A 115,343-nucleotide genomic window follows, 5' to 3' on the forward strand; every position below is an offset into this window, starting at 1 on the left:
TCTGGTGCTGCTCGGCAAGCAGTCCATCGACTCGGACAACGGTCAGGTGGCCCAGATGTTGGCCGCCCTGACCGACTGGCCGCTGGCTACCTGCGCTTCAGCAATCAGGTTGGAAGGAGAGGCGTTGCTGGTGACCCGCGAAATCGATGGTGGCCTTGAAACCCTCGCCATGCCGCTGCCTGCGGTGGTCAGCGCCGATCTGCGTTTGAATGAACCGCGCTTTGCCTCGCTGCCCAACATCATGAAAGCCAAGCGCAAGCCGCTGGAGAGTGCCCCTTTTGCCGATCTCGCCGTTGTGCCTATCAATCAGACCCGTCTGCTCGGGGTGATGGCGCCGCCAGCCCGCAGCGCCGGGATCAAGGTGAGTTCGGTGGATGAGCTGGTGGACAAACTCAAGCACGAGGCGAAGGTACTATGAGCGCATTAATCATTGCCGAACATCATCAGGGCCATCTGGCCGACAACGTTGCCCGCCTGGTTACGGCTGCCAGCCAACTGGGTGGTGAAGTGCATCTGCTCCTGGCGGGGCAGGGGATAAGCGAGGCGGGCCAGCAGGCAGCTGCGCTGAGCGGGGTGAGCAAGGTGCTGCTGGCCGACTCTCCTGCGCTGGCGGAAGGGCTGCTGGAGGGACTCGACAAGCTGTTGGCTCGCTGGTGCGAAGGTTACAGCCACTGCCTGATGGCGGCGAGCACCATGGGCAAGGCGCTGCTGCCCCAAATAGCTGCCCGGCTCGGCGTGGAGATGATCTCCGAGGTGACGGCTATCGAGAGCAGCGATACCTTCCTGCGCCCCATCTATGCGGGCAACGCCATCGCCCGGGTGGCGAGCAGCGCCCCCATCAAGGTGATGACGGTGCGGGCGACGGCTTTTGCCAAGGCAACGGAGGAAGGCAACGCTCCCGTCGAGAGTCTGGTGGTGCCCGAATTGACCCGCCGGAGCCGCCTGGTAGAACGTCTTGCCGTGCGATCGCCCCGACCCGAGCTGACGGTTGCGCGCGTGGTGGTTTCAGGTGGCCGAGCCCTTGGCTCCAAGGCGCAGTTTGCCCTGATTGAAGCGCTGGCCGACAAGCTGGGGGGGGCAGTCGGCGCATCGCGCGCTGCCGTCGATGCGGGTTTCGTCGCCAACGATCTGCAGGTCGGCCAGACTGGCAAGGTGGTCGCCCCCGAGCTCTATATCGCGGTTGGCATTTCTGGTGCCATTCAGCATCTGGCGGGGATGAAGGAGTCGAAGGTGATTGTGGCCATCAACAAGGACAGCGAGGCGCCCATCTTTCAGGTTGCCGACTACGGTCTGGTGGGGGATCTCTTCACCCTGCTGCCCGAGCTCACCGCCAAGGTGTAAATTTGTCGGAAAGGGCAGGGGCAACCCGTTTATGCGGTCTCTTGACCATTTCTGCGCATGTTCTCTGCAAGCCCTGACCCGTTCAGGGCTTTTTCTACTGAAAAGGGGAGCAAGAGTGACGGTAAAAGGTTGAGCCAGCTCCCAAAAAGCCTTTGATCCGCTGGCTGCTCTTGTGTAAAACCTGACAAGTCATCGATCACACTCATCCACTCACGGAAAGCGTCATGAGCAAACAGGTTTACAACTTCTGCGCCGGCCCCGCCATGTTGCCGGTTGAAGTCATGGAGCGCGCCCAGCGCGAATTTTGTAATTTTCAGGGGCTGGGAGCCTCGGTCATGGAGCTTTCCCACCGCGGCAAGCACTACATGGCGGTCGCCGAGAAGGCTGAAGCGGATCTGCGCGAGCTGTTGGCGGTGCCGGACAACTACAAGGTGCTCTTTATGCACGGTGGCGGTCGCGGCCAGTTCTCCGCCGTGCCCATGAACCTGCTGGGCGGCGCCAACAAGAAGGCCGATTTTCTGCTGACAGGTGTCTGGTCGCAGGGGGCCGTGGATGAGGCGCAAAAGTACGGCGACATCCAGACCTGGCAAGGGGTTGCCAAAAACGAGCAGGGGATTACGCACCTGTTGCCGACACCGACATTTCGCTCTGATGCTGCCTATGTGCACTACTGCCCGAACGAGACCATTGAAGGGATCGAGATGTTCGATATCCCTGCTACCGGTGATGTACCGCTGGTGGCGGATCTCTCCTCGACCATCCTTTCCCGTCCCATCGATGTGAGCCGCTTTGGCATCATCTATGCCGGTGCCCAGAAAAATATCGGCCCGTCCGGGCTCGCCATCGCCATCGTGCGCGATGATCTGCTGGATCAGGCCAGAGCCGATGTACCGTCGATTTTCGACTACAAGCTCACCGCCAAGAACGACTCCATGTTCAACACGCCGCCCACCTACGCCTGGTATCTGGCCGGTCTGGTGTTCGAGTGGCTGAAAGAACAGGGTGGCCTTGCGGCGATGGAAGCGCGCAACAAGGAGAAGGCGGATTTCCTTTACGACTATCTCGATCAATCGAGCTTCTACAGCAATCAGGTGGATGTCAGCTGCCGTTCGCGGATGAACATCCCGTTCCAGCTGAAAAATGCCGAACTGGACAAGCAGTTCCTGGCCGAATCGGAAGCTGCTGGCCTGCTGGCGCTCAAAGGTCACCGCATCGTCGGTGGCATGCGGGCCAGCATCTACAACGCCATGCCACTGGAGGGTGTGAAGGCGCTGGTCAGCTTTATGGATGAGTTTGCCAAGCGTCACGGCTGATCCGGTCTGTAGTTAATCCTGACGCCGGGCTTGCCCGGCGTCTTTTTTTCAACAACGACTGAATCTTAGCGTGCAGCCCCGTTTTTCCCCTGTCGCTGCCCTTGCCGAGCGGGGCGCGTACTGTTAACGTCCGGTCAGGTCATTTATTTGAGATTGCACAGGAAGTCTATGAATTCGTTGCGTTTGGAACCCATTTCTCGTGTGGCCGGTGAGGTCAATCTGCCCGGTTCAAAGAGTGTCTCTAACCGGGCGCTGCTGCTGGCGGCACTGGCCCGTGGTACTACCCGTTTGACCAACCTGCTCGACAGCGATGACATTCGTCACATGCTGGCGGCACTGACCCAGCTCGGGGTCAAGTACAAACTCTCTGCCGACAAGACCGAGTGCACCGTGCAAGGCCTTGGCCGCAGTTTTGCCGTCAAAGAGCCGATCAATCTGTTCCTTGGCAATGCTGGCACTGCCATGCGCCCGCTCTGTGCCGCGCTGTGTCTGGGCTCCGGTGAGTACACCCTGGGCGGTGAGCCGCGCATGGAAGAGCGTCCCATCGGCCATCTGGTTGATGCCCTGCGTGAGGCGGGCGCTCATATCCAGTACCTGAAAAAAGATGGTTTTCCGCCGCTGGTGGTGGATGCCAAGGGGCTGTGGGGCGGCGACGTCCATGTCGATGGTTCCGTTTCCAGCCAGTTCCTGACCGCCTTCCTGATGGCTGCTCCCATGGCGGCTGGCGACACTCGCATTCACATCAAGGGGGAGCTGGTCTCCAAGCCCTATATCGATATCACCATGCACATCATGAAGCAGTTCGGGGTGGTCATCGAGCACGACAACTACAAGCTGTTCTACATCAAGGGCAACCAGACCTACATCAGCCCGGGGGATTTTCTGGTTGAAGGGGATGCTTCCAGCGCCTCCTACTTCCTTGCGGCTGGCGCCATCAAGGGCAAGGTGCGGGTCACCGGTATCGGCAAGCACAGCATTCAGGGCGATATCCATTTCGCCGACGTACTGGAGAAGATGGGCGCACGCATCACCTGGGGTGATGACTTTATCGAAGCGGAGCAGGCGCCACTGCACGGCATCGATATGGATATGAACCATATTCCCGATGCGGCCATGACCATCGCGGTTGCGGCGCTGTTTGCCGAGGGGCCGACCTCCATTCGCAATATCTATAACTGGCGGGTGAAAGAGACCGATCGCCTGCATGCTATGGCGACCGAGCTGCGCAAGCTGGGCGTAGAAGTGGAGGAGGGGCGTGACTTTATTACCGTGACCCCGCCGACGCAGCTCAAGCACGCCGAGATCGATACCTATAACGATCACCGGATCGCCATGTGCTTCTCGCTGGTGGCACTGTCCGATACGCCGGTGACTATCAACGATCCCAAGTGCACCTCGAAGACCTTCCCGGACTACTTCGAAAAACTGGCCAGCATCAGCCAGCGCGATTAATCCCTCCAACATGATAGGGCCCGCCTTGTGCGGGCCTTTTTATCTGCGGCACTTTCGCAGCTAGCAGCATTTAATTAACTTGCAAGATGTAGGTTAAAAAAATTTTCTTTAGTGATGTAATTTTCTATTTACACCGACTCAGCTGCGGGCTATGTTGAGATTTCTTAATCGCAGTTATCTAGCAGGAAGCCTTGCCATGCAGCATCAAACCGACGACGTTCGTATCAGTGAAATCAAAGAGTTACTCCCTCCGGTTGCGGTGCTTGAGAAGTTTCCGGCGACCGAGACCGCCTCATCGACCGTGTTTGATTCCCGTCAGGCCATCCACCGTATCCTGAATGGTGAAGATGACCGTCTGCTGGTGGTCATTGGCCCCTGTTCCATTCATGATCCGGTTGCCGCCATCGAATATGGCAAGCGCCTCAAGGCGCTGCGCGACGAGCTGAAAGGCCAGCTGGAGATCGTGATGCGGGTCTACTTCGAAAAACCGCGTACTACCGTGGGCTGGAAGGGGCTCATCAACGATCCGTACCTCGATAACAGCTGCAAGATCAATGACGGTCTGCGCCTGGGTCGCAAGCTGCTGCTCGATCTCAACGACATGGGGCTGCCAACCGCTTCCGAATTCCTCGACATGATCACGCCGCAATATGTGGCTGATCTGATGAGCTGGGGGGCTATCGGCGCCCGTACCACCGAATCCCAGGTGCATCGCGAGCTGGCTTCCGGTCTCTCTTGCCCGGTGGGCTTCAAGAACGGTACCGACGGCACTATCAAGGTGGCCATCGATGCCATCGGTGCTGCCAGTGCCCCCCATCACTTCCTGTCGGTCACCAAGTATGGCCACTCCGCCATCGTGGCCACCAAAGGGAACCCGGATTGTCACATCATCCTGCGTGGTGGCCGTGAACCTAACTACAGCGCAGCCCATGTCAGCGAGGTGGTGAAGGGGCTGGAGAAGGCCGGTCTGCCGCAAAAGGTGATGATCGACTTTAGTCACGCCAACAGCAGCAAACAGTTCAAGAACCAGATGGTGGTGGCCGAAGACGTAGCCGGTCAGCTGCGTGCCGGCAGCAAGGCGGTGTTTGGCGTGATGGTGGAGAGCCATCTGGTGGAAGGGCGTCAGGATTTAGTCGAGGGCTGCGAGCTTACCTTCGGTCAGAGCATCACGGATGCCTGCATCGGTTGGGAAGATACCGAAACCCTGCTGCGCAATCTGGCGGATGCCGTAGCAACCCGCAACGCTCGTTAAAGCATTCTCTGCGGCGTTGTTGATAGTGAATACGCAAGACCGCAGTGGAGCGAAGCCAAATTCAGAAAGCAGAAGCGCGACCCTCGGGTCGCGCTTTTTCGTTGGTGAAGCGGATTACCAGCGATAGGTCTTGAGCAGGGCTTCCAGTTTCTGGCACTGCTCGACCAGCTGAATACTGGCGAGGTTGGCAGAATGAGCCTGACCCAGAGTATCGTTGGAGGTGTTGCGGATCTGGTTCACCGAGTGGTCCACCTCGTTGCAGACCCTGTCCTGCTCTTCGGCTGACTGGGCCATCTGGGCATTGAGATCATTGATCCGGGCGATGCGTTCAATGATGTTCTGCATGGCGGCCAGGGTCGCCTCGGTTTTGCTGATGCTCTCGTCCGCCTTGGTTTTTGCATCCCCGATCACCGTAACGGCGCTCTGGGCCTCTTTTTGCAAGGCGGCGATCATCTGGGAGATCTCCTCGCTGGCGGTGCGACTGCGGTTGGAGAGGGCGCGCACCTCGTCGGCCACCACGGCAAAACCGCGTCCCTGTTCGCCAGCTCGCGCGGCCTCAATGGCGGCGTTGAGGGCCAGCAGGTTGGTCTGATCGGCGATCCCCTTGATCACTTCCAATACCCCATCCACGGCAAGACAACGGCTGTCTAGCTGCTGAATAACCTGATCCACCCTGTCGATTTCGGTCGACATCTCGCCCATGTCGGTGATCGAGTGCTGGGCGAGACGGCTGGTATTGGCGGCATCCTGATTGGTGAGCGCGGAGAGCTCTGCACTGTGGCGGGCATGCTCACGTACTTCGTGGGAGCTGGCCGCGAGCTCGCTCACTGCGGCCGCCACCTGGGTGGTCATCCCCTCCTGCTGACGGGCCGAGTTTTCGGTCTGGGTGGCGACTTGGCGGATCTGGCTCGACTCCTGATAGAGCTGGTGCGTCGCTTCCTCCACCTCCTGCAAGCTGTGGCGGAAGCCCTGCACCATGTCGTTGACGGCGCGGGTCATCTGACCCAGCTCATCCTGACTGTTGTTGACGAGAGGGAGGGCGAGGTTACGCTCTTTCGCCATCTGGATCATGGTGAGCTGCAACTGGCGCAGCGGCCGTTTGACGTAGCGCTGCAGCACCCACCAGAGCAGGCCGAAGCCAAGGCCGAAAACAGCCGCCAGACTGCCACTCAGAATAAAGTTGTTGTGGCGGATATCGTCGAAGGTATGGGTCAGGTCATAGCTGATCCTAACCGCTCCCATGACGGTTCCTTCATCCACCTGATGGCAACTGGTGCACTGGGTGCCGCGATACTCTTTGTAGGCCTTGAACGGTTTGATCAGGGTGAGCTGGTTGCCCTGCTGTTGCAGGATGATATCCCCCTTCGTGATGGCACGTTCATCGAGGGGATCCTGGGCTTTCTGGTCGGGATGGCCCGGGCCAAACAGGTTGCTGACGGCGGGGGCACGAATAAGACGGGCTTCGACAATCCCTGCCTCGCTCTTGAGCTTGGTTTGCACTATCTGCCGGTTGGCCATGCCACCGGTCATCATCAATACGTTGAGCTGATCCATGTAGGTGTTGGCGGCGCTCTCTACCTTCTCTTCCGCCATGCGGATGGCGAGATCCCGTTGCAACCAGGCAGAGAGCTCGAAGCAGAGGGCAAAGGTAGAGCTGATGACCAGCGCAAGGGGAAGAAAGATTTTCCAGTTCAGTGAGAGGTTATGCATAGTGGCCGATCCCATGCCCTTTATCTGTTTTTATTGGTTCCCGTTTCATCTTGAGCGTAGACAAGGAGAGGCGGGGAGATAGTTTCCTATCGGCACACTTTAGTCACTCTTGAGTAAATAATCTGTTAAGCAGATCGGTAATAGAGGTTGCCAACAGGGCAATTTCAGATTGAGTGGCACCAAGAGTTGATCCTGCGCAAAAACATGCGAGTGATAACAATTATCATTGCTGTTATTTGCGAGTCATCACCATGATCCATCTAACTCCTTCCATGACCGGCGTGGCTTCGCCGGACCCTCTCAAGTTTGCCTTCAGTGCCAAAACCTCGGCACATGCCAGTCGGGGAGGGATCCGCCCTTTGTCACTCGATGAGAGCCAATGGCAACAGTGGTGGCAGCAAGAGAGCGATGCCGAAGAGCGTGCCCTCTATCTCCATATTCCGTTTTGTCGCAAGCGCTGCAGCTTCTGCAATTTCTTCGAAAATGGCGCCAATCCGGCGCGGATCAGCCGCTATGTCGACGGGGTGTGCGCATCGCTTGCCAGGGCCGCAGAGACGCCGCTGGTACAAAGCCGCCCCTTCTCGGCCGTCTATGTCGGGGGCGGAACCCCCACAGATATGAGTGCTGATGAGCTGGCGATGCTGGCCAGGATGATCCGGCGCTTTCCCCTGACGGCTGATGCCGAGGTGACCCTTGAGGGGCGCCTCAACGGTTTTGACGATGCCAAGTGGCAGGCTGCGCTGGGCGGCGGTTTCAACCGCTTTTCGTTCGGGGTGCAGAGTTTTGATACCGGTGTGCGCCAGCAAGCGGCGCGGATCGATGACAGGGAGACCCTGCTGACCCGCCTTGGTGAGCTGACTCGCGATGATGCGGCAGTGATCGTGGCGGATCTTATCTTCGGTCTGCCCGGTCAGGATGATGCCGTGTGGCAGCAGGACATCACGGATGTGATGGCGAGCGGCGTGCACGGGGTTGATCTCTACCAGCTTATCGCCATGCCGGGCACCAATCTGGAGCGGGCTGGGCAAAAGGGCAAGCTGGGTTGGGCTGCCGATGGCCAGCAGCGGGCCGCCATGTACGCTTACGGCGGTCAGCAACTGGAACGGCATGGTTGGGAGCGGCTCTCCTGCAGTCACTGGCGACGCACTCCAGCCGAGCAGAGTCGCTATAACCAGATGGCCAAGCGTGGCGCCGAGATCCTCCCCTTTGGTACCGGAGCCGGGGGCTCGATCCATGGCCATGGCGTGATGTACGGGCGGGATTTGGCTCAGTGGCACGAAGCGCATGAGAAGGGAGTTCGGGCGCCCGGTATGGTGATGGGGCGCAATCCGAATGCGCGGATCGATGGTCTGTTGCGCGGTGCCCTCGACAGTGGCGTGCTGGCACTGGCGCGCCTGCCATCCTCACTGCGCAGCCATCTGATGCAGCTGTTCGATGCCTGGCGGCAAAACGGGCTGGCCGATCTTGCAGGCGATCAACTGGTTCTGACGCTGGCGGGGCGCTTCTGGAACGTCAATATGCAGGCCGGGTTATTCGAGTTTTTGCAGCACAATCCGGCCGATGGCAGCGAGCCTGCGTTGCAGCATGGCAAGCACCCGGATGGCAAACATCCGGGAGTACGCCACTCGCTGGTGTAGGTGATTTACCCGATCGCCAAAAGCACAAAGGGAGCCGACGAGGCTCCCTTTGTCTGGTCAATCAGCTGTCTGGCCGACCAGTCTGGCGTAGGCACGGGACGAATTACTCGTCGTCGCTATCCTGATAGCTGTCGCGCTGGGCCCTTGGCAGGCGGCGCATCGGGGTAAACCCGACATCCTCACCCACCACTTCCCGCTTACGGGCCGGGGCAGGCTTCTTGGCGGTATCGCCTTTGGCTTTGCCCTTGCCTGCTGCCGGTTTGCCCTTGCCACCCTTGGCATTGGCGGCGCCACGGGCGCGCGGCGGGTTCTGCACCGGCTTGCTGCCGGGCAGGGTCTGGCGGCTTGGCTTGCCGCTCGGCTCATACCCTTCGAGGATCTCCACGGAGAGAGATTGACCGATCAGGGCCTCAATCGCCTTGAGCTGACCCAACTCATCATGGCTGACCAGCGAGATGGCCTCGCCACCGCGACCGGCACGGCCGGTACGGCCGATACGGTGGATGTAATCCTCCGCCATCTGCGGCAGCTCGAAGTTGATCACGTGGGGCAGCTGATCGATGTCCAAGCCACGGGCGGCGATATCGGTTGCCACCAGCACCCGCACCTTGCCCTCGCGAAAATCGGCCAGCGCCCGGTTGCGGGCTCCCTGACTCTTGTCACCGTGAATGGCGACTGTGTCGAGACCGTCTTTCTGCATCTGATGCGCGAGGCGATCGGCGATCTGCTTGGTACGGACAAACACCAGCACCCGCTGCCAGTTGCCACGGCCAATCATGTGAGAGAGCAGCTCGCGGCGGCGCTCCCGATCGACCTGAATGATGCGCTGGGTCACCTGTTCGGCCGCCGTGTTGCTGGGATCAACCTCAATGAGGGTGGGGTCGTTCAGCAGATCATCCGCCAGTGCCTTGATTTCACTGGAGAAGGTGGCGGAGAAGAGGAGGCTCTGCCGTTTGGCGGGCAGTGCCTTCATGATGCGGCGAATATCGACGATGAAGCCCATGTCGAGCATGCGATCCGCTTCATCCAGCACCAGCACTTCCAGCTCGCTCAGGGTCAATGCGCCCTGGGTCAGCAGATCCAGCAGACGGCCCGGGGTGGCCACCAGAATGTCGATACCGAGCTTGATGGCATCCAGGTTGGGCTTGATGCTGACGCCACCGTAGGCGATCAGGGTTCGAAACGGCAGGTGGTGGGCATATTTGATGATGCTCTCACCCACCTGGGCGGCCAGTTCGCGGGTCGGAGTCAGTACCAGGGCCCGCACCTGACGGCGACCGCGGCCATGGTTGGCCAGCAGCAGCTGCAGCATGGGCAGGGTGAAACCGGCTGTCTTGCCTGTGCCTGTCTGGGCTCCGCCGAGGACATCCTGACCAGCCAGAATAGCCGGAATAGCTTGCTGCTGGATGGGGGTTGGCTGTTCGTAACCCAGCTCCTTGACGGCCCGCAGGATGTGCGGGGAGAGACCCAGTTCGTTGAATGACATGTTCGAGAGAAACTCCTCTGGTGAGCCTTTGGCTCAGCGGATGACCGGCGCGGGCGCCAGCCACGATATGGAAATGATAACGGGGGCGTAATATAGCAAAAGAGCGGCCGGTGCGCAGTAGCTGTCGCACCGGCCGCTCTTTATGTGCCGCAAACAGCAATCAGAGCAGGTCGCGGATGGGGGCGACCAGACTCTCCGGCTTGGTGGTGGGAGCAAACCGCTCCACCACGTTGCCGTCACGGTCGATCAGGAATTTGGTGAAGTTCCACTTGACGTTTTCCAACCCAAGCAGCCCCGGTTTCTCCTTCTTGAGCCACTGATAGAGCGGGTGGGCCTGCTCGCCGTTGACATCGCACTTGGCCATGATGGGGAAGGTAACCTGGTAGTCCAAGGAGCAGAAACGGGCGATCTCCTCGGCATCCCCCGGCTCCTGTTGACCGAACTGGTTGCAGGGGAAACCCAGGATCTCCAGCCCCTCGGGCCCCAGCTCGCGATAGAGGGCTTCCAGCCCCTCATATTGGGGGGTAAAACCGCAGCGGCTGGCCACATTGACCACTAGGATCACCTTGCCGGCCAGTTGGGCGAGCGGGTAGGGGGTGCCATCCAGTTGTTGCAGTGTCAGGTCGGGCAGAGGCATCACATCATCCTTTTGTTGATTGCATGTCGTTGATTGTACATAAGTTGCACAGTGTGCTTGCAGGAGGAAAGGGGGGTATTCCCATGGTCGCTACGGTATCGCTTGGCTCTTTTAACGGCAAGGCGTTACGTTAACGGGCACCGATGCAATGGGGGGCGGCTCACACTTTTCCCCTCCACTACGCACCGGCTGAGGGCAGGATCACAATCGGCCCGGAAAAAAGGGGGCGGAGCCCGCCAAATCGGGTATTGATGGTGGGACTTCTCAAGAGAAGCAAACCGGTTTGTGCCTTTAGCGGGAAGCCGCTAAAAAGCGCTCTCTTTTCCACATGTTGCGAGTCAATCTTGGACTATCAAGCCGTCATGGATGCCATCTATACCCGAGGTTGGGTGATAGTGGACGATTTTTTAACTGCCGCCGAGGTGGATGCCCTCAAAGGCTGTCTGCCAGAGGAGTGGCAACCGGCCGGGATCGGTCGTGAAGGGCTCCATCAAGGCAACAGCGAGATCCGCCGCGACCAGATCCACTGGCTGGAGCCGTCCCTCGGTGCGCCGGTCGCCGATTATCTCGCCCGCATGGAGGCGCTGCGTCTGGCAGCCAACCGGATGTTGATGCTGGGATTGTTCGACTATGAGGCACATTTTGCCCGTTATCGCAGCGGCGACTTCTACGCGACCCATCGCGATGCCTTTGCCGGTCGCTCCAACCGTCGCCTGACGACGGTGTTCTACCTCAATAACGACTGGCAACCCGAAGCGGGCGGCGTCTTGCGCTTTTATGACAACGACGAGCAGTTCTTGATGGATGTGAGCCCCAGAGGGGGGCGGCTGGTGATCTTCCTCTCCGAAGAGTTTCCCCACGAAGTGCTGTCCGCCAATCAGGAGCGTTACAGCATTGCCGGCTGGTTTCGCGTCAATGGCAGCGGCATGGGACGGGTCGATCCCCCTCGCTGACCGATGGGGCTGCGCGGTTTTTGACACAGGGTGCCCTTTTTCACCGCAAGATGTGGCTGGCAGGGCAGCCATCAGCTGACAAGGGTTTGTCTCCCTTGCTACACTGGCGCGCACTTATGTTCGTATCTGGCTTCGTCCGGTTTTGAATGCGGTGGTTTTTGAATGGTCATGACGAAGCCGCTTCTCCCAAGGGATCACATCTAATGAAGAACATGCATGTCTTGCTGCTGTGCGGCGGCGGTGGCTCCGAGCACGAAGTCTCTCTGCGCAGCGCCAATTTCCTCGAAAAACAACTCGCTCTCCTGCCCGGCGTCGAAGTGACCCGCGTCGAGATGTTTGCCGACCGCTGGCTCAGCGCCGATGGTCGCGAGTGCAAACTGGGGCTGGACAAGTTGCTCTCGTTTGACAGCGTGGCCCGTCCGGTAGACTACGTGGTGCCCTGCATCCACGGTTACCCGGGTGAGACTGGCGATTTGCAATCCTTCCTCGAGCTGGCTGGCCTGCCCTATCTGGGCTGCGACGCTGAAGCGAGCAAGATCTGCTTCAACAAGATCACCACCAAGCTGTGGCTCTCCGCCATCGGTATCCCCAACACCCCTTACCTGTTCCTGACCGAGCAGGGCGATGCGGCTCTGGCTGAGGCGAAAGCGGCGCTGGCCAAGTGGGGCAAGGTCTTTATCAAGGCCGCCTCTCAGGGCTCTTCCGTTGGCTGCTACTCAGCCAACAATGAAGCGGATCTGGTGAAGGGCATTGCCGATGCCTTCGGTTACTCCGAGCAGGTTCTGATCGAGAAGGCGGTCAAGCCGCGTGAGCTGGAAGTGGCGGTTTACCAGTACGGTGACGAGCTGGTGGCCACCTATCCGGGCGAGATCTGCGTGCCGCAGGACAAGTTCTACACCTATGAAGAGAAGTACAGCAGCGCCAGCCATACCGAGACCGCACTGCGTGCCGAAGGGCTGACCCAGGCTCAGGCTGACGCTATTCACGAGTACGCCCTCAAAGCGTTCCGCCAGCTGAAACTGACTCACCTCTCCCGTATCGACTTCTTCCTGACTGAGGAGGGCGAGATCCTGCTCAACGAGATCAACACCTTCCCGGGCATGACCTCCATCTCCATGTTCCCGAAACTGCTGGAGCATCACGGTCACGACTTCGCACGCTACCTTGAGCAGATCCTGCGCAAGGCCAGCTAAGCGCGCGCTCCCGCTCGCGGGATGAAGCAGGACCCAATAAAAATCCCCGCCAATTGGCGGGGATTTTTTTATGCCTTTATCAAGCGGGATAGGGCAGCTTGAAGGGATAAACAGGCGGGGAGGGGATGCGCCTCCCTCACCTGTTGCTACCTGTGGGTATACCTGCCGTTTAGCCGCGAGCCACCCGAAAGCGCACGCTGCGGGAGTGGCAGGGCGCCAGTTCGCCAAACTCGCCAGCAGCCAGCTCAAGGGGCAGGGGCTGCTCGTCCATCCGCACCGCTTGCCAGTCGCTCAGGGTGTGTTGGCTGGCCACCTTGCCACCCTCCAGCACAGCCTGCTCGCTTGGGTTGTAGACCCGGATCACCAGCGCCTCTTCATCCTCGGCCTTTTTCAGGGCGCTCAGCACCGGACCGGATGGATCCATGGTGAGCAGGCTGAAGTGGAGCGGGGTGGTGAAGCTCGCCTTGTTGAGCTTCATGGCATCGAACGGGATCTTGTTGTAGCAACGCACCGGAGTGAGATAGCTGCGCGCCGCCTGCATCACGTTGGCGCTGATGTGATCGCCAGCAAACGCCAGCAGGCTGAAACGGCAGCTGAGCTTGCCGCGCACCTGAGAGTCCGGGGTGGGCAGCTTGATGCCGGAGGGGCGACCCGGGCGCAGCAGCAGCTCCTCTTTACCGAGTACGCCGACCCCGCGCAACAGGGTGAGCGCCAGGGTGTCGCACTGCTCGCCGATCACTTCAAACTCGCGCAAACCGTCGCTCAGCACCGCCAGTCCCTGCTTGCCATCTTGCAGGGCGACGAAGTTCATCAGCTGCCAGACCGGAATCGGGGCCTCTTTCCACCCCTCCGCTTCCCAGTTCGCCATGGCGCTGTCGCGAGTGGGGCGGGTAATGCAGCCAAACTGGTTGTCAGAGACAACGGTGTCGCTTGGGAAGGGGGTGGGGATCAGCACTCGCACCCGGTGGTCATCAGCCTGATTGTCGAGCTCCAGCTCGATGTCGATGCGTGGGCTCTCGTTCGCCAGTGTAATGCGGCAGGTGACATCAAGGTGGCCGCTGCACTGGCGGTTGGCCCGCTCGGCGAGGTTGGCAGGCAAGGCCATGCGCAGTTTGAGCGTAGCGATGCTCTGCCACGCCTGATGGGTGACCTCGCGGGTCACGGCAAACTCGGTGGAGTAGCGCAGCCACTCGTCCCGCGACGGCGAGTAGTCATACTCGTCGCCATCATCGGAGCCCTCTTCCAGCGTGAGCACCTGATCAAAGGTGGTGCCGCGCTGCTTGTCCAGGATCTGCAAAGTGCCGTTGTCATTGAGGGCGATGCGGTAAAAATCGTTCTCCAGTAGCTCGCCGCTGGCCGTCACCGGCTGCTCCACTCCCGGCTGGTTGCCCTCGATATGGAGGGTGCAGTAGCCCATGGACGGCAGCGGATGGCAGAGCTGGATGTCGTACTCCATAAAGGGCTCGTAGTTGCCGTAGTGAACGATCTGTCTGTCCACCAGACCCGGGTCAATCTCGCGCTTGGCGCGGATGAAGTAGGGGACCGATTGGCCCGCTTCATCGCGCAGGGCAAAGGATTGGGCGCGAATGCGGATGCTGGTGTTGATCACCTCCTGACGGGGGAAGGGCATCAGGTTGAACAGGCAGAGCTTGTCGGCCACCTGTACCCCGTCTTCACAGAGAGCCACTGGCATGTTGTCGACAATCTTGCGCATGTAGAAGCGGATCAGGTTCTCGGCCATGTCGTCGGCCAGAATGAAGCGGGTCACCACCTCCTGATGTACCTTGTCGCTGCAGCAGCAGCCGATGCTGTCGTGGGCGTGGTTCTTCATGATCTCTTTCCACATCTTCTCCAAAAGCCCGTGGTGGTACTCGAAGCCGAGCGCCCAGGCGATGCTCGCCAGCGGTTCGAGGATGTTGACGATCTTGTTCTCGATAGCGGCGTGGGCCAGCTTGATGTCCATCCGGGTGGAGGAGATGGTGCGGTGTACCCGCATGTATTTGCCGTCGTTGAACTCCCCCTTGAGGGTGGCCAGCTGGTCACTGCACGCCTCGATGCGCTCGAAGACCTGCTCGAAGCGGCTCATGTGGAATTCACGCTGGGGGTAGATCTCGCGCAGCTTGTCGATGATGGCGAAGATGTTCTGTTGCAGCGGCATCTGATCGTGGCCGTTGGGCAGCAGGATATCCTGAGTGACCGAGGCCTTCTCCAGCACCTCGAAGTAGGATTCGAGCCGCTTGCGCAGGCCAGCCTCATCTTCCGGCAGGTACTTGCCGATGGCGTAGCCAAGCGGCAGCACCTGGGCGGTCACCTCGCTGCCATCGTTGCTCTGCCAGAGGAACTCGGTCTTGTCGGTTCCGTGGCGCTCGGAGCAACCGCGCCAGAACATGGCCCGCTCGATCCCGAAGCCGTTGAAAATGTGGGGCAGCTGGGAGGACATGCCGAACGAGTCGGGCAGGTAACCGATCTTCATCGGCTCACCAAGGCTAAGGCAGTCGCGCATCCCGTAGAGCAGGTTGCGCAGGATAGACTCGCCGCTCACCTGCATGGTGTCGGTCTGGGTGTACCAGGGGCCGATGATGAGCTTGCCCGCTTCCACCAGCGCCTTCACCCGGGCCTTGTTCTCGGGCTGGATGGCGAAGTAATCCTCCAGTACCGCGGTCTGGCCGTCCAGCACATAGAACTTGTAGTCGGGGTCGGATTCGAGACGCGCCAGGATCTCCGCCATGTTGTTGACCAGCAGGATGCGGGACTCCTCGGTGGTGAAGTACCACTCCCGATCCCAGTGCATGTGCGGCGTGATGTGAACTCGTGAAACTGTCATGACAATGATCCTTTGCTGACGCACGGCGGCCCTTGCCTGCCGTGCGGAAAAATAGTCTGTTGAAAAAGTGGTGGTGAAGAGGAGCCTTACTCTGCGGCGACCACCTGATAGGTGCCGCGCTGCATGGCGTGACGGCGCCAGCCGATCAGCACCACAGTGGAGATAAGGGTGCCCACCAGCGCCGCACCGAGCCAGACGGCGGCAGCCATCAGGGCGCCGTGGCCGCCATCGTGGAGCAGGAACAGGGAGAAGATGCCGGCCCCCGGGGTGGAGAGACCAATCCCCATGGCACCCACCATGGCGCCGGTGACCACCGAGCCTGCGAGGAAGGAGCCGATCACCCGGATTGGATCTTCGATGGCCATCGGAATGGCGCCCTCGGTGATCCCCGCCAGCCCCAGTAGCCAGGTGGACTTGCCGGTCTCGATCTCGAAGGTCTGGAACAGGCGCGGCGCCAGCAGGGTGGAGGCTGTGACGGTAAAGGCCGAGACCATCTTGACCGCACCGAAGATGGCGTAGGGGCCGTAGACCCCGTTGGCCATGGCGCCGAGGCAGAAGGCGTATGCCGCCTTGTTGACCGGACCACCCAAGTCAAACGAGCACATAAAGCCGAGCAGGGCGCCCAGTACCAGCGCGTTGGTGCCGGAGAGGCCGTTGAGCCACTCGGTGAGGCTGTTGTTGAGCCAGGCTACCGGCTGGCCGATGACAAACAGCATCAGGCTGCCCGCCACCAGGGTGCCGATCACCGGATAGAGGTAAAAGGTGAGAAAGCCGTTGAAGTTGGGGCTCAGGCGCACATGCTGCTTGACCCAGCGCATCAGGTAACCGGCGATCAGGCCACCGACCACGCCACCGAGGAAACCGGAGCCAATCATGTTGGCGGCCAGTCCCGCCGCAAAGCCCGGGCCGAGCGCCGGTTTGTCTGCCAGCGAATAGGCGGTATAGGCCGCCAGCACCGGCACCATCAGGGTGCCCAGCATGCCGCCGCCCAGCTTGCGGTACATCCAGAGCCAGGAGTTCTCGGTATCAAACAGATGTTGCAGGCCGAAGATCTGGGCCAGCAGCACAGAGATGGCGAGCACGGTACCGCCCGCTACGATCAGCGGCACGGCAAAGGAGATGCCGCTCAGCAGCGCCTGCTTGAGCTCGGTCTTGAGGCCCACCTTCTTGCCGCTTGGCGCGTCGCTCTGGTTGTGGTTGGGCGTCGGGGCGGTGCGACCGGCCTTGGCCGCTTCCAGCGCCTCATTCAGGATCCGCTCGGCATGGCGGATGGGCTCGGCCACCGGCGTTTCGATCCGGGGGATACCGGCGAAACGCTCCTGCTCCTTGATGGCCACCTCGGCGGCGAAGATGCAGGCCACCGCAGCATCGAGCGCTTCTTGCGGCAGGCGATCCTCGATGCCGTTGGCACCCTGCTTCTCGACCAGTACCCGAATGCCCAGTTTGCGTCCCGCCTTTTCCAGATACTCGGCAGCCATATAGGTGTGGGCGATCCCCGCCGGGCAGGCGGTGACACAGACCACAGTGGGTTTATTTGTATCTAAATTGTCTTCTTTTGCTGGTTGCTTACCGCTATCCCCTTCGCCATCGAGCAGCGCCATCAGCTGCTCGGCACTTTGGGCCGCCAGCACCGCCTCGCGGGTATCGTCATCAACCAAAGCGGTAGTGAGGGTGGTGAGCAACTGCATATGGGTAGAGCCTGCCTGATCGGTCGGGATCGCCAGCATGAAGATCAGGTTGACCGGCTCGGGGCCGTCGATCCCCTCCCAGCCCAACTCCTCGTTCAAGGTCGCGACGGCAAAGGCTGCTTCACGCACCGCATCGCACTTGCCGTGGGGCACTGCCAGCCCTTCGCCAAGGGCGGTGGGGCCCTGCGCCTCGCGGGCCATGACCGCGGCCAGAAAGGCGGCCTTGTCGTGCAGCTTGCCGGCCTGATCGAGCCGATCAGCCAGGGCATGAATGGCCGCATCCCGATCGGCAAACCGGGTTTGCAGCGTGATGAGATGGGGGCCGGTAAGACTGGTCAGATTCATGATGATCCTCTGTCAGGTTGGCTTGCCAGCAAGCCGTCATGGTGAAAGTGACAGCGATGCTAACAAACCGGTCGACTGATTTTTGTGAGTGGTATCATACAATTTGGTATTTGTATTGTTTTTGTATTGTTTGGTCAAGGTGATTTGTTAGGTCAAATGAGGCTGAGCCGTTTTGTCTGCCGGGCAACTGGGGTAGAATGGCGCCTCTTCCATTTATCATGGCGCAGAGCCGACGAGGTGGCCTTTCGTGTCGAAAAAACCCATGTATCGCCAGATAGCCGACACCATCCAGCAGTGGATTGCGCAAGGGGAGCTGGCCCCCGGCGATGCCTTGCCCACCGAAGCCGAGCTGCGCGAGCAGTTCGGGGTGAGCCGGGTGACGGTGCGTCAGGCTCTCAAGCAGCTGACCGAACTCAACGTCATCGAGAGCATTCAGGGCAGCGGCAGCTACGTGCGGCAGGAGAAGGTGAACTACGACATCTATCAGCTCACCAGCCTCTATGAGAAGGTGACCGATCCGGCGGTCGAGACCCACAGCGACATTCTCGCCTTCGAAGTGATCAAGGCGAGTAGTGAGTTGGCCGAGCGGCTCAATCTGCTGGAGGGGGCGCTGGTCTATTACGTCAAGCGGGTGCGCTTTATTCGCCAGATCGCGGTAACGCTGGAGGAGACCTGGATGCCGCTCGCTCTCTTCCCCGATCTCAGCTACGCGGTGATGCAGGGCTCGAAGTACCACTACATCGAAGAGGTGAAGCAGCTGGTGATCGACCGCAGCGAGCAGGAGATCATTCCGGTGCTCCCCTCGGCGCAGGTAGTGGAGGCGCTCGGTATCGATCCTGCCAAGCCCATTATCGAGAAGGTCTCCCGCGGCTTCTTGCAAGATGGCACCGTGTTCGAGTTCAGTCGCAACTTCTTCAAGAGCGATGACTACAAGTTCACCCTGGTCGCCCGCCGCGCCAAGGGGTGAGCAGGCGAAGCACCCGAGCTAAAAAAGGCCACCACCCTGTTTGCGGTGGTGGCTTTTTTGTTTGGCCGATTAACGGGCCAGCAGCCGAGCTGGATAGCTCGTTAGCTGGTGGTTTGACTCAGCCGATCTACTGCGCAGAGTCCTTGACGATCCCCTCAACCCGCACCTGCAGGCTCCCTTGCGCCAGGGTGGTGATGAGCTGGTCGCCACTGTTGACCTGATCGGCGCGGCTGATGACTTCGCCACGCGCAGTGCGGGTGATGGAGTAGCCCCGCCCCAGAGTAGCGAGCGGGCTCACCCCGTCGAGACGGGTGGTGAGCATGGCGAGGCGGTGACTGGCAAGGTCTTGCTGCTTGGCAATCAGGGCATAGAGCCGCTCCTCGGCCAGCTGGTGGCGGCGCTTGCCAGCTGCCAAGAGGCGCTCCGGACTCTTGCCCTGCAGGCGCAGCTCAAGGTTGGCGAGGCGCCGCTCACCCTGATGCAGCCGCTGGCGCAATAGCTGCTGCAAACGGGTGGAGAGCTCGTCGAGGCGCTGGGACTGCTGCTCCAGCCGCCGCTTCGGATCCTGATGGTCGAGCCGCTTTTGCAGCAGGATGAAATCGTGGCGGGCGGCGGTCTGCTGGCGGCTCATCGCCTGCAGCAGTCGCTGCTTGAGGTGAACGAGACGCTGGGCACGGGCGCTCTGATCCGGCGCCACCAGCTCGGCGGCGGCCGATGGGGTAGGGGCACGCAAGTCGGCGGCAAAGTCGCTGATGGTGACATCCACCTCGTGGCCCACTGCGCTCACCACCGGTATGGCGGAGTGGGCAATGGCACGCGCCACCGCCTCTTCGTTGAAGCACCAGAGATCTTCGAGCGAGCCGCCACCACGGCCGACGATCAGCACATCCACCTCGGCGCGCTGGTTCGCTTTGGCGATCGCCGCGACGATCTGGCTGATGGCGGCGCTCCCCTGCACCTGAGTCGGGTAGATAAAGACCGGCAGATCCGGCGCGCGCCGTTTAAGCACCGTCAGCATATCGTGCAGGGCGGCACCTGTGGCGGAGGTGATAAGGCCCACCGCCCGTGGTTCACGGGGCAGCGGCCGCTTGCGGCTTTCGTCAAACAGCCCCTCAGCGCCGAGACGGCGCTTGAGCTCTTCAAAACGCAGGGCCAGCACGCCATCGCCTGCGGGTTGCATCGATTCGATGATCAGCTGGTAGTCGCCGCGCGGCTCATAGAGGGAGACCCGCGCCTGCACCAGCACCTGCATGCCATCCTGCGGGCGAAACGCCACCCGCCGGTTGTTGCCCTTGAACATGGCGCAGCGCACCTGGGCCGACATGTCCTTAAGGGAGAAGTACCAGTGGCCGGAGCTTGGCATCGCCAGATTGGAGAGTTCGCCGGTCAGCCACACCAGCCCCAGATCCTGCTCCAGGATCATGCGCACGGCGCTGTTGAGGCGGGTGACGGTAAAGACCTGCTGCTCGCGGCCGTTCGCCGCACTGGATGGGGTAAATCGGTTCAATGGCGTACCTGTGGTCTGCCCCGGCGGGGCCGGGATAAAACGATGGACGCTATCTTACCCCAGCAAGGGGCAGGTGCCGAGCCTCTATCGGCCCGAGCATCCGATATCGTCCTTGCCGGGTTTTCATTCGTTCTGCGGTTGGCTGACAAAGGCGATCTTGTGCAGACCGTGGCGAGACGCCGCTGCCATCACGTTGGCGATGGTGCCATATTCGACCCGTCGGTCGATGCGCAGCTGGATCTCGGGTAACTCGCCGGGAGCTTTGCTGGCGCTCTCCATGCGGGCCAGCAGCGCCGCTTCATCCACCTCCTGCTCGTTCCAGTAGGTTTTGCCCGCGCTGTCGATGGAGAGGGTGATCTCCTCCGGTTTGGGCTGATTGAGCTGGCTGCTCGCCTTGGGCAGATCGAGTTTGACCGCGTTGGTGAGCAGGGGGGCGGTGATCATAAAGACGATAAGCAGCACCAGCATCACGTCGATCATCGGGATCATGTTGATTTCGCTGAGGGGCTGCTCATCCTCATCGCCGGGCAGGGAACCGAATGCCATTATTGGCCTCCCGTTTTGGCTGAGCGCTGGGCAAGGCGGGTGACATTGCTGGCAGCCGGTTCAAAACCGGTCAGCAGCAGGGCAAACAGGTCGTGGGCAAAGGCATCCAGCTCAGCCATTTTCAGGCGGTTGCGTCGCACGAAGAAGTTGTAGACCAGCACGGCGGGCAGGGCGACAGCCAGACCAAAGCCGGTCATGATCAGTGCCTCGCCAACCGGGCCGGCTACCTTGTCGAGACTGCTTTGGCCGGCGGCGCCGATGGCAAGCAGGGCGTGATAGATGCCCCAGACGGTGCCAAACAATCCGATAAAGGGGGCAGCAGATCCCACCGAGGCGAGAAAGGCGAGCCCCTGCTCCAGCCGTATCTTCTCCTGAGCGAGCCCCTGACGCAGGGCGCGCAGCAGATACTCGTCAGGGGATCCCAGACCCAGTGAGCGGGGGCGGGCATCGGCTCGTTCCAGCTGGCCGATGGCTATCAGCGCCGCATTGGTCAAGCGGCTATAGGCGTCTTGCGGGATCTCTTTGGCCAGTCGCTGCTCCATCTGTTGCACGTTCTCGTGTTGCCAGAACTGCTCGACAAACTGTTTGCCAAGGCGTCGCTCGCGCCAGGCAAACCAGAGCTTGAGCAGAGCAAAGTAACAGGTGCCGAGCGACATCAGTACCAGCAGCACAAATGGCAACAGGCCAACACCGCTGTTTTGCGTGAGCAGATGGGCAAGCCCCATCCCGTTGTTGGCAATCTCCGGATCCATGGTTAACCCCTTATCTGAAAAATGATGGTGACTCTTGCCCAAGCTGCGACGGCCACGTTGTTCTGTTTGCCGGGAATAAAGCGCCAGCGGCTGACGGTGCGCCGCGCCTCCCTGTCGAGCCGGTAATACCCGCTGCTCTGATCGATCTCCACCGAGCTTGCCGTGCCATCGGCGTTGACCCGTACCTTGAGGATGACCCGACCCTCTTCCCCCCGACTGCGCGACTCGTAGGGGTAGGGGGGCTCGGGATTGTGCAGGGAGGGATCTCGCGCAATGGGGGCGCTGCTGCCCGTGGTGGCGTGTTGGCTACCACTGCCTGCCTGAACTGTGGAGTGGCTGCTGGTATTCGAACTGTTGTCGGTGAGCGGGCTCACGGGCATCGCGGAAGGCGTTTGCGATTGCTGGCTTACCGCTGTTTCAGCCGGTTTCGCGGCTGCATGGGCAACCGGTTTGACGATGGGTTTGCTGGCTCTCTTTTTGACCACCTGTTTGGGGCGCGCAGGCCGAACCTGCTTTGCCGCAGGTTTCGCGGTTGGCGCTGCCTTTCTGGCCGGTTGTTTGGCAGTCGTGCTTTCACCAGCCCAGCGAGCGGAGAGGGTGATCGGCAGGGGCTGGGCAACAGGTGCGGGAGCGCGATCATAGGCAAACCAGAAAATGGCAGAGTGCAGCACAATGGCCATGGCCAGACAGATAAGCTTGGCAGGCCCGATAGCACTATCCATTGGCAGCGAGTTTGGCTCCGATCCTAGATAGCTGGACGCCATGACCTGATTCCCTTCCTGAACGTCATATTGATACTCAAATGGCAAGTTATGAGACGCCCGACCCGGCGTAAAGGCCGCTAGCTTGCCTCACTCGATAGTCAGCAAACAATAACTATTATCAATCGCGTTTTAATCGGTTTAGCTTGATGAGAGGCAGACCGATTGAGGCTCAATGTGGCGCTTCGTCGGTGTTAAAAGCCCTCTTGTCAGCCTGCTGCCTGTTACAAGAGGGCTTTTGATTCTGTTCCTGATGATGCCGGTGGTGCCGTGTCAAAGCTCCAGCAATACCCCCAACTCCACCACCCGGTTGGCCGGAATATGGAAGAAATCGGTCGCCTTGAGGGCGTTGCGATTCATCCAGACAAACAGCCCCTCGCGCCAGCGGGCCATGCCCGGAATATCGGTGCTGACCAGATTTTCGTGGGAGAGGAAGAAGGAGGTCTGGCTCATGGCGACTTTAAGGTCGTGCTGGGCACAGGCTTGAAAGATCTCCTCCATGTCGGGGGTCTCCTTGTAGCCAAAATGGGCCACCACTTGCCAAAAACCATCCCCGAGCTGCTTGAGCTGGACCCGTTCGCTAAAGGCGAGCCAGGGTTCATCCTTGATGCGAACGGTGAGGAAAATGATCCGTTCGTGCAGGATCTTGTTGTGTTTGAGGTTGTGCAGCATGGCGTGGGGCACCACCTGCTCCGAGCGCGACAAGAACACGGCTGTGCCCGGCACCCGCAGCGGCGGGTGCTCAAGCATGTTGTCGACAAAGCGGGTCAGGGCAAACGACTTGTTTTCCAGTTTGTCGAGCACCAGCTCGCGCCCCCGCTTCCAGGTAGTCATCACCAGAATGGCGAGCAGGGCAAACAGAATGGGGAGCCAACCACCCGCCAGCAGCTTGGTGCTGTTGGCGGCAAAGAAGGTGGCGTCTACCAGCAGCAGCGGTGCGCACACCAGCGCAATCAGCCAGCGTGGCCACTTCCAGCGCGTAGCGGCCACCACCATCAGCAGCAGGGTAGTGAGCACCATGGTACCGGTGACGGCGATACCGTAGGCGGCGGCCAGATTGCTGGAGGTCTGGAACCAGAGGATCACGATGACAATTCCCGCCAGCAGCAACCAGTTCACCAGCGGCAGGTAGATCTGGCCAATCTCCCGCTCGGAGGTGTGGCGGATCTCCTGACGGGGCAGATAGCCGAGCAGGATCGCCTGACGCACCACCGAGTAGGTGCCGGAGATAACCGCCTGCGAGGCGATCACGGTCGCCATGGTGGCCAGCACCAGCAGTGGCAGGGTGAGCCAGGAGGGGGCGAGCAGGTAGAAGGGGTTCTCGACGGCGGCGGGATTGCGCAGCAGCAACGCGCCCTGACCGAAGTAGTTGAGCAGCAGGGCCGGCATCACCAGCGAGCCCCACGCCAGCCGGATGGCACCGCGGCCAAAGTGACCCATGTCGGCGTAGAGCGCCTCCGTGCCCGTCACGCAGAGCACCACGGCGCCCAGGGTAATGAAAGCAACACCGGGTCGCTCGACAATAAAATCAATGGCATAAAGCGGATTGATGGCCTGCAAAATGACCGGATTCTGGATGATCTCGATGGCTCCCAGCAGGGCCAGCACGCCAAACCAGAGCAGCATGATGGGGCCGAACAGCTGGCCTATCCCCGCTGTGCCGTAATGCTGGGCGCCAAAGAGAATGACCAGCACGATCAGGGTCACTGGGAGCACGAAGGGGGCGAGATCCGGGGCGATCACTTCCAGCCCCTCGACGGCAGAGAGCACCGAGATGGCGGGAGTGATCACCGCATCCCCGGCAAAAAGTCCCACCCCGACCAGGCCAAGCAGCATGGCGATAGCACGGGCGCGGGGCGAGAGGCGGCGCGATGCCAGCGAGGCGAGGGTCAGCACGCCTCCTTCGCCCTTGTCGTCGGCACTCAGCACCAGCAGCACATATTTGAACGAGACCACCACCATGATGGTCCAGAAGAAGAGGGAGATGAGGGAGAGAACCTCCTGCGGGCCCGGCTGCAAACCGATGTGCCCGGCAAAGCACTCCTTGAGGGCATAGAGCGGGCTGGTGCCCAGATCGCCGTAGACGACCCCGAGCGCTGCCAGCGTAATTGCCGCCCGTCCTTGGTAAAGTTGTCGACCCATCATGAAATTCCATTTCAATTCAGCGTGTTAGTCATGATAAGCAAGAGTCGGATGCAAAGGAACAGGATTATCGGGAAAGCACTTGCCAGCACGAAAACGGGTTATTTTTGTACCAGTGAAACCGCCAAGGCAGACAATGTTTCGTAGGTGCAACAGTGCAGTTTTATGCCTCCGAAGTGTGGCAAGAGTGTGGCAATAACGGGGACGTGACAGCTTCTCCGAATCGGTGATTTTCGCTCTGGATTGCGGCTATTTTACCAAGAGAAGTGGTGGAAAAATAAGCGATTTGGCGGCGCTGTTCGGGTGGTTTTGACAGGGGTAAGGGGAGCCATTCTGACCGCACTGAGAGGGGCATCTGGCAAACGGGCAGGTTGCATAAAACACCAGGTTGCCAACTCTTTTGCCCCGAAATGGCGGTTTTCGTACTGATAATCTTGGTTTTTTGGCGTTTTGGCCTCCTAAATGAGGGCTACGCCATAAAAAATTCAAAAAACTTCTTTACCAGTGACCAATCCGTGAGTAAACTTCGTCGGCAATATTTTACACCCCCACTTCCTCAACGGTGAGATATTGCCATGCTCAGGATTGCCAAAGAAGCGTTAACCTTCGACGATGTACTGTTGGTTCCCGCCCACTCCGAAGTTCTTCCCAATACTGCCGATCTGCGTACCAAGCTGACCTCCGCCATCAGCTTGAACATCCCGATGATTTCCGCTGCCATGGACACAGTGACCGAAGCCCGTCTGGCTATCGCACTGGCCCAGGAAGGCGGTATCGGCTTTATCCACAAGAACATGTCCATCGAGCAGCAGGCTGCCGAAGTGCGCAAGGTCAAGAAGTACGAGAGCGGCGTGGTCACTGACCCCGTTACCGTGCGCCCTGACATGACCATCGCCCAAATCAAGGAGCTGAGCCACAAGAATGGCTTCGCCGGTTACCCCGTGGTGACTGACGGCAATCAGCTGGTCGGTATCATCACCGGCCGTGACGTGCGCTTCGTGATTGACCTCTCCCAGACCGTTGAACAGATCATGACCCAGAAAGATCGTCTGGTCACCGTGCGTGAAGGAGCCCCTCGTGAAGAGGTGGTTGCCCTGATGCAAAAGCACCGTATCGAAAAAGTGCTGGTGGTGAACGCCGACTTCAAACTCAAGGGCATGATCACCGTTAAAGATTTCCAGAAAGCCGAGCGCAAGCCCCACGCCTGTAAAGATGACAAGGGTCGTCTGCGGGTCGGTGCTGCCGTTGGTGCCGGTGCTGGCAACGAAGAGCGCGTCGCTGCGCTGGTGGAAGCCGGTGTTGACGTGCTGCTGATCGACTCCTCCCACGGCCACTCCCAGGGCGTGCTGGATCGCATCAAAGCCACCCGCGAAGCCTATCCTGATCTGCAGATCATCGGTGGCAACGTCGCGACCGCCGCTGGCGCCAAGGCGCTGGTTGCTGCCGGCGTCAATGCCGTCAAGGTCGGTATCGGCCCGGGCTCTATCTGTACTACCCGTATCGTGACCGGCGTGGGCGTGCCCCAGATCACCGCCATCTCCGACGCCGTTGATGCGCTGGAAGGCACCGGTGTACCGGTTATCGCCGATGGCGGCATCCGCTTCTCCGGCGACATCGCCAAGGCCATTGCCGCGGGCGCCAGCTGCGTCATGGTCGGCTCCATGTTCGCCGGTACTGAAGAAGCGCCGGGCGAGATCGAGCTCTATCAGGGTCGCTCCTTTAAATCCTATCGTGGCATGGGCTCTCTGGGCGCCATGTCCAAGGGCTCCAGCGACCGCTACTTCCAGACCGACAACGCCGCCGACAAGCTGGTACCGGAAGGTATCGAAGGTCGCGTGCCTTATAAAGGTCGCCTCAAAGAGATCATCCATCAGCAGATGGGCGGCCTGCGCTCCTCCATGGGCCTGACCGGCAGCGCCACCATCGACGACATGCGCACCAAGGCTGAATTCGTGCGCATCTCCGGCGCCGGGATGAAAGAGTCCCACGTCCACGATGTGACCATTACCAAAGAAGCCCCCAACTATCGGATGGGCTGATAAAACGGGGCCCTGCGCCCCGTTTTTCCACCCTTTTTTTATCCCGTGCCCTTTGTGACAACATCAGCCTGATGCAGGAATAAAATGACTAAAGACATTCACCAGCACCGTATCCTTATCCTCGACTTCGGTTCCCAGTACACCCAGCTGATCGCCCGCCGCGTGCGCGAAATCGGCGTTTACTGCGAACTGTGGGCCTGGGACGTAACCGAAGAGCAGATCCGCGAATTCAATCCGAGCGGCATCATCCTCTCCGGTGGCCCCGAGTCCGTCACCGAAGCGGGCAGCCCGCGTGCCCCCGAGTATGTGTTCAACGCCGGTGTCCCTGTGTTCGGTATCTGCTACGGCATGCAGACCATGGCCGAGCAGCTGGGTGGCAAGGTGCAATCCTCCACCGAGCGTGAATTCGGTTACGCCAAGGTAGAAGTGCTGGGCGAAGCTGGCAAGAGCAGCGCGCTCTTGCGCAACATCGAAGATGCCATCGCCGACAACGGCAATGCCCTGCTGGATGTCTGGATGAGCCACGGTGACAAGGTCACCACCATTCCGGCCGACTTCACCACCATCGCCCAGACCCCGACCTGCCCCCACGCGGCCATGGCGTGTGAGGCCAAGCGTTTCTACGGCGTGCAGTTCCACCCGGAAGTGACCCACACCCGTCAGGGTGCCCGCATGCTGGAGCACTTCGTCAAAGACATCTGCGGCTGCGAATGCCTCTGGACCCCGGCCACCATCATCGACGACGCCGTTGCCCGCATCCGCGAGCAGGTGGGTGACGATGAAGTGATCCTCGGCCTCTCCGGCGGTGTCGACTCCTCCGTGGTTGCCATGCTGGTGCACCGCGCCATCGGCGATCGTCTCACCTGCGTCTTCGTGGACAACGGCCTGCTGCGCCTGAACGAAGGCACTCAGGTGATGGAGATGTTTGGTGATCACTTTGGTCTCAACATCGTCAAGGTTGATGCCGAAGAGCGCTTCCTCTCCGCGCTGGCGGGTGAGGCTGAGCCGGAAGCCAAGCGCAAGATCATCGGCCGCGTCTTCGTCGAAGTGTTTGATGATGAAGCGAAAAAGCTGAAAAACGCCAAGTGGCTGGCGCAAGGCACCATCTATCCGGACGTTATCGAATCCGCTGCCAGCAAGACCGGCAAAGCCCACGTTATCAAGTCTCACCACAACGTCGGCGGCCTGCCGGAAGAGATGAAGATGGGTCTGGTCGAGCCGCTGCGCGAGCTGTTCAAAGATGAAGTGCGCCGCGTCGGCCTCGAGCTGGGTCTGCCCTACGACATGCTCTACCGTCACCCGTTCCCGGGCCCGGGTCTGGGCGTGCGCGTCCTTGGCGAAGTGAAGAAAGAGTACTGCGATATCTTGCGCCGCGCCGATGCGGTCTTTATCGAAGAGCTGCGCAAAGCTGACCTCTACAACCAGGTCAGCCAGGCATTCGCCGTCTTCCTGCCGGTGCGCTCCGTTGGCGTCATGGGCGATGGTCGCAAATATGACTGGGTGATTGCCCTGCGCGCCGTCGAAACCATCGACTTCATGACCGCCCACTGGGCTCACCTGCCGTACGACTTCCTCGGTCACGTATCGAACCGCATCATCAACGAGATCAACGGTATCTCCCGCGTGGTGTACGACGTCTCCGGCAAGCCGCCCGCAACCATCGAATGGGAATAAGCGGCGCGCGCCCTTCTGCCCATCGAGCATAAAAATGCAAAAAAGACGCCCTTGCGGCGTCTTTTCTTTTTCCAATCGTTTGCGCCGCAATTTACTGCCCGCTAGCAGCTTTGCCCGGGCGCGCCCCTGTCACATCTAACAGGAGGCGATTTCTGGCATCGGCACTAGGCTCTTTCATGCCCATCGCGACCGGCCCCTGATGATAGAGCGCCAGCAAGCCTTATCAGACAAGGCGGGCGGCAACAGGGGCGCGATGCGGCAAAGGGGAGTCAGCGTGCCAACCGGCAGCGGCTCCCGGTGGAGACCGGAAACCACTTGAATCAACGGGGCGCAGCCCGATCGGCCAAACGAATCGGGATCATAGAGCACGGAGAGTTTGATATGTCAGAACAAGCAGTGTTGGTAGGTGGATGGACCGCATATCACAAGCTGACCGCCGAAGATCAGGCAGTGTTCAACCAGGCGATGAAAGGATTTGTCGGGGTACAGTACACCCCCTTTGAAGTCTCCACCCAGGTGGTGGCTGGTACCAACTACCGCTTCAAGTGCAAGAGCACTGTACCGCTCGCCCAGCCGATCCATGGCGAAGCCGTGGTGCAGATCTTCCAGTCTCTGGATGGCTCGGCCCATATCACCTCCATTACTCCGATCTGATAGGGTTGCAGGCAAGGCGGGGAGGGGGAATAACCTCCAATCTGTTTGCTCCTAATCCTGAAAATAAGAAAGACGCCTTAGGGCGTCTTTTCATTTTCAGTACGTATCTTCTGTATAAATTAGGCAATTCTCGAGGTGTGGCATTTGTGAGCACCTTTGTAATGAAGTTCATACGTGATGAACTTCGATATTGTCTTCTAGGTGTTGCTGAAATCCAATTAGCTCATGGATAGAGCTAGTCGTTGGGTTGTACACCCACTCATGATCAAAGAGGCTTTTTAGCCGCTGAACCATATAGGCAGAGCCGACCACCAGGGAGTAAAAGCGGTTACCCTTAGCACGCTGTTGCTCGATATTTGCCAGGGTCTCCGGTGGCAGATCCGCCATGATGAAGTCAGAAATCATCAGCAGGTCAGCCTTTTGGTAGGTCTCTGCGGCCATGGTTTTCAGCGCATGGCCAAGGGCAGGTACCGCATCAGTACCACCATGAAACGACATTTTCAGAAAGTCGATTATCGACGCAAGGCCCCATTTTCCACTCAACTCCAACGTCTTGATACCCTTAGAGAAGTTAATCAGGTAACAGGGGCGTTGTTCCTCTCTCGCTTTGGCTGCCAGAAATAGCGTCATCGCTTTGGCGATAGTCTCGGGCGCACCGCTCATCGAGCCACTGGTATCAACGCAGAGGATCATGGGGCCGCGCTTCTCCTCTTCGTTGACCTGCCTCTCCTCTTCCCTTTCAACATGCAGATGTTGAGTCTGCATACCTACCATGTCAAAGCTCATCAGTCGTGACTCGACGAACTTCAAATCAAACAGCAATGCAGTCTCGTCATCAGCCAGCAGGGCTTTCTCGCTGGGCAATACATGCTCCAGATCTCGTCCCAACCGAATACCCACTATCTCCTCTCGGGAGTTGATATCGGGCAGACAGAGATCCAGAGCGTGGTTGACCTTCACCCGCTCAATCTTTTCGGAGAGTTCAATCTGCCGGATCTTGCCAAGCAAGTCGCATAACGCATGCAACCCCTTGTCGTTTGCCAGATAGCTTGCCCACTTCTGGAACTGGGCCAAATCTTGGGCAGAGAGCTGGCCACTGGAGAGATCAACCAGCCGTCCCGGATCCAGCCCCAACGTTTCAAGCAGCGGTTGCAACAACTGCAACAGCTTGAGCATGCTCTCCAATCGTTCCATTAACTGGCGACGCAGCTGCTCGATCCTGGCCAGCTCCCAACTATTGCGGGCTTTATCCAGCACCTTTTGCCATTCAGTAGCCAGCAGTTGGCAACTGACGGCCTTATCCTCTCTTGGCGGCGCTACGTCCTGAGCGAAACTATCGGCAACCTGCTTTTGCCAAAATGGCGGATCCACTGGGTGCTGACAGGCTTTACAGAGCGCGAGATAATCCTTCACCGCCCCTTGAAAAGAGGCTTTGGATATATCGCCAAGCGCACTCTCCCTTCGCCAATTGTTCAGCTTGTGGGCATGCTCAGCGAATGGACACTCGTTGGTCAACGCAGCCTCAGTATCTCTCTCCCACTCCTCGATGTGCTGCATGACCTGGCTGGTCAGCGAGCTGGAGTGAGCCAGCAATCCTCCATAGCTGTCACGGAGTTCTTTTTGAGCGAGATGCGAAGCACTCTCCACCTGGCTTATTTGCATAATGCTTCCAGCCGTTCACAATCTTTGATACGCAATTTGAGCCGCGCAGTCTGCTCGGTAATGCCATCAATGGCCAATGCGCTCTGCTGGGCAGGAACGAAAATGGATGCCAATTTTTTTTCATAGCCTTGGCACTGTTTTTCTATCTTATTCAGAGTAGCTATAAGCTGTTCTCTGGTTTTTGCCACTGACTCGGCCAATGAGGTGATAAGTCGCTTGTTAATATTTTGTTTCTTGTCACCTTTATGGAAGAGAACTTCTGGTTTGAAATTAAAGCTGCCATGTCTGCTCTTCATTGATATCCGACAAGTACCTTGGCCATCAAATTGACAGGAAATATAATTTAGTTCATTGCCCATTTCACTTGTTGGGTGGAATTCATGTGTTTTCTTAAGGTTATCCAATGGAATGAAAATATAAGAACCAATCCTAGTGTTGTCAAAATCGTTCTTCACTTTGAAAAAAGGTTGCCCATTAATAATCTGTGTGTCGTAAATATCAGTGGCACTGAAAAGTTCATTATGGATCTCTTTCTCCAATGATTCTTTTTCGGCATCAATTTGCGCGAGATTAATACCACTGTCAAAACCGCTATCCTTGACGGCTTGCTCGACGATATTGTTAACGGCTAGACGGTTCTCTTCATGGGTCCACAAGCAGTGCCGCAATAGCAAGGCATCACTGTGATTGGTTGCGCTGCGGCCATTAAAGAGGGCGGCAGCCTTGAGCAGTTGAGTCGCCCGCTGCCAGCGGCGGTCGGAAACATAGACCTTCAGTTCGTCATATCTGGTGGCGAGTTCACTGCGGATCAGGCGAATAATGGTCAGGGTTTCCGGTGACAAGTTCACCTCATGCAGTTGCTCTTGCCATTTAGCCCATTCATCGGCCTTTACAATAAGCGAGTCATCAACCCTGATGGCCGCCTCGGTTGGTTTGCACGCCAGCAATCGTTCAAAATTATCAGATTGCTCAATGGGCCCGACCATCAGGCGGATGATAAAGCGATCATAGAGCGCATCCAGCCCCTGATTTGCATCGGGCGTTTCATTCGACGCAGCCACCAAGGCTTTCAGTGGGGCCTGCTCGATCTGTTCACCGTTGCGAAAGGTGTGTTCATTGATAAGTGTCAGCAGGGTATTGAGGATGGCTGGGCTAGATTTCCATATCTCGTCCAGAAACGCGAAATCAGCTTGGGGCAGATAATGCTGGGTTTTACGAACATACCGATCCTCTTTGAGTGCCTTGATCGAGATGGGGCCAAAGACCTCCTCGGGGGTACTGAACCGGTTCATCAAGTACTCGAAGTAGGCCGGATTGGCAAAGGCACATGCGATGCGACGGGAGATCAAGCTTTTGGCCGTGCCGGGTGGGCCGTAAAGAAAGGTATTCTGACCACATAAGGCACCCAGCAGCGCCACCGAAATCACCTCCTCCCGCTCGAACATTCCTTCACATACGATTTTTACCAGCCGTTCCATTCGCTGTTTTAAATTCATTTTTAACCCTAAATATTAGTCTGTTTAAAGTGATGTGAATTTCTCTTGGTTATGTATTTCTTTATCATCGTCTAATAATCATCTGTAAGCTTAACTTACTCTGATTAACAATCTCCTTGCAGAGCGTTATGGAGGTCATGCTATGGTGGTATTCGATAGATATCTTAATCGAATACCACGTTCAGTGCGACATGTAAAACAATAATAAGAATGTGTGGACACTTATAGATAAATATTTTTATAATGTTGTGATTCATACATTTTAGTATCGCTTTATTGTATTTCAGATAGCATATTTTACTGCAAGTGTTTTCTCAATCTAATTGCAAGGCGCACACATTATACATTTGTGTCCTATTTTATGGTTGGGGGTATTTCAGTGCGATAGTCTTAGCCACACGAATTGGGTATACCCATTTATTGCCCCAAAACCGTGCTGAAAATGGTGAAATGCGCTGCGCTTATTGCACCCTACGTCTCTTCGTCAATTCGCCGGGGTGTGGTGGCTGAGCTCTGAGCCTTGCCAAAGCAACAAAAGGGGCGATCTGCGCCCCGAATTCTTTATAATGCCCCCCTTTAAAATCGCCGGACCCGGGTTCGGCGCGCGCTGATGGTCGCTGTGCCATCAGGCAGATCATCAGGATTGAGAAACGGTTATGCATACTCTGGAACAGCTGCGCGCGGGTGAACTGTGTGGCGCCCGCCATCTGAAGCTCACTGAAAATCTGACGGAGTTCCCCCACGAGATTTTGAGCCTGAAAGAGACGCTGGAGGTGCTGGATCTCACCGGCAACCAGCTGAGCGCGCTCCCTGACGAGCTGGCCGGGTTTGGCAAACTGCGCATCATCTTCTGCTCCGAAAACCGCTTTACCGAGCTGCCCGAGGTGTTGGGGCGCTGTCCGGCGCTCACCATGGTGGGCTTTAAGGCCAACCAGATTGCCACCGTCTCGGCCAAAGCGCTGCCCGCCGGTTTGCGCTGGCTGATCCTGACCGATAACGCAATTGAGCGGCTGCCCGATGAGCTGGGCCAGTGCGACGCCCTGCAAAAGCTGATGCTGGCGGGTAACCGCCTGCGCGAGCTGCCGGCAAGCCTTGCCAATTGCCGCAAGCTGGAGCTGCTGCGCATTGCTGCCAACCGCATCGAGCACTTCCCCGAGTGGCTGCTCTCGCTGCCGCGCCTTGCCTGGCTTGCCTACTCCGGCAACCCCTTTAGCGAGGGGGCGGAGGCGCGCGCCATCAGCGATGAGCAGGTTGCCAGCTTGTCGTGGCAGCGCCTTGCGATCGGCGAGCTGCTGGGGCAGGGGGCTTCTGGCGTTATCCATCGCGCGGTTATGCGCAGTGAGCCGCTGGTGGCTGAGCGGATGGCCGATGAGTCGAGCGATGCCATTGGCGCGAGCGAGGTGGCGGTCAAGATCTTCAAGGGGGCGGTGACCAGCGATGGCTTGCCCCAGTGCGAGATGGCGGCGTCGCTGGCGGCAGGTGCTCACCCCAACCTGATCCCCGTGCTGGGGCGGGTGGCCGATCACCCCTCCGGTATGCCGGCGCTGGTGATGGCGCTGATCGACCCGGCCTTTGCCAATCTGGCGGGGCCGCCGAGTCTGGCCTCCTGCACCCGCGATGTCTATGACGAAGGGCTGCGCTTTACCCTGGCCGAGGCGCTGACGTTGGCCCAGGGGATTGCCTCGGTGGCGGGTCATCTGCACCAGGCCGGCATCATGCACGGGGATCTCTACGGTCACAATATCCTGTTTACCCGCGGGCCCTCTGCCCACGCCCTGCTCGGCGATTTTGGCGCCGCCTCCCTCTATGACCTCCATGAGCGCGAACTGGCACAGGGGCTGGAGCGACTGGAGGTACGTGCCTTTGGCTGCCTGCTGGAGGAGCTGCTGGCACGCTGCGATGGCGATGTTGATAAAGCGCAGCTTGCCGCTTTGCACCAGCTCGCCGCGGCCTGCCTCTCTGAACTGCACGGCGAGCGGCCCGCTTTTGCCGAGATCGGCCGTCAGCTTGTGGCGGCGCGCAGCACCCTGTTGTGATCTTGAGGGCCTCTTCGGCCCGTTAAATCATCCTCTTTTGCTCATCAATCATCACCAACCTATGCCGCTTTGGCATGGGTTTAAGCCCCTTTTTGCCTGCCGGAGAGGCCAGAGTACCCCGCAGGCCATCACGGGAGATGCGGTGAGGGGCCGCCCGATAAAAAGGGTGGGCAGAGGGTTGCGTGGTGCCGGTTAAGTTGTGATATTGAGGCATCTTTTAGTAAGCAATTTTTCGTAAGCAATGGGGAATCATGATGGAAGCTGCGTTTTGGCATCAGCGTTGGGAAGAGAACCGGATTGGCTTTCATCAGGCAGATTTCAACCGCTGGCTGCAATCCTGGTGGTCGGCGCAGCAGCCGGATGAGCCGGTGCTGGTGCCCCTGTGCGGCAAGTCCCGCGACATGCTCTGGCTGAGCGGGCAGGGCCATCCGGTCGATGGCTTCGAGCTCTCCTCCGTCGCCATCGCCAGCTTTTTCAGTGAAAACCACCTGAAGGCGGCGGTGAGCGAGGTGGGCCCCTATCAGTGCCATCAGGTCGATAGCCTGCGCATCTTTGAGGGAGATTTCTTCGCCGCCCCCGAGCTTGGCCGTCGCTATCGGCTGGTCTATGACCGGGCGGCGCTGATCGCCCTGCCAACCGCCATGCGCCGCCAGTATGCGGCGCTGATGAGCAGGCTGGTGGAGGAGGGGGGGCAGATCTTGCTGGTGACCCTTGAATATCAGCCGGAGCAGCAGAGCCAGCCGCCCTTCTCGGTGGGCGAGATGGAGGTGCGGGCGCTGTTTGAACGGGACTTTCGGGTCGAGGTGCTGGGGCGGGCCGCCGAGGTGGATCACCCGCGAGTGCTCTCCGGTCAGCTCTCCTATTTCGATGAAGTGGCCTATCGCCTGATCCGCCGCGCCTGAGGGGCGGCAGGTGGGCGGCAAAGGGTGATCCGGCAGGGCAAATGAGTCGTCAGGTGGACTCTTCGCTACCTCCTTTGACGTAGATCAACGTGGTTTTCGGGGGGAGTGCCTAAGATGTGGCTGTTTCTCAATCACTGTTGGCATTGTACGGCGAGTTCAAGGGGTTTCCTGCTTGCCTGTCATCAACTCAGTGTCTGATTTTCACGCTCATGTTCACTTTTGGCGGCTTTGTCGCAATTGTTATGGTTTTTCCAGCCGACCCTCGTGGGTCGGCTTTTTATTGGCTGCGATTTGCCGTGGAAGGAAAAACGGGAAGATGCGAGGCCTGATCAGGCCTCGAAGGTGGCGGCATTGAGCCGGAATGCTCGCGGGTCGTCGATAAACTGGCCGGTGATCCGCTCCTCGTGCTCGTGGCCCTGCCCGTAGCTGCAGAGGATCAGCCGATCGGAGGTGCGTGAACGCAGCTGGGTGATAAAGCGCACCAGATCGGCGCGCGTCAGCTTGCCCACCTCCTCGCAGACCCGTTCCCGCTGATCGAACCCCAGATCCTTGTTGCCGATGCTGACCCACAGCCGCTGGCCGCGGCTGCGCAGATTGGCGTCGCGCTCGCTGAGCTGGGCCTGCAGCCCGGCCTTGCTCTCCTGCCACTGCTGCTCGGTAAATTCGAGCATGGCGAGCGGGAAGAGGTCGATAAACTCCTCCACCGCATCGAGCAGATGCTGGGGCCCCGCCACCGGCGACTGGATATAGAAAATCAGACCCGGGTGGCGATTGAGCGGCAGGTTGCCAGCCCCCACCACATAACCAAGCTGCTGGCGGGTGCGCAGCTCGTGGAAGAAGGTGGAGGACATGATGTGGTTGGCCAGGGTAAAGCAGGCGAGATCCCGCGCTCGGGTGGTGCGGGACTGGTAGTAGACCAGCAGGGCCGAATCTTCGTGCTCGCAGCCCTGCTCGCGGATCAGGGTGCCCCGGTCCTGAATCGAGATGAGCGGACGGCGGGTCTCGCCACTCGGTTTGCTGCTGGTGCCATTGATGTCGCTCAGGTGGCGCTCCATCAGCGCCGCCAGCTCCAGCGCCTCGGCCGCCGTCCAGTCGCCGTGCACCAGCGTCTCGATATGCACCTCGGCAAAGAGGCTCGCCACGAAGTCAGGCATCTCGGAGAGCTCGACGGTGCGCAGGTGACGCAACAGCTGCTCGAACGGCGGGTTGTTGGGTTGCAGCAAACTGGTGAGCTGGTTGAAGAGCTGGGAGATGGGGCGCGCCTTGGACTGGTTGTCCCAGTTGCGAATGAGCGCCTCCTTGATCTCGCTAAAGCGGCCCGGGTCGGGATAACCCAGGGTGCGGTTGCCGAGGATCATGTCGAGCAGCAGCGGCTGCTTGTCGGCAAAGCCGCTCAGGTTGATGGTAAAGCCCCCCTGATGGGCATAGATCTGGTAACCAAGCCCCGCCAGCTCCGCCGGATAGGTGAGGGCATTGAGATGGTCGGCCAACAGCTCCACCGCGAGGCGCGCCATGGCGATGTGGCGCGGGCTTTTAACCGCGTGTTCGCTGTCGATGGAGATATAGAGATTGCCCTTGGGCACGCTGAACAGGTGCTCATGGAGGTGCCAGAGGCGAAAGCCGGGGCGATCGATAAGGCAGGCCGGCATCTCGGCGGCGATCTCCGGCGTGCGCGGATCGAGTCGGCTGCTGATAAAGGGGTTGGGCTTGGGCAGCGCCAGTGCCTTGTCCGGTTCGCTCTGCTGCCAGCGGATCTTCTCCGCCTCGGTGATGGTCGCCACGCTGTAGGGGGTCTGATACCAGCGGGCCAGCCGGTCGGTGGTCACCTCCGGCGCCGTGATGGTCATGCGCAGGTTGTGCGGGGTGAGCTTGGCGAGGAAGCGGCGGATCAGCGCCTCGTCATATTCGCGCATCATGTAGTCGCCGTGCAGCAGATCCTCCGGCTGGTAGCTAAAGAGGTTGAGCACCAGCCCCGAGACGGTATCGAGGGGGCGGCCGCGCTCCTGAAAACGGAACGCCGATTCGAGCACGGTACGCTTCTCGTCGTAGCGCCAGGCCTCCAGCCCTGCTCGGTCGATGAGCTTGAGGTAGCCAAACAGGAAGGCCACGATCTCGTCCACATGTTCAAGACCGAGTGGGGTGAGGCCGAAGTTGACGCCAAAATCCTTGAAGTTGGCGCCACTGATACCGCCGCCTGCCGAGAGCTGGTTGACCCAGCCTTTCGCTTTAAGCAGGGAGAGCAGGCTGCCATCCCCTTCGTAGCCGATAAGGTGGCTCAGGAAGGTGAGGGGCTTTTTGTCATAAAAGGCGTCCACATTGGGCAGCGGGAAGGTGAGCGCCAGTTTGCGGGTCTCTTTCACCGGCTTGATCTGGATGCGGATGCCGAGGTCGTCGAGCCGGTAGAGTGGCATATCGAGAGTCGGCGTTCCCAAATTGCGATTCAAAATGGGAGCGAAATAGCGACAGCACCACTGCAGCTGGGTGTCGATGTCGGCAGGCGACATCATCACCAGCGCCATGCGATCCGCGCTGTAGTGGCTCTCGTAGAAGTTGATGAGGTCGGAGCGCAGATCCCGCCTCGGCAGATCGGCCAGGGTATCGAGGTTGCCCACCGAAAACTTGGCAAAGGGGTGAGCTGGGTTGACCGTCTCCTTGTGTACCTGATAGCAGCGGCGCACATCATCCTGCAGTTTGAGGCGATATTCGGAGTCGACCGCGTTGCGCTCCTTGTCGACCCACTCCGGATCGAACGTGGGGCAGATGAAGAACTGGGCGAACCGGTCGAGACCCGCCTCGAAGAAGCCGTTGTCGATCTCGAAAAAGAAGTTGGTGAACTCGGTGCCGGTCCAGGCGTTGTTGCTGCCGCCATGACGGCTCATAAATTGCTGGTATTCACCTGGCTTGGGGTAGGTAGCGGTACCGAGAAAGAGCATGTGTTCGAGAAAGTGAGCCATCCCCTGCCGGTCGGCCGGATCGTCAAAATGGCCGATATTGACCGCCAGAGAAGCGGCGGATTTGTCGGTATCGGGATCGCAAATCAACAAGACCCTGAGCCGGTTGGCCAGCTCCAGATAGTGGTATTGCCGATGGTCATTGGGACTGGCATATGGGCTCATTGGTGGGCGACTCACGTTGGATTTATTTGAATTTAAACATGATTATCGACCCCGCTACCCAGTGAGGCAAACCCTTTTCTGAGAGGTAGCGCAATTGTTTCAACACCCGTGGCGGGGTAAGATCCCCCGGCTATCAAAACAGGCCCGTTGGGCGAGGTTGTAATGAAGATCTATATCATGCGTCATGGCCAGGCTGGCATGAATGCGAAAACTGATGAACAGCGTCCATTGACCGAGCAGGGCATTGAAGAGTCCCTTCTGATGGCCCGCTGGTTGGCGCCTCAGCTGACCGGTCGTATCGATCGGGTGATCCACAGCAACTATCTGCGCGCCCGCCAAACCTGGCAGACCATATGCAAGGAATTACCCGACGCCGTTGTGGTGGAGGAGAGCGGTGATATTACCCCCTATGGTGATCCCGCCTTTGTCTCCAGCTACCTGACCGCGCTGGCAGAACGGCATCAGCAGATCATGCTGGTCAGTCATCTGCCGCTGGTGGGATATCTGGTGCAGAGCCTCTGTCCGGCTGCCGGAGCCCCCATGTTCGCCACCTCGGGCATTGCCTGCATCGAGTGGCACAATGGCAAAGGATCCTTGCTCTGGCTCGAAGGGCCGCATACAATAGGCTAAAAGTTAATAAAAAGTTATAGATTGAATTTTTTGGGAAGAGATGGGCGATTTTTCCGGATTTTTATGATTATTTTACGGAATTAATTCGCAGAAGCTGCTGTCATACGGATACAACTGCAAGAGGTTGCAAACGATGAGAGTGTTCAAGAAGTACCTGCCACTGATGGTGGCAAAACACGTCAAAACCTTCTTTAAAGGTCGGATCTATATCCATGGTCGGGGGCGGTTTGATTTTCAGTCCGGTTTGTTGCTCATGCCGAGCCAGGCGGACATTCCCCACCGTCAGACAGTCACCGAGGTCAATGAGCTGATCTCCAGACTGCACATGGATGCGGCGTGATAATCTTCTGAGCGTGTTTCTGCACGGATATGCCCGCGTTATGCGGGCATATTTGTTTTTGTCGATCCGTTTTTCTCACTCGTGTCTGCCTTGATGGCGGCTTTGTTTCTCACCCGTTGCCCCCTATACTGCCTCGCTCAATTCTCGTTCGGGATGCCGGAGCCGTTGATGCCCCTTGCCTTTCTGTTCCCTCTCTCCTGCATTGCCATCTGGGCTGGCAATGGCGTCGTCAGCAAACTGGCGGTGGGCGTTTTGTCGCCCGCCGCATTCGCCTGGTCCCGCTGGGTGGTGGCTGCGCTGGTTCTGACCCCTTTTCTGGCTTGCCGGGTATGGCGCGAGCGTGCCCGCCTGCGTGCCGGTATCTGGCAGATCGCCGTACTGGCGCTGCTTGGCATGGTGCTAAACCAGACCTTCGGCTACTACGCGGCGCAAACCATGGGCGCCACCGAGATGGGGCTGATGATGGGGTTGACGCCGCTGCTCACCGTGTTGTTCAGCATCTGGTTGCTGCGCGAGCGTCCCACTTGGGGCGCCATCCTGGGGGCACTGCTCTCCATCATGGGACTGGCCATTTTGCTGGGGCAGGGGGATCCGACCCGACTCTTTACCCACGGCATCCAGATTGGCTCGGTCTACATGCTGCTCTCGGCCGGCACCTATGCGCTCTACAGTGTACTGCTCAAGAAGTGGGATCTGGGGCTCGACAACTGGTCGCTGCTCTACAGTCAGGTGCTCTGCAGCGTGGTGCTGCTGACCCCCTTCTACCTGCTGGTGGATGGTCAACTGCCAGAGGCGCGCGCGCTCTGGCTCATTTTCTATGCGGGGATCCCCGCATCGGCGCTCTGCCCCTGGCTCTGGATGCAGGGGATCACCCTGATCGGTGCCAACCGCACTGCCATCTTTATGAACCTGTTGCCGGTGATGACGGCTGGGCTTGCCATCTCACTGCTCGGGGAGCGGTTGACCGCTTACCACCTTATCGGTGGTGGCCTGACCCTGCTCGGGGTGCTGCTGGCCCAGCTGCTGGTGCAGCCGGTGGTATTGAGACGCCGTGCCCGGCAGGAGATGGCCGTCTGTCAGGATAAGTGATGGTGCTTATCGCCAGAGTGAAAATGAAAGCGCCTGCAGTAATGCAGGCGCTTTTTTATGGTCATATCTTGCCGAGCTGGTTACTGGGCAATCAGATAGAGCTCCTTGCTGTAGACCACATCCTGCGGGTTAAGGTGGGGATAGCCTTTCACGAAAGGCTTGAGCAATCTGGATTTGACCGAGAAATAGATAGGTGCAATGGGGGCATCCGCATCAATGAGTGCCTCTGCTTGTTGATACAGGGTATTTCGTTCAGCGGGATCCAGCGAGTCGTGGGCCTTGGCCAGCAGGGCGTCGTACTCCTTGTTGAACCACTTGCCGCTGTTTGCACTGCTGCTGGAGGTCATGATGTCGAGGAAGGTGGAGGCGTCGTTATAATCCCCGTTCCAGCCATAGCGGCTCACTCCGAAATCCCCCTCGTTGAGTGCCGAGACCATGGTCTTCCACTCCATGTTGTTGAGGGTGGCGGTGACCCCAAGGTTGTGTTTCCACATGGATGATATGGCCAGCGCGATCTTCCTGTGGCTCTCGTTGGTGTTGTAGAGAATGTCCACGGTGAGTGGCTTGTCTGGGCCATAACCTGCTTCGGTCAGCAGGGCTTTGGCCTGCTTGATCCGCTCCTCTTTGCTCTGCAGCTGGCTGGCCGGTTTTTTCAATTCAAAACCGTCCACAATGGGGGGCGTGAAGCTATATGCGGCAATTTGTCCCTGACCCAGGATCTTGTCGGTGATGGTCTCCCGATCGATGGCGAGCGACAGCGCCTTGCGCACCTTCGGATTGTCGAACGGTTTGCGCTGGGTATTGAAGACATAGTAATAGCTGGCCAGCGTGGGGACGCTGACCAGTTCTTCCGGGCTCTTGCTCTTGAGCTGTTGGTACTGCTCCAGCGGATAGGTGGTGTAGTGCAACTCGCCAGTGCGGTAGCGGTTGTAGGCGGAGGTCTCCGACACCACCTCCAGATAGATCACCTTGTTCAGCACGGTGTGCCGGTTGTCCCAGTAGTGCGGGTTGCGCTCGGCGGTCAGCCGCTCATTGGGGGTCCACTCCTTGAGCACAAAGGCGCCGTTGGAGACGATATTGCCCGGTTTGACCCACTCCTTACCATATTTCTCGATGGTGGCTTTGGGGGCGGGGAAGGTGGTGTAGTGCGCCAGCGTCTTCAGGAAGAAGGGAACCGGTTTTTTCAGGGTCACCTGCAGGGTATGTTCATCCAGCGCCTTGACCCCCAGTGCATCGGGGCTCTTCTTGCCCTGAATCACTTCGCTGGCATTGGCGATACCCATCAATTCGATAAACCAGGCGTAGTTGGAGGCGGTCTTGGGATTGGCCGCCCGCTGCCAGCCGTAGACATAGTCGGCGGCAGTGACTGGCTCGCCATTCGACCATTTGGCCTCCGGCCTCAGCTTGAAGGTGTAGACGGTGCCGGTGCTGTCGAGCTCATAGCTGAGCGCGCCAGCAGGCTGGGTCTTGCCGCTGGCATCCAGCACATAGAGACCTTCGAACAGATCGTTGACGATGGCACTACCTGCGGTCTCTTCCACCAGTTGCGGATCTATGGTGGTGGGCTCGGTGCCGATATTGGTGACAAAGGTTTGTTGCTCCGGGGGGAGCAGCCTGGTGCCTGCCGGCACTTCGGCAGCCCAGACGGGCAGGGAGAGCAATCCGGCTACCGTGCCGGCAATGATAGTCTTGTTCATTGATAATCCTTATGTTTTTGCTTCCAACGGAAAACGAGTGTGCGCGATTGGCGTTTGGAACTCAATAGGGGAGAGGCCACCCGTATCTGGTGGGCGAAACGACAGGCCAAAGAGAGGGAAATGTCAGCAAGGTCGCTGTTTGGCGCCGTTTTTTGGCGCAAAATAAGAGCCTGAAAGTTACCGTATGGCCCCCTTTTTGTGGATGATTCGAGTACAAATCAGATTCAAATTGCCGTTTTATTAGCCCGCTTAATTCGCTGCAAAAACAAAAAACAGACGTTACATTAAGTTACAAAACAACACGGCCGAGGATCGGCTCTTTTTTTGTCGATGCTTGCAAACGTTTTCAATGCCAACGGAAACGCTCTTAAAGGACCAAAAATGCGAAACATGATCACCATGGGCGAGTTCATCGTCAAAAAGCAGGCTGATTACCCTACCGCGACCGGCGAACTGACCTCGCTGTTGAGCTCAATCCGCCTTGCCGCCAAGGTGGTGAACCGGGAGATCAACAAGGCCGGGCTGGCCGATATCATCGGCTCCATGGGGGCTGAAAACGTGCAGGGCGAGGTGCAGCAGAAGCTGGACGTCTACGCCAACGAGCGCTTCAAGGCGGCGCTGGAGGCGCGCGGCGAGGTGTGCGGCATGGCATCCGAGGAGGAGGAGGACTTCGTCGCTTTTGACTCGCCGCTTTCCAAAAATTCCAAATACGTGGTGCTGATAGATCCCCTCGACGGCTCTTCCAATATCGACGTCAACGTTTCGGTCGGAACCATCTTCTCCATCTATCGCCGGGTCAGTCCGCAGGGCTCCCCCGTCACTCTCGAGGATTTCCTGCAGCCGGGCAATCGTCAGGTCGCGGCCGGTTACGTGGTTTACGGCTCCTCCACCATGCTGGTCTACACCACCGGTTTTGGCGTTAATGGCTTTACCTATGACCCTTCCATCGGCTGCTTCTGCCTCTCCCACGAAAACATTCGTATTCCGGAGGAGGGCAAGATCTACTCAATCAACGAGGGCAACTACATCAAGTTCCCGGACGGGGTGAAGAAGTACCTCAAATATTGCCAGGAGCGGGATGAAGCGACCCACAGACCCTACACCTCCCGCTATATCGGCTCGCTGGTTTCTGATTTCCATCGCAACCTGCTCAAGGGTGGCATCTACATCTATCCGTCCGGCACCAACTCGCCGAACGGCAAGTTGCGCCTGCTCTATGAGTGCAACCCGATGGCGTTTCTGGTGGAGCAGGCAGGCGGCAAGGCCTCTGACGGCTTCAACCGCATCATGGATATCCAGCCCACTGCGCTGCACCAGCGCACCCCCTACTTCGTCGGCTCGACCAAGATGGTGGAGCGGGCAGAGGCCTTTATGCGCGAATTCTCCTCCCACGAGGACCCGGCCAGTCAGGGGTAATTCTCTGATTTATCGCGAGTGAATAAAAACGGGAGCCCTTGCGGCTCCCGTTTCGTTTTGGCGTTTGCAGCCGTTACTGGCTATGGCTGGCCAGATCCGCCAGCAAGCCATCCACCAGCTTGAGGCGCATGGCCCTGTCCTGAGTCGGCACCTGGAAGCGCAGCCGGGTCGGCCCGTCCATCTTGTAGATGCGCGGCTGCTCGGAGAGCAGCTTGACCAGATAGGTAGGATTGACCTTGGTTTCCTGGGTGAAGTCGAGATAGCCACCGCGCTCGCTCATCTCCACCCGGCGAATGCCAAGGGCGGTAGCGCGCTGACGGAAGGCCGCCAACTCCAGCAGGGTTTTGGTCGCCTCCGGCAACAGGCCGAAGCGATCGATCAGCTCCACTTTGAGTTCGCGCAGCTCCTGTTCGTCCGCCGCGCTTGCGATCCGCTTGTACATGGAGAGGCGCATGTTGACGTCCGGGATGTAGTCGTCCGGCAAGAGCGCTGGCAGGCGCAGCTCCACCTCGGTGTGCTGGCTCATCAGTTGCTCGAGCGAGGGCTCCTTGCCCGATTTCAGCGCCTCGACCGCCTGCTCCAGCATCTCCATGTAGAGGGTGAAACCCACCGATTCGATCTGGCCGCTCTGATCGTCGCCGAGCAGCTCTCCCGCGCCACGGATCTCCAGATCGTGGGTGGCCAGCGCAAAGCCGGCGCCGAGGTCTTCGAGGGAGGCGATCGCCTCCAGCCGCTTGGCCGCATCCTTGGTCATCAGCTTGGGATGGGGGGTGAGCAGGTAGGCATAGGCCTGATGGTGGGAGCGGCCAACCCGGCCCCGCAGCTGGTGCAGCTGGGCCAGACCGAGATGATCCGCCCGATCCATGATGATGGTGTTGGCGCTCGGTACATCGATACCGGTCTCAATGATGGTGGTGCAGACCAGCAGGTTGAAGCGCTGGTGGTAGAAGTCCGACATCACTCGCTCAAGCTCGCGCTCGCGCATCTGGCCGTGGGCGATGCCGATGCGCGCCTCCGGTACCAGTTCGGCAAGGTCTGCCGCGCACTTCTCGATACTCTCCACGTCGTTGTGCAGGTAGTAGACCTGCCCGCCGCGTTTGAGTTCCCGTAGCACCGCCTCGCGCACCACCGCCGGTTCGTGCTGGCGGACAAAGGTCTTGATGGCGAGCCGCTTGGCGGGCGGGGTGGCGATGATGGAGAGATCCCGCATGCCCGACATCGCCATGTTGAGGGTGCGCGGAATGGGGGTGGCGGTGAGGGTGAGGATATCCACATCGGCCCGCAGCGCCTTGATCTTCTCCTTCTGGCGCACCCCGAATCTGTGCTCCTCATCGACGATGAGCAGCCCCAGATCCTTGAAGGTGAGCTCGGAGCCGAGCAGCTTGTGGGTACCGATGATGATGTCGACCTTGCCCTCGGCCAGCTCCTGCATAACGCTGTTTTGCTCCTTGGCAGAGCGGAAGCGGCTCAGCACCTCGACCCGCACCGGCCAGTTGGCGAAGCGGTCGCGGAAGTTGTCGTAGTGCTGCTGGGCGAGCAGGGTGGTGGGCACCAGCACGGCGACCTGTTTGCCGCCATGAACGGCCACAAATGCCGCCCGCATCGCCACTTCGGTCTTGCCAAAGCCCACGTCGCCGCACACCAGCCGATCCATGCTCTTGGCCTGACACATGTCCCCCAGCACCGCATTGATGGCGTTGAGCTGATCCTCGGTCTCCTCGAACGGGAAGCCAGCGGCAAACTGGCGATAGGCCTCGCGGTCATGTTTGAAGGCAAAGCCGGCGCGAGCCGCGCGGTGGGCGTAGACATCAAGCAGCTCGGCCGCCACGTCGCGCACTTTTTCCGCCGCCTTGCGCCGCGCCTTGCTCCAGGCCTCGCCGCCGAGCTTGTGGCTGGGCGGGTTGTCAGAGCCGGTGTAGCGGCTGATAAGGTGCAAACTGGTAACCGGCACGAACAGCTTGTCGCCGCCGGCATATTCGAGGGTCAAAAACTCGGTGGGCAGGCCACCGGCGTCGATGGTTTCAAGCCCCAGATAGCGGCCGACCCCGTGATCGAGGTGCACCACCGGCTGGCCCTGGGTCAGCTCGCCCAGGTTTCTGATCACCGCATCGGAGCTTAAGTTTTTGCTCTTCTCCCGTGCCCGCTTGCTGCGTACCTTGCCGCCCAGCAGCTCGGTTTCGGTGATCAGGGCCAGTGGTTGATTACTGGCATCAGCTCCAGTTTCCTGCCACAGGAAACCGCGCTCGAGCGGTGCAACCAGCAGGCCGTGGCGATCCTGGCTCGCCATAAAGGCGTCGAGGGAGGGAAACTCCTTGGGTTGCAGGGCGATGCGCGCCAGCAGCTCGCCCAGTACTTCACGCCGCCCCTCGGACTCCACCGCAAACAGGGTGCGCCCGGCAAAGCCTTGCAGGAACTGGTTGAGCGCCAGCAGTGGCTGCTCCTTGCTGTGGTCGAGTTGCAGATCCGGCAGCGTGCTGGCCGGCATATCGTGTTGCCCCGCATCGCCGGCCGTCGGCCCCTCCTGCAACCTGACGGCGCCGTAGTTACCAAGGGCGGCAAAGAGCTGCTCCACTGGCAGGTAGAGCTGGGCCGGGGGGAGCAGGGGGCGGGTGTTGTCCCAGCGCCTGTCCTCGTAGCGCTGCTCGATGTCGTTCCAGAAGCGCTGGGCGGCGGGATAGATATCCCCCACGGTGAGCAGCAGGGTCTCTGCCGGCAGGTAGTCAAACAGGCAGGCAGTCTGGTCGAAGAAGAGCGGCAGATAATACTCGATGCCGGCAGGCCAGCGTCCCTTGCTCACCTCCTGATAGACGGAGCCCTCGGCGCGGGAGATCTCGAACTGCTCGCGATAGTGGCCGCGAAACAGCTCAATGGCCCCCTCATCGGTCGGAAACTCCCGGGCAGGCAGCAGGCTGGCGCTCTTGACCGGCTCGCTGGAGCGCTGGGTCTCGGGATCGAACGGACGGATGGAGTCCACTTCATCGTCGAAGAAGTCGATGCGATAGGGACTGTTGCTGCCCATGGGGAAGAGATCGAGCAGGGAGCCGCGGGCGGCAAACTCGCCGTGCTCCAGCACCTGATCCACCGCCACGTAACCCGCTTCGGCGAGGCGCCCGCGCAGCTGTTGCAGGTTGAGGCGCTGGCCGCTTTTCACCATCAGGCTGTATTTGTCGAGATAGGCACGCGGTGCACAACGCAGCATCAGGGTCGAGACGGGGACGATCAGTACGCCGCTGCTCATCTGCGGCAGCTTGTAGAGAGTCTCGAGCCGCTGGGAGATGATGTCCTGATGGGGGGAGAAGGTGTCATAGGGCAGCGTCTCCCAATCCGGGAACAGCAGTACCGGGCAGCCCTTGTCGGCCAGCAGGTATTGCAGTTCCTGTTCGAGGCGAAGGGCACTCGGGGTGTCTGCGGTGAGCAGCAGCACGGGCCCCTTGTTTTGTGTAATAAGGCGAGCGGCGATGAGCGAGAGGCTGCTGCCGACCAGTTGGCCGAGCGTGATCTTTTGGCCCGCTTTGGCGGGCAAGGCGGGGAGTGTCATTGGCATCGTTCGATTCTTTTAACGTTGTTGGCGCTCTTGGGCACGCAGTTTGAGCTGTTTGGATTGCACATGGAGGCTGGCACGTACCAGCAGTTCACGGTCATCTTCACGGATCCGTACATAGTCGAGCACTACATGGGTGCCATGCTCGCCCGGGGTGACCTCCCTGACCTGGCCATAGCAGTAGATGGCGGCGGCCTCTTCGCGCAGGAAGATCTTGAGGCGCACTATCTGGTGCGGATGCGGCGCATCCCCGTGGCCATGATAGGGGTGCAGGTAGGTGAGCTCACCAGCGCCAAAGCGCAGGGTGTGGAAGCGCTGCTCAGGGTGATCCTGCATGGAGAGCACATAGCCCATGATCATGTCGATCTTGCGCGACTGCTGATTGACGATCTCGACCAGATCGTGCATCGATTCGTTCTGATTGCGCAGCAGCCGGCTGGTCACCATGTCGATGGAGGTGATGGCCGAGGAGATGCGAAAAGGCTCCGGCAGCTCAGCGTCCAGCTCCGTGAGCGAAGGGAGATGGAAGTCTGCCGGCATGGGGATCACATTGACCGGCATGGCATGAGTAACGCTGAAGAACTGTTCCTGCATGGAGGCTATCCCTTGTTGTCATGGACGGTTTCCCTTTATTATCCGGTATCTTATTTTGTTGGCAACGTAGATATCCTTGAAGACTGGACTTTTTCAGCCCCTTTCGCTGGCCATCGGCCTGCGTTATGCAGGCTCGAAGCGCAGCAACCGCTTCGTCTCATTTATCTCCCTGTTCTCCACCTTCGGCATTGCTATCGGGGTTGCGGCCCTGATGGTGGTCATTTCGGTGATGAACGGTTTCGAAGGCCAACTCAAGGGGCGCATCCTCGGGGTGATCCCCCATGTGGTGGTTACCAACGAGGCTGGCCGCATTGATGCCGCGCCGCAAGGGCTGCCGGACCTGGCCAGGCTGCCTCATGTGGTGGCCACGGCCCCCATGCTCGACAGCGAAGGGATGCTGCAAAGCCCCGGTCAGCTAACCGGCGTCAGCGTGCAGGGGATCGATCCCGCCCTCTGGCCCAAGGATGACATCCTGCACTCCCAGATGCTGGGGGGGCGCCTCGATACCTTGCAGGCCGGTCACTACCGTATCGTGCTGGGGCAGGGGGTGGCGCGCCGCCTCAATGTCACCATCGGTGATCAGGTTCGTCTGATCCTGACCGAAGGCTCCCGCTTTACCCCCTTTGGCCGGGTGCCGGCCCAGCGCCTCTTTACCGTCTCCGGTATCTTCGGGGTGGGTGCCGATGTGGATAACCAGATTGCGTTCATTGCGTTGGGGGATGCCCAGCGTCTGCTGCGGCTGCCGACAGAAACCGTCGGTGGCATTCGCCTCTGGCTCGATGATCCGTTTGCCGCTGATCAGGTGATCAAGACGCCGCTGCCCGACGGCCTGCTGTGGCAGGATTGGCGCCGTGAGCGGGGCGAGCTGTTCCAGGCTGTCGCCATGGAGAAACGGATGATGGGGCTGATGCTGGTACTGATCATCGCCGTTGCGACCTTCAACATCCTCTCCGCGCTGGTGATGGTGGTGACGGACAAGGAGGGCGAAGTGGCTATTCTGCGCACCATGGGCATGAGCGAGTCGGGGATCGTCAAAATCTTCATGGTGCTCGGCGCTTCCAGCGGGGTGATTGGCTCCCTGTTTGGTGCGCTGGCGGGGCTTGGCCTGACCCTCGGCCTCAACCCGCTGCTCAATGCGGTGGGGCTCAATCTCTATATGGCTGCGGGCGGGAGCGGCTTGCCGGTTATCGTCGAGCCAGCCCAGGTCGTCACCATTTTGCTGGGCGCCGTGCTGCTCAGCTTCAGCGCCACCCTTTATCCAGCAGCCCGCGCGGCGCGGGTGAAGCCGGCGGAGGCGCTGCGTTATGAATAATTCATCTTCTGTTGTTACCTCTGGTGCAATTACTGGAGCAAGTGGAGCCCCCTTTATGAATGAAGCCGTATCCCGTGAGCCTCTGCTGCGTTGCCAGGCCCTCAACCATGTCTACAAAGAGGGCGAGCTGGAGACCCAGGTACTCAAGGGGATCGATTTGAGCGTCGCACCAGGCGAGATGCTGGCGGTAGTGGGGAGCTCGGGCTCCGGCAAGACCACCCTGCTGCACCTGATGGGGGCGCTCGATAACCCCTCCAGTGGCGCCGTGCTGTTCAAGGGGGAGGATATTCACCACTGGGACAGCCGTACCCAGGCCCGTTTTCGCAATCAGGAGCTGGGTTTCGTCTATCAGTTCCACCACCTGCTCTCCGAGTTCAGTGCGCTGGAAAATGCGGCCATGCCGCTGCTGATCGCCGGTGAATCGGTAGCGGTCGCTACCGAGAAGGCGACCCGGATGCTGGGGCGGGTAGGGCTCTCCCACCGTCTCAACCACAGACCGTCCGAGCTCTCCGGTGGCGAGCGCCAGCGGGTGGCGATTGCCCGTGCGCTGGTCAACGAACCGAGTCTGGTGCTGGCGGACGAGCCGACCGGTAACCTGGATCACGCCAGTGCTACTGCCGTCTACGAGCTGCTGTGCGAGCTTAACCGCGAGCTGGGCACTGCGTTTGTGGTAGTCACCCACGATCTGAGTCTGGCGGCCAAGCTTCATCGTCGGGTCACGCTGGTGAGCGGCGTGATGGCGGAGGTTGCCTGATGTTCAAACCGCTGCCCCTCTTTCTGGGCCTGCGCTATAGCCGCTCCCGTCGTCGCAACGGGTTTATCGCCTTTATCTCCGCCTCTTCTCTGATCGGTATCGCCCTTGGGGTGATGGCGCTGATTTTGGGCCTCTCCGCCATGAACGGCTTCGAGCGTGAACTGAAAGACCGGGTGCTCTCCGTGGTGCCGCAAGGGGAGCTGGATGCTGTCGAGCGGCCGCTGCCGGATTGGCCGCGCCTGCGCGACTACCTGCTGGCACAGCCCGGGGTGGAAGCCGCCGCCCCCGTCATTCGTCTCAACGGCCTGCTGGAGCACGGCTCCGCCCTCAAGGGGGTTCAGCTGCGTGCCGTGCTACCCGATCTGGAAGCCAATCTCTCCGATGCCGGCAAATACATGACGGGCCGTGGCCTGCGTGAGCTGCAGCCCGGCGAGCGGGGGGTGATCCTCGGCAAGACCATCGCCGACAAGCTGGGGGTGAAGGTTGGCGACAACCTTGCCCTGCTGTTGCCGCAAGGGGGCGATCAGACGGGGATCAAGAATCCCCGCCGGGAAACCCTGACTGTGGTCGGGTTGCTGGAGATCGGCGGCCAGCTCGATGGTCTGCTCGGTTTTATGCACCTGACCGATGCGCAAGCGATCACCGGTATGGGCAGCGATGTGGAAGGTTTCAGCCTGCGGGTGAGCGATGTGCTCAAGGCGCAGTCCATCACGGTCGCGGCGGCCCAGCGCTTCCCCCATCACGTCTATATCCGCAGCTGGATGAACAGTCAGGGTTACCTCTATCAGGACATCCAGATGGTGCGTACCGTCATGTATGTGGTGATGCTGATGGTGGTGGCTGTGGCCTGCTTCAACATCGTCTCCACCCTGGTGATGGCGGTGAACGAGAAACGCAGCGAGATTGCCATCCTGAAAACCATGGGGGCGAGTCCCGGTCAGATCCGGCTCACTTTCGTCATTCAGGGGATGGTCAATGGCGTGGCCGGTGCCCTGCTCGGTGCGCTGCTGGGGGGCCTGCTCTCCAGCAAGCTGACCCAGATCTTGGGTGTTATCGAGAAGCTTATTGGCCACCGCTTCCTCAATCCGGATATCTACTTTATCGACTTCTTGCCGACCGAGTTGCATATGCAGGATCTGCTTATCGTGACGGGGGCGGCCATCCTGATGAGTCTGGTTGCTACCCTCTATCCCGCCTGGCGGGCGAGCGGTCTGGTACCGTCTCGAGAGCTGGGTCACTGATGCACAGCATCTGATCCGCTAATCAAAACGAAGAGCCCGCCGGTGTTAAACCGGCGGGCTCTTCTGTTTTTTGTCTGTGTGTCGATGTGGTGAGCGGACTTAGTGGGCGTTCAACTCATCGAGCGGCAGAGAGAAGCTCGCAACGAAGGTGTCGATAAAGTAGCGCATCTCCTCGCTCATCCGGGCTGCCAGCATCGCCTCGAGGCGCTTGCGAGCCGGTTCAAACTCCCGGTTGCCAGCGTTGATCTCCTCCAGACACTTGGTATAGGCGCAAAGGGTGTCGGCGTCTTTCACCAGCCTTGCCAGCTCCTCATCCTGCATCGCCGAATCGAGCAGTGGGCGAAAGTCCTCCACCAGTTCCGCTGGCAGCATGCCAAGGAGGCGCTGCTCGGCGGCCAGCTCAATCTTCTTGTATTCGCGGGCAATCTCGGGATTGAAGTACTTGACCGGGGTGGGCAGATCGCCGGTCAGCACCTCGCTGCTGTCGTGGTAGAGCGCCATGACTGCTGCGCGGTCGGCATCCACAGTGCCGCCAAAGAGCCGGTTTTTGATGATGCCGAGGGCGTGGGCCACCATGGCGACCTGCAGGCTGTGCTCGGCGATGTTTTCCGGTTGGATGTTGCGCATCAGTGGCCAGCGGTAGATGAGCTTCATGCGGGCGAGATTGGCAAAAAAGTGGCTGGGGAGCATGAGATGCCTCGAATGGATGAAATGAAAAAGGGCAGACCCTAGTCTGCCCTTTTTTTGCAATACAGGCACCGCCTGCCATCCGATTTTTAACCCGCTCAGCGGATATAGCGGCCTGATTCGGCTTCCTGATTGGTTACGATCATCTGGCCGATGGGGGCCAGACTGATGATGGCCAGCTTGAGATGCTGGATGCCAAACGGGATGCCGACGATGGTGATGAAACAGGCCAGAGCAGAGGCAATGTGGCCGATGGCCAGCCAGATCCCGATCAGCACGAACCAGATGATGTTGCCAATCAGCCCGAGGGTACCGGTGCCGATATCACCTTGACCCGTCATCGCCTTGCGACTGACCGCCTGCTTGCCAAACGGGAAGAAGGTGAAGGTGCCAATGACGAAGCAGGCGCGCCCCCAGGGGATGCCGACCAGCGAGATAAAGCAGAGCAGACCGGCCAGCCACCAGGCCAGGCCCATAAAGACACCTCCCAGTACAAACCAGAGCAGATTGAACAAGAAGCGGAAAAAGGCCATGTGGGATACTCCAGACTTATCAAGTTGGTTGCCACCATAACGAGGGAGGGCAGGGGACGCAACGATTGATTGGCCCGGATGCATCGGGCCGGTCAACCCGGGTCGTGATACCACCTATGGGCAGCGGGTATTCAGTTGCCGGATATTGACCAATAGATCGGCGTTTTAGGCAAATTTGCGCAGAAAAAGGTGAGCAAGCGCAAAAATATCGCGCAATGCCAGTTGAAGTTCGGGCTGCAACTCCCCATATAAAGAGCACTTTTGCACGAATTGTGCCTCTGCGGCGCCCAATGTGGGGGTTGCGTGGCTCGACTCGACCAGAGTGCGCCGCTATAATGCCGCGTCATATTTTCTCATCACAAAGACATATTGTTGTCTTTATAAACAGGAAGACTCCGGCTTTGCCCGGAGGCAATAAAGGGTCAGCACACAGTGCTGAGTTGAACGAGGTAGAAGAATGCAAGTTTCTGTAGAGACAACCCAGGGTCTGGAACGCCGTCTTACCATCACTGTACCGGCTGCTACCGTAGACGCCGCTGTGCGCAAAGAATTGAACGGCCTGGCCAAAACCCGTCGCATCGACGGTTTCCGTCCTGGCAAGGCTCCGGTTGCCATCATCAAGAAGATGTTTGGTGCCATGGCTCACGCCCGTGTTGCCGATGAAATGATGCAGAACAACTTCATCAAAGCCATCATCGAAAACAAACTGAGCCCGGCTGGCGCGCCGACCATGGATCCGAAAGAGATCAAAGAAGGCGAAGATTTCGAATTCACCGCCACTTTCGAAGTGTACCCGGAGTTCGAAGTTGCCGGTCTGGAAAGCATCAAGGTTGAGAAGCCGGTTGCTACCGTGAAGGACGAAGATCTGGCCAACATGATCGACACCCTGCGCAAGCAGCACGCTACCTGGGCTGAAGCTGACGTAGCTGCTGCCAACGGCATGCGTGTGACCATGGACTTCGTCGGTTCCATCGACGGTGAAGAGTTCGAAGGTGGCAAGGCTGAAGGCTTCAACCTGGTACTGGGTGCCGGCCGCATGATCCCTGGCTTCGAAGATGCCATCCTGGGCAAGAAAGCGGGCGACGAGTTCACCATCGAAGTGACCTTCCCGGCTGACTACCACGCTGAAAACCTGAAAGGCAAAGCGGCCAAGTTCGCTTCCAAGCTGAACAAGGTTGAAGAGCAGATCCTGCCCGAGCTGACCGAAGAGTTCGTCAAGCGTTTCGGCATCGAGAGCGGTTCCGTTGAAGAGCTGAAAGCCGAAGTGCGCAAGAACATGGAGCGCGAACTGGCTCAAGCCCTGAAAAACAGCGTGAAAGAGCAGGTTCTGAACGGTCTGGTTGAAGCCAACCAAATCGATCTGCCGAAAGCTGCCGTTGCGCAAGAGATCGACGCGCTGCGCCAGCAGGCTCTGCAGCGCTTCGGTGGTTTCCAGGGCGGCAACGCTCCGGAGCTGCCGGCTGAGCTGTTCCAGGCTCAGGCCGAGCGTCGTGTACGCGTAGGTCTGCTGCTGGGCGACGTGATCCGCACCAACGAAATCAAGGCTGACGATGCTCGCGTGACCAGCATCATCGAGTCCATGGCGACTGCGTACGAAGATCCGAAAGAAGTGATCGAGTACTACCAGAAGAACGAACAGATGCTGAACGGCGTTCGTAACCTGGCCATCGAAGATCAAGCTATCGACCTGATCCTCTCCAAAGCGCAAGTGACCGAAAAAGAAGTTGCCTTTGACGAAGTGATCAACAAGTCTGGCGCCGCTGCCTAAGAACATTTGACTTAAGGTCAAGACTGTTAAGTATAATGGCTCGTGTGATCTCCACTCGGGCCATTTTATTTTAGGGACAATGCCTTATGTACAAGAACTATAACGATGTGACCGATTCTCCCAGCAATGCGCTGGTCCCCATCGTGGTCGAACAGACTGCCAAGGGTGAGCGTTCCTACGATATTTACTCCCGTCTGCTGAAAGAGCGGGTGATCTTCCTGACCGGTCAGGTTGAAGATCACATGGCCAATCTGGTGGTTGCCCAGTTGCTGTTCCTCGAGTCCGAGAATCCGGACAAGGACATCTACATCTACATCAACTCTCCGGGTGGCTCCGTGACTGCGGGCATGTCCATTTATGACACCATGCAGTTCATCAAGCCGGACGTGAGCACCGTCTGCATGGGGCAGGCCTGCTCCATGGGCGCCTTCCTGCTGGCTGGCGGTGCCAAGGGCAAGCGTTTCTGCCTGCCCAATGCCCGCGTGATGATCCACCAGCCGCTGGGCGGTTTCCAGGGCCAGGCATCTGACATCCAGATCCACGCCCAGGAGATCCTGAAGATCAAAAATACCCTGAACGAGCGTTTGGCTTTCCATACCGGTCAGGATATGGCTACCATCGAGCGCGACACCGACCGCGACAACTTCATGTCTGCCGAGCAGGCAGTCGCTTACGGTCTGGTCGACGGTGTCTTGACTCAGCGTGGCTGAGCAGGGTGTCCCGGTCTGTTGTAAACTCAACAGGCCGACCCATCCTCTATTGATAAAACGAGGTTGCTGAATGACAGAAAAACGCAAGGGTGAGGGTGATAAGCTGCTCTACTGCTCTTTTTGCGGCAAAAGCCAGCATGAAGTGCGTAAGCTGATCGCTGGCCCTTCCGTCTACATATGTGATGAGTGTGTCGAGCTGTGCAACGATATCATCCGCGAGGAGATCCGCGAGATCTCTCCCAAGCGCGATGGTAATGAGCTGCCGACCCCTCATCAGATCCGCGCTCATCTCGATGACTATGTGATCGGGCAGGAGTACGCCAAGAAGGTGTTGGCCGTTGCCGTCTACAACCACTACAAGCGCCTGCGCAACAGCGGTGAAAACAGTGGTGTGGAGCTGGGCAAGTCCAACATTCTGCTGATTGGCCCGACCGGTAGCGGCAAGACCCTGCTGGCCGAGACCCTGGCTCGCCTGCTGGATGTGCCGTTCACCATGGCCGATGCGACCACCCTGACCGAAGCCGGTTATGTGGGCGAGGATGTGGAGAACATCATCCAGAAGCTGCTGCAAAAGTGCGACTACGACGTGGAGAAGGCCCAGCGTGGTATCGTCTATATCGACGAGATCGACAAGATCTCCCGCAAGTCGGACAACCCCTCCATTACCCGCGATGTCTCCGGGGAAGGGGTGCAGCAGGCCCTGCTCAAGCTGATCGAGGGGACCATCGCTTCCGTGCCGCCACAAGGTGGTCGCAAGCATCCGCAGCAAGAGTTCTTGCAGGTTGATACCTCCAAGATCCTCTTCATCTGTGGTGGTGCCTTTGCCGGTCTGGACAAGGTGATCGAGCAGCGTTCCGTCAAGGGAACCGGTATCGGTTTTGGCGCCGAGGTGAAGTCCAAGGATGCCAAGGCTTCCTTGAGTGAAACCTTCGCCAAGGTGGAGCCGGAAGATCTGATCAAGTACGGTCTGATCCCCGAGTTCATCGGCCGTCTGCCGGTGGTGGCGACCCTGACCGAACTGGACGAGGCTGCCCTCATCCAGATCCTGCAAGAGCCGAAAAACGCGCTGACCAAGCAGTATGCCGCGCTGTTCGATCTGGAAGGGGTTGAGCTGGAGTTCCGTGAAGATGCGCTGCACGCCATTGCCCGCAAGGCGATGGAGCGTAAAACCGGTGCTCGTGGTCTGCGTTCCATCGTGGAAGCTGTGTTGCTCGATACCATGTATGACCTGCCTTCTCTGGAAGGGGTCAGCAAGGTGGTTATCGACGAGACCGTGATCAAAGGGGACTCCGCGCCCTTGATGATCTACGAAAATCCCGAGACTCAAGCTGCCGCATCAGAGTAACAGTCTGATTTTTAATCAAATGGAAGGGGCTTTTTGCCCCTTTCATGCTTTTTGCGGTTTAGACGATTGAATCTCGTTGGAGCGCCCCCATATACTCAGCCAAGCGCTTTGCCAACGGTATAACAAGCCGAGAGGACATATATGAACCTAGAGCGTTCAGAACGCATCGAGATTCCCGTCCTGCCTCTTCGTGACGTGGTGGTTTATCCCCACATGGTCATTCCACTCTTTGTGGGGCGGGAAAAATCCATTCGCTGTCTGGAAGCGGCCATGGAGCAGGACAAGAAAGTTCTGCTGGTGGCCCAGAAGGATGCGTCAACCGATGAGCCGACCGTGGAGGAGATCTTCACCGTCGGGACAGTGGCCAATATTCTGCAGATGCTCAAACTGCCGGATGGCACCGTCAAGGTGCTGGTAGAGGGTGGGCAGCGTGCTCGCCTGGAGCGGATGATCGACGACAAGGACTTCTTTGTCTGCGAGGCCCAGTACATCTCCTCCAAGGCCATTGACGACAAGGATCAGGAAGTTCTGGTTCGCTCCGCCATCGGCCAGTTTGAAGGTTACATCAAGCTCAACAAGAAGATCCCGCCCGAGGTACTCACCTCGATTTCGGCGATCGACGATGCTGCGCGTCTGGCCGATACCATGGCCGCTCACATGCCGCTCAAGCTGGAAGACAAACAGAAGGTGCTGGAGATTGTCTCTGTCTCCGAGCGCATCGAATTCCTGATGGCGATGATGGAGTCGGAAATTGACCTGCTGCAGGTCGAGAAGCGCATCCGTACCCGCGTCAAAAAGCAGATGGAAAAAAGCCAGCGCGAGTATTACCTCAACGAGCAGATGAAGGCCATCCAGAAAGAGCTGGGTGAGCTGGAAGATAGCCCGGATGAGTTTGAAGCCCTCAATCGCAAGATTGAAGAGGCTGGCATGCCGGAAGATGCCCGTGAAAAGGCCCAGGCCGAGCTTGCCAAGCTGAAGATGATGTCTCCCATGTCTGCCGAGGCTACCGTGGTTCGCAGCTATGTGGACTGGATGGTACAGGTGCCGTGGAAGGCGCGCTCCAAGGTCAAGAAAGACCTGGGCAAGGCGCAAGAGGTGCTGGATGCCGATCACTATGGTCTTGAGAAGGTCAAGGATCGCATCCTCGAATATCTGGCGGTTCAGGCGCGGGTGAACAAGCTCAAGGGCCCGATCCTTTGTCTGGTTGGCCCTCCCGGTGTGGGCAAGACCTCGCTGGGCCAGTCCATCGCCAAGGCGACCGGCCGCAAATATGTGCGGATGGCCCTCGGTGGGGTACGTGATGAAGCGGAGATCCGCGGTCACCGTCGTACCTACATCGGTTCCATGCCCGGAAAACTCATCCAGAAGATGGCGAAAGTTGGCGTGAAGAACCCGCTGTTCCTGCTCGACGAAATCGACAAGATGAGCTCGGACATGCGTGGTGATCCTGCTTCCGCTCTGCTGGAGGTACTCGATCCCGAGCAGAACAACAGCTTCAACGATCACTACCTGGAAGTGGATTATGACCTGTCGGACGTGATGTTCGTGGCTACCTCCAACTCTATGAACATCCCGGGCCCGTTACTGGACCGGATGGAAGTGATCCGTCTCTCCGGTTACACCGAAGACGAGAAGCTCAACATTGCCAAGCAGCATCTGGTTGCCAAGCAGATCCAGCGCAACGGCCTGAAAGCCTCCGAGATCACCATCGAGGATTCGGCACTGGTTGGCGTGATCCGTTACTACACCCGTGAAGCCGGGGTGCGGAGTCTGGAGCGCGAAATCTCCAAGATCTGTCGCAAAGCGGTCAAGCGCATTCTGCTGGACAAGAGCATCAAGCATGTTCAGGTCAATCAGGAGAACCTCAAGGAGTTCCTCGGGGTGCAGCGCTTCGATTACGGCAAGGCCACCGACCAGAACCAGATTGGTCAGGTATGTGGTCTGGCGTGGACCGAGGTGGGGGGCGACCTGCTCACCATCGAGACCACCAACATGCCGGGCAAGGGCAAGCTCACTTACACCGGTTCTTTGGGTGATGTGATGCAGGAGTCTATCCAGGCTGCCATGACCGTTGTACGTGCCCGTGCCGAGAAGCTGCGCATCAATGCCGACTTCTACGAGAAGCGTGACATTCACGTGCACGTACCGGAAGGGGCAACCCCGAAAGATGGCCCGAGCGCCGGTATCGCCATGTGCACTGCGCTGGTCTCCAGCTTGACCGGTAATCCGGTTCGTGCTGATGTGGCCATGACAGGTGAAATCACCTTGCGTGGTGAAGTGCTGCCCATCGGTGGTCTCAAAGAGAAACTGCTGGCCGCTCACCGTGGTGGTATCAAGCGTGTGCTGATCCCGAAAGAGAACGAACGTGACCTCGAGGAGATCCCGGCAAACGTCAAACAAGACCTTGAAATCTATCCCGTTCGCTGGATAGACGAGGTACTGGAACTGGCGTTGCAGGACAATCCGCAAGGGTTTGAGCGCGTTTCTGTCGTGTAAATTTTGATGCGCCGCAAATTTGGCGCATTCGGGGGGTGGTTAAGGCTTGCATGCATCCCATAACGGAAGTAGCCTTGACCACCGATCGGGTTCTCGTGATAAGTCGCAATGCGTTGTGTGGCGCGGGTTTGCGCCAGATTGTCACTTGCAACTGGTCAGGAGGCTTGCTATAAAACCTCCACTTGTTGTGGCCAGGGAAATCAGCGCCGCAGCGGTGTTCGATAAAAGGGGAATATAAGAGTGAATAAATCTCAACTGATTGACAAGATTGCAGACGGTGCTGATATCTCCAAGGCTGCTGCCGGCCGTGCGTTGGATGCCTTCATTGACGCTGTAGGTGAAGCTCTGAAAGAGGGTGACCAGGTTGCTCTGGTTGGTTTTGGTACTTTCGCTGTACGCGAGCGTGCTGCCCGTTCTGGCCGTAACCCGCAAACTGGCGCGACCATCGAAATCGCTGCTGGTAAAGTTCCTGCCTTCAAAGCCGGTAAGGCCCTGAAAGACGCGGTCAACTAAGTCGGGCGCCGATGATATGTCGGCTACCGTCCTTGGTCGCAGACCAGACAGGTTAGAGAGTTCTCTCTCATACTGATTGACCAAGGCGCATCGCAATCGGTGCGCCTTTTCATTATTTACGCCCATCGAGTTCGGGAGCATAAGTACAAACATGATGTTGGATAAACTACGCGAAGGGGCGCAAGGCAAGGTAGCCAAGGTTATCTTGGGCCTGATCATCCTCTCCTTTGCTTTGGCTGGTGTAGGTAGTTACCTGAATGGTCCGGCCCGTACCGCCCCCGCCACTGTCAACGGCACAGATATCAGTGCAGCCGCACTGGAGAACGCCTACCGCAACGAGCGCGCCCGCATGGAATCCCAGATGGGAGAGGCATTCAGCCAGCTGGCCGCGAACCCCGATTACATGAAACAGTTCCGCCGCGGTGTGCTGGATCGCCTGATCGATCAGGCGCTGCTGGACAGCAAGGCTCGCGAGCTGGGTCTGCGGGTCAGCGATGAGCAGATCAAGCAGGCCATCGTTGCCATGCCCGAGTTTGCCGAGAACGGCAAGTTCAACAATGATCGCTACCTGCAGCTGATCCGTCGTGCCGGCATGACTCCCGAAATGTTCCGCGACTCCCTGCGTCAGGACATGGTGCGCCAACAGCTGATGAGTGCCCTGCTGGGTACCGAGTTCTCCCTCAAGAGTGAAGCCGAGCAGCTCGACAAGCTCTACAACCAGACTCGCGATCTGCGTCTGGTGCGTCTGGCGGCGGCCAACTACGTGGCTGACGTACAGGTTTCTGACAACGAGCTGGAACTGTACTACAAGGCCAACGGCGCCCACTTCATGAATGACGAGCAGGTGAAAGTAGACTACCTGCTGCTGGATGCGACCAGCCTCGCCAAGGATATCAAGGTCACCGAACAGGATGCCCAAGATTACTACGACCAGCATCAGGACTTGTTCCAGCGTCCAGAGCGTCGTCATGTGGCTCATATCCTGATCCCGTTCGGCAAGGATGAGAAAGCGGCCGAGCAGAAAGCAGAAGCCGTGTTGGCCAAAGCCAAGGCGGGCGATGATTTCGCTGCGCTGGCCAAGGCTGACTCCTCTGATACCTTCTCCGCCAAAAAAGGCGGCGAGCTGGACTGGTTCGAGAAAGGGGTGATGGATCCGTCCTTCGAGAAGGCGGCCTTTGCCCTGAACAAGGCGGGCGATCTCTCCGCTGTCGTCAAGAGCCCGTTCGGTTTCCACATCATCAAGCTGCTGGGTGTTGAGCCGGCTCAGACCAAGCCATTTGCCGATGTGAAGGAAGAGACCATCAACCGTCTGCAGAGCGACAAAGCCAAAGAGCGCTTCTTTGCCGAGCAGCAGAAGATGGCTGACAACAGCTTCGAAAACCCGGACTCGCTGGACATGACCGCCGAGGCCATGGGTCTGAAGGTGCAATCCTCCGACTACTTCAGTCAGGGTTCTGCTCCTGCTCCGCTTAACGATCCCAAGGTTATCTCCGTGGCGTTCTCCGAGCAACTGCGTGATGACAACACCAACTCCGATGTGATCGAGCTGGCTGACGGCAAGGCGCTGGTGCTGCACATCACCGGTCACAAGCCCAAAGCGGTCAAGCCGCTGGCCGAGGTGAAAGAGCAGGTGATTGCCGCCATCAAGCATGACAAGGCCGGTGAAGTGGCTCGTGGCAAGGCCCAGGGCCTGCTGGACAAGCTCAAGGCTGGCAAGAGTATCGATGGCGATCTGGCTGCGCTGGGTCTGAAGGTACAAACCCACAAAGGGGTGTCACGTTTCGATCGCGAGATGGATCAGAATCTGGTGACCGAAGCCTTCACGCTGCCCCATCCCAAGGATGGCAAGCCGAGCGTAGCACTGGTTGCCGAGAGCAACGGTGACCGCGTCGTGGTTGCGCTGGACAAGGTGAACGTACCTGCCGAGCCTTCCAAGATGGTTGCCATGCTGCAAGGTCAGCTGGGTCAGGGCAAAGCACAGGTGGATTACAAGTCTCTGATCGACGAGTTGCGCAAAGCGGCCAAGATCGAGTACTTCACCAGCGTGGAAGCGACTGTCGAGTAATCGTCAGTTCAATCCAGTGAAAACGGCTCCTTGATGGAGCCGTTTTTTTATCTGTGGGCGAGGGGGATAATCAAGTCCTGCTCCCTGCTCCCTGCTCCCTGCTCTCTGTGATCGCTGGGCAGCCGTAAGCCATATCAGTCGCCATAAACATGGGACACAAAAAAACCGGCACAATAAGTGCCGGTTTTTCATAGCGAGCTTATGCAGGGCGGGGGTTACACCACGCCCTGGGTGCGCAGGTAATCCTCGTAGGTACCGCCGAAGTCGCGGATGCCATCTTCGGTCAGCTCCAGGATGCGGGTCGCCAGAGAGGAGACGAATTCGCGGTCGTGGGAGACGAAGATCAGGGTCCCCTGGTAGAGCTCCAGCGCCATGTTCAAGGATTCGATGGATTCCATATCCAGGTGGTTGGTCGGCTCATCCATGATCAGGATGTTGGGGCGCTGCATCATCAGCTTGCCAAACAGCATGCGACCCTGTTCACCACCGGAGAGCACCTTGACCGGCTTCTTGATGTCGTCCTGAGAGAAGAGCAGACGGCCCAGTATGGAGCGTACAGCCTGCTCGTCTTCGTTCTCCTGTTTCCACTGGGCCATCCAGTCGAACACGTTGAGATCCGTGTCGAAGTCTTCGGCGTGATCCTGGGCGTAGTAACCGATCTGGGCGTTCTCGGACCACTTTATGGTGCCGGTATCCGGAGCCAGTGCGCCGACAAGGGTCTTGATCAGAGTTGATTTACCGATACCGTTGGTACCCAGAATGGCTACCTTCTCGCCCACTTCCATCATCATGTTGAGGCCCTTGAACAGGGGACCGTCGCCATAACCCTTGGATACACCTTCCACTTCCAGGATGTTGCGATAGAGCTTTTTGTCCTGCTCGAAGCGAATGAAGGGGTTCTGGCGGCTGGAGACCTTGACGTCCTCAATCTTGATCTTGTCGATCTGCTTGAGACGGGAGGTAGCCTGACGGGACTTGGAGGCGTTGGCGCTGAAACGGGAGACGAAGGATTGCAGATCGGCGATCTGGGCCTTCTTCTTGGCGTTGTCGGCCAGCAGACGTTCGCGCGCCTGGGTGGCGGCCAGCATGTAGTCGTCGTAGTTGCCCGGGTAGACGCGCAGCTCGCCGTAGTCCAGATCCGCCATGTGGGTACAGACGGAGTTCAGGAAGTGACGGTCGTGAGAGATGATGATCATGGTGCTTTCACGATCGTTGAGCACCTGCTCCAGCCAGCGAATGGTGTTGATGTCCAGGTTGTTGGTCGGTTCGTCCAGCAACAGGATGTCAGGGTTGGAGAACAGCGCCTGTGCCAGCAGCACCCGCAGTTTCCAGCCCGGCGCCACTTCGCTCATCGGGCCGTTGTGCTGCTCGAGCGGAATGCCGACACCCAGCAGCAGCTCGCCTGCGCGCGCTTCGGCGGTGTAGCCGTCATACTCGGCAACCAGACCTTCCAGCTCGGCGGCCTTCATATAGTCTTCGTCGGTGGCTTCGAGGTTGGCGTAGATGGCATCGCGCTCGGCGATGGCTGCCCACAGCTCGGTGTGGCCCATCATGACCACGTCCAGTACGCGCATCTCTTCGTAGGCGAACTGATCCTGACGCAGCTTACCGATGCGCTCGTTGACGTCCAGGCTCACATTACCGCCAGTGGGCTCCAGATCACCACCGAGGATCTTCATGAAGGTGGACTTGCCACAGCCGTTGGCGCCGATAAGGCCATAGCGGTTGCCGCCGCCAAACTTGACGTTGATGTTCTCAAACAGCGGCTTGGCGCCGAACTGCATGGTGATGTTGTTACTCGAAAGCACTGGAATGTCCCGGTTGATCTGTCAAATGGCGCGCATTATGGCACAGATCCCCCAAAAGGTTTAGCAAGAACTGTGATCTTGATCGGGGCAAGTTGGGTGCGTAGCCGATTGACGGGCAATAAAAAAAAGCCGGCATGAAGCCGGCTTTTGCGTGATGGCTACCCGTTAGTGGGAAGTGGCACCGGAGGCGCCCAGCCCGGTCTGGGAGCGGACGAACTGCGGCAGGAACTTGGCATGCTCGTCAGCTGCGCTCTGGGAGCTGTCGGTGATGGAGAAGAACCAGATCCCGACAAACGCCAGCGCCATGGAGAAGAGCGCCGGGTACTCGTAGGGGAAGATGGCCTGGGCATGACCCAGCACCTTCACCCACACGGTCGGGCCCAGCACCATCAGGGTGACTGCGCTCGCCAGCCCCAGCCAGCCGCCGTAGACGGCGCCGCGGGTGGTCAGGCGTGACCAGAACATGGAGAGGAACAGCACCGGGAAGTTGCAGCTGGCAGCGATGGAGAAGGCCAGACCCACCATGAAGGCGATGTTCTGCTTCTCGAACAGGATGCCAAGGCCGATGGCGACCACACCCAGTACTACGGTCGTGAGCTTGGAGACCCGCAGCTCGTCCGCCTCGTTGGCCTTGCCATGCTTGATGACGTTGGCGTAGAGGTCGTGGGAGACCGCAGAGGCACCGGCCAGGGTCAGGCCTGCGACCACCGCCAGGATGGTGGCAAACGCCACGGCGGAGATGAAGCCGAGGAACAGGCTGCCACCCACGGCATTGGCCAGATGGATTGCGGCCATGTTGGTGCCGCCCAGCAGGGCGCCGGTGGCGTCCTTGAAGGCCGGGTTGGTGCTGACCAGCAGGATGGCGCCAAAGCCGATGATAAAAGTGAGGATGTAGAAGTAACCGATAAAGCCGGTGGCGAAGAAGACGCTCTTGCGCGCTTCCTTGGCGTCGCTCACGGTGAAGAAACGCATCAGGATGTGGGGCAGGCCGGCGGTGCCGAACATCAGTGCCAGACCGAGCGAGATGGCGGAGATGGGGTCAGCGACCAGACCACCCGGGCTCATGATGGCGATCCCTTTCTCGTGTACCTTCACCGCTTCGCTAAAGAGGGTGCCGATGTCGAAGTTGACCGATTTCATCACCATGATAGCCATGAAGCTGGCACCGGAGAGCAGCATCACCGCCTTGATGATCTGCACCCAGGTGGTGGCCAGCATGCCGCCAAACAGCACGTAGAGCACCATCAGGATACCGACCAGCACCACGGCCACATGGTATTGCAGGCCAAACAGCAGCTCGATCAGCTTGCCGGCACCAACCATCTGGGCGATGAGGTAGAGGGCGACCACCACCAGCGAGCCGCAGGCGGAGAGGGTGCGCACCTCGGTCTGCTTGAGGCGGTAGGAGGCAACGTCGGCGAAGGTATATTTACCGAGGTTGCGCAGACGCTCTGCGATCAGGAACAGAATGATGGGCCAGCCCACCAGAAAGCCGATGGAGTAGATGAGGCCATCGTAGCCGGAGGTGTAGACCAGCGCCGAGATCCCGAGGAAGGAGGCAGCAGACATGTAGTCACCGGCGATGGCCAGACCATTCTGGAAGCCGGTGATGCGGCCACCCGCGGCATAGTAGTCAGAGGCCGAGCGGTTGCGCTTGGAGGCCCAGTAGGTGATGAACAGGGTGGCGGCCACGAAGACCACGAACATCAGAATGGCCGAAATGTTGAGGGGCTGGCGATGTACCTCGCCACTTATCGCATCGGCAGCCAGCAGGGGTGAAGAGGCCAGTGAGGCCAACAGCAAGAGTTTGCCTTTCATTTTTTCACTCCCTTGAGGATCTTCTGGTTCAGCTCGTCAAACTCGCCGTTGGCACGAAACACATAGACGCCGGTCAGCACGAAAGAGGAGAGGATCAACCCCACTCCGACTGGGATGCCGCGGGTAATGGTCGATCCCTCGCTGAGCGGGGTACCGAGCCAACCGGGATCAAAGGCGATGAGCAGAATAAACGCCAGGTAGAGTCCCAGCATCAGAGCCGAGAGGGCCCAGGCAAAACGCTGGCGCTTGGCGACCAGCTCCTGGAAGGTGGGATCTTGCTGGATCCTCAGATAGCTTTGCTGTTCCATTGCAGTTCTCCATGACATATGAGTGTCAGCGGTGGATGGGGTAACCCCGACGAGCAGGCAATCTGCTCATGTAAGCAAAATGTGAATTAAATGTTATTGTTCGACAATTAGACTTTGGGATAAGTCAGCGCAGAGCCCCGGGTCAGGCAGAGATAGACAAGTGCTGCCGTGGTGGCATCGGCCAGCGCATCGTGAGCGGGCAGGGCAGGCAGCGCCAGATGGCGGCAGATCGCCTCCAGATGGAGGTCGATAACGGCATCGGGATAACGACGATAGAGGTGATCGTGATAGAGCTGGCTCACCTCTATGCCTCGTTGTGGCAAGGTCAACCCCCACAATTTACGGCAAGCCAGGTTGAGAATACGCAGGTCATAGGCGATGTGATAACCCACCAGTTCGCGCGGGCCGATAAAGTCGAGCAGCAGGCGCAGCGCGGCTTCCAGCGGCATACCCTGTTGCAGGTCCTGATGGCGCAGACCGTGGATCACCACCGACTGCTCGCTCAGTGTGGCGGGCGCTTGCACCTTGATGGTGAGGGCCTTGCCGGTCAGCAGCCGATTGCCCTGAATGCGCACCGCCCCGATGGAGACGATCTCGGCCTGCTCGGGATCAAGGCTGGTGGTCTCGAAATCAAGGGCGACCATCTCATCATCGGGAGTGGGCAGGAATAGCCTGGCGAACTCCCCTTGCCGGAAATCCCGGCCATACCAGATGCGGCGAAGATGGCTCAACATGGCTACTGCCTCAGACGAAAGTGCAAGGTGAGCCACTGCTGGAACTTCTTCACCTGATGCAGTGCCTGACGCAGCAGATCCCGTTCGCTGTGGCTAAGCTCGCTGACCTGTACCCGGCTGTTGCCTCCCTTGAGCTGGCTACGCAGTCGCAACCGGATAAAGAGCCGAAACGCCTCGGCCAGATTGGTGCCAAAGCTGGCACTGAGCCGCTCGGCGGCCACCAGCGCATCAATGCGCCCCAGGGTTGAGGTCTCCAGAATACCTGCCTCAAGGGCCAGCATCCGGATGCCATGAACCAGCGGGAACAGGCCGCCACGCTTGAGATCAAGCCCTTCGGGACGCTGTTCAAGCCGGCCAAACAGGGTGAGCGGGGCGTGAAAGGCCACCGCCGGTCGCACCATTTCCGCCAGCAGATCCCGCCGCTCTGCCAGCTGCTCGCGCAGCGCTCTGGCAACAGGCAGATGGAGTTGACGATCTCCGGCGATGGGGTGGGCATCCGCGAGAGTAGCTAGCCAGAGCAGCTCATCCTCTTTTGCCGTGGTGCAGGCGCTGGCAATGGCGCTTTGCCACTCGCTGCCCGTTTTTACCCAGGCCGGATTGTTCACCATTACCTGCCCGGGACATAGCGGGTAGCCGAGGCGCTCCAGCAGGGCGCTGAATTCGGCCAGATCGGCTGCCTGGGTGGGCCATGTCAGCCCCTCTGGCAGGATCAGGGCGTTGTCCTGATCGGTTTTGAGGATCTGCTCGCCGCGTCCCTCCGAGCCCAGCATCAGCAGACAGACCTTCTCTTGTACCTCGGGCGGGATCACCAGCGCAAAGGCCTTGGCGATGAGTTGCTCGTTGATGGTGGCGATGAGCTTCATCAAAAAGGCGGTGTGGATCCCCTGAGCAAACAGCGAACGGGTCAGCTGTTGTTGTTCGCGGGCGACCGCCTCCAGCGCGAGCAGAGTGTCGGCGCGGGCGATACGCAACGTCAGTACGTGGGAGTGGGTAGAGAAGAGTCCCAGCACCTGGGTCAGCTGCAGGATCCCCGCCACCTCGTTGCCCTGCCAGATCACCAATCGCTTGATGCGATGACGGGTCATCAGCAGCAGGGCATCAAACAGATAGCTCTTAAGTGGCAGACCGATGAGCGGCGTGGGGGTCAGTACCGAGAGGGGCGCCTCCAGCGGCAGTCCCTTGAGGGTCAGGGCGTGGAGCAGGGTCTTGCGGGTGGCCAGCGTGAGCGAACCGTCGTGGGCGGGGTAGAGCAGACAATCTGTCCCCTGGCTCACCATGGCTTCGGTGGCTGCCAACAGTGACAGCCTGCTGTCGACGATAAGCGGCGCTTGCAAATGACCGGGTTCGATGCGGGTCAGGATAAATTCTGCCAGATTCTTCTGTCCCAGCTGTTCGCGCTGCTCCTGCTGACGCTGGCGTTCAGCCAGATTGGCGGTGAAGTAGCTGGCAAACTGCGAATCTTGTTCGCAGAGAGAGAGAAAGGCCGAGCGGGGGATGAACTGGCAGAGGGTGTCTTCCAGCGCAGTAAAAGTATGGCGGCAGCGGCCGTCAAACTGGGCGCGCACATCGAACAGATCGTCGACGCCATAGTCACCAAACTGGTGGTGGGGAGCCGACTCTTCCACTGCCCCCTTGATGACGAGATAGAGCCCGGGAGGTTCATCACCTGCGTTGAGCAGAGTATCGCCAGCGCGAAAGTAGCAGAGCGAGAGGTGGCGGGAGAGCTGCTCACGCGCCTCTGCATCCAGCCGGTCAAACGGTGGTCTGGCAAAATTGAACAGAATTGACATGACGGCGTCCTCGGGCGGGATAGGGCACCCCTTGTGCCCAGTGTGACAAAGGGGAACCGCGCCGACCAGCCGACTTTAGTCTCAGCTGTACCGCTTGTTCACACTCTGATAACTTGGTGGTATGACCAGTGTGTTCATTATCGGGATCAAGGAGAGGATAGCGGAGATGGAAAAACCAAGGGTCAAGTGCGAGGTCCACGACGGCATCGCTGAAGTGGTGCTGTCGCGGGGAGAGAAGCTCAATGCGCTGGACAGAGCCATGTTCAGCGCTATCGATGAGACGCTGAAGCAACTTGCACAACTGAAGGGATTGCGAGCGGTGATCCTGCATGGCGAAGGGCGCGCGTTTTGCGCTGGACTGGATGTGAAATCAATGCTGCGCCAGCCGGTAGCGGCGCTCGATATTCTCAAGCGCGAGGCGGACGAGGCGACCAATCTGGCCCAGCGGGTCGCCTATGGTTGGCACCAGCTGCCGGTGCCGGTGATTGCGGTCACCCAGGGAGTCTGTTTTGGCGGTGGCTTGCAGATCGCCCTTGGCGCCGATTTTCGGTTCAGCACCCCCGATTGCCGTTTCTCGGTGATGGAGATAAAGTGGGGCATCATCCCCGACATGAGCGGCAGCGTCACCATGCGCAACCTGATGGGGTTGGATACCGCGATGGAGCTGGCCATGAGCGGGCGTGAGCTGGATGCGGTCGAAGCGAAATCTCTCGGGATGGTGAGCCGGGTCTGCGCTGATCCGCTGGTGGAGGCGCGGGAGTTTGCCCGCACCCTCATCACCAAGTCGCCGGATGCGCTGGCGGGGATCAAGCAGCTCTACAGTCAGGCCTGGGCGCGCAGTGACGAGGCGATGCTGAAAGAAGAGACCCGGTTGCAGAAGCAAATTTTGGGGCGCCCCAATCAGTGGCGCGCCACCTTCAACAGCCTGTTTCGCTGGCGGCTGCCCTTCGGGCCACGGCGCAACGCACTCTGAGATGGAACAACAGGAAAAGAAAATGGCAGCCGAGGCTGCCATTTTTTATAGGCGTTTTAGTTGCTTGCATCAGGAGGTCTTGCGATCCAGATCCGGCTCGAAGGGGTGACCGGATTTCTCCTGCTCCAGGTTGTCTTCGGAGCGATGGCCAGCCCAGTAGTCTGCGTTCTTGATACCGAGTTTCTCCGGGTGGAACACCGGATCCAGCCCTTTGGCTTGCTGCGCTTCATAGTCGCGCAGACAGGCAAAGGCGGTCTTTTGCAGCAGCAGGATGGCGATGATGTTGAGCCAGGCCATCAGACCTACCCCGATATCACCCATGCCCCAGGCGAGCTCGGCGGTCTTGACGGTACCGTAGACGGTAGAGGCCATCAGGGTCAGTTTGAGCACAAAAGTCAGCCAGGGACGGTTCACCTTGCGGTTGATGTAGGCGATGTTGGTCTCGGCGATGTAGTAGTAGGCGACGATGGTGGTGAACGCGAAGAAGAACAGCGCGATGGCCACGAACATGCTGCCAAAGCCCGGCATCATGCTTTCCATGGCGGTCTGCACATAACCCGGGCCTGCAGCCACGCCGGCGATGCCGGTGTAGATGGCTGCGCCATCCGGTCCCTGTACGTTGTAGAGGCCGGTGATGAGCAGCATAAAGCCGGTGGCTGAGCAGACGAACAGGGTATCGATATAGACAGAGAACGCCTGCACCAGACCCTGTTTGGCCGGGTGGCTCACTGCGGCAGCAGAAGAGGCGTGCGGCCCGGTACCCTGACCCGCTTCGTTGGAGTAGACCCCGCGCTTGACCCCCCACATGATGGCCAGACCCAGAATGGCGCCAAAGCCGGCATCAAAACCGAAGGCGCTTTTCCAGATCAGCATGATCACGCCCGGCAGGGCATGAATGTTGAGGGCGATAATGACGCAGGCCACGATGATGTAGCCGAGCGCCATAAAGGGCACTACGGTACTGGCAAAGTTGGCGATGCGCTTGACGCCACCGAAGATGATGAAGCCGAGCAGCAGCGCCAGACCGGCCGCAGTCACGTTCGGGTCGATATCAAACGCAGTCTGCAGACTGGCGCCGATGGAGTTGGCTTGAACGCCCGGCAGCAGTACACCGCAGGCGAAGATGGTGGCGATGGCAAAGGTCCAGGCATACCACTTCATGCCAAGCCCTTTCTCGATGTAGAAGGCCGGCCCGCCGCGGTATTCGCCGTTGATCTTCTCTTTGTAGACCTGACCCAGGGTGGACTCCACGAAGGCGGAGCTGGAGCCGAGGAAGGCGACCATCCACATCCAGAACATGGCGCCCGGGCCACCGAAGGTAATGGCGGTGGCAACACCGGCAATGTTGCCGGTGCCGACGCGACCGGCGAGGGTCATGGCCAGCGCCTGGAAGGAGGAGACCCCCGCATCCGTGCTCTTGCCATCAAACATCAGCCGGACCATTTCGGCCATATGGCGCAGTTGCAAAAAGCGGCTGCGTACTGAGAAGTAGAGGCCTACCCCCAGGCACAGATAGATGAGCGCAGGGCTCCAGATCACACCGTTGATGGCATTGACGATCTCATTCATCTACAACAACTCCTTTGTTGTTTTGTGTTGTACTTCCGGCGAGATCTCTGTCTCGCTCGCTGTCATTGTGTTACGCCAATTGTTAACAAATGAATTAACAGTTTGACGCTGTGGTGAAGTGTTCGGCAGGGCTCGATAGTGCGCCATGCATGGGCTGTAACATATCGAGTTGTTCCGGCGCTTCCCAGCGAAAAATGTTGCTTTGTTGCGATTTTGTGAATTGACAACTGAGGTGCGATAATGGCATGCGCTATTTTCTGTGACCAGAGAGACCCGCTACCATGCTGATCTGCGTCTGCCGGAACAGCCTGGATCTTGTTAGCAAACAAAAGGCCAATCATGCAAATATTCCCTGCTCCACTCGTTATCCGCGCTCCTTTACCATCGGATGCCACCGCCATGGCCCACCTCTTTACCCAACTAGGGTATGCTGCAGAGGCTGATGAGCTGCTGCCACGTCTGTTGGGGCAGGATGTGGCCACCCGCGTCTTGCTGGCCGAACAGGCTGAGAGGGTAGTTGGCGTGCTGGTATGGCACTGGCTGCAGCCACTGCATGTTGCACCTGCATGGGGCCTGATCTCGGCGCTGGTCGTCGATGATGGTGCAAGGGGAGGGGGTATTGGTGCTGCGTTATTGTGCGAGGCCGAGCGTCAGGCTCTCGAAGCCGGATGCAGTCAGCTGGAGCTTTCCAGCAGCATCAAACGCGAAGATGCCCACCGCTTCTATCTGGCGCAGGCATATCAGGAGCGGCCAAAACGATTCGTCAAACTGTTGTAACTGAGAAGGAGTGTACGTGCTGGGATTGTTCAACTGGTTTTGTGGCCGTGGCACGGTGAAAATGAGCGAAGAAGAGGAAGAGCTGTGGCTACGGGCGCTTGCTGTTGTGCCGATCTTGCAGGGGCTTACCGAGAGTGAGCAACAAATGCTGATAAGCCTGGGCCGTCAGCTGCTCAAGCGCAAAACTTTGACCCAGCTTGGGGTTACCTTAAGCGAACGCCAGCAAGCCATTCTGGCACTGCAGGCGGCTCTGCCTATCCTGCATCTCGGCGTTGACTGGTATCGCGGTTTTCACGAGATCATCATTATTCCCGAGCCCGTGACCCGGCGCCAGGAGGTGCAGGATGAGTTTGGGCTGGTGAGCGAGGTGGAAGAGGAAAACGCCGGTGAGTCCTGGCCCCAGGGGCCGCTGGTACTGGCCTGGAGCGAGCTGCAGCTGGATGGTGACTGGGATGGCTTCAATCTGGTGATCCACGAGCTTGCCCACAAGATAGACATGCTGGGGGGCGCGGCGGATGGTGCACCGCCACTGCCGGGACATATGAGCCGGCAGGAGTGGCAGCAGGTATTCCAGGGGGCTTTTGATGCGCTCTGCCAGCAACTCGATCAGGGCGAGGCTCCCGCCATCGACCCCTATGCAGCCGAGCATCCGGCCGAGTTCTTCGCGGTCTGCTGCGAGCACTTCTTTACCGAACCATTGCGCCTGCGCAGTGTCTATCCCGAGGTTTACCACCAACTGGCACTGCTGTTTGGTCAGGATCCCGCGCGCCGTTTTCCGCCGACCCGCCTGTTGGCCGGTGATGGCGAGGGCATGCTGTTGTGAATTCCGTTCAACAAGATGGCAGATAGCAAAAAGGCACCCGAGGGTGCCTTTTTTCAAGCTTGAGCATGCGCCAATCAGGCGGCGGCTTTCAGCTGGACTGCTGCGGCTTTCTTGTGATCGCCGATCGGCAGGATGGTGCGGCCATACTGTTCGTTCAGTACGGTCGCCATGGCCAGATAGATGGCGCTGGCGCCGCAGATGATGCCTTCGAAACCGGCGATGGTGCCGATCAGGGTGCTGCCGGTGAAGTCACGGGCGGCCAGCAGGAAGAACAGCACGGTCAGGGAAGCGAACACGAACTGCTTCACGCGCGGGTAGTTGACGGTACCGATCAGCATGAACATGGTGAACACACCCCACATCAGCAGGTACCAGCCCATGTAGGCGTGCGGAGTCGCTTCGGCCAGACCCATGGTCGGCATGACGAGCAGGACAACCAGGCTCAGCCAGAACAGGCCATAGGAGGTGAAGGCAGTCACACCGAAGGTGTTGCCGCGCTTGTACTCCATGATGCCCGCGATGATCTGGGCAATGCCGCCATAGCACAGGCCCATGGCCAGGATCATGGCACTGATGGGGAAGAAACCTGCGTTATGGATGTTCAGCAGAATGGTGGTCATACCGAAACCCATCAGACCCAGGGGGGCAGGGTTGGCCAATTTTTCGCTCACGTGGCGTTCTCCAAAAATAGAGGTGGGGTTAACAAAAAGACGCGCGATTTTAGGCAGCTTGTAAAACCGCCGCAAGGGGGGAAAGGGACTAAACCGTAAAAAAATTACGTATTTATTTGCACTGATGCCCAATTGTTCAGCAGGTCAGCCGGTTTCGTGAGCAAAAGGTGTCAAAATAGTTGAGGGCTTGTATTTTTATTACGCGCAGGCGAACCGGATGAGGAGAGGCTCACTCATCCAGTGTCAGTACCACTTTGGCCTCCTTGTCCTCTTCCTTGACCTGACTGTCCAGCACAAACAGCCGCTCTGGCGTGATCCCCTGGGCATCCACCAAAAACTCCTTGGTGTTTTGTGCCCGGCGCATGGCGAGATTGCGCAGGGACTTGGCGGTGATGAGTTGTTGCTCCTGCAGCAGAGCAACGGCCTGAGCCCGCAGCGCCGCGCTCTTTTCATCAAGATGCAGGCGGTCGGCGAGATCTCCCAGATCTTCTCCGAAGCGATCTTCATAGGCCTGTGCCAGGGCGTCTTGCATATCCTTATCCTGCTCCAGCAGATCGAGATCGACCTGATTGCCGGTGAGTTTGGCGAGGGCCCGCTCCAGTTTTTGCCGTTGCAGGATAGGGCGCTCTTCATTGAAGTTGACCTTGCCGCGAATATTCATGCTGAGCTTGGGGCGATCCTTGAGGGCCTGCGCCAGCTTGGTCAGCTTATCTTGCTGGGTCTGGGTGAGATCCGGCTCGCCCGGCAGAAAAGTGATCTCGTCGAGATCTTCACTGCCGCCAGCCAGAGAGGCGAGCAACGAGAAGGGGGAGGTGATCGCCTTGCTCAGGGTGTTGCCAAGCACATCCCAGAAGATGTTGCCGAGGCTGAAGTCGGGCTGGTCAAGATTGCCCTTCACCTTGAGGTTCATCTGGATGACACCGTTGGCATCGCTCAACAGCGCGATGGCCAGACCGAGTGGCAGATCCTTGGCCTGTTCGCTCTTGATCTTCTCACCCAGTTGCAATTTCTTGATGGTGATGTCGTTATCCCCTTCCAGCCGCTTGCCTTCAAGCTTGTAGTGCAGCTTCACTGAAAGCTGCCCCTTGTCGATGGCGTAACCGGCATAGGTGCCCGAGTAAGGGGTAAAGGTGGTCAACTCCAGATTGTTGAAGGCGACAGCAATGTCGAGCACCGGGTCGGCGACCAGTAGGTTGGTACCGCCACGGATGGTCACCGGGGCGTAGCGATCCACCTTGCCATTGAAGGAGAGTTCGGAGCGCTGGCCCGGAATGTTGCTGATATGGCGGCTCTGACCGCCTAGCGAAGCGATATCAGCCACGAAATCCTGGCTCAGGCTGCGGTCGGCAAAGCGCAGGTTGCCCTGTTCGGTGCGCAGCTCATCGATGGTGAATTGAAATGCGGGTGCCGCTTTGTTGCTCTTGCTCTGGTGGGGGGCGGTTTTACCCTTGGCCGATGCAGGGGCGGTCAGCAGCAGTTGCTGGATATTGGTGACGCCATTTTCGTTGATCTCGATGCGGGCGAAGGGCTTGGTCAGCGCCACATCCTTGATCTTCATCTTCTGGCTGATGCCGTCGTAATCGAGGCCGGTCAGCTTCAGGTCGTTGATCTCGAGCAGTCTCTGGTTATCGGCCCGATCGACCACCTTGAGGGTATGGACATCGAGCCCTCCCTGCAGTGTCAGCTTGTTCAGCTCCCCTTGCTCTGTGGTCGCCAGCGCCAGCTTGGTTTTGCTGCTGAGCTCGCCCTCTTTCACCTTGATCCGCAGCAGATCGTTCAGATAGGGCTGGGCCAGCACAAGAGGGAGTGCCTGCTGGGTTATCTCGCCAGCGAGGGTAAAGGGGGCCAGGGTCAGCTGGCCATCAAAGGCGAGGGGACTCTTCTGGTTGAAACGGGTCGAGAGCGCCACTTTGCTCTGCTGTTCGCTCTTGCTGCCCAGCGGGCCTAATGCCAGCTGCAGGTCGGATAGCTGTCGTGGCAGTGGTTTGCCACTGCTCGCTTCGGTGAGGGTGATATCCCCTTTGCTGATGGCGATCTGGTTGATCTGCCACTGCCATGGCTTGCTGGCGGGGGCCGGTTTCTCTTTTTTCTCTTTGCTCGGCTTGGCTGGTGGCTGATCGATCAATAGTTCGGCCAGATCCAGCTCCTGCCGCTCATTGAGGGTGGCCTTGAGATGTGGCTGTTGCAGGGTAATTTTGCCGATATGCAGGGATTGTTTGCTGCCATCCACAGCAAGTTCAGCGAGGGCCAGCTGACTGAAGCGGGCAAACTCCTCACCCTTGTCGTGCTTCATTTGCCAGTTATCTAGCGTCAGCTTGCCTTTGGACAATTGCCACTCGATCCCTTTCTTGCCGTTTTTCAGTTGATATTCAACCTCTGCCCCGGCATTACCCCGGGTCAGCGCCAGCTTGAGATAGGGGGCCCAGAGTGGGGCAAAGGGTTTGATATCGAGTTGCTTGAGGCTTGCCTTGCCCTGGCCCATGCCGCTGGTGATATCCAGCTTGCCTTTGGCGCTCAGCGGACTCTTGCTGTTGAGTGTGGCAGCAAGCTGGTAGGCGGTGAGGTGACCTGCGGATGTGCTCAGCCCCTCCAGTTGCAGCGTCAGTTTATCGAGCTTGAGCGAGGGCACCCAGCCGGGTTCGCTCTCCTTGCGTTTATCCAGATAGGCAAGCTGGCCATCGGTCAGCGCAATCCGGGCGATATCGACAATAACGGGAGCGGTTTCCGGTTCCGGCTCTGTTGAGGGGGTCGGTGCAAGCAGAGTTGCCAGCGCATCGGTCAGGTTGAGCCGAATGTCCCCCTTTTTGTCACTCAGCCGCTGCACCAGCACCACCGGCCTGGTCAGCGCGATGTCGCTGAGTACCACGCGTTTTTGCTGCCAGCTTGCTTTGAGCTCGGGGATCACTTGCAGATGGGCAAAGCTGACCAATGGCTGCTGCTTGTCATCGAGCAGTGAACTGGGGCCGATGGCCAGAGCGGGGTGACGCAAGCTGACATCGATCTCGCCCAGAGTGAGGTGAATACCGTAGCGCTCGGCCAGCCAACCGGGTAGATAGCGCTGAATCAGCCGCGGAGTTTGCCACAGCAACAGGGAAATGAGGATAAGGAGTAGCAGGAGTGCGTAGACCAGGTAGCGCAACCGGCGAGCTCGGGGGGATGCGGGCATGGTGGTCTCCATTTGATGCACTCCCATTCGGTTCCCGTCATGGTACCGAAAAGTCAGATAGTAATCATGGGGTTGCGTACTCGGATACGCCGTACTTTGTCCAAAGTCGATCCAGATCACCTGTTTGGCGCAGCTTGGCCAGCCACAGTTCCAGCTGGGCAGGGGTAATGCTGGACTCGGGATCAAAGATAGCGCGGTGCTGGTAGCGCTGGTCCCACTTTTGCGACACAAGCAGCTGCGCCTTTACCTCGGGGTTGCTGAGCAGATACTGGTTCAAATAGGAGATATTGAGGATGGCGATATCACCGCGCCCCTTGAGCAGGGCTTGCAGGGCACTGACGTTGTCCTTGAACAGTGTGATGTCGAGATGGCTGTGCAAATAGGTCGGGTCTGCATTGAACTGGCCGATGCCATAGTGATAGCCGGTTACACCAATAAGGTGGTGCAGGGAGGGATCCTCGAAAAAACGCTGGTCTCGCCCAGGGGCCTTGAGGGCAACATACACTTCACCACCGCCAAGAAAGGGGGAGGTCATCTTGAACTTGTCGGTTTGCCAGCCCCACTTGCTGTCTTCAAACAGCATCAGCGAGAAGCGGCCCAGATCGAGCGCCTTGTAACGATTGGCAGCTGAGGTTGGAACAAACACGAATCTTACCTCTTGCTGGATCTCGTTGAGCTTGGCGATGAGGTCCAGCGTCAGTCCTTCATAGTGGTCATCCGACACTTTGACCACGAACGGGGCATAAGGATAACCGCCTACCTTGATAAGGGGATGGCTCCAACCGGACAGACTGAACAGAAGTAAAAACCAGCACCAATATTTCATGGACGTCCCAGGGCAATTGTATAGCCCCAGATTCGGTTAATCTGATGCGCTTTTCAAGTTGTTAAGGGAATTAACACAGCGCTGCTCGGCAGCCTCCAGCTCGGCCATCACCATCTGGATATCCTCCAGTTGCTGGTGCAGGGCACTGCGCTTGCTTTCGATCAGTCTGATCATGGAGTTGAGCTGGTTTTTGCTCGATTTGTCGGTGTCGTACATATCGAACAGCTCGCGGATCTCGGCCAGGCTAAACCCCAGCCGTTTGCCGCGCAGAGTCAGCTTGAGCCGGATCTTGTCCTTGTGGCTGTAGATGCGGGTCTGCCCCTCCCGCTGCGGGGTGAGCAGCCCTTCGTCCTCGTAGTAGCGGATAGTGCGCGGCGTAACATCGAACTCGTGGGCCAATTCCGAAATGCTGTAGGTGATCTCCTTGCCGGGCAGGGAACGGGACATGGTTATGACTCCTGTTGCTGGGAGTGTGGTTGGCAGAGGCGGGCACGCAGCCGCTCGGCATTGGCGTGCAGGGCCTGACCGACCCGCGAGCCATTGGAGCGGCCGAGCTGTTCGCTCACCCACTGGCCGGTGGCCGCCAGTTTGTCGAGATCCACCCCCGTCGTCATGCCAAGGCCGTGCAGCAGGTAGACCACCTCTTCTGACGCCACATTGCCGGAGGCGCCCGGGGCATAGGGGCAGCCGCCAAGGCCTGCCACCGAGCAGTCGATGGTGCGAATGCCGCGCTCCAGCGCGGGTAGCAGGTTGGCCAAGCCCTGACCGTAGGTGTCATGAAAATGGACCGCGAGTCGCCCCGCCGGGATCTCGTGCAGCACTGCATCCAGCATGGGCGCCACCGTGCCCGGGGTGCCGACGCCGATGGTGTCCCCCAGCGAAATCTCGTGGCAGCCGAGATCCAGCAACTGCTCGGCCATGGCGGCGACCCGTTTCGGGCGGGTCGGGCCATCAAACGGGCAGGCGATGACGGTGGAGAGGTAGCCACGCACCTTGATGCCGAGGCGGCGTGCCTCCTGCACCAACGGAGCGAAACGTACCAGCGACTCCTCCACGCTGATGCCGATATTGGCGCGGGTAAAACCGTCGGAGCAGGCGGTGAAGAGGCCAATCTCGTCGGCGCGGGCGGCAATGGCTGCCTGCAAGCCTTGCAGATTGGGTACCAGAGCTCCGTAACGGGTCGGCCCCTTGCGTGGCAGAGCCTCGAACAGCGCTGCGGAGTCCGCCATCTGTGGCACCTTTTTCTCAGAGACAAAGGCGCCGACCTCAATGCGCTGCAGACCGCTGTCGGCCAGTCGCTGGATCAGCTCCAGCCGCTGGAGCAGTGTCAGCGGGTTGGTTTCATTTTGCAGGCCATCGCGCGGCCCCATCTCCACCAGACTGACCTTGTCATCCGGCATGGCTGCTCCTCTGTTCATGATCTACTCGCTTGTTGGTTGATGGCGTTCTCCTCTGGGGCGGCATCGGCAAAGCGCACCAGCAGGGCCCCCTGGCTCACCTGATCACCCTGTTTGCACTGCAGGGCTTCAATTACCCCGTCCCGCTCTGCACGCAGCTGATGTTCCATCTTCATCGCCTCCAGCACCAGCAGGGGTTGCCCCTTGTTGACAGCTTGCCCCTGCTCGACCAGTACCGCTACTACGATGCCATGCATGGGGGCGATGGCGCCCAGCGCCTTCTCATCTTCCTGATCATGGTGGTGACTATGCTGCTGATCATCGGCTGCGAAACGGATGCGCTTGCCCGCCAGGGTCATGATGAAGGTTGTCTCCGAGCCTGCGACCGTCTGAATGGGGATCTGCTGCCAGCAGCCACCCTGCTGCAGCCGGATATGGTCGTCACCTCGCTGGTAGCAACGGTTTTCCCCTTGCCACTCAAACTGGCCGTCATGATCGTTAAGGGTCAATACCCGGCGCTCATCACCGATGCGCACCGCCGCTGTCCAGCAGCGATCCGGCCCCAGTCGAAATCCGCAGGTTTGCTGCCAGGGGGAGGTGCCGGCAGGGCGGCTCGCCAACCAGAGGGCGGCGAGCGGCCAGGCGAGTTCAGGAATGGGCTGCGCTGTGGTGGGGATGGGCCACTGGGTATGGTGGCCCATGGCCAGGACGTCGGGCTCTTCACACAGGCGCAGCAGCAGCTGGCCGTTGTGGACCAGCGGCCTGAGATCCAGTGCCGCCAGCGCATCTGCCAGTTTGGCGAACGCCTCGGCGCGGTTCTGGCCGTGGGCGATCAGTTTGGCGATCATGGGATCGTAATAGGGGCTCACCTCATCACCTATGGTAACGCCGGTGTCGATGCGCACGCCATCCGGCCAGTGGAGCCAGTGGATAGGCCCGCTGGCAGGTAGAAAACCGGCCGCCACATCCTCGGCGTAGAGGCGCGCCTCCACCGCATGGCCGCGCAGCACCACTTCCTCCTGAGTGAGTGGCAGCGGCTTGCCTTCGGCCACGGCCAGCTGCCAGGCCACCAGATCCTGCCCGGTTACGGCTTCGGTGACCGGATGCTCCACCTGCAGCCGGGTGTTCATCTCCATAAAGAAGAACTCATCCTTGCAGAGCAGAAACTCGATGGTGCCCGCCCCCTGATAGTGGATGGCTTTGGCAGCTGCCACGGCCGCATCCCCCATGGCGCGGCGCAGAGCCGGAGGGATGTCGGGGGCTGGCGCCTCTTCGATCACCTTCTGATGGCGTCGCTGCAAGGAGCAGTCCCTGTCCCCCAGATAGATGGTGTTGCCGAGGCTATCGGCAAAGACCTGTACTTCCACATGGCGAGCCCGGGGCAGATAGCGCTCCAGCAGCACCAGATCGTCACCAAAGGCAGCCTTGGCTTCCCGTTTGACTGCCGCCAGCGACTCGTGAAAGTCGGCCAGCTGATCGACCCGGCGCATCCCCTTGCCACCGCCGCCACTGGCGGCCTTGATAAGTAGCGGGAAGCCAATCTGGCTCGCCTGATCGCGCAAGAAGTCCGGTCGTTGATCCGTGCCGTGATAGCCGGGCAGCACATGTACGCCGGCAGCCTGCATCAGCGCCTTGGCGCCCGATTTGTCGCCCATAGCGAGAATGGCGGCACCGCTTGGGCCGACAAAGCGCAGGCCGCGCTGTTCGCAGGCAGTGGCAAAATCGCTGTTTTCCGACAGAAAGCCGTAACCGGGATGGATGGCATCGGCGCACGCCTCTTTGGCAATCTTCAGCACCTTGCCGGTGTCCAGATAGCTCTCTCTGGCCGGAGCAGGCCCCAGATGCCAGGCCTCATCGGCCAGACGGGTGTGCATGGCGTGGGTGTCGGCATCGGAGTAGAGGGCGATGGTGTGGATGCCAAGGTGTTTCGCCGTCTTGATGATGCGTACGGCGATTTCGCCGCGATTGGCAATCAGCAGGCGTTTAATCTGAGAGTGATGGGTCATGTCTCATCCTTGAAACGGGGACGCCAGGCGGGAGGACGTTTGTCGAAGAAGGCCTGCATCCCCTCCTGGGCTTCGAGCCCCACCCGAACCCGGGCGATGGTCTCGACAGTTTTCTCTTCGTGCAGGTGGGAGGGATGGGCCTCTATCGCCGCCAGCAGTCGTTTGGTCTCTTTCATCGCTTCCGGCCCGTTGCGGCACAGACGAAGGGCCTGCGCACGCCCCTCCGCCAGCAGTTGATCCGGTTGGCAGAGTTGATGCGCCACATTGAGCCGACAGGCGGTGATTGCATCGAACGGCTCAGCACTGAGCATGTAGCGGCGCGCCTGACGCATTCCCATGGCACGTACCACGTAGGGGCTGATCACCGCAGGCACTAGCCCGAGGCTTACCTCTGATAGGCAAAAGCGGGCATCGTCGCTGGCCAGCACCAGATCGCAGGCACAGATCAGCCCCAGCGCCCCGCCGTAGGCGGCCCCTTGCACCAGCGCCACCGTAGGGAAGGGGAGCTCGTCGAGGGTCTGCATCAGCCGCGCCAATACCCGGGCGTCTTCGCGATTGTGCTCGAAATCGGCGTGGGCCAGATTACGCATCCAGTTGAGATCGGCGCCCGCGCAGAAGTGTTTGCCCTCGGCCCGCAGCAGCAGGGCGTGAGGATGTTCGGCAAGTGAGTGACCATGGAGGTGGGCAAGATCATCGAGGCAGTCGAGCAGCCCCAGCATCAGGTCGGCATCAAAGGCGTTGTGGCGGGCCGGGCGCGACAGTACCAGCTCGGCCAGTGGGCCGTGCCGCTCCAGCCGAAACGGGTTCTGGGAGGAAGTAAGTGGATCTGACATAGCTTTGCTCCTTACATCCGGAAGATGCCGTACTGCTCGGGTGCAATGCGGGCACCCTGACATGCGGCGAGCGCCAGCGCCAGCACGGTGCGGCTCTGGGCCGGGTCGATGACGCCATCATCCCACAGGCGGGCGCTGGCGTAGTAGGGGTGACCTTGCCGCTCATACTGTTCTATCACCGGTGCGCGGATGGTGGCTGCTTCCTGCTCGCTCAGGCTCTTGCCCTCGGCAGCCAGCTTGTCCCGACGTACCTGCACCAGTACCCCGGCCGCTTGCTCACCCCCCATGACGGAGATGCGGCTGTTGGGCCAGCTAAAGAGAAAATCGGGTTCATAGGCACGGCCGCACATGCCGTAGTTGCCAGCACCAAAGCTGCCGCCGACGATCAGGGTGATCTTGGGCACCCGGCTGCAGGCCACCGCGGTGACCAGCTTGGCGCCGTGCTTGGCGATCCCCTCTTTTTCTGCGCTACTCCCCACCATAAAGCCGGTGATGTTCTGCAAAAAGAGCAGCGGGATGGCACGCCGGTTACAGAGCTGGATAAAGTGGGCCCCCTTCTGGGCACTGTCGCTGTGCAGCACGCCGTTGTTGGCGAGGATACCCACTTCCATGCCGCAAATACGGGCAAAGCCGGTCACCAGTGTGGTGCCGAACAGCGCCTTGAATTCGTCAAAATCAGAGCCATCCACCAGTCGTGCAATCAGTTCGCGGGCGTCGTAAGGGCGTTTGAGGCTGGTGCCCACCAGACCGTAGAGATCTTCTATGGGGTAGGTTGGCTCATCGTAGGTCGATGCCAAACCCGAGAGCGGAGCATGGTCACTGCCCAGATGGGTGAGCAGGGTGCGGGCGATGGCCAGTGCGTGGGCATCGTCACGGGCCATGTGATCCGCCACCCCGGAGTGGGCGCAGTGTACCTCTGCCCCGCCTAGCGCCTCGGCGCTGATCTCCTCGCCGGTGGCTGCCTTGACCAGCGGCGGGCCGGCCAGAAAGATGGTGGCCTGCTCCCTGACCATGATCGACTCGTCCGCCATGGCGGGCACATAGGCGCCGCCTGCGGTGCAGAGCCCCATCACCACCGCCAGCTGGGGGATGTTCTGGGCCGACATGCGGGCCTGGTTGTAGAAGATGCGACCAAAGTGATCCCGGTCGGGGAACACCTCGTCCTGCATCGGCAGAAAGGCGCCGCCGGAATCCACCAGATAGAGGCAGGGGAGGCGCAGCCGCTCGGCGATGGCCTGGGCGCGCAGATGTTTTTTCACCGTGAGCGGGTAGTAGGTGCCGCCCTTCACGGTGGCGTCATTCACCACCAGCATGCACAGGCGCCCAGAGACCCGGCCGATGCCGGTGATGATTCCGGCTGCGGGCACTGGCTCATCATAGACCTGCCAGCCGGCCAGTGCCGACAGTTCGAGAAAGGGGGAGCCAGGGTCCAGCAGCTGATTGATGCGCTCGCGGGGCAGCAGCTTGCCTCGAGCCTGATGGCGGGCGTTGTTGGCCGCGCCGCCTCCTTGGGCGATCTCGGCAATGCGGGCATGGAGATCGTCGACCAGCCCCTGCATGGCGGCCCGATTGGCCGCATATTCCGGGCTCGCCGTGTCGAGACGGGAGTGGAGCCTGCTCATGCATTTTCTCCCATCAGCTCGCGGCCGATGAGCCAGCGGCGGATCTCCGAAGTGCCGGCGCCTATCTCGTAGAGCTTGGCGTCCCGCAGCAGGCGGCCGGTAGGGTATTCGTTGATGTAGCCGTTGCCGCCGAGCAGCTGGATAGCGTCGAGCGCCATCTGTGTGGCATTTTCGGCGGCAAACAGGATGGCGGCGGCGCAATCTTTACGGCTGGTGCGACCCTGATCGCAGGCGCTCGCCACCGAGTAGACCAGTGCCCGGCTGCTGGCGAGGCGGGTATACATGTCGGCGAGCTTGCCCTGCACCAGCTGGAACTCGCCGATGGCCTGGCCGAACTGCTTGCGCTCGCGCACATAGGGGAGCACCACGTCCATGCAGGCCTGCATGATGCCAAGGGGGCCCGCCGCCAGCACCACCCGCTCGTAGTCAAGTCCGCTCATCAGCACCTTGACCCCGCCATGCAGGGGGCCCAGCAGGTTTTCCTGCGGCACCCGGCAGTTGTCGAACACCAGCTCGCAGGTGCTGGAGCCGCGCATCCCCAGCTTGTCGAGCTTCTGGGCGGTGGAAAAACCGGGAGTACCTGCCTCGACGATAAAGGCAGAAATCCCTTTGGGCCCGGCGGCGGGATCGGTCTTGGCATAGATGACGAAGGTGTCGGCATCGGGTCCGTTGGTGATCCACATCTTGTTGCCGTTGAGCACGAAGTGATCCCCATCGCGCACTGCGGTGAGGCGCATGCTGACCACATCGGAGCCTGCACCCGGCTCGCTCATGGCCAGCGCCCCCACATGCTCGCCGCTCACCAGCGGGGGCAGGTAGCGCGCTTTCTGCTCCGGTGTGCCGTGGCGGTGGATCTGGTTGATGCAGAGATTGGAGTGGGCGCCGTAGGAGAGGCCGACCGAGGCGCTGGCGCGGCTCACCTGCTCCATCACCAGCACGTGGGCGAGATAGCCGAGGTTCACCCCGTCATACTCCTCCGCCACCGTGATGCCGTGCAGCCCCAGTTCACCCATCCGGGGCCAGAGATCACGGGGAAAGGTGTTGCTCTGATCGATCTCGCTGGCGCGCGGGGCGATCACTTTCTGGCAGAAAGCCGCAACCTGTTCGGTCAGGGCATTCAGGGTCTGATCCATCTGCATCCATGCTCTCCTTGCGGATATGACAGTCGGGTAGGAAGGTTGGTTCGACCGGCTGACTCTGCGTTATGGCTGGCAGTGGTCGGTCCATTTTTGTACTTCACTTCTGCCACAAGTTTACGTTAGCGTAAACGTAAATCAATTGTTAATCTGTTGTATGTCGATAGAGAGGTGGTAGTGAGATCGTCATCAGCTACCACGACAACAGCGCCATAGTGGCAGATCCGAATGACCAGTGTGTGGGCGCCGCGTCATAAAGCACCAACTCAGGAAAATAAGCGCGGGGCAACAAGGGAGTGAACGACAAGATGGATTTTACCCTGACCGATGATCAACAGGCGTATGTGGAGGCGGCCGCCGCCTTTGCTGATGAGGCGCTCAAACCCCATGCCGCGCGCTGGGACAAGGAGCATGAGTTTCCGATCCCGACCATCAAGCAGGCGGCCGAGCTCGGGTTTTGTGGTCTCTATACCCCGGAGCAGTTTGGCGGATTGGGATTGCCTCGTCTCGATGCGAGCCTCATCTTCGAGCGCCTCACCATGGGCTGTACCTCGACCACGGCTTATCTGACCATTCACAACATGGTGAGCTGGATGCTGGGCAGCTGGCTGCCCAACGAGGTTGCCAAGGAGTGGGTGCCCAAACTGGCCAGTGGCGAGCTGCTGGGCTCCTATTGCCTCACCGAGCCGGGCGCGGGTTCCGATGCGGCGGCCCTCAAGACCCGAGCGGTGCGCGAGGGTGACAATTATCTTATTGAGGGAACTAAGGTCTTTATCTCGGGAGCGGGCAGCAGCGATGTGCTGGTGGTGATGGCGCGCACCGGTGGTGAAGGTGCGAAGGGGATCTCAGCCTTTATGGTGCCGGCCAATGCCCCCGGCGTGAGCTATGGCAAGGCAGAAGAGAAGATGGGCTGGAATAGCCAGCCGACCCGGGAGGTTGTTTTCAATGGGGTTCGCATTCCTGCCTGCTATCGGTTGGGCGAAGAGGGGGAAGGGTTCAAGTTCGCCATGCAGGCGCTTGATGGGGGGCGAATCAATATTGCCACCTGCTCGGTGGGCACTGCCCAGCAGGCACTGGACGATGCGCTGACCTATGTGCAGCAGCGCCAGCAATTTGGTCACCCGGTCAGCGAATTCCAGAGCGTGCAGTTTCGCCTGGCAGATATGGCGACCGAGCTGGCTGCAGCTCGCCTTCTGGTGCGTCAGGCGGCTGACAAGCTGGATCGCGGGGATCCCGACAAGAGTGCTTGGTGTGCCATGGCCAAACGGTTTGCTACCGACGTCGGTTATCGGGTCTGTGATGAGGCTCTGCAACTCTTTGGTGGCTATGGTTATACCCGCGACTATCCCCTTGAGCGCTACCTGCGCGATACCCGGGTGCATCGCATTCTGGAGGGAACCAACGAGGTGATGCGACTCATCATCGCTCGTCGGCTGCTGGCCGAGCAGGGGTTGGCGCTCATGTAGTGCTGGATGACACCTCAAGGGCACCAGCTTTGTGAGCCAGTCACAGGTTGGTTCCATGCAACTCTGTCATCATGGCTATCGCTCTACTGACAAGGACAAACGCAATGACAAGGATCAGGCTCGAATACAACGGCCACGTGGCCTACATCACCCTTGACCATCCGCCAGCCAATACCTGGACGCTTGCCAGTCTGCAAGCTTTCCTGCGGATGATGGAGGAGCTCGACAGCCGCCCCGATGTGGTGGCGCTGGTGATCCGCGGGGCTGGCGAGAAGTTCTTCTGCGCCGGTGCCGATCTCAACCTGTTTGCCGATGGCAATGTCGAACAGGCTCGCGATGTGGCCGACGCTTTTGGTCGTGCATTCGAAGCGCTGGCCCGTTTTCACGGCGTCACCATTGCGGCCATCAACGGTTATGCCATGGGCGGCGGGCTGGAAGTGGCGCTGGCCTGTGATATCCGCATCGCTGAACAGCAGGCGTTGCTGGGACTACCGGAAGCATCTGTAGGCTTGCTCCCCTGTGCCGGTGGCACCCAGCGTCTCACCGAGCTGGTGGGGCCGGGTTGGGCCAAGCGGATGATCCTCTGTGGCGAGAAGGTGAGTGCATCCCTTGCCTATGAGATCGGGCTGGTGGAAGAGGTGGTGAAAACCGGTCAGGCGTGGGAGGCTGCCCATCAAATGGCCCATCTGGTGGAGCGCCAGAGCCCGAGTGCCCTGCGTGCCTGCAAGATGTTGATCAATCAGGGGCGCAGCGGCCCGCGCGATGCGGCATTGCCGCTCGAGCGAAGCCTCTTCCTCGAACTGTTTAGTGATGCCAACCAGCGGGAAGGGGTGGCTGCGTTTCTCGAAAAGCGCGCCCCGCACTGGCAGTACCAAAAGCCGGATGGTGCAACCCATGAGTGAGCCAGTAAGTATCGCAACCCATCCAACGGCTGATGGCCACCAGATCGGGGTGTTGACTCTCGACAGCCCTGCGTCTCTCAACGCATTGAGCCTGCCGATGATCCAGATCCTGCAACAGACGCTGACTCGCTGGGAGCAGGATCCCGCCATCGTTTGCGTACTGCTGCAGGGGGCGGGCGAGAAGGCGTTCTGTGCCGGTGGTGATATTCGCTCCTTCTATTACCGCAAGCAGGAGGTGAGCGGATCGGAACTGTTTGAATATGCCCGCGACTTTTTCGAGCAGGAGTATCGGCTCGATCACCACATCCACTGTTACCGCAAGCCCCTTGTCTGCGTGGCGGACGCCATCTGCATGGGCGGTGGGATAGGCCTGTTTGCCGGCGCCGATTTTCGGGTGGTGACCGAGAAGAGCCTGTTCGCCATGCCGGAGGTGACCATCGGCCTCTACCCCGATGTGGGGGCCAGCTGGTTTTTAAGCCGGATGCCGGGGCGACTTGGGCTTTGGCTTGGTCTGACCGGCGCCCGCTTCAACGGGAGTGATGCCATCGGCCTTGGACTGGCGGATCACGCCATAGCCAGCAGCGAGCGAGCCGACTTGCTGCACCGGTTGGCGGCACTCGACTGGTCAGCCGGTTGCGAGTCCCGTGAGCAGATCGATCAGCTGCTGCGGGGCCTTCATAAAGGTGCCGCAGCGCAGTTGCCTGCGCCCATCCTGCTGCCCCATCAACCAAGAATCGATGACTTGCTGGCGGGGCGAACGTTGGCGGGAGTATTGGCAAGACTGTTTGCTGCCCGATTTGACGAAACGGCGGGAGAGAAAGCATTGGCCCAGGCGCAGGAGAGCTGTCGCACCGGCAGCCCCATCAGCCGTGCCATCCTCTGGCGCCAATATTGGCAGGCTCGCCGTCAATCCCTTGCCGAGGTATTCGCCGACGAACTGACTCTCTCGGTCAACTGCGTGCTCAAGGGCGATTTTGTGGAAGGGGTGCGGGCGCTGCTTATCGACAAGGACAGGGATCCCCACTGGCAGGATCAGCCTGCCGAGGGGGATTGGCTGGACGAATTCTATCGCTGGCCCCATGGGCACAACCCGTTGGCACGCAAGGGATAGGCACTGGTCTGGCAGCCGCTGCGCTATCAAGAACGCAAGGAGCAAGCAGAATGACAAGGATCGGATTTATCGGGCTGGGCAACATGGGGGGCCCCATGGCAGCCAATCTGGCCAAGGCCGGGCATACGGTGCAGGTATTTGATCTGGTTGCCCACAGTGTCGAGCGAGCCATTGTAGCAGGCTGCATTGCGGCAGGAGATGCCCGCGAAGCGGTGACCGGCTGTGATGTCGTCATCAGCATGCTGCCTGCCGGCGAGCATGTGCGCAGCCTCTGGTTGGGCGAGAGTGATGGTGAACGGGACGGGCAGGATTTGCTGGCCGCTTTACCTGCCGGTGTGCTGGTGATCGACTGTTCCACCATTGATGTGGCCTCTGCCCGCCTGGTGGGGAGCGCGGCCCGTGCACGCGGCCTGCGCTTTATCGATGCCCCTGTCTCGGGCGGAGTTGCCGGCGCAGCGGCAGGCTCACTCACCTTTATTGTTGGTGGCGATGCTGCGGATTTTGATGCGGCCAAGCCCGTACTGGCCTGCATGGGGCTGAATCTGTTCCACGCCGGCCCCCTTGGCGCCGGGCAGATCGCCAAGATGTGCAACAACATGCTGCTTGCCATCCATATGGCGGGCACCGCCGAGGCGCTGGCGCTCGGAGTGAAGGAGGGGCTGGATCCGGCAGTGCTCTCCACCATCATGGGCAAGAGCTCGGGCAACAACTGGAGTCTGGAGCGCTACAACCCCTGGCCCGGGGTGATGGAGAACGTACCGGCTGCCCGTAACTATCAGGGGGGATTTATGACCCGGCTGATGGTGAAAGATTTGGGGCTGGCCATGGCGCTGGCCGAGCATGGCCACAGCGCTGTGCCCATGGGGGCGCTGGCCCGCAACCTGTTCAACCTGCATGCCGCTCAGGGGCAGGGGAGCCGCGATTTCTCCAGCATCGTCGAACTCTATCTGGATAAACAGGATCCCGCCTGACGGGCCACCTCTCTTCAAGGCATCTCTCTTCGACCAGCTACAAGGAGCATTGATGGATATCAAAGGTAAGGTCATCGTTATTACCGGCGCTGGACGTGGCTTGGGACGGGCCATTGCGCAGGCCCTGGGCGCACAGGGGGCGACGCTGGCGCTGCTCGACATCAATCGCGCCGATCTGGAGGCGACCGCAGCCCTGGTGCGCAGTCAGAATGATCAGTGCGATCAAGATAGCCAGTGCGAGCTATTTGTCTGCAATGTGGCGAGCGAAGCCGAGGTTGAGTCGGTTTTTGCTGGCATCAAGGAGCGTTTTGGCGTGCTGCACGGTCTTATCAACTGCGCCGGCATTCTGCGCGATGGCATGCTGATCAAGGTGAAAGAGGGGGAAGTTGTAGAGAAGATGTGCCTGGCCCAGTGGCAGAGCGTCATCGACGTCAACCTCACCGGCACCTTCCTGTGCGGACGCGAGGGGGCCGCATTGATGGCCACCGGCGGGGAGGGGGGGGTCATCATCAATATCTCCTCCATCGCCCGTGCCGGCAACATCGGCCAGAGCAACTATGCCGCCAGTAAGGCAGGGGTGGCTTCGCTGGTAGTGACCTGGGGGCGGGAGCTTGCCCGCCATGGTATCCGGGTGATGGGGATCGCCCCCGGGGTGTTCGCCACCGATATGACGGCCGCGATGAAGCCGGAGGCGATGACCCGGATGCAGCAGGCTATTCCGGTCGGCAAACTGGGTGAGGCGCAGCAGTTGGCCGAGACCGTTGCCTTCATCTTTGCCAACGATTACCTCAATGGCCGGATGATCGAGCTTGATGGCGGTCTGCGGCTGTAGACCTTTACCAAGATTTACATTGAGCCCTGACCTCGTGGTCAGGGCTTTTTTATGCACTCTTTTGAGTTCCAAAGGTACTGAATGGCGATGCATGGGCACCATCCGGGTCGCTCTATGGCGGCAGAAATATGAGAAATATCAATGGGTCTCAGTTAATTTGAACCAGCTCACAGGCCCTTGAGGTCAGTGCTGTAAAATTGCGCGCGGTCAAGGTGGTGCATGTTTGACGATGCGAGGGATTGCGGTCGGAATAGTCATGCAATATAGTTGCCGCCTTTTTCACGGGGTCCGGATTTTCAGCCCCTCCCATATCGCGCGCAGTATGAATACGGACGCTCTGCCGCCGCCTAATTAAACAGGATTGAGATGGACAAGAAACTAGGGCTTGGCGCCCTCATTTCGCTGGTGATCGGCTCCATGGTCGGCGCCGGGGTCTTCAGTCTCCCACAGAATATTGCTGCACATGCCAGCGCCGGGGCCGTCGCCCTGGGATGGGCCATCACCGGGGTCGGCATGATCTGCCTCGCGCTGGTCTATCAAAACCTCTCCATGCGTCGCCCGGATCTCGATGGCGGTATCTTCAGTTACGCCAAGGCCGGTTTTGGTGACTTCATCGGCTTCAACGCCGCCTGGGGTTACTGGCTCTGCCAACTGCTGGCCAACGTCTCTTACGCCATCGTGGTATTCAGCGCGCTCAGCTACTTCTTTGATACGCCGGATCACGTCATCTTCGGCGACGGCAATACGCCGGTGGCCATCACGCTGGCCTCCATCCTGATCTGGTCGGTACACTCGCTGGTACTGCGCGGGGTGCAGGTGGCAGCTTTGGTTAACATTGTGACCACCATCGCCAAGATGGTGCCGCTCATCGTTTTCAGCGTGGCCATCCTGCTTGCCTTCAATATGAAGACCTTCACCTTGGACTTCTGGGGTCATGGCAACAGCGATCTCGGTTCCGTGATGGATCAGGTCAAGTCCACCATGAAGGTCACCCTCTGGGTCTTCATCGGTATTGAAGGGGCCGTGGTGGTCTCTGCCCGTGCCCGCCATCGCAAGGATGTCGGTCGTGCGACCGTGCTCGCCCTGCTGGGTGCGCTGGCGCTCTACGTGATGGTGACCCTCTTCTCGCTGGGGGTAATGACCCAGCCTGAGCTGGCACAGCTCAAGAACCCCTCTACCGCCATGATCCTGGAAGCGGTAGTCGGCCCCTGGGGCGCCTGGCTCATCAACATCGGTCTGGTCATCTCCGTGATGGGAGCCCTGCTGAGCTGGACCGTGCTGGCGGCTGAAGTGCCCTACATTGCGGGCAAGACCGGGGTCTTCCCGGCCTGGTTTGCCAAGGAGAACAAGAACGGCTCACCGCAGGTGTCGCTCTGGTGCTCCACCTGTCTGGTGCAGACTTTCCTTATCATCATCTACTTCCAAAACAGTACCTATCTGGCGTTGGTCAACATCGCTACCTCAGCGGCGCTGGTGCCCTATGTCTTCTCCGGTGCGTATGGCCTCAAGCTGGCGCTGAAAGGGGAGACCTATCAGGGCCAACCGCATCAGCGCAAGCGTGATCTGTTGCTGGCCCTGATGGCGACCATCTATGGCTGCTGGCTGGTTTATGCGGCTGGCGTCGAGTATCTGCTGCTGGTGGCGCTGCTCTACAGCCCGGGTATCTTCATCTACTGGAAGGCGCGTCAGCACCACGGTCTGCGTGGCCTCAACCGGCTGGAGCAGGGGATGACGGCGGCCTTGCTCGGTTGTGCCGTGCTGGCCTTCTACAAGGTGATGGACGGCACTATCCCCCTGAACTGACAGAGACAAGAGATGGCCCAAGGGCCATCTCTTCTTTTACACGCCGTCCGCGTCACAGGTGGTCGGCGTCGCCTCGGAAGGAATTTTTATGCTGTTTATGGGTTATCTGGTGCTGGGGGCTTTCGCCGGCATCCTGGCCGGACTGTTCGGGATCGGCGGCGGCCTTATCATAGTGCCGGTACTGGTGGTGAGCTTTCACGCACAGGGGGTCGATCCCGATATCATCACCCATCTGGCACTTGGCACCTCGCTGCCGACCATGATCTTTACCGGTTTCAGTTCGCTGCGGGCCCATCAGGAGGCCGGAGCAGTCGACTGGGTGATGATCCGCAGGCTCGGTGCCGGCATGCTGCTTGGCGCCTGGCTCGGCGGCATGACCGCCAATCTGCTCAGTGCCAGCACCCTCAACATCATCATTGGCTGCTTTGCCTGGACCATGGCGCTGCAGATGGGGCTCAATCTCAAGCCCAAAGCGGAGCGCCATCTGCCGGGGGCGCTCGGTACCGGCATCGCAGGTACCGTTATCGGCTGGATGTCGGCACTGTTTGGTATCGGCGGCGGCTCGCTCACCGTGCCCTATCTGAGCTGGAACAGCGTACCGATGCGCAACGCGGTAGCGGCTTCAGCCGCCTGCAGCATGCCGATCGCGCTGGCGGGGAGCCTGAGCTATCTCTATGCCGGATGGGGGCACGCAGATCTGCCTGAGTGGAGCGTGGGCTACATCTATCTGCCAGCCCTGATTGGGATTGTACTGACCAGTACCCAGTTTGCCCGGGTGGGGGCCAAACTGGCACACAGACTATCCCCCCAGCGACTCAAGCAGGCATTTGCCCTGCTGATGCTGCTGGTGGGGGCGAAATTCATGCTGTTTAGCTGAACCCTTGGCCAGTTTGTTGAAAAATAAGGCAAACGATCTGTTGGAGGGCAGAAAGCCGTTGCATTGAACGCCCAGTTTGCCTATTCTCCTCGTCGGTGGTCCTATTGGTCCTCTCGCATTGATAACCCGTCGACCTGGTCAGGACCGGAAGGTAGCAGCCAAGGCGGGGGACTCGAGTGCCGGGATGTGGCTGGTAGGGCCACCACTTGTTTCTGCAATTCAATAAGTTACAGCTAATAGCCCCCTTCAGACCTCTTGGTAATCCACTTTGTGTGGACGACGAGGAGCTCATCAATGAATCTCGGGCTCAGTCCCCACGGCATCTGGTATTACCGGAAAGTCACCACGCTCCCCTGTGGTCGTCGTAAAGAGATCAAAAAATCCCTGCATACCCGAGACAAGCTGACGGCTTGCGCTGTTGTGGTGAAACCATGGCTTCTATTGGTTCGACAGCACCTTGGCCTCTTGGTCAGGGGGCGTTAGGTTAATTGCTGCGTGATACCAAGTCGGAATAGAGTTGCTTCTGTCGTATCAGTCAGCTCACTGACCCCGACTACGCTCCAAAGATCCTCCTCCAGCTTCTTCGCTTTGTGGATAGCAAATTTGGCTATGGTATCCAGCTCGTTGGCGACAAAGTTGATATCTGGTCGGCCGGTACGGGAGATGCCAACCAGCACTGAATAGAACTCTCCCTGCTGTAATGCCTGCTCGATAAATTGTCGCTTTTCTTGCACGTTACCGAACGAATTGGCGAGGCAGCTCTTGATTTGGGGCCAACCTGAGTTTGTTTGCACGTACGATACGTAGACCTCTTCCTGCTTTGGTTTGTCATCTCGTTCCTGATGACGAAGCGGGGTCATCAGCACTTCTTTCAGCAAGTCCCCCTGAAACAGGGGATAGAGGTTGCCATGCTCCGGATTCGCAGTACAAACAGTGAGCACTCTTTGCAATGAACGTGGTTTGAGAGATTTGCCAATAGATGCCGGCTTCGGACTCCCATTGAGCTTGTTGACATAGAGTGGGGTGTTGAAAAGATGGCTGGTGTAAATATTGCGTAGAGCTCTGGCAAGTCCGCGATAGCGGCGGTGTTCCGGGGCTGTTTTCAGCTTTTTCTGGTTACTTTCGATAAGCAGAGTGAAGAACTGTCGGCCAATGTGGCGGGCGGTATCCCCTTCAATGCAAAGGTGCAATACCGTGCGGGTCATGTTGAGGCTGACCAACCGGTAAGGCAGATGCTGCAAGTCCATGGTTTTGGCAAGCTCCTGTAGCCGGGGCAGGGCAATGGTCACAACATCGTTTTTCTCACCGATAAAGGCCTCTTCCAGCTCAATCTGCATACCATGGGCGGAGATATCGCGGGTTAAGCCCTGCCAGGATCTGCCATTGTGGCTGATGGTTATCTCTGTTTTGTGGATGTAGCGTTGTTCTTTGCGTAGCTGAACATATTGCAGCAGCTCGATCTCGAAAGGCATGGGCTCCTGTTCGTGGCCAAATCGTTGCAGCTCGTTGGGATTGTTGATTGTCCCCCCTTCCTGACGGAACTCTTCTCGTTGTGCATCGAGGCTGATCTCCTGCAATAAACCGCAATAACCTATCTGTTTGATGCGCTCCAGCAACTGGATGTCATGTAATTGGGACTCTTCGAGCCCGACAATCTGGCCCAGATCCGCTTCTGCCAACTCACACAGTTCCAGCGAAAATTTATAGACACGCCAGCTGGGGCGATGGGCACCCACCTGAAAGAACAGTTTGGTCAAACCACTTAGTCGTAACTCTTCTGATGTGGCCGAGAAGAAGTAGATTTTATTTTGCACGGTATGGGCAAAGCTGTAGATCAGCGTTTCTTTGGTGGCCCCCGGTGCCGGGCAGAGGCGTTTCATCCGGTCGGCTGAAAACAGTCCAGCCAGTGCGTCACGGTTTTTTTCGTCACGCCAGTACTCGAGAAGGTGCTGATTATTCTCGCTGCGCAGGGCTATCTCCAGCTTGGGGTTTGCACCCGAACTAAAAAAGAGTGGTATGCCTGTCATGCGCGGTAGATAGAACTGCTCGTGCCCCTTGATGATCGCTGCGGAAAGCAGGTGATCGACGCTTATCCGATGATGGCCTTTATTGGCTTTGATGAACTCTTTGATAAAGGTATCAAAGGCTGGGTTGTCACCAGTTCTGATCAGTATTAGCCAGAATCGCCCCTCTTTATTCTCCTCACCCAGAATCTGGTACTGCACTGGTTGTTGTAATAGTGGATTGGCGCTGTCGTGCTCCAACCCGGTAAAGATGACCTCTACCTGATCACCGGTTTGATAGGTCGGTAGATAGGGCACCGAGATACGAATGCCTTCAGGAGAAAGATCCGATGTTTTGGCCAGGAGTTTGGCTCCATCCTTGAGCCTGACTTCTACAGGGGAGCTGATATGCATACGCTCTTGGCGACGGCCGTAATAACTGGCGAATGGTATAGTCTTGACTTCATATTGCTGGAAAGGGTTGGCCTGCGCCGTGGCTTTGCCTTTTACCCGGGCTTGCTGCCGCTGTTTTTGCCACTGCTGCATCACCTCGTAGACACCCATCGTGTAGTCATCACGGTAAATGAAGCACTGGCTCTGGAACAGGCTGATAGCATCTGCCGGCATGAAGTGGATCATGCCTTTAAATTCATATACTTGACACTCATCTGCCAAGGCGTCCCGCATATCGATGACTCTGCGGCAGGAGGCGCATTTGCGCTGTAGCTCCATTTTGAGCAGAAAGCGCCCGTTATTGCTTTCAGACTCAGTGAGCTGTGCAAAAATGTCTGCGAAATTCTTTTTCCGCAGCTGGGGAATGAGTTGTTCAATCAACTTTTGTTGCTGTACTGGATCCATGTATTCCCACCGCAAAAGTCATTTTATGAGCACAAATACTGATTATCTTGCCGCAACAGTGAGGTGCAATCACGCTTGTTAGTATTGCATATTCTAACGACTCCTCATTATTCGCTAAAAGGCGTTAACAACACCACCGGCATCTCATAAAGCTGCACTATTCGACTTGTACATTTGGATACATATCGTCACCAACTACACACGGAAGTTCGTCGTGCCCAGTCGTAGGATGAAGTCATGGAGAACGGCTCCATTACCCTAATAAGGAAAGTGACCATGAAAAAGATCATCCCCCTGGCAGTCGCTGCAGTTTTCGCCCTGACCTCTGGTTTCACCATGGCAGCTACCCCGACCAAGGCTGCAGCACCGCAAGCGACTCAAACCAAAGTCGTGAAAAAACAGCATCATAAAACCAAGCATCATGCCAAAGCTCCGGCAGCCAAAGCAGCACCGGCAACCAAATAAGATTTTGGCTCCTGCAGAGTCACCAAGACCGCAAGCGCGAGTAAAGAGTTTGGTGGTAGTGAAGTAAGCGGAGAGTTGTAATAACAAGGGAGGCTGATGCCTCCCTTTCATATGTTTGTGAAACCGGCAGAAGATCATGCCAGGCCGCTTTTATGTATCTATCTCCACTCTGTAAAGCTCATGTATGTCCTCTGATGTTTCATCATCTGCAATCTGTTCCACCTTTTTACTGTTACTTTCACCAGCCCGCGCTTGCTGTCTCCTCCGGTCACGCTGCAGGATTTCCTCAGCGCATTCGGGAGCAAACTACCGTTGGAGCCGCCGCAAAATGGCTACATGGTCAACACTACGGCATAAATGAGCGGATTTTGATCAGCCAAGCCAGGGGCATCATTAACCTGGCTTTTCTTTTATCGACTTTTATCTTTCTTGATTCATCTCAAGTGAGACCATGCAAACAAGAATAAATATCATTTTACAGTGTTGGTGCTCATATTTACGTGCTGGTTAATTAACGTGGGTGACGTCAAGGTAAATATGGTGATGGATGTATTGTTAACAATTGCAACTGTTTTTTGGCTTGTTCTATAAAAAGGCATTGCCAAGCCGATGTCATTATCGAGACCAGTCGAATTGGTTTGGGTTTTTAAATGAATAGGAATGCATTATTGTGCGTAAAATGATCCGGTGAAGATATATTATCAAGTTGGGTCGGTGCAGTTTATAGAAATTGTCCTGCAGAAAAGGTATCACCCATGGTGCACTCGATTAACCTGTTGCTGTGCTACTTTGGAGAACCACTCAAAGCCACCTCCGTGTTGGGCTCATGGGGCCTATGACAACTGGCGATGGCAGAGATGTATGCAAAATCGTGAGTAAAGGTATATGGCATAAGGCATTTTTAACATCGACTTCCTGCTTGTTGCATCCTCTTGTTATCTCTTCAGCTATTCATCTGGCTGCGGGGATTACATTAATCGAAAAATTTGCCCTGGCTCGCTTCGCGATTAATTAAATTATATTCAATTAAAAACTTTAAATTCATGAAGGCATGATTATCCCTTTGGGGGTAAATGTTTTTGTTTGTGATATGACGCGCCCTGTAAATAGGTTCAATCCCTGTGGAATTGATAGAGATCAATACTGAGGGGTAGGTGAGTCCTTAGCATTTCCGCTGTTAAGCATTTATCAGACAAGTGCTCACTACGGGAATAAGAAGAATGGTCGAGGATAATTTTTTATCGGCTCATGGGATTAATCGCCGTGATTTTATGAAATTGTGTGCCGGGATGGCCGCAACCCTGGGATTAAGTCAGAATGCCGTCGCCAAGATGGCCACTGCGCTCACCAGCCCCGAGCGGCCGCCGGTGATCTGGATAGGGGCGCAGGAGTGCACCGGCTGTACCGAGTCGCTGCTGCGGGCCACGCACCCCACCATCGAGAACCTGATCCTCAATACTATCTCCCTCGAATACCATGAGGTGCTCTCGGCAGCATTTGGCCATCAGGCTGAAGAGAACAAGCACAACGCCATGACCCGCTACAAGGGCAAGTATGTGCTGGTAGTGGATGGCTCCATTCCGCTCAAAGATGGCGGCATCTACTGCATGGTGGCCGGTGAGCCCATCGTCGACCATATTCGCCGCGCGGCTGCCGATGCGGCTGCCGTCATTGCCATCGGCTCCTGTGCCGCCTGGGGCGGCGTCCCCGCCAGTGGCGGTAACCCGACCGGCGCAGTCAGTCTTGAAGAGGCACTCGGCAATATCGGCACCCCCATCATCAATATCCCGGGTTGCCCGCCCAATCCCCACAACTTCCTCACCACGGTTGCCTACTACATCACCTATGGCAAGCTGCCGGCGCTGGATGCCAAGAATCGGCCGCTGTTTGCCTATGAGCGGCTCATCCACGAAAACTGCGAGCGCCGTCCGCACTTCGACGCAGGGCGTTTTGCCAAGGAGTTCGGTGATGAGGGGCACCGGCAGGGCTGGTGTCTCTATCATCTAGGCTGCAAGGGGCCGGAGACCTACGGCAACTGCTCGACCCTGGAGTTCTGTGATATCGGTGGTGGCATTTGGCCCGTTGGTATCGGTCATCCCTGCTACGGCTGCAACGAACAGGGTGTCGGTTTCAGCAAGGGGATCTTCCAGCTCGCCAAGGTTGAGAATCCGACCCCGCGGGTCAACAAGCCCGATGTGGCCATTCAGGAGGGGGGTCATATCTCTCCCACTTCCACCGCGCTGATCGGCGGTGCCCTCGGGGTGCTGGTCGGGGTGAGTCTGATGACGGTGCGTGAACTCGGTCGCCAGCAGAAGCGCCATGAAGCCGGGCAGCATCCGTCACGGGAGGAGTAACCGTGAACAGACGCAACTTCCTCAAATTTGCCTCCGTCGGCGCGCTGGCAGCCGGGGCCACCGTGCCCGGTACCGCGCTGGCGGCTGCCAAAAACAAGCCACCCATTCCCGGTGCGCTTGGCATGCTCTACGACTCCACCCTTTGTGTCGGTTGTCAGGCCTGCGTGGCGGAGTGCCAGCGCCTTAACGGTAATCCGGCCAATCCGGCGGGCGAGCAGACCTGGTCCAACAACGACAAGCTGAGCCCCTACACCAACAACATCATTCAGGTGTGGAAGAGCGGCGCGGGCGAGCACAAAGATCAGCTGGTGGATGGCTACGCCTACATCAAGAAGCAGTGCATGCACTGCGTCGATCCCAACTGTGTTTCCGTCTGCCCGGTGCAGGCCCTTAAAAAAGATCCCAAGACCGGCATCGTTCACTACGACCCGAGCGTCTGTACCGGTTGCCGTTACTGCATGGTGGGCTGCCCGTTCGATGTGCCCAAATATGACTACGACAACCCGTTCGGTGCGATCCACAAATGCGAGCTCTGCAACCAGAAGGGGCTTGAGCGGATTGATCAGGGCAAATTGCCTGGCTGTGTCGAGGTGTGCCCGACCGGCGCCGTCATCTTCGGCACCCGCGAGGAGCTGATGGCAGAGGCCAGGCGTCGCCTGCTGGCGACCCCGGGCAGCGAATATGCCTACCCGCGCCAGACTCTCAAGGCCAACGACCCCTACCTGCACGAGGTGCCCAACTACCAGCCTTACGTCTATGGCGAGAAAGAGGGGGGCGGCACCCAGGTGCTGGTGCTGGCCGGGGTGCCCTACACCAAGCTCGACATGCCCGATCTGCCGGAGCTCTCCTCCGGGGCGCGCTCGGAGCATATCCAGCACACCCTCTACAAGGGGATGGTGCTGCCCATGGTGGTGCTGACCGGTCTCTCCGTGCTTATCCGTCGCAACACCAAGAATGGTCACGATCATCACGATGGTCACGATCAGGGCAAGGGGACGTCGGTCGATCAAGGGAAACAACAGGGGGGTAAGGATCATGAGTAACCACAAGGCACATCCCCTTGGCGGCAAGCTGGTCAGCTGGCCGGTGCTGGTGCTGGCACCCTTTGCGGTGCTGTGCGGCATGCTTATCCTCAAGCGCCTCATCTTCGGGTTGGGCTCGGTGACTGATCTGAACGGGGGTTATCCCTGGGGTCTCTGGATCTCCTTTGACCTCTTGATCGGTACCGGTTTCGCCTGCGGTGGTTGGGCGCTGGCCTGGGCGGTTTACGTCTTCAACCGGGGCGAGTATCACCCGCTGGTGCGACCGGCCCTGCTGGCGAGCCTGTTCGGTTATTCGCTGGGCGGCCTCTCCATCACCATCGACGTCGGCCGTTACTGGAACCTGCCGTACTTCTACCTGCCCGGTCACTTCAACACCTCCTCGGTGCTGTTCGAGACGGCGGTCTGCATGACGATCTACATCGGGGTGATGGCGCTGGAGTTTGCGCCCGTGCTCTTGGAGAAGTTCGGCTGGAAAACCTCCATGGCGCGGCTCAACAAGATCATGTTCTTCATTCTGGCGCTGGGGGCACTGTTGCCCACCATGCACCAATCCTCGATGGGCTCGTTGATGATAGTGGCGGGGGAGAAGATCCATCCGCTCTGGCAAAGCTATGAGCTGCTGCCGGTCTTTTCGCTTCTGACCGCCTTCATCATGGGCTTCTCCATCGTGGTGTTTGAAGGCTCCCTGGTGCAGGCGGGATTGGCGGGGCGTGGCCCCAACGAGAAGCCGCTCTTCTACAAACTGACCCAGGTGATCGACATCTTCCTGATCCTGTTTGTGGCGCTGCGCTTTGCCGAGATCGTCATCCACGACAAGTCGGAGTACCTCTCCGAGTTCAACCGCTACTCCATTCTGTTCTGGAGCGAGATCGCGCTGATGATCTTCCCGCTGCTGGTGTTCCATTGGGACAAGAGCCGCCGGGACTCGCGCATGCTCTTTCTGGGGGCCCTCAGCATGCTGCTGGGCGCAGCCCTCTGGCGACTGGATTACTCCCTGATCGCCTTCAACCCCGGCAATGGCTACCACTACTTCCCCTCCGCGACGGAGGTGCTGATCTCCCTTGGCTTTGTTGCCATCGAAGTGTGTGCCTATTTGCTGCTGATCCGGCTGTTGCCGGTACTGCCATCACTTGAACGTGTTCACCAAGATTATCAGGCCCGAGGGAAAGCCAACGTATGAGCCAGCGTATCACCATAGACCCCATCACCCGCATCGAGGGTCACCTGCGTATCGACTGTGAAATCGAAGGCGGCGTTGTCACCAAGGCCTGGTCGTCCGGCACCATGTGGCGCGGGATGGAGGAGATCGTCAAGGGCAACGACCCACGCGATGCCTGGATGATAGTGCAGCGCATTTGCGGGGTATGTACCTCCATTCATGCCATCGCCTCGGTGCGGGCGGTGGAGAATGCTATCGGCGCCAAGGTGCCGGTTAATGCCCAGTACATCCGCAACCTCATCATCGCGGCCCACAACATCCACGATCACATCGTCCACTTCTATCAACTCTCCGCGCTGGACTGGGTGGACATCACCGCGGCCCTTGAGGCCAATCCGCAAAAAGCGGCGGACATGCTCAAGGGGGTATCGACCTGGTCCCTCAACAGTGCCGACGAGTTGACCAGGGTGCAGGATAAAATCCGCGCGCTGGTAGCCAGCGGCCAGCTTGGCATCTTTGCCAACGGCTACTGGGGTCACAAGGCGATGAAGCTGAGCCCGGAGGTGAACCTCATCGCCGTGGCCCACTATCTGCAGGCACTGGAGTGCCAGCGCGATGCCAACCGCATTGTCGCCATTCTCGGCGGCAAGACCCCCCACATCCAGAACCTGGCGGTGGGCGGCGTGGCCAACCCCATCAACCTGGATGCACCAAGTGTGCTCAACCTGGAGCGGCTGCTCTACGTGAAGAGCTTTATCGACCGGCTCGGCGAGTTTATCGAGCAGGTCTACAAGGTGGATGCCGCCATCATAGCCGCGCACTACCCCGAGTGGCTGAACCTGGGGCAGGGGGCCAAGCACTACCTGAGCGTGCCGGAGCTTCCCACCGACGGTAACGGCGGTAGCTTCCTGATGCCCGGTGGCTACATCGAGAATGGCAATCTGGCGGGTTATCGCCCCATCGAGAGCCATCAGGATGGCTGGTTGATGGATGGCATCGCCGAGAGCAACAAGCACGCTTGGTACAAGGATGACGAGCCCCTCAAACCCTGGGAGGGCAAGACCGAGCCCGATTACACCGGCTGGCAGGATGACGGCAAATACTCCTGGGTCAAATCCCCCACCTTCTACGGCAAGGTGGTGGAGGTGGGGCCGCTCGCAGACCTCTTGGTGAAGCTGGCCGCCAAGCACCCGGAGACGGTGGCGCACTTCGATCAGCTGAACGGCATCTACAAGGCGCTCACCGGCTCGGCCATCAAGACCGAGCAGCTGCACTCCACCATGGGTCGCATCATCGGTCGCGCGGTGCGCTGCTGCGTGCTCAAAGATACCCTGTCACATCAGTGGAAGGCGCTGGTGGACAACATCGGCAAGGGGGACACCACCGCCTACATCAAGGCAGAGATCCCGGCGGATAAAGAGTTTCGCGGGGTGGGCTTCGAAGAGGCGCCGCGTGGCATGCTCTCCCACTGGATCGTCATCAAGGGCGGCAAGATCGAGAACTATCAGGCGGTGGTGCCATCGACCTGGAACTCGGGCCCGCGCAACTTCAACGATGAACCCGGCCCCTACGAGCAATCGCTGATGGGCACCCCGGTAGCCGATCCGGCCAAGCCGCTGGAAGTGGTGCGCACCGTCCACTCGTTCGACCCCTGCATGTCCTGCGCTGTGCATGTGGTCGATACCCAAAATGGTGAAACGACTCAGGTGAAGGTGCTGTGATGAACACCCTGATCCTGGGCGTGGGCAACCTGCTCTTGAGTGATGAGGCCGTCGGCGTGCGCATCGTTGAGGGGCTGGGGCGCGAATACCGTTTCGCCCCCGGCATCGAGCTGCTCGACGGTGGTACCGCCGGTATGGAGCTGCTCGAAGCGATGGCCAGTCGCGATCACATCATTCTGGTGGATGCGGTGCGCAGCGGTAATCCGCCGGGCACCGTCGTGACCCTGAAGGATGAGGAGATCCCGACCCTGTTTGGTCGCAAGATATCCCCCCATCAGCTGGGGCTGGCGGATGTGCTCTCGGCGCTGCACATGACGGGGGAGTCGCCCAAGCGGCTCACCCTGATCGGCGTCGAGCCCGAATCCCTTGAGCCCCGTATCGGCCTCACCCCCGTGGTGGCGGCTGCCATGGGGGAGGCGACGGATCGGATTTTGACCCTGCTGGCTGCCGTTGGCGCGCCCGCCATTGCGCTCTCTGAGCAGGAGAAAGCTGAACAAGCACGGGAGGGCCTATGGCGCAGTCCCATTTAAGTGAGGTTGATGCTGTGCAGGAGTTTGCCGGTTTTGCCACCAATCCAGCACCCTTGCTGGTAGCCCAGTACGAGCGGATCGCTCGCGAAGAGATGCAGGCGTTGCCCTTCTATCACGCCACCATGCCCATTGTGGCGGAGTGCACGTTGTTTGAAGGTCAGTGGCTCGGCTGCGTGCTCACCCCCTGGATGTTGAGCGTGGTGGTGTTGCCGGGGCCGGATCAGCTTTGGCCGGTGCGCAGCAGCAGCGATCGGCTCGCCCTGCAACTCCCCTGCGGCAACATGACCTTTATGGTGGGTGAATTGCCCGAGACGGGACAGCTGCTGGCTTGCTCCCTGATGTCGCCGCTCGATCCCCATCTCGGTGCCGGGGAGGGGCGAGCACTGGTGGGCAGCACCCTCAAGATGCTGCTCTCCTTGCCGGTGCAGCAAGGGGCTGGCGGCGTGGACCTGGGTCGCAGACGGCTATTCGGTGCCCGGCGTGCTCAACCAGCATAGTCGCTAGGTTTCACGCGAAATCAAGTTTAGAATAGGGGGCCATTTTGGCCCCTCACTCCCATGTTCAGACACGCATTCCGCCTCTTTTTTGAGTGATGATCCGTGAGTGGTACAAAACAAGAAGGATCCCCATGACTGTTCCACGCAATTCCCTTCGCCATTACTGTGGCACCAGTGCTGCCGCCCTGTTGACTCTGCTGCTGGGCACTGCCTCTCACGCGGCGCTGGCCGCTGCCCAACCTGTGCCTGCCGAGCTCAAGCTCGCCATCGGAGCCGAACCCACCGAAGGGTTTGACCCTCTGCTCGGCTGGAGCCACGGCAGCTACCTGCTGTTGCACAGTCCGCTGCTCAAACAGAATGCCGATCTCAGCTGGCAGAATGTGCTCACCCAATCGGTGACCCCGAGCAAGGATGGCAAGGGGTGGATCATTACCCTCAAGCCTGAACTGAAATTCTCCAACGGTGCACCGCTCACCGCCGAAGATGTGGCCTTTACCTACAACAGCGCAGCCAAGGGTGGCGGCAAGATCGACATGGGCAACTTTGTCTCGGCCAAGGTGCTCTCGCCCACCGAGGTTGCCATCACCCTGAGTGCTCCCCAGAGCACCTTCGTCAACGTGCTGGGATCTTTGGGGATAGTGTCGAAGCGGGATTACGACGCAAAAGCATATGCCCAAAAGCCGGTCGGTGCTGGCCCTTACCGGTTGGTGAGCTTCCTGCCCGGTCAGCAACTGGTAGTGGAGGCGAACCCCTATTACGCCGGCGGTAACAATGACTTCAAACGGCTGGTGTTTGTCTTTATCGATGAAGAGAGCGCCTATGCCGCGGCCCAGAGCAGCCAGCTCGATGTGGTGCGCATTGCCCCGTCGCTGGCGCCCACCGTGCCTGCCGCCCTCAAGCTCTGGGTGCGGCCGAGCGTGGAGAATCGCGGCATCGTCTTCCCCATTCCGCCTGCTGGCGGCAAGGATACCAAGGGCTATCCCATCGGCAACGACGTGACCTCGGATGTAGCGGTGCGCCGCGCCATCAACTACGCCATCGACCGCAAGCTGCTGGCCGACCAGCTGCTGGAAGGACATGCCATCCCCGCCTACAGCGCGGTAGAAGGCCTGCCCTGGCTGAACAAAGCCACCGCCTTCAAGGATGGGGATGCAGCTCACGCCAATGCCCTGCTAGACGAGGCGGGTTGGAAGATGGGCAGTGACGGCATTCGCCACAAGGGCTCCCAGCGCGCCGCCTTTACCCTCTGGTACACCAGTGGCGACAGCACCCGCCGGGATCTGGCGGAAGCGGTGCGGGCCATGCTCAAGCCCATCGGTTTTGAGGTGAGCCTCAAGTCCGGCAGCTGGGAGCAGGTGGAGCGGGAGATGCACGCCAATCCGGTGCTGATGGGGTGGGGGAGTCTGGATCCCATGGAGCTCTATCACCACTACCAGAGCGGCTCCGGTGGCGTGGAGTTCTACAATCCGGGCTACTACAGCAACCCTGTGGTGGATGGCCACCTCAAGCAGGCGCTGGATGCCCCGAACTGGCAGGCGGCCGTGCCGTTCTGGCAGCAGGTGGAGTGGGATGGCAAGACCGGTGCCGGAGTGCAGGGAGATGCCGCCTGGGCCTGGCTGCTCAATGTGCAGCACACTTATCTCGCCAACCGTTGCATCGATCTTGGCAAGGGGGCGCCGGAAATCCACGGTAGCTGGTCCCTGCTCAACAACCTGCAGGATTGGCGGTGGACGTGCCGTTAAGTTCGCCCTTGAGTCACTCCGGTTATCTGTTGCTAAAAGCCCTGCTGCGTCTGGCAGGGCTGTTATGTCTGGTCTCGGTCGCCACCTTTGTGCTGCTGAGTTACTCCCCCATCGACCCCATCAAGGCCTATATCGGCAACGATCTGCTCCATGTGCCGCCGGAGCAGTACGCCCGCATCGCCGCTCGCTGGGGGCTGGATCAGCCGCTCTGGCTGCGTTACTGGCACTGGTTTACCCAGGTGCTGCGGGGGGATCTCGGTTACTCCATGCTCTATAACGCACCGGTGGGTGAGGTCATAGGCCAGCGCTTTGCCGCCTCCTTCCTGCTGCTGGCGGGCGCCTGGCTGCTCTCCGGTTTTTTCGGGATTCTGCTGGGCCTCTGCGCTGGTCGCTATCTCAATCGCTGGCCCGATCGCCTGATTTGCCGTTTTGCCTACCTGCTCGCCTCCTTGCCCACCTTCTGGGTCGGCCTGTTGCTGCTCGCCCTGTTTGCGGTGCATTGGCCACTACTGCCAGTCTGCTGCGCCTGGACGCCGGGCCTCTCCGCCGATGAGGCAGATTGGGTTATGCGAGCACGCCATCTGTTGCTACCGGTCACCACCCTGGCGCTGCTCGGGGTGGGCAATATTGCCCTGCATACCCGGGGGCGGGTGGCCGAGGTGCTGGCGAGCGACTTTATCCGCTACGCCCGCGCTCAGGGGGATGGCGGCTGGCCCATGCTGCGTTTTCATGTGCTGCGCCATGCCCTGACCCCGGCGCTCTGCCTGCAGTTTGCCTCCCTTGGTGAACTGATTGGCGGATCGCTCTTGGCCGAGAAGGTCTTCTCTTACCCGGGGCTCGGCCAGGCCACCGTTGATGCGGGGCTCAGGGGGGATATTCCCCTGCTGATGGGAATCGTGCTCTTCTGCACCCTGCTGGTCTTTATTGGCAACACGGTGGCCAGTTTGCTGCTGGCCCGTATCAATCGGGGTTGGGAGGGCGAGCATGCTGTTTAACCCGTTTCCCTCCATTCTGCGGCTGGTTTTTGCCCTGCTCGGATTGGCGCTGCTGGCCACTTACGGCTGGAGCCTCTCTCATCAGGATGTGCCGATGGATCTGCTGGCGCGCCAGCAGCCTCCCTCGCTGACCCACTGGTTCGGCACCGATCAGATGGGGCGGGATCTCTGGTTGCGGGCTTTTCAGGGCACCCTCACCAGTCTGGAGCTTGGCATCAGCACGGCGCTCTGCAGTGGCCTGCTGGCCATGGTGGCGGCAAGCCTTTCGCTGGTTCATCCCAGATGTGATGCGGCGGTGCGAATGGTGATCGACGCCATGCTGGCGTTGCCCCATATGCTGCTCTTGATCCTTATCTGCTTTACCGTGGGGGGCGGTATGCGCGGGGTGATCCTGGCGGTGGCGCTCACCCACTGGCCCAAGCTGGCGCTCATTCTCTGCGCCGAGGCGCGGCGGATCGCCTGCAGCGACTATGTGGTGCTGGCCCGCTGTCAGGGGATGGGGGCGCTGCGTCGCTGGCGCACCCACCTGCTGCCGGGGCTGTTGCCCCAGTGGTTTATCGGCACCTTGCTGATGTTTCCCCATGCGGTGCTGCACAGCGCGGCCTTGAGCTTTCTCGGCTTTGGTCTGGCGGCCCACGAGGCCTCGCTGGGCCTACTGCTTGCCGATGCCCTGCGTTATCTGGCCGGTGGCGGTTGGTGGCTGGCGCTCTTCCCGGGGCTGATGTTGCTGCTGCTGGTACTGCTGTTTGATCAGGCAACCCGCGCTCTGCAACAGCTGCTGTGGCACAGGAGTGAACCATGCTGAGTTTTGATCAGGTGACCATAGAGGCGGCCCACTACTCCTGGCTAGGGCGGCGCAGCTGGCAGCCTTTGCTGACCGATATCAGCCTGCAACTGGCGCCGGGGGAGATAGTGGCGCTGGTGGGGGGGAGCGGCGAGGGCAAGAGCCTGCTGTTGCAAAGCGCCCTGACATTGCTGCCGGACAATCTGCGGATGCGCGGCAGCATCTCCCTCGATGGCACACCTCTGTGCGATGCCAGCCGCGCCCGTCTGCGCGGTCACACTCTCTGCTATGTGCCACAGGGAGTAAGCGCCCTCAATCCATTGCTGACGGTGGAGCGCCAGCTGGGGCGTGCGGCACGTCTCTGCGGCCAGAGCGGTTCTCGCGAGCGGCTCGGCGAGCAACTGCTGCGCTACCAGCTGCCCGCGACCACCCTGGACAGATTCCCGCGCCAGCTCTCCGGCGGCATGGCCAAGCGCATTCTGGCCTGCACCGCGGCGCTCGGCGGTGCCCGCTACATTCTGGCAGACGAGATCACCGCCTGGCTCGACGAAGGGCTGGCCTGCCAGCTGCTCGGCCAGTTGCGTGAATTGGCCAATCAGGGCAGCGGTATCCTCTGGGTGACCCACGATCTGGCGCTGGCGGCCCGCTTTGCCGATCGCATTGTGGCGCTGCATCAGGGGCAGGTGAGCGATACCTTGAGCTGCCACCATCTGCGACAGGGGCAGGGGAGCGAGATGCTCAGAGCCCACTGGCAGGCGCTGCCGGAGTTCAACGCGCTCTTCTCTGTGCCGGAGGTTTCCTGATGTTGGAAGTACGAAATCTCACTATCGCCCAGGGGGAACGTCCCCTTTGGCAGGGTTTATCGCTGACGGTGAAAGCGGGCGAACGGCTCGGCATCTCTGCGCCGAGTGGCCATGGCAAGACCACGCTGGGGCGGGTATTGGCGAGTTGGCAACCGGTTGGGACCGGCGGGCAGATCCTGCTGGATGGGCAGCCGGTGCCTGAACAGGTAAAAGGTTATAACCCCATCCAGCTGGTGCCCCAGCACCCGGAGCTCACCTTCAATCCCTATCGCACCACCAGGCAGGCGCTGTGGGATGTGTGGCGCCCCGATGACGCCATGCTGGCCCGCTTTATGGTCAAGCCTGAATGGCTCGGCCGTAAACCCGGCCAGCTCTCCGGTGGCGAGTTGGCCCGCATCGCGTTGCTGCGGGCCCTCGATCCCCGCACCCGGTTGCTGATTGCCGATGAGGTGACTGCCCAGCTGGATCCGCAAATTCAGCGTCATCTCTGGCGGGAGTTGATGGTTGAGTGTGAGCAGCGCGGGCTTGGTATGGTGATATTCAGTCACCAGCAGGCACTGCTGCGTCAGATCTGTCATCGGGTGCTGCGCTTTGGTGAGATGCAGCCCGTGACTGGTGTATTGGCTGAAAATGCGGCCTGAGGGTTAGTTCCCCCTCATCCCCAGCCCTTCTCCCGCAAGGGGAGAAGGGGGCAGACGGTGCCATCTCACCCGCCCGGAGTTAGGGTTTGGAAAAATTCGGGGTTTGAAAATATGGCTGGTTGTTATGCTCGAAGCCTCCCTGAGGGGGTTGAGGGAGTCGTATTGTTGCAGCATATTGCCTGTATCCACGAATAGGTTCCCTTTTCCATGTTGAGACGGGAACGGAATGCGGCATCCATGAACCGGTTTCCTCTCCCTGGGGAGAGGGCTAGGGTGAGGGGGCGCGAGGATGAAACGCTGGCCATTCTGTACAGAGAGAACCGTTGGCAAAGCGCGCAGATAAAGAGAGGGAGGCATCAGCCTTCCTCTCTTGCTATACGGCGTTGGTAACAGCATTTAACCGGTTCTGGTTCAGGCACTGGCCAGCCAGTTAAGCCAGGCATTCATCCCTTCACCCGTGGTGGCGCTGACCTGGATCACCTGAATATAGGGGTTGACCCGTTTGGCGTTCTCGATGCAGCGGGCCACGTCAAAGCTGACGTAGGGCAGCAGATCGATCTTGTTGATCACCATCAGCTGGGCGGCGGCAAACATGTCCGGGTATTTCAGCGGCTTCTCTTCCCCCTCAGTGACGGAGAGGATCGCCACCTTGTACTTCTCGCCGAGATCGAAGCTGGCGGGGCAGACCAGATTACCCACGTTCTCGATAAAGAGGATGCCCCCTTGATTGGCGGGCAGCTGGTGGCAGGCGTCGTGAACCATTTTGGCGTCCAGATGGCAGCCCTTGCCGGTGTTGATCTGCACGGCAGGGACACCAGTAGCACGAATGCGATCCGCATCGGCGCTGGTCTGCTGATCCCCTTCGATCACCGCGCAGGGGCGTTTGTCGGCCAGTTGGCGCAGAGTTTCGCACAGCAAAGTGGTTTTGCCTGAACCCGGGCTAGAGACCAGGTTAAGCACCAGCTGGTCTGCGGCAGTGAAGTGTTCGCGGTTGTGGGCCGCCAGCGCGTTGTTCTTGGCCAGCACATCCATCTCGATGGCGATCAGCTGGCGCTGCCCCATACCGGGCACCGACAATCCCGCTTCCCCTTTGCCATAGTGCAGATCACCCTGCTGATGGTCATGGTCATGGTCATGGTCATGGTCATGGCAGTGATCATGGGGATGCGTGTGGGAATGGCCGTGCTCATGAGATTGGGCATGATCATGATGATGGTCGTGGGGGTGATCATTGTGGTGCTCATGGGGGTGATCATGACCCTCGTGGCTTATGGGAGCTCGCACCCCGTGGTAGTGGTGATGGACATCCCCCTGATGGTGATAGTGGTGGTGAATGATCAGGGTGCGCGGCGCACTCTGCTCGTGATCATGATGGTGATGGGCGTCATGAGCATGATGGTGGTCGTGCTCATGACCATGTTCATGGTGATGTTCATGTTCGTGATGATGCTCATGATCGTGCTCATGGCCGGCGATCCGCGCCTGGCCGCATCCGCATACGCTACACATATCAACTTACCTCGATGTCGGTGATGCGCAGGCTATCACCCTGCGCGACTCGTAATTTGTATCCGCCACACTCGGGGCAGGCCTGCCCGCGCTCGGTGAGGGTGACCGTCTTGTTGCAGTCGTAACACCAGGCCTCTGCCGCCTGGTGCTGAAAGTGCAGTTGGGCCCCCTCGACGGCGGTGCCCTTGGCGGCGGCCTCGAAACAGAAGGCAATGGTGTCCGGGTCGACGCAGGAGAAGCTGCCGACCTCGAGCCAGAGGGCGGTCACCCTGGTAAAGCCCCGCTGGGTGGCCTGTTCAGCCGCCAGATCGATGGCGGCCATGGCCAGAGACATTTCGTGCATGGTGGCTCCTTAACCGATATGGGGAGGAGCAGTGACTCCTCCCTGTAAATGACGGAACGGCATGGCTGCTCAACAGATCCGCGGCAGCAGCTCCCCTTGCGGTAGCTCCAGATAGCGGCGGCTGCCCCAGGGGTTGTTGAGGATCACCTTGTGGCGATCGCTTGCCTGCACCACGCCGATCTGGCTGGCGGCGGGGTTGAATTGCCGCAAGATGCCCAGCGCGTCCTGCGCCTGTTCGGCAGGCAGGGCCAGCACCATGGTTCCCTCGTTGGCGAGATCATGGGGCTCGAAACCGTAGAGCTCACACAGGCCGCGCACCGGATCGCACACCGGAATGGCTGACTCCTCCAGCTCGATGGCAACACCGGAGGCGCTGCTCCACTCGTTGAGCACGGCGGCGAGGCCGCCGCGGGTAGCGTCGCGCAGTGCGTGAGGGGTAATGCCCGCTTTTAGCAGCGCTTCTACCTGGGGCCAGAGGGTGGTGCAGTCGCTCTTGAGATCAGATCCCAGTTGCAGGGCGTCGCGGGCCATCAGGATGCAGGCGCCGTGGCTGCCGATATCCCGCGACACCAGAATGGCGTCACCGGCCTTGAGGTTGCGTACCGAGATGCCCCGGCTCTGTTCAGGCAGCGGGAAAGTGCCGACCCCGCTGGTGTTGATAAAGATCTTGTCGGCCGCTCCCTTGGGTACCACCTTGGTGTCGCCGCAGACGATACGGGCGCCGCTCTTGACAAGCTCTGCTGCCATCGACTCGACGATGCGGGCCAGATCGGCGTAGGGAAAGCCCTCCTCGATGATAAAGCTGCAGCTCAGATACTCTGGCTTGGCCCCCATCATGGCGAGATCGTTGACCGTACCGGCGATGGCCAGCTTGCCGATATCGCCCCCCTCGAAGAAGAGCGGCGAGACGGTAAAGCTGTCGGTGGTGAAGGCAATGGGGCCGCTCACCGGCAGCAGGGCGGCATCTTCACCGCGCAGCAGGATCTCGTTGCCAAAGTGGCGAAAGAAGAGCTGGTTGATCAGCTGGTTCATTTCGACACCGCCGCCGCCGTGGCTTAACTGAATTTCTCTCATTGGATCCCCATATATCGGTAGTAGGCATTGCAGGCCCCTTCGGAGCTGACCATGCAGCTGCCCATGGGCTGGGTCGGGGTGCAGCCCCGGCCAAAGACTTTGCACTGGTTCGGTTTGGCCAGGCCGCGCAGGATATCGGCGCACTGGCACGCCTTGTGGTCATCGATGGGGGTCTGATCAAGCTGGAAGTGACGCTCTGCATCGCGCTTGGCAAAGGCATCGCGCAGGCGCAGGGCGGAGGCGTTGATATCCCCCAGACCTCGCCAGCGAAAGTGCTCGCGGGTCTCGAAAAAGCGCTCGACCAGCCGCTGGGCGGCTTTATTGCCGCTGGCGGTGACGGCGCGGCTGTACTGCACCTCCAGCGCATAGCGACCCTCCACCTTCTGGCGCACCATCATCAAGAGCGCCTCCATCACATCCACCGGTTCGAAGCCACTCACCACCACAGGCACCTGATAGCGATCGACGATAGGCAGGTAGATATCGGCGCCGGTGATGACGCTGACGTGAGAGGGGCCGATAAAGGCGTTCACCTTGGCCACCCCGTCGGCCATCACCGCATGAATGGCGGGCGGCACCAGCACATGGTTGATATGAAACAGGAGGTTATCGACCCCTTGCTCTTCAGCGGCAGCCAGCAAGGCGGCGGTCATCGGGGTAGAGGTCTCGAAACCGATGGCGAAGAAGACCACGGTTTTTTCCGGGTTTTCTTTGGCGATGCGCAGGGCGTCGAGGGGGTCATAGACTGGGCGGATATCGCTCCCCTTGGCCCGCTGCTGGGCCAGCGTGCCTTTGGAGCCCGGCACCCGGATCATGTCCCCCAGGGTGATCAGAATGACGTTCGGTTGGCGGGCGAGCTCGATGGCCTGATCGATGCGCTCTTTGGGCATGATGCAGACCGGGCAGCCGGGGCCGTGAACGAACTCGATGCTGGCCGGCAGCAGCTGGTGCAGGCCGTATTTCATGATGGTATGGGTATGGCCGCCGCACACCTCCATCACCCGCAGCGGTTCGGGCAGATCTTTGGCGAGTTCAGTGATCTGGGCGGCGAGGGCGCGGATCACCTCGGGCTGGCGAAAGCCCTGAAAGAGATCATTCAAGGTCAGCATGGCAAGATATCCTGTTTGGGCATCAGGGCCACCATCTGGCGGAAGCTCTCGAGGCTGGCCTGCGCCTCCTCTTCGTCAATCTTACTCATCACAAAGCCGATATGGAGCAGCACATAATCGCCCACCTGGAGAGGCTCTTCGAGCAGCATGCAGCTGACGCGCCGCTGCACCCCCAGGGTGTCGACGGTGACGCTGTTATCTTCGGGGTGCAGTTGCACCACCTGAGAGGGGATGGATAGACACATGAATTTCAGGACTCCGACAAGGTGGCACAACCGGCTGTGGCAGGCTGGTGCGTGGCAAGATGGTGGATGGCAAACCAGAGCTGACCGGCGGCGATGCCACCGTCATTGAGTGGCAGGGTTTCGCTGGCCAATACCTGCCGGCCGGCTGCTTCGAGCGCGGGCACCAGCTGGTCCATCAGCACCCGGTTTTGAAAGACGCCGCCCCCGAGTGCCACCGGATAGCCGGGGAAGCGCTCGGCCAGGGCAACCACCAGATTGCTGATGGCGCGGATAAAACCGGCGGCCAGGCTGGCGGTGGAGGTGCCTTTGCGCCGCTCGCTGACAAGGGTATTGATCAGCTCGGCCCACTCGATCTGCAGCGGCCCTTCCGCTGATTGGCTGAGATCAAAGGCGAGGGGGAAGGGCTGTTCATCGGGGGCCAGCTGCAAGGCAGCCGCCTCCAGCAATAGCCCCGCTTCGCCCTCGTAATCCGGGGTGTCGATCACTCCCAAGAGCGCCGCCACCGCATCGAACAGCCGACCGATGGAGCTGGTGTAAGGGGCGTTGCGGCCAAGGCACCAGAGCTGGTGCAGGTTGCTGATCCGCTCAAGGGACTGATTGTTGATCAACGGAATATCGAGGGCGCGGACCTGCTCAGGAGTGTGCGATTCAAACAGCAGCCCCAGCAACTGGCGTACCGGTTCGCGGATGGCCGCCTCGCCGCCGATCAGCTTGAAAGGCGCGAGGTGGGCAACACGATCGAAGCCCTGAACGTCTGCGATCAGCAGCTCGCCGCCCCAGAGGGTGCCGTCATCGCCAAGGCCGGTGCCATCGAAGGCAACCCCCAGCACCGGGCCCGTGATGTTGTGCTCGGCCATCACCCCCAGCAGGTGGGCGTGATGGTGCTGCACCTCGAGTTGGGTGGTACCCAGATCCTGGCAATAGCTTTTGGCCCACTGGTGGCTGAGGTAGCCGGGGTGGCGATCCGAGACCAGCAGTTCGGGGTTGAGATCGTAGAGATCGCGAAAGGTGGCCAGGGTCTGCTCGAAGTGCTCCTGCATCGGCAGGCTGTGCAGATCGCCGATATAGGGGCTGTAGATGCGCTGGCGGCCGAAAGCGAGCGCCAGCTGGTTCTTCTGCTGCGCCCCGACCGCCAAGAGCGGCACCCTGACCGCCTCTTTCAGGCTGGGGGTGCAGGGGGCATAGCCTCGGGCGAGGCGCAACGTCTGGCGTCGCCCGCCCGCCCACTGCACCAGACTGTCGTCGCACGGGTGCAGGATGGGGCGGTTGTGATCCAGGATGCCGTCAATCTCGCTGCCGAGTTCCCTGACCACCGCCTCGCATTCGATAAGGATCGGGCTGCCGCGACCATTGGCGCTGGTGGCTACCAGCGGCATGGTGCAGGCATCCAGCAGCAACTGGTGCAGCGGAGTATAGGGGAGCATGATGCCGAGGTAGGGGATGCCGGGGGCGATTCCCTCGGCCAGCGGCGCGGCTGGTTGCCCAGTTTCTGAGAGCCGATCATCGTTAATGCGCTTGCGCAGCAAGGTGATGGGTCTGGCCTGAGAGGCGAGCAGCGTCCACTCTGCCTCGCAGCCGGTGACATGCAATTTGGCCTCGGCAAGGGAGCCCATCATCACCGCCAGCGGCTTGCGCACGCGCCGCTTGAGCATTCGTAATCTGGCAACACTCTGTTCATTGCGGGCATCACATATCAGGTGATAACCCCCCATCCCCTTGACCGCAATCAAAGCTCCCGCTTGCAGGGCGCGGGCGGCGGCCTGCAGGGCCTCTTCGCGTTCGGCCAGCGCATTTCCATTGCCGCTGAGCCAGCTGAGATGGGGCCCGCACTCGGGGCAGCTCACCGGCTGGGCGTGGTAGCGTCGATCCAGCGGGTTTTCATAGGCCGCAGCGCAGCGCGGGCACATGGCAAAGCCTGCCATGGCGGTATGGGGGCGATCGTAGGGGAGGCGGCGGATGATGGTGTAGCGCGGGCCGCAGTGGGTGCAGTTGGTAAAGGGGTAGTGGTGGTGGCGATCTGCGGGATTGGCCACATCCCGGGCGCACGCCTCGCACATCCCCTGATCAGGCGAGATGGCGACCGTGGCGGCGCTCTGCTGCTGGCTCGCTTTAATTCGAAACTGGCCATGAAATTGGCCATCGAAGTCGGGATCATGAGCAAGGGGCAGCTCCCGCTCGCTGAAATGATCGATGCGGCTAAGCGGCGGCGCCAGTTCCCGCAGTTGGCGGGCAAAGGTGGCGAGCTGCTCGGGCGATCCTTCGGCGCCAATGGTAACGCCGTTGGCATCGTTCAACACATAACCGGCAAGGCCGTGGCGCAGCGCCAGCCCATAGACGAAGGGGCGAAAGCCCACCCCCTGCACTATACCGTCGATATGAAACTCGCGGCGTAGCCGGTTGGCCGCATGACTCGGAGAGATAGAGGGGGCAATGGTGGCGCTCATGCCGGCTCCATCTCATCTTGAGTCTGCGGCAAACGCAGCACCCGGCGCTCGTTCTCCTCGCGTCGTACCCAGCCATCCATCTCCATGCGCAGGCAGAACGGAATGGCGTATTTACGCGACAAGCCGGTGATCTCCTTGAGGGATGCCATGTCGATCAGATCTCCCACCTGCTGGCCCGCCAGCACGGCGGCGACCATCTGGTTGTAAAGCTCGGCGTCGTAGTAGATGGGGCCATCGAGCTGCACCAGATACTTGAGTCGCGCCAGATTGCGCAGCTGCTTTTGCAACGCGCCTTTTTGCAGCAAGCCCTGCTGCAGGGCGGCGGGCAGCTGGCGGGTGATAAAGGGATCCAGCGCCACGCCGCCGGGGCCCAGTTTACCTGGCTCGTAACCCTCCTTGCCTTGATCTCGCACCACCTTGAGCACCAGCTGTGCCTCTTCCCCCAGATCATCTTCCGACTCGCCGCTGCCCTGCTGCCACTTGTCATGGTGCAGGCGAACAAGCTGCTCGCTCTTGAGCTGCTGGAGCAGGGCCTGAGTGACCGGCAGGGCGATGCCAAAGCGGGTCGTGAGCTCCGCAGCGCTGAGCGGTTCGCTGGCCAGCGTGGCGAGCAGCTGGTCGCGGCTTTGGGCCAGCCAGTGGTTGTCCAGCAGCCAGTCACCGAGGGGGGTGACCTGCTCTGGCCGCTGGTCAAAGCGGCTGGCCAGCACATAGCCGTTGAGCCCCAGCTGCAAGGCTGCGGGGTTGTAGCGCTCCAAGTCATCCGGCAGCTCGCCCAGCAGGGCGTGCAGCGCCTTGCGTCTGGCGGGGTGGATGTCGCCGCACCAGACGATGCGGGCGCCGTGCAGCAGTTCGCTGCTGCCGTGGCGAATGATGGCGAGTGGCTGGCCGAAGAAGCAGGGGATGGGGCTGGCAAAGATCAGCCGTGCCAGACGGGTGTCCTTGATGGGCACGAAACGGGCTCGGCCATGCCAGCTGCCAAGGGCCACTTCGACCTCCTTGTTGTGCTGAGAGGGGCGTAGCGCCTTGTCTCTCAGGCTCTCGGCGTTGAGTCGCACGATAAGGTGGGTTGCCGCCTCGCACTGGCCGGCAGCGCTGGTAAGGCAGTGACCGCGGGCCACCTCCTTGTGGGGCACTTTTTTCAGGCCCACAGCTACCCGGCAGACGGCGCCGATCTCGTCGACGCTCTGGTGATAGGCCTGCAGGGAGCGCACCTGCACCTCCCGATCGGCAGGGTAGAGGCGCAGCTTGTCCCCCACCTTGAGGCTGCCCTGTTGCAAGGTGCCGGTAAGCACAGTGCCGGTACCATTGGCGGTAAAGACCCTGTCTACATACAGTCGCGGGGCGCTCTGCTCGCGGGCAGCGTGTGAGGCTGGCAGTTCGGCAAGCTGGCGCACGATGGCGGTGTGCAGGGCGGCCATATTGGCGCCGGTTTTGGCGCTGACGCTGACGATGTCGGGCACCATGCCGCTTTCGTCCATCACCTGCTCCAGCAGGCTCTCTTCAAGGTGTGCCAGCTCGTCAGGGGAGACCAGATCGCACTTGTTGATGCAGACCAAGAGGCGCGGAACCCCCATCGCCTTGAGCAGGCGCAGGTGATCGCCGGTCATCGGCATCCACCCCTCGTCGGCGGCAATCACCAGCAGCACCAGATCCAGACTCCAGAGCCCCGCCACCATATTGCGGATATAGCGCTCGTGGCCGGGCACGTCGATGACGCCTATGGTGTTGCCCTGACCGTCGTCGAAGTGGGCAAAGCCGAGATCCTGGGTCATGCCAATGGCCTGCTCGTGGGCACGGGCGGTGGTGATGCCGGTGAGGGCCTTGATCAGCAGGGTCTTGCCGTGATCCACGTGGCCGGCAAGGCCGATAACGGCGCGATAGGGGGTCATGGGATCAAGGCTCCTCGGTCGCATTTGTTGCATTGAACGGGGCGGGCAGCAGCAATTCCTTGAGTTGGGCGATCAGCAGTTCCATCTCGGTCGGCAG

Annotated in this window: 92 protein-coding genes and 1 other RNA gene (2 of these 93 cut by a window edge); 51 read left to right on the forward strand and 42 right to left on the reverse strand. The window is 59.5% G+C overall.

The features are described from left to right. The 5 genes from AAHA39_RS02025 to aroG all read left to right on the forward strand — a co-directional run. Positions 1-418 carry the 3' portion of an electron transfer flavoprotein subunit beta/FixA family protein gene (locus AAHA39_RS02025; RefSeq protein WP_320656057.1) on the forward strand. 332 nt of this gene lie to the left of the window's left edge, so only the last 418 of its 750 coding nucleotides appear in the window; the start codon falls outside the window, past its left edge; it ends in the stop codon at positions 416-418. Then, the gene (locus AAHA39_RS02030; RefSeq protein WP_320656056.1) at positions 415-1,341 is read left to right on the forward strand and encodes an electron transfer flavoprotein subunit alpha/FixB family protein; all 927 of its coding nucleotides are present in this window, start codon (positions 415-417) and stop codon (positions 1,339-1,341) included. The genes AAHA39_RS02025 and AAHA39_RS02030 overlap by 4 nt, the downstream gene beginning before the upstream one ends. Positions 1,342-1,565: 224 nt before the next feature. Then, the gene (serC, locus tag AAHA39_RS02035; RefSeq protein ID WP_320656055.1) at positions 1,566-2,654 is read left to right on the forward strand and encodes a 3-phosphoserine/phosphohydroxythreonine transaminase; all 1,089 of its coding nucleotides are present in this window, start codon (positions 1,566-1,568) and stop codon (positions 2,652-2,654) included. A 168-nt stretch (positions 2,655-2,822) separates the two neighbouring features. Next, positions 2,823-4,106, forward strand: coding sequence for a 3-phosphoshikimate 1-carboxyvinyltransferase (gene aroA, locus AAHA39_RS02040; protein WP_320656054.1), 1,284 nt, complete (start codon positions 2,823-2,825; stop codon positions 4,104-4,106). Positions 4,107-4,302: 196 nt separating this feature from the next. Further along, a complete protein-coding gene (gene aroG / locus AAHA39_RS02045) occupies positions 4,303-5,358 on the forward strand; it encodes a 3-deoxy-7-phosphoheptulonate synthase AroG (RefSeq protein WP_071910514.1) in 1,056 nt (351 codons plus the stop codon). Positions 5,359-5,472: 114 nt separating this feature from the next. Here the strand turns inward: aroG and AAHA39_RS02050 are convergent, their stop codons facing one another. After that, positions 5,473-7,068 carry a methyl-accepting chemotaxis protein gene (locus tag AAHA39_RS02050; protein WP_320656053.1) on the reverse strand — a complete coding sequence of 532 codons (1,596 nt, stop codon included), beginning with the start codon at positions 7,066-7,068 and terminating at the stop codon, positions 5,473-5,475. A gap of 251 nt (positions 7,069-7,319) precedes the next feature. Between AAHA39_RS02050 and hutW the strand changes: the two genes are divergently transcribed. After that, positions 7,320-8,705 carry a heme anaerobic degradation radical SAM methyltransferase ChuW/HutW gene (gene hutW / locus AAHA39_RS02055; RefSeq protein WP_320656052.1) on the forward strand — a complete coding sequence of 462 codons (1,386 nt, stop codon included), beginning with the start codon at positions 7,320-7,322 and terminating at the stop codon, positions 8,703-8,705. 103 nt (positions 8,706-8,808) lie between these two features. Here hutW and AAHA39_RS02060 read toward each other — a convergent pair whose 3' ends face one another. Together AAHA39_RS02060 and AAHA39_RS02065 are read right to left on the reverse strand one after the other, a co-directional pair. Beyond that, positions 8,809-10,191 (reverse strand): DEAD/DEAH box helicase, encoded by a 1,383-nt coding sequence (locus AAHA39_RS02060; RefSeq protein ID WP_185227017.1) that lies wholly within the window; start codon positions 10,189-10,191, stop codon positions 8,809-8,811. A gap of 160 nt (positions 10,192-10,351) precedes the next feature. Then, entirely contained in the window at positions 10,352-10,828 is a 477-nt protein-coding gene (locus AAHA39_RS02065) for a glutathione peroxidase (RefSeq protein ID WP_255934348.1), read from the reverse strand. A 344-nt stretch (positions 10,829-11,172) separates the two neighbouring features. Here AAHA39_RS02065 and AAHA39_RS02070 point away from each other — a divergent pair, with 344 nt between their 5' ends. After that, on the forward strand, positions 11,173-11,781 hold the full coding sequence (locus AAHA39_RS02070; protein WP_320656051.1) for a 2OG-Fe(II) oxygenase: 609 nt from the start codon (positions 11,173-11,175) through the stop codon (positions 11,779-11,781). 203 nt (positions 11,782-11,984) lie between these two features. Further along, entirely contained in the window at positions 11,985-12,974 is a 990-nt protein-coding gene (locus AAHA39_RS02075) for a D-alanine--D-alanine ligase (RefSeq protein WP_320656050.1), read from the forward strand. A 169-nt stretch (positions 12,975-13,143) separates the two neighbouring features. On the opposite strand, the gene mngB is transcribed toward AAHA39_RS02075, so the two are convergent. Then, a complete protein-coding gene (mngB, locus tag AAHA39_RS02080) occupies positions 13,144-15,798 on the reverse strand; it encodes a mannosylglycerate hydrolase (RefSeq protein ID WP_320656049.1) in 2,655 nt (884 codons plus the stop codon). Between the two features lie 86 nt (positions 15,799-15,884). Then, a complete protein-coding gene (mngA, locus tag AAHA39_RS02085; protein ID WP_320656048.1) occupies positions 15,885-17,831 on the reverse strand; it encodes a PTS 2-O-a-mannosyl-D-glycerate transporter subunit IIABC in 1,947 nt (648 codons plus the stop codon). 247 nt (positions 17,832-18,078) lie between these two features. On the opposite strand from mngA, the gene AAHA39_RS02090 reads away from it, so the two are divergent. Next, complete coding sequence (locus tag AAHA39_RS02090; RefSeq protein WP_320656047.1) at positions 18,079-18,798, forward strand: GntR family transcriptional regulator; 720 nt, start codon at positions 18,079-18,081, stop codon at positions 18,796-18,798. Between the two features lie 127 nt (positions 18,799-18,925). Here the strand turns inward: AAHA39_RS02090 and xseA are convergent, their stop codons facing one another. The 5 genes from xseA to AAHA39_RS02115 form a co-directional block, all read right to left on the reverse strand. After that, on the reverse strand, positions 18,926-20,305 hold the full coding sequence (xseA, locus tag AAHA39_RS02095; protein WP_320656046.1) for an exodeoxyribonuclease VII large subunit: 1,380 nt from the start codon (positions 20,303-20,305) through the stop codon (positions 18,926-18,928). 123 nt (positions 20,306-20,428) lie between these two features. Continuing rightward, on the reverse strand, positions 20,429-20,851 hold the full coding sequence (locus AAHA39_RS02100) for an ExbD/TolR family protein (protein ID WP_201908370.1): 423 nt from the start codon (positions 20,849-20,851) through the stop codon (positions 20,429-20,431). Beyond that, the gene (locus AAHA39_RS02105) at positions 20,851-21,603 is read right to left on the reverse strand and encodes a MotA/TolQ/ExbB proton channel family protein (protein WP_042032349.1); all 753 of its coding nucleotides are present in this window, start codon (positions 21,601-21,603) and stop codon (positions 20,851-20,853) included. Before AAHA39_RS02105 ends, AAHA39_RS02100 begins: the two co-directional genes overlap by 1 nt. A gap of 2 nt (positions 21,604-21,605) precedes the next feature. Continuing rightward, a complete protein-coding gene (locus AAHA39_RS02110; RefSeq protein WP_407707134.1) occupies positions 21,606-22,325 on the reverse strand; it encodes an energy transducer TonB in 720 nt (239 codons plus the stop codon). A 312-nt stretch (positions 22,326-22,637) separates the two neighbouring features. Continuing rightward, positions 22,638-24,524 (reverse strand): potassium transporter Kup, encoded by a 1,887-nt coding sequence (locus tag AAHA39_RS02115; protein WP_320656044.1) that lies wholly within the window; start codon positions 24,522-24,524, stop codon positions 22,638-22,640. A gap of 557 nt (positions 24,525-25,081) precedes the next feature. On the opposite strand from AAHA39_RS02115, the gene guaB reads away from it, so the two are divergent. From guaB to AAHA39_RS02130, 3 genes are all read left to right on the forward strand, one after another. Beyond that, a complete protein-coding gene (gene guaB, locus AAHA39_RS02120; RefSeq protein ID WP_041207517.1) occupies positions 25,082-26,545 on the forward strand; it encodes an IMP dehydrogenase in 1,464 nt (487 codons plus the stop codon). A gap of 84 nt (positions 26,546-26,629) precedes the next feature. Further along, positions 26,630-28,219 (forward strand): glutamine-hydrolyzing GMP synthase, encoded by a 1,590-nt coding sequence (gene guaA, locus AAHA39_RS02125; protein ID WP_320656043.1) that lies wholly within the window; start codon positions 26,630-26,632, stop codon positions 28,217-28,219. Positions 28,220-28,600: 381 nt separating this feature from the next. Then, positions 28,601-28,873 carry a hypothetical protein gene (locus tag AAHA39_RS02130; protein WP_033115211.1) on the forward strand — a complete coding sequence of 91 codons (273 nt, stop codon included), beginning with the start codon at positions 28,601-28,603 and terminating at the stop codon, positions 28,871-28,873. A gap of 168 nt (positions 28,874-29,041) precedes the next feature. Here AAHA39_RS02130 and AAHA39_RS02135 read toward each other — a convergent pair whose 3' ends face one another. Both AAHA39_RS02135 and AAHA39_RS02140 read right to left on the reverse strand, forming a co-directional pair. After that, positions 29,042-30,535: a VWA domain-containing protein gene (locus AAHA39_RS02135; RefSeq protein WP_320656042.1), complete on the reverse strand. Its 1,494-nt coding sequence runs from the start codon at positions 30,533-30,535 to the stop codon at positions 29,042-29,044. After that, the gene (locus AAHA39_RS02140; protein WP_320656041.1) at positions 30,526-32,031 is read right to left on the reverse strand and encodes an AAA family ATPase; all 1,506 of its coding nucleotides are present in this window, start codon (positions 32,029-32,031) and stop codon (positions 30,526-30,528) included. The genes AAHA39_RS02135 and AAHA39_RS02140 overlap by 10 nt, the downstream gene beginning before the upstream one ends. A gap of 656 nt (positions 32,032-32,687) precedes the next feature. Between AAHA39_RS02140 and AAHA39_RS02145 the strand changes: the two genes are divergently transcribed. Then, positions 32,688-34,067, forward strand: coding sequence for a leucine-rich repeat-containing protein kinase family protein (locus AAHA39_RS02145; RefSeq protein WP_320656040.1), 1,380 nt, complete (start codon positions 32,688-32,690; stop codon positions 34,065-34,067). Between the two features lie 254 nt (positions 34,068-34,321). Beyond that, positions 34,322-34,969 carry a thiopurine S-methyltransferase gene (locus AAHA39_RS02150; RefSeq protein ID WP_203130791.1) on the forward strand — a complete coding sequence of 216 codons (648 nt, stop codon included), beginning with the start codon at positions 34,322-34,324 and terminating at the stop codon, positions 34,967-34,969. Positions 34,970-35,298: 329 nt separating this feature from the next. Here the strand turns inward: AAHA39_RS02150 and AAHA39_RS02155 are convergent, their stop codons facing one another. After that, positions 35,299-38,085, reverse strand: a complete 2,787-nt coding sequence (locus AAHA39_RS02155) for an insulinase family protein (RefSeq protein WP_320656039.1) — start codon at positions 38,083-38,085, stop codon at positions 35,299-35,301. 162 nt (positions 38,086-38,247) lie between these two features. Between AAHA39_RS02155 and sixA the strand changes: the two genes are divergently transcribed. The 3 genes from sixA (at position 38,248) to AAHA39_RS02170 (ending at position 40,144) form a co-directional block, all read left to right on the forward strand. Beyond that, on the forward strand, positions 38,248-38,715 hold the full coding sequence (sixA, locus tag AAHA39_RS02160) for a phosphohistidine phosphatase SixA (RefSeq protein WP_041207521.1): 468 nt from the start codon (positions 38,248-38,250) through the stop codon (positions 38,713-38,715). Positions 38,716-38,848: 133 nt separating this feature from the next. Continuing rightward, entirely contained in the window at positions 38,849-39,055 is a 207-nt protein-coding gene (locus tag AAHA39_RS02165) for a DUF1107 domain-containing protein (protein WP_026457339.1), read from the forward strand. Between the two features lie 168 nt (positions 39,056-39,223). Then, a complete protein-coding gene (locus AAHA39_RS02170) occupies positions 39,224-40,144 on the forward strand; it encodes a DMT family transporter (protein WP_320656038.1) in 921 nt (306 codons plus the stop codon). A gap of 80 nt (positions 40,145-40,224) precedes the next feature. On the opposite strand, the gene AAHA39_RS02175 is transcribed toward AAHA39_RS02170, so the two are convergent. Further along, entirely contained in the window at positions 40,225-41,841 is a 1,617-nt protein-coding gene (locus AAHA39_RS02175) for a peptide ABC transporter substrate-binding protein (protein ID WP_320656037.1), read from the reverse strand. 381 nt (positions 41,842-42,222) lie between these two features. Between AAHA39_RS02175 and fbp the strand changes: the two genes are divergently transcribed. Further along, entirely contained in the window at positions 42,223-43,257 is a 1,035-nt protein-coding gene (gene fbp, locus AAHA39_RS02180) for a class 1 fructose-bisphosphatase (protein WP_041207524.1), read from the forward strand. Positions 43,258-43,330: 73 nt separating this feature from the next. Here the strand turns inward: fbp and mfd are convergent, their stop codons facing one another. Both mfd and AAHA39_RS02190 read right to left on the reverse strand, forming a co-directional pair. After that, a complete protein-coding gene (mfd, locus tag AAHA39_RS02185; RefSeq protein ID WP_320656080.1) occupies positions 43,331-46,795 on the reverse strand; it encodes a transcription-repair coupling factor in 3,465 nt (1,154 codons plus the stop codon). Between the two features lie 18 nt (positions 46,796-46,813). Next, positions 46,814-47,392 carry a PilZ domain-containing protein gene (locus tag AAHA39_RS02190; protein ID WP_033113131.1) on the reverse strand — a complete coding sequence of 193 codons (579 nt, stop codon included), beginning with the start codon at positions 47,390-47,392 and terminating at the stop codon, positions 46,814-46,816. A gap of 76 nt (positions 47,393-47,468) precedes the next feature. Here AAHA39_RS02190 and AAHA39_RS02195 point away from each other — a divergent pair, with 76 nt between their 5' ends. The 3 genes from AAHA39_RS02195 to lolE are packed head-to-tail and all read left to right on the forward strand — an operon-like array spanning position 47,469 to position 50,699. Continuing rightward, entirely contained in the window at positions 47,469-48,704 is a 1,236-nt protein-coding gene (locus AAHA39_RS02195) for a lipoprotein-releasing ABC transporter permease subunit (RefSeq protein WP_042032364.1), read from the forward strand. Between the two features lie 55 nt (positions 48,705-48,759). After that, a complete protein-coding gene (gene lolD / locus AAHA39_RS02200) occupies positions 48,760-49,458 on the forward strand; it encodes a lipoprotein-releasing ABC transporter ATP-binding protein LolD (protein ID WP_033113129.1) in 699 nt (232 codons plus the stop codon). Then, a complete protein-coding gene (lolE, locus tag AAHA39_RS02205; protein WP_320656036.1) occupies positions 49,458-50,699 on the forward strand; it encodes a lipoprotein-releasing ABC transporter permease subunit LolE in 1,242 nt (413 codons plus the stop codon). Before lolD ends, lolE begins: the two co-directional genes overlap by 1 nt. Before the next feature lie 99 nt (positions 50,700-50,798). Here lolE and yfbR read toward each other — a convergent pair whose 3' ends face one another. Both yfbR and AAHA39_RS02215 read right to left on the reverse strand, forming a co-directional pair. Then, positions 50,799-51,389 (reverse strand): 5'-deoxynucleotidase, encoded by a 591-nt coding sequence (gene yfbR, locus AAHA39_RS02210; RefSeq protein WP_320656035.1) that lies wholly within the window; start codon positions 51,387-51,389, stop codon positions 50,799-50,801. A 95-nt stretch (positions 51,390-51,484) separates the two neighbouring features. Continuing rightward, positions 51,485-51,919 carry a YccF domain-containing protein gene (locus AAHA39_RS02215; protein WP_042032366.1) on the reverse strand — a complete coding sequence of 145 codons (435 nt, stop codon included), beginning with the start codon at positions 51,917-51,919 and terminating at the stop codon, positions 51,485-51,487. A 457-nt stretch (positions 51,920-52,376) separates the two neighbouring features. Between AAHA39_RS02215 and tig the strand changes: the two genes are divergently transcribed. From tig to ppiD, 6 genes are all read left to right on the forward strand, one after another. Next, positions 52,377-53,687 (forward strand): trigger factor, encoded by a 1,311-nt coding sequence (tig, locus tag AAHA39_RS02220; RefSeq protein WP_041207530.1) that lies wholly within the window; start codon positions 52,377-52,379, stop codon positions 53,685-53,687. Positions 53,688-53,773: 86 nt separating this feature from the next. Next, a complete protein-coding gene (clpP, locus tag AAHA39_RS02225; protein WP_033113124.1) occupies positions 53,774-54,397 on the forward strand; it encodes an ATP-dependent Clp endopeptidase proteolytic subunit ClpP in 624 nt (207 codons plus the stop codon). A gap of 70 nt (positions 54,398-54,467) precedes the next feature. Continuing rightward, positions 54,468-55,742, forward strand: a complete 1,275-nt coding sequence (clpX, locus tag AAHA39_RS02230) for an ATP-dependent protease ATP-binding subunit ClpX (RefSeq protein WP_033113123.1) — start codon at positions 54,468-54,470, stop codon at positions 55,740-55,742. 141 nt (positions 55,743-55,883) lie between these two features. Beyond that, a complete protein-coding gene (lon, locus tag AAHA39_RS02235) occupies positions 55,884-58,238 on the forward strand; it encodes an endopeptidase La (protein ID WP_041207531.1) in 2,355 nt (784 codons plus the stop codon). A 240-nt stretch (positions 58,239-58,478) separates the two neighbouring features. Further along, positions 58,479-58,751: a nucleoid-associated protein HU-beta gene (hupB, locus tag AAHA39_RS02240; protein ID WP_005315375.1), complete on the forward strand. Its 273-nt coding sequence runs from the start codon at positions 58,479-58,481 to the stop codon at positions 58,749-58,751. Between the two features lie 151 nt (positions 58,752-58,902). Further along, positions 58,903-60,816, forward strand: a complete 1,914-nt coding sequence (gene ppiD, locus AAHA39_RS02245) for a peptidylprolyl isomerase (RefSeq protein WP_320656034.1) — start codon at positions 58,903-58,905, stop codon at positions 60,814-60,816. 215 nt (positions 60,817-61,031) lie between these two features. Here ppiD and AAHA39_RS02250 read toward each other — a convergent pair whose 3' ends face one another. The 5 genes from AAHA39_RS02250 to AAHA39_RS02270 form a co-directional block, all read right to left on the reverse strand. Continuing rightward, positions 61,032-62,624 carry an ABC-F family ATPase gene (locus AAHA39_RS02250; RefSeq protein WP_041207533.1) on the reverse strand — a complete coding sequence of 531 codons (1,593 nt, stop codon included), beginning with the start codon at positions 62,622-62,624 and terminating at the stop codon, positions 61,032-61,034. A gap of 165 nt (positions 62,625-62,789) precedes the next feature. Continuing rightward, a complete protein-coding gene (locus tag AAHA39_RS02255; protein ID WP_042032369.1) occupies positions 62,790-64,442 on the reverse strand; it encodes a cation acetate symporter in 1,653 nt (550 codons plus the stop codon). Continuing rightward, positions 64,439-64,750 carry a DUF485 domain-containing protein gene (locus tag AAHA39_RS02260; RefSeq protein WP_041207535.1) on the reverse strand — a complete coding sequence of 104 codons (312 nt, stop codon included), beginning with the start codon at positions 64,748-64,750 and terminating at the stop codon, positions 64,439-64,441. The genes AAHA39_RS02255 and AAHA39_RS02260 overlap by 4 nt, the downstream gene beginning before the upstream one ends. 107 nt (positions 64,751-64,857) lie before the next feature. Continuing rightward, positions 64,858-65,484: a 3'-5' exonuclease gene (locus AAHA39_RS02265; protein WP_320656033.1), complete on the reverse strand. Its 627-nt coding sequence runs from the start codon at positions 65,482-65,484 to the stop codon at positions 64,858-64,860. A 2-nt stretch (positions 65,485-65,486) separates the two neighbouring features. Continuing rightward, complete coding sequence (locus AAHA39_RS02270) at positions 65,487-67,274, reverse strand: putative nucleotidyltransferase substrate binding domain-containing protein (protein ID WP_320656032.1); 1,788 nt, start codon at positions 67,272-67,274, stop codon at positions 65,487-65,489. A gap of 166 nt (positions 67,275-67,440) precedes the next feature. Here AAHA39_RS02270 and AAHA39_RS02275 point away from each other — a divergent pair, with 166 nt between their 5' ends. Continuing rightward, positions 67,441-68,247 carry a crotonase/enoyl-CoA hydratase family protein gene (locus AAHA39_RS02275; RefSeq protein ID WP_041207538.1) on the forward strand — a complete coding sequence of 269 codons (807 nt, stop codon included), beginning with the start codon at positions 67,441-67,443 and terminating at the stop codon, positions 68,245-68,247. A gap of 69 nt (positions 68,248-68,316) precedes the next feature. On the opposite strand, the gene AAHA39_RS02280 is transcribed toward AAHA39_RS02275, so the two are convergent. Further along, complete coding sequence (locus tag AAHA39_RS02280; RefSeq protein ID WP_320656031.1) at positions 68,317-69,816, reverse strand: alanine/glycine:cation symporter family protein; 1,500 nt, start codon at positions 69,814-69,816, stop codon at positions 68,317-68,319. A gap of 339 nt (positions 69,817-70,155) precedes the next feature. Here AAHA39_RS02280 and AAHA39_RS02285 point away from each other — a divergent pair, with 339 nt between their 5' ends. Both AAHA39_RS02285 and AAHA39_RS02290 read left to right on the forward strand, forming a co-directional pair. Further along, positions 70,156-70,593 (forward strand): GNAT family N-acetyltransferase, encoded by a 438-nt coding sequence (locus AAHA39_RS02285; RefSeq protein WP_320656030.1) that lies wholly within the window; start codon positions 70,156-70,158, stop codon positions 70,591-70,593. 61 nt (positions 70,594-70,654) lie between these two features. Continuing rightward, the gene (locus AAHA39_RS02290; RefSeq protein ID WP_320656079.1) at positions 70,655-71,416 is read left to right on the forward strand and encodes a M90 family metallopeptidase; all 762 of its coding nucleotides are present in this window, start codon (positions 70,655-70,657) and stop codon (positions 71,414-71,416) included. A gap of 74 nt (positions 71,417-71,490) precedes the next feature. On the opposite strand, the gene AAHA39_RS02295 is transcribed toward AAHA39_RS02290, so the two are convergent. The 9 genes from AAHA39_RS02295 to AAHA39_RS02335 form a co-directional block, all read right to left on the reverse strand. Next, positions 71,491-72,087, reverse strand: a complete 597-nt coding sequence (locus tag AAHA39_RS02295) for an acetate uptake transporter (protein ID WP_320656029.1) — start codon at positions 72,085-72,087, stop codon at positions 71,491-71,493. A gap of 229 nt (positions 72,088-72,316) precedes the next feature. Continuing rightward, entirely contained in the window at positions 72,317-75,265 is a 2,949-nt protein-coding gene (locus tag AAHA39_RS02300) for a DUF748 domain-containing protein (RefSeq protein WP_320656078.1), read from the reverse strand. Between the two features lie 52 nt (positions 75,266-75,317). Beyond that, positions 75,318-76,079: a substrate-binding periplasmic protein gene (locus AAHA39_RS02305; protein WP_320656028.1), complete on the reverse strand. Its 762-nt coding sequence runs from the start codon at positions 76,077-76,079 to the stop codon at positions 75,318-75,320. A 36-nt stretch (positions 76,080-76,115) separates the two neighbouring features. Then, positions 76,116-76,526, reverse strand: coding sequence for a MerR family transcriptional regulator (locus AAHA39_RS02310; RefSeq protein ID WP_104014664.1), 411 nt, complete (start codon positions 76,524-76,526; stop codon positions 76,116-76,118). A 2-nt stretch (positions 76,527-76,528) separates the two neighbouring features. Further along, on the reverse strand, positions 76,529-77,479 hold the full coding sequence (locus tag AAHA39_RS02315) for a hydroxymethylglutaryl-CoA lyase (protein WP_407707133.1): 951 nt from the start codon (positions 77,477-77,479) through the stop codon (positions 76,529-76,531). A 14-nt stretch (positions 77,480-77,493) separates the two neighbouring features. Then, positions 77,494-79,482 carry an acetyl/propionyl/methylcrotonyl-CoA carboxylase subunit alpha gene (locus AAHA39_RS02320; RefSeq protein WP_320656026.1) on the reverse strand — a complete coding sequence of 663 codons (1,989 nt, stop codon included), beginning with the start codon at positions 79,480-79,482 and terminating at the stop codon, positions 77,494-77,496. Next, entirely contained in the window at positions 79,479-80,315 is an 837-nt protein-coding gene (locus AAHA39_RS02325) for an enoyl-CoA hydratase-related protein (RefSeq protein ID WP_320656025.1), read from the reverse strand. The genes AAHA39_RS02320 and AAHA39_RS02325 overlap by 4 nt, the downstream gene beginning before the upstream one ends. 11 nt (positions 80,316-80,326) lie before the next feature. Beyond that, positions 80,327-81,937, reverse strand: a complete 1,611-nt coding sequence (locus AAHA39_RS02330) for a carboxyl transferase domain-containing protein (protein WP_320656024.1) — start codon at positions 81,935-81,937, stop codon at positions 80,327-80,329. After that, the gene (locus tag AAHA39_RS02335; RefSeq protein ID WP_320656023.1) at positions 81,934-83,076 is read right to left on the reverse strand and encodes an isovaleryl-CoA dehydrogenase; all 1,143 of its coding nucleotides are present in this window, start codon (positions 83,074-83,076) and stop codon (positions 81,934-81,936) included. Before AAHA39_RS02335 ends, AAHA39_RS02330 begins: the two co-directional genes overlap by 4 nt. Positions 83,077-83,381: 305 nt before the next feature. Between AAHA39_RS02335 and AAHA39_RS02340 the strand changes: the two genes are divergently transcribed. The 8 genes from AAHA39_RS02340 (at position 83,382) to ffs (ending at position 91,234) form a co-directional block, all read left to right on the forward strand. Beyond that, a complete protein-coding gene (locus tag AAHA39_RS02340) occupies positions 83,382-84,539 on the forward strand; it encodes an acyl-CoA dehydrogenase family protein (protein ID WP_320656022.1) in 1,158 nt (385 codons plus the stop codon). A gap of 104 nt (positions 84,540-84,643) precedes the next feature. Beyond that, a complete protein-coding gene (locus AAHA39_RS02345) occupies positions 84,644-85,441 on the forward strand; it encodes an enoyl-CoA hydratase (RefSeq protein WP_043850062.1) in 798 nt (265 codons plus the stop codon). Then, positions 85,434-86,552: an enoyl-CoA hydratase/isomerase family protein gene (locus AAHA39_RS02350; RefSeq protein WP_320656021.1), complete on the forward strand. Its 1,119-nt coding sequence runs from the start codon at positions 85,434-85,436 to the stop codon at positions 86,550-86,552. Before AAHA39_RS02345 ends, AAHA39_RS02350 begins: the two co-directional genes overlap by 8 nt. 50 nt (positions 86,553-86,602) lie before the next feature. Continuing rightward, entirely contained in the window at positions 86,603-87,523 is a 921-nt protein-coding gene (gene mmsB / locus AAHA39_RS02355) for a 3-hydroxyisobutyrate dehydrogenase (RefSeq protein ID WP_320656020.1), read from the forward strand. Positions 87,524-87,575: 52 nt separating this feature from the next. After that, a complete protein-coding gene (locus AAHA39_RS02360) occupies positions 87,576-88,355 on the forward strand; it encodes an SDR family oxidoreductase (protein ID WP_342689991.1) in 780 nt (259 codons plus the stop codon). Positions 88,356-88,721: 366 nt separating this feature from the next. Continuing rightward, the gene (gene arcD, locus AAHA39_RS02365) at positions 88,722-90,158 is read left to right on the forward strand and encodes an arginine-ornithine antiporter (protein ID WP_033113099.1); all 1,437 of its coding nucleotides are present in this window, start codon (positions 88,722-88,724) and stop codon (positions 90,156-90,158) included. Between the two features lie 88 nt (positions 90,159-90,246). Next, the gene (locus AAHA39_RS02370) at positions 90,247-91,035 is read left to right on the forward strand and encodes a sulfite exporter TauE/SafE family protein (protein ID WP_320656856.1); all 789 of its coding nucleotides are present in this window, start codon (positions 90,247-90,249) and stop codon (positions 91,033-91,035) included. A gap of 102 nt (positions 91,036-91,137) precedes the next feature. Continuing rightward, positions 91,138-91,234: signal recognition particle sRNA small type (gene ffs, locus AAHA39_RS02375), an RNA gene on the forward strand. Between the two features lie 280 nt (positions 91,235-91,514). Here ffs and AAHA39_RS02380 read toward each other — a convergent pair. Next, positions 91,515-93,896 (reverse strand): PilZ domain-containing protein, encoded by a 2,382-nt coding sequence (locus tag AAHA39_RS02380; RefSeq protein WP_320656855.1) that lies wholly within the window; start codon positions 93,894-93,896, stop codon positions 91,515-91,517. 276 nt (positions 93,897-94,172) lie between these two features. On the opposite strand from AAHA39_RS02380, the gene AAHA39_RS02385 reads away from it, so the two are divergent. The 12 genes from AAHA39_RS02385 (at position 94,173) to AAHA39_RS02440 (ending at position 106,630) form a co-directional block, all read left to right on the forward strand. Beyond that, positions 94,173-94,361 (forward strand): hypothetical protein, encoded by a 189-nt coding sequence (locus AAHA39_RS02385; RefSeq protein WP_033113872.1) that lies wholly within the window; start codon positions 94,173-94,175, stop codon positions 94,359-94,361. Positions 94,362-95,581: 1,220 nt separating this feature from the next. Beyond that, entirely contained in the window at positions 95,582-96,715 is a 1,134-nt protein-coding gene (gene hybO, locus AAHA39_RS02390) for a hydrogenase 2 small subunit (RefSeq protein ID WP_041207557.1), read from the forward strand. Between the two features lie 2 nt (positions 96,716-96,717). Further along, entirely contained in the window at positions 96,718-97,758 is a 1,041-nt protein-coding gene (gene hybA / locus AAHA39_RS02395) for a hydrogenase 2 operon protein HybA (RefSeq protein ID WP_042053843.1), read from the forward strand. Then, the gene (gene hybB, locus AAHA39_RS02400; protein ID WP_033115848.1) at positions 97,751-98,938 is read left to right on the forward strand and encodes a Ni/Fe-hydrogenase cytochrome b subunit; all 1,188 of its coding nucleotides are present in this window, start codon (positions 97,751-97,753) and stop codon (positions 98,936-98,938) included. The genes hybA and hybB overlap by 8 nt, the downstream gene beginning before the upstream one ends. Further along, positions 98,935-100,638, forward strand: coding sequence for a hydrogenase 2 large subunit (gene hybC / locus AAHA39_RS02405; protein WP_320656854.1), 1,704 nt, complete (start codon positions 98,935-98,937; stop codon positions 100,636-100,638). Before hybB ends, hybC begins: the two co-directional genes overlap by 4 nt. After that, positions 100,638-101,168 carry a HyaD/HybD family hydrogenase maturation endopeptidase gene (locus AAHA39_RS02410; RefSeq protein ID WP_041207560.1) on the forward strand — a complete coding sequence of 177 codons (531 nt, stop codon included), beginning with the start codon at positions 100,638-100,640 and terminating at the stop codon, positions 101,166-101,168. The genes hybC and AAHA39_RS02410 overlap by 1 nt, the downstream gene beginning before the upstream one ends. Further along, positions 101,150-101,665 carry a hydrogenase-2 assembly chaperone gene (hybE, locus tag AAHA39_RS02415; RefSeq protein ID WP_320656853.1) on the forward strand — a complete coding sequence of 172 codons (516 nt, stop codon included), beginning with the start codon at positions 101,150-101,152 and terminating at the stop codon, positions 101,663-101,665. The genes AAHA39_RS02410 and hybE overlap by 19 nt, the downstream gene beginning before the upstream one ends. Positions 101,666-101,796: 131 nt before the next feature. Beyond that, positions 101,797-103,407, forward strand: coding sequence for an ABC transporter substrate-binding protein (locus tag AAHA39_RS02420; protein WP_320656852.1), 1,611 nt, complete (start codon positions 101,797-101,799; stop codon positions 103,405-103,407). Then, a complete protein-coding gene (locus AAHA39_RS02425) occupies positions 103,392-104,402 on the forward strand; it encodes an ABC transporter permease (protein WP_215801363.1) in 1,011 nt (336 codons plus the stop codon). Before AAHA39_RS02420 ends, AAHA39_RS02425 begins: the two co-directional genes overlap by 16 nt. Then, the gene (locus tag AAHA39_RS02430; protein ID WP_247822877.1) at positions 104,392-105,207 is read left to right on the forward strand and encodes an ABC transporter permease; all 816 of its coding nucleotides are present in this window, start codon (positions 104,392-104,394) and stop codon (positions 105,205-105,207) included. Before AAHA39_RS02425 ends, AAHA39_RS02430 begins: the two co-directional genes overlap by 11 nt. Beyond that, positions 105,201-105,989, forward strand: coding sequence for an ATP-binding cassette domain-containing protein (locus AAHA39_RS02435; protein WP_216950707.1), 789 nt, complete (start codon positions 105,201-105,203; stop codon positions 105,987-105,989). The genes AAHA39_RS02430 and AAHA39_RS02435 overlap by 7 nt, the downstream gene beginning before the upstream one ends. Further along, positions 105,989-106,630 (forward strand): ATP-binding cassette domain-containing protein, encoded by a 642-nt coding sequence (locus AAHA39_RS02440; protein WP_320656851.1) that lies wholly within the window; start codon positions 105,989-105,991, stop codon positions 106,628-106,630. The genes AAHA39_RS02435 and AAHA39_RS02440 overlap by 1 nt, the downstream gene beginning before the upstream one ends. A 411-nt stretch (positions 106,631-107,041) precedes the next feature. Here AAHA39_RS02440 and hypB read toward each other — a convergent pair whose 3' ends face one another. Beyond that, the gene (gene hypB / locus AAHA39_RS02445; protein ID WP_320656860.1) at positions 107,042-107,902 is read right to left on the reverse strand and encodes a hydrogenase nickel incorporation protein HypB; all 861 of its coding nucleotides are present in this window, start codon (positions 107,900-107,902) and stop codon (positions 107,042-107,044) included. On the opposite strand from hypB, the gene AAHA39_RS02450 reads away from it, so the two are divergent. Next, positions 107,789-108,163, forward strand: coding sequence for a hypothetical protein (locus tag AAHA39_RS02450; protein ID WP_320656850.1), 375 nt, complete (start codon positions 107,789-107,791; stop codon positions 108,161-108,163). The genes hypB and AAHA39_RS02450 overlap by 114 nt on opposite strands. Here the strand turns inward: AAHA39_RS02450 and hypA are convergent. From hypA to selA, 7 genes are all read right to left on the reverse strand, one after another. After that, positions 108,141-108,482 carry a hydrogenase maturation nickel metallochaperone HypA gene (gene hypA / locus AAHA39_RS02455; RefSeq protein WP_005345210.1) on the reverse strand — a complete coding sequence of 114 codons (342 nt, stop codon included), beginning with the start codon at positions 108,480-108,482 and terminating at the stop codon, positions 108,141-108,143. The two genes, AAHA39_RS02450 and hypA, sit on opposite strands and share 23 nt — an antisense overlap. Positions 108,483-108,551: 69 nt before the next feature. Further along, positions 108,552-109,556, reverse strand: coding sequence for a hydrogenase expression/formation protein HypE (gene hypE, locus AAHA39_RS02460; protein ID WP_320656849.1), 1,005 nt, complete (start codon positions 109,554-109,556; stop codon positions 108,552-108,554). Continuing rightward, a complete protein-coding gene (hypD, locus tag AAHA39_RS02465; RefSeq protein ID WP_320656848.1) occupies positions 109,553-110,665 on the reverse strand; it encodes a hydrogenase formation protein HypD in 1,113 nt (370 codons plus the stop codon). The genes hypE and hypD overlap by 4 nt, the downstream gene beginning before the upstream one ends. After that, positions 110,659-110,910 (reverse strand): HypC/HybG/HupF family hydrogenase formation chaperone, encoded by a 252-nt coding sequence (locus AAHA39_RS02470; protein WP_150997755.1) that lies wholly within the window; start codon positions 110,908-110,910, stop codon positions 110,659-110,661. Before AAHA39_RS02470 ends, hypD begins: the two co-directional genes overlap by 7 nt. A gap of 5 nt (positions 110,911-110,915) precedes the next feature. Next, the gene (gene hypF / locus AAHA39_RS02475; RefSeq protein ID WP_320656847.1) at positions 110,916-113,354 is read right to left on the reverse strand and encodes a carbamoyltransferase HypF; all 2,439 of its coding nucleotides are present in this window, start codon (positions 113,352-113,354) and stop codon (positions 110,916-110,918) included. Next, positions 113,351-115,246 (reverse strand): selenocysteine-specific translation elongation factor, encoded by a 1,896-nt coding sequence (selB, locus tag AAHA39_RS02480; protein ID WP_320656846.1) that lies wholly within the window; start codon positions 115,244-115,246, stop codon positions 113,351-113,353. The genes hypF and selB overlap by 4 nt, the downstream gene beginning before the upstream one ends. A gap of 4 nt (positions 115,247-115,250) precedes the next feature. Next, positions 115,251-115,343, reverse strand: the 3' portion of a protein-coding gene (selA, locus tag AAHA39_RS02485; RefSeq protein WP_320656845.1) for an L-seryl-tRNA(Sec) selenium transferase. Its footprint extends 1,371 nt past the window's final position; the window shows 93 of its 1,464 coding nt (coding positions 1,372-1,464); the start codon falls outside the window, past its right edge; it ends in the stop codon at positions 115,251-115,253.

Source organism: Aeromonas sp. SE22 (assembly GCF_038739755.1).
In the GTDB taxonomy this organism is placed as follows: domain Bacteria; phylum Pseudomonadota; class Gammaproteobacteria; order Enterobacterales; family Aeromonadaceae; genus Aeromonas; species Aeromonas jandaei.

Bases quoted from the DNA above. Each gene is read 5' to 3' on its own strand.
- AAHA39_RS02030 (WP_320656056.1), top strand. From the start codon at position 415: ATGAGCGCATTAATCATTGCCGAACATCATCAGGGCCATCTGGCCGAC.
- serC (WP_320656055.1), top strand. From the start codon at position 1,566: ATGAGCAAACAGGTTTACAACTTCTGCGCCGGCCCCGCCATGTTGCCG.
- aroA (WP_320656054.1), top strand. From the start codon at position 2,823: ATGAATTCGTTGCGTTTGGAACCCATTTCTCGTGTGGCCGGTGAGGTC.
- aroG (WP_071910514.1), top strand. From the start codon at position 4,303: ATGCAGCATCAAACCGACGACGTTCGTATCAGTGAAATCAAAGAGTTA.
- AAHA39_RS02050 (WP_320656053.1), bottom strand. From the start codon at position 7,068: ATGCATAACCTCTCACTGAACTGGAAAATCTTTCTTCCCCTTGCGCTG.
- hutW (WP_320656052.1), top strand. From the start codon at position 7,320: ATGATCCATCTAACTCCTTCCATGACCGGCGTGGCTTCGCCGGACCCT.
- AAHA39_RS02060 (WP_185227017.1), bottom strand. From the start codon at position 10,191: ATGTCATTCAACGAACTGGGTCTCTCCCCGCACATCCTGCGGGCCGTC.
- AAHA39_RS02065 (WP_255934348.1), bottom strand. From the start codon at position 10,828: ATGCCTCTGCCCGACCTGACACTGCAACAACTGGATGGCACCCCCTAC.
- AAHA39_RS02075 (WP_320656050.1), top strand. From the start codon at position 11,985: ATGAAGAACATGCATGTCTTGCTGCTGTGCGGCGGCGGTGGCTCCGAG.
- mngB (WP_320656049.1), bottom strand. From the start codon at position 15,798: ATGACAGTTTCACGAGTTCACATCACGCCGCACATGCACTGGGATCGG.
- mngA (WP_320656048.1), bottom strand. From the start codon at position 17,831: ATGAATCTGACCAGTCTTACCGGCCCCCATCTCATCACGCTGCAAACC.
- AAHA39_RS02100 (WP_201908370.1), bottom strand. From the start codon at position 20,851: ATGGCATTCGGTTCCCTGCCCGGCGATGAGGATGAGCAGCCCCTCAGC.
- AAHA39_RS02105 (WP_042032349.1), bottom strand. From the start codon at position 21,603: ATGGATCCGGAGATTGCCAACAACGGGATGGGGCTTGCCCATCTGCTC.
- AAHA39_RS02110 (WP_407707134.1), bottom strand. From the start codon at position 22,325: ATGGATAGTGCTATCGGGCCTGCCAAGCTTATCTGTCTGGCCATGGCC.
- guaB (WP_041207517.1), top strand. From the start codon at position 25,082: ATGCTCAGGATTGCCAAAGAAGCGTTAACCTTCGACGATGTACTGTTG.
- guaA (WP_320656043.1), top strand. From the start codon at position 26,630: ATGACTAAAGACATTCACCAGCACCGTATCCTTATCCTCGACTTCGGT.
- AAHA39_RS02130 (WP_033115211.1), top strand. From the start codon at position 28,601: ATGTCAGAACAAGCAGTGTTGGTAGGTGGATGGACCGCATATCACAAG.
- AAHA39_RS02135 (WP_320656042.1), bottom strand. From the start codon at position 30,535: ATGCAAATAAGCCAGGTGGAGAGTGCTTCGCATCTCGCTCAAAAAGAA.
- AAHA39_RS02140 (WP_320656041.1), bottom strand. From the start codon at position 32,031: ATGAATTTAAAACAGCGAATGGAACGGCTGGTAAAAATCGTATGTGAA.
- AAHA39_RS02145 (WP_320656040.1), top strand. From the start codon at position 32,688: ATGCATACTCTGGAACAGCTGCGCGCGGGTGAACTGTGTGGCGCCCGC.
- AAHA39_RS02150 (WP_203130791.1), top strand. From the start codon at position 34,322: ATGGAAGCTGCGTTTTGGCATCAGCGTTGGGAAGAGAACCGGATTGGC.
- AAHA39_RS02155 (WP_320656039.1), bottom strand. From the start codon at position 38,085: ATGAGCCCATATGCCAGTCCCAATGACCATCGGCAATACCACTATCTG.
- sixA (WP_041207521.1), top strand. From the start codon at position 38,248: ATGAAGATCTATATCATGCGTCATGGCCAGGCTGGCATGAATGCGAAA.
- AAHA39_RS02165 (WP_026457339.1), top strand. From the start codon at position 38,849: ATGAGAGTGTTCAAGAAGTACCTGCCACTGATGGTGGCAAAACACGTC.
- AAHA39_RS02170 (WP_320656038.1), top strand. From the start codon at position 39,224: ATGCCCCTTGCCTTTCTGTTCCCTCTCTCCTGCATTGCCATCTGGGCT.
- AAHA39_RS02175 (WP_320656037.1), bottom strand. From the start codon at position 41,841: ATGAACAAGACTATCATTGCCGGCACGGTAGCCGGATTGCTCTCCCTG.
- fbp (WP_041207524.1), top strand. From the start codon at position 42,223: ATGCGAAACATGATCACCATGGGCGAGTTCATCGTCAAAAAGCAGGCT.
- mfd (WP_320656080.1), bottom strand. From the start codon at position 46,795: ATGACACTCCCCGCCTTGCCCGCCAAAGCGGGCCAAAAGATCACGCTC.
- AAHA39_RS02190 (WP_033113131.1), bottom strand. From the start codon at position 47,392: ATGCAGGAACAGTTCTTCAGCGTTACTCATGCCATGCCGGTCAATGTG.
- lolD (WP_033113129.1), top strand. From the start codon at position 48,760: ATGAATGAAGCCGTATCCCGTGAGCCTCTGCTGCGTTGCCAGGCCCTC.
- lolE (WP_320656036.1), top strand. From the start codon at position 49,458: ATGTTCAAACCGCTGCCCCTCTTTCTGGGCCTGCGCTATAGCCGCTCC.
- yfbR (WP_320656035.1), bottom strand. From the start codon at position 51,389: ATGCTCCCCAGCCACTTTTTTGCCAATCTCGCCCGCATGAAGCTCATC.
- AAHA39_RS02215 (WP_042032366.1), bottom strand. From the start codon at position 51,919: ATGGCCTTTTTCCGCTTCTTGTTCAATCTGCTCTGGTTTGTACTGGGA.
- tig (WP_041207530.1), top strand. From the start codon at position 52,377: ATGCAAGTTTCTGTAGAGACAACCCAGGGTCTGGAACGCCGTCTTACC.
- clpP (WP_033113124.1), top strand. From the start codon at position 53,774: ATGTACAAGAACTATAACGATGTGACCGATTCTCCCAGCAATGCGCTG.
- clpX (WP_033113123.1), top strand. From the start codon at position 54,468: ATGACAGAAAAACGCAAGGGTGAGGGTGATAAGCTGCTCTACTGCTCT.
- lon (WP_041207531.1), top strand. From the start codon at position 55,884: ATGAACCTAGAGCGTTCAGAACGCATCGAGATTCCCGTCCTGCCTCTT.
- ppiD (WP_320656034.1), top strand. From the start codon at position 58,903: ATGATGTTGGATAAACTACGCGAAGGGGCGCAAGGCAAGGTAGCCAAG.
- AAHA39_RS02255 (WP_042032369.1), bottom strand. From the start codon at position 64,442: ATGAAAGGCAAACTCTTGCTGTTGGCCTCACTGGCCTCTTCACCCCTG.
- AAHA39_RS02260 (WP_041207535.1), bottom strand. From the start codon at position 64,750: ATGGAACAGCAAAGCTATCTGAGGATCCAGCAAGATCCCACCTTCCAG.
- AAHA39_RS02265 (WP_320656033.1), bottom strand. From the start codon at position 65,484: ATGTTGAGCCATCTTCGCCGCATCTGGTATGGCCGGGATTTCCGGCAA.
- AAHA39_RS02270 (WP_320656032.1), bottom strand. From the start codon at position 67,274: ATGTCAATTCTGTTCAATTTTGCCAGACCACCGTTTGACCGGCTGGAT.
- AAHA39_RS02275 (WP_041207538.1), top strand. From the start codon at position 67,441: ATGGAAAAACCAAGGGTCAAGTGCGAGGTCCACGACGGCATCGCTGAA.
- AAHA39_RS02280 (WP_320656031.1), bottom strand. From the start codon at position 69,816: ATGAATGAGATCGTCAATGCCATCAACGGTGTGATCTGGAGCCCTGCG.
- AAHA39_RS02285 (WP_320656030.1), top strand. From the start codon at position 70,156: ATGCAAATATTCCCTGCTCCACTCGTTATCCGCGCTCCTTTACCATCG.
- AAHA39_RS02290 (WP_320656079.1), top strand. From the start codon at position 70,655: ATGAGCGAAGAAGAGGAAGAGCTGTGGCTACGGGCGCTTGCTGTTGTG.
- AAHA39_RS02300 (WP_320656078.1), bottom strand. From the start codon at position 75,265: ATGGAGACCACCATGCCCGCATCCCCCCGAGCTCGCCGGTTGCGCTAC.
- AAHA39_RS02305 (WP_320656028.1), bottom strand. From the start codon at position 76,079: ATGAAATATTGGTGCTGGTTTTTACTTCTGTTCAGTCTGTCCGGTTGG.
- AAHA39_RS02310 (WP_104014664.1), bottom strand. From the start codon at position 76,526: ATGTCCCGTTCCCTGCCCGGCAAGGAGATCACCTACAGCATTTCGGAA.
- AAHA39_RS02315 (WP_407707133.1), bottom strand. From the start codon at position 77,479: ATGCCGGATGACAAGGTCAGTCTGGTGGAGATGGGGCCGCGCGATGGC.
- AAHA39_RS02320 (WP_320656026.1), bottom strand. From the start codon at position 79,482: ATGACCCATCACTCTCAGATTAAACGCCTGCTGATTGCCAATCGCGGC.
- AAHA39_RS02325 (WP_320656025.1), bottom strand. From the start codon at position 80,315: ATGTCAGATCCACTTACTTCCTCCCAGAACCCGTTTCGGCTGGAGCGG.
- AAHA39_RS02330 (WP_320656024.1), bottom strand. From the start codon at position 81,937: ATGAGCAGGCTCCACTCCCGTCTCGACACGGCGAGCCCGGAATATGCG.
- AAHA39_RS02335 (WP_320656023.1), bottom strand. From the start codon at position 83,076: ATGCAGATGGATCAGACCCTGAATGCCCTGACCGAACAGGTTGCGGCT.
- AAHA39_RS02340 (WP_320656022.1), top strand. From the start codon at position 83,382: ATGGATTTTACCCTGACCGATGATCAACAGGCGTATGTGGAGGCGGCC.
- AAHA39_RS02345 (WP_043850062.1), top strand. From the start codon at position 84,644: ATGACAAGGATCAGGCTCGAATACAACGGCCACGTGGCCTACATCACC.
- AAHA39_RS02350 (WP_320656021.1), top strand. From the start codon at position 85,434: ATGAGTGAGCCAGTAAGTATCGCAACCCATCCAACGGCTGATGGCCAC.
- mmsB (WP_320656020.1), top strand. From the start codon at position 86,603: ATGACAAGGATCGGATTTATCGGGCTGGGCAACATGGGGGGCCCCATG.
- AAHA39_RS02360 (WP_342689991.1), top strand. From the start codon at position 87,576: ATGGATATCAAAGGTAAGGTCATCGTTATTACCGGCGCTGGACGTGGC.
- arcD (WP_033113099.1), top strand. From the start codon at position 88,722: ATGGACAAGAAACTAGGGCTTGGCGCCCTCATTTCGCTGGTGATCGGC.
- AAHA39_RS02370 (WP_320656856.1), top strand. From the start codon at position 90,247: ATGCTGTTTATGGGTTATCTGGTGCTGGGGGCTTTCGCCGGCATCCTG.
- AAHA39_RS02380 (WP_320656855.1), bottom strand. From the start codon at position 93,896: ATGGATCCAGTACAGCAACAAAAGTTGATTGAACAACTCATTCCCCAG.
- AAHA39_RS02385 (WP_033113872.1), top strand. From the start codon at position 94,173: ATGAAAAAGATCATCCCCCTGGCAGTCGCTGCAGTTTTCGCCCTGACC.
- hybO (WP_041207557.1), top strand. From the start codon at position 95,582: ATGGTCGAGGATAATTTTTTATCGGCTCATGGGATTAATCGCCGTGAT.
- hybB (WP_033115848.1), top strand. From the start codon at position 97,751: ATGAGTAACCACAAGGCACATCCCCTTGGCGGCAAGCTGGTCAGCTGG.
- hybC (WP_320656854.1), top strand. From the start codon at position 98,935: ATGAGCCAGCGTATCACCATAGACCCCATCACCCGCATCGAGGGTCAC.
- AAHA39_RS02410 (WP_041207560.1), top strand. From the start codon at position 100,638: ATGAACACCCTGATCCTGGGCGTGGGCAACCTGCTCTTGAGTGATGAG.
- hybE (WP_320656853.1), top strand. From the start codon at position 101,150: ATGGCGCAGTCCCATTTAAGTGAGGTTGATGCTGTGCAGGAGTTTGCC.
- AAHA39_RS02420 (WP_320656852.1), top strand. From the start codon at position 101,797: ATGACTGTTCCACGCAATTCCCTTCGCCATTACTGTGGCACCAGTGCT.
- AAHA39_RS02430 (WP_247822877.1), top strand. From the start codon at position 104,392: ATGCTGTTTAACCCGTTTCCCTCCATTCTGCGGCTGGTTTTTGCCCTG.
- AAHA39_RS02435 (WP_216950707.1), top strand. From the start codon at position 105,201: ATGCTGAGTTTTGATCAGGTGACCATAGAGGCGGCCCACTACTCCTGG.
- AAHA39_RS02440 (WP_320656851.1), top strand. From the start codon at position 105,989: ATGTTGGAAGTACGAAATCTCACTATCGCCCAGGGGGAACGTCCCCTT.
- AAHA39_RS02450 (WP_320656850.1), top strand. From the start codon at position 107,789: ATGGGGATGCGTGTGGGAATGGCCGTGCTCATGAGATTGGGCATGATC.
- hypA (WP_005345210.1), bottom strand. From the start codon at position 108,482: ATGCACGAAATGTCTCTGGCCATGGCCGCCATCGATCTGGCGGCTGAA.
- hypE (WP_320656849.1), bottom strand. From the start codon at position 109,556: ATGAGAGAAATTCAGTTAAGCCACGGCGGCGGCGGTGTCGAAATGAAC.
- hypD (WP_320656848.1), bottom strand. From the start codon at position 110,665: ATGCTGACCTTGAATGATCTCTTTCAGGGCTTTCGCCAGCCCGAGGTG.
- AAHA39_RS02470 (WP_150997755.1), bottom strand. From the start codon at position 110,910: ATGTGTCTATCCATCCCCTCTCAGGTGGTGCAACTGCACCCCGAAGAT.
- hypF (WP_320656847.1), bottom strand. From the start codon at position 113,354: ATGAGCGCCACCATTGCCCCCTCTATCTCTCCGAGTCATGCGGCCAAC.
- selB (WP_320656846.1), bottom strand. From the start codon at position 115,246: ATGACCCCCTATCGCGCCGTTATCGGCCTTGCCGGCCACGTGGATCAC.